Origin of the sequence: Klebsiella sp. GN_Kp190 (assembly GCF_040061795.1) — a bacterium.
Lineage (GTDB): Bacteria > Pseudomonadota > Gammaproteobacteria > Enterobacterales > Enterobacteriaceae > Klebsiella > Klebsiella michiganensis.
In genome coordinates this window covers 1-80,801 of sequence record NZ_JBEAFN010000032.1, presented here as the reverse complement: position 1 = coordinate 80,801, position 80,801 = coordinate 1, and the positions used below count along the sequence as shown (strand labels likewise).

72 protein-coding genes are annotated in these 80,801 nt (G+C 57.4%); 37 read left to right on the top strand and 35 right to left on the bottom strand.

Annotation, left to right across the window (positions count from 1 at the left end):
* On the bottom strand, positions 1-1,219 hold a 1,219-nt coding region (locus ABLU67_RS20455; protein WP_348852513.1), incomplete at its 3' end, for a DNA translocase FtsK 4TM domain-containing protein.
* 135 nt (positions 1,220-1,354) lie between these two features.
* On the bottom strand, positions 1,355-1,849 hold the full coding sequence (gene lrp, locus ABLU67_RS20450) for a leucine-responsive transcriptional regulator Lrp (RefSeq protein WP_002439523.1): 495 nt from the start codon (positions 1,847-1,849) through the stop codon (positions 1,355-1,357).
* A gap of 531 nt (positions 1,850-2,380) precedes the next feature.
* Between lrp and trxB the strand changes: the two genes are divergently transcribed.
* From trxB to infA, 5 genes are all read left to right on the top strand, one after another.
* Positions 2,381-3,349 carry a thioredoxin-disulfide reductase gene (gene trxB, locus ABLU67_RS20445; protein WP_025108299.1) on the top strand — a complete coding sequence of 323 codons (969 nt, stop codon included), beginning with the start codon at positions 2,381-2,383 and terminating at the stop codon, positions 3,347-3,349.
* A gap of 114 nt (positions 3,350-3,463) precedes the next feature.
* Positions 3,464-5,230, top strand: coding sequence for a cysteine/glutathione ABC transporter permease/ATP-binding protein CydD (gene cydD / locus ABLU67_RS20440; RefSeq protein WP_025108298.1), 1,767 nt, complete (start codon positions 3,464-3,466; stop codon positions 5,228-5,230).
* Positions 5,231-6,952: a cysteine/glutathione ABC transporter ATP-binding protein/permease CydC gene (gene cydC, locus ABLU67_RS20435; RefSeq protein WP_032720837.1), complete on the top strand. Its 1,722-nt coding sequence runs from the start codon at positions 5,231-5,233 to the stop codon at positions 6,950-6,952.
* A gap of 38 nt (positions 6,953-6,990) precedes the next feature.
* On the top strand, positions 6,991-7,695 hold the full coding sequence (aat, locus tag ABLU67_RS20430) for a leucyl/phenylalanyl-tRNA--protein transferase (protein ID WP_009653303.1): 705 nt from the start codon (positions 6,991-6,993) through the stop codon (positions 7,693-7,695).
* Positions 7,696-7,974: 279 nt separating this feature from the next.
* Complete coding sequence (gene infA, locus ABLU67_RS20425; RefSeq protein ID WP_002211347.1) at positions 7,975-8,193, top strand: translation initiation factor IF-1; 219 nt, start codon at positions 7,975-7,977, stop codon at positions 8,191-8,193.
* 137 nt (positions 8,194-8,330) lie between these two features.
* On the opposite strand, the gene clpA is transcribed toward infA, so the two are convergent.
* Entirely contained in the window at positions 8,331-10,613 is a 2,283-nt protein-coding gene (clpA, locus tag ABLU67_RS20420) for an ATP-dependent Clp protease ATP-binding subunit ClpA (protein ID WP_004849425.1), read from the bottom strand.
* A gap of 30 nt (positions 10,614-10,643) precedes the next feature.
* Positions 10,644-10,961, bottom strand: coding sequence for an ATP-dependent Clp protease adapter ClpS (clpS, locus tag ABLU67_RS20415; protein ID WP_004100628.1), 318 nt, complete (start codon positions 10,959-10,961; stop codon positions 10,644-10,646).
* 324 nt (positions 10,962-11,285) lie between these two features.
* On the opposite strand from clpS, the gene cspD reads away from it, so the two are divergent.
* Positions 11,286-11,516, top strand: coding sequence for a cold shock-like protein CspD (cspD, locus tag ABLU67_RS20410; protein ID WP_004100627.1), 231 nt, complete (start codon positions 11,286-11,288; stop codon positions 11,514-11,516).
* A 68-nt stretch (positions 11,517-11,584) separates the two neighbouring features.
* Here the strand turns inward: cspD and macB are convergent, their stop codons facing one another.
* From macB to ABLU67_RS20395, 3 genes are all read right to left on the bottom strand, one after another.
* Entirely contained in the window at positions 11,585-13,531 is a 1,947-nt protein-coding gene (gene macB / locus ABLU67_RS20405) for a macrolide ABC transporter ATP-binding protein/permease MacB (RefSeq protein ID WP_348852512.1), read from the bottom strand.
* Positions 13,528-14,643 carry a macrolide transporter subunit MacA gene (gene macA / locus ABLU67_RS20400; protein ID WP_014228619.1) on the bottom strand — a complete coding sequence of 372 codons (1,116 nt, stop codon included), beginning with the start codon at positions 14,641-14,643 and terminating at the stop codon, positions 13,528-13,530. Before macA ends, macB begins: the two co-directional genes overlap by 4 nt.
* Positions 14,644-14,818: 175 nt before the next feature.
* The gene (locus ABLU67_RS20395; protein ID WP_032748892.1) at positions 14,819-16,477 is read right to left on the bottom strand and encodes an ATP-dependent endonuclease; all 1,659 of its coding nucleotides are present in this window, start codon (positions 16,475-16,477) and stop codon (positions 14,819-14,821) included.
* 383 nt (positions 16,478-16,860) lie between these two features.
* On the opposite strand from ABLU67_RS20395, the gene aqpZ reads away from it, so the two are divergent.
* The 4 genes from aqpZ (at position 16,861) to hcr (ending at position 21,358) form a co-directional block, all read left to right on the top strand.
* The gene (gene aqpZ / locus ABLU67_RS20390) at positions 16,861-17,556 is read left to right on the top strand and encodes an aquaporin Z (protein WP_004849414.1); all 696 of its coding nucleotides are present in this window, start codon (positions 16,861-16,863) and stop codon (positions 17,554-17,556) included.
* 125 nt (positions 17,557-17,681) lie between these two features.
* Positions 17,682-18,581 (top strand): lysine exporter LysO family protein, encoded by a 900-nt coding sequence (locus ABLU67_RS20385; protein ID WP_014837946.1) that lies wholly within the window; start codon positions 17,682-17,684, stop codon positions 18,579-18,581.
* 145 nt (positions 18,582-18,726) lie between these two features.
* Positions 18,727-20,379: a hydroxylamine reductase gene (gene hcp / locus ABLU67_RS20380; protein ID WP_025108293.1), complete on the top strand. Its 1,653-nt coding sequence runs from the start codon at positions 18,727-18,729 to the stop codon at positions 20,377-20,379.
* A 10-nt stretch (positions 20,380-20,389) separates the two neighbouring features.
* Positions 20,390-21,358 (top strand): NADH oxidoreductase, encoded by a 969-nt coding sequence (gene hcr, locus ABLU67_RS20375; protein ID WP_224266186.1) that lies wholly within the window; start codon positions 20,390-20,392, stop codon positions 21,356-21,358.
* A 39-nt stretch (positions 21,359-21,397) separates the two neighbouring features.
* Here the strand turns inward: hcr and ABLU67_RS20370 are convergent, their stop codons facing one another.
* The gene (locus ABLU67_RS20370; protein ID WP_014228613.1) at positions 21,398-21,832 is read right to left on the bottom strand and encodes a DoxX family protein; all 435 of its coding nucleotides are present in this window, start codon (positions 21,830-21,832) and stop codon (positions 21,398-21,400) included.
* A gap of 152 nt (positions 21,833-21,984) precedes the next feature.
* Between ABLU67_RS20370 and poxB the strand changes: the two genes are divergently transcribed.
* The 4 genes from poxB to ABLU67_RS20350 all read left to right on the top strand — a co-directional run bounded on the left by poxB (position 21,985) and on the right by ABLU67_RS20350 (position 27,413).
* Positions 21,985-23,703: a ubiquinone-dependent pyruvate dehydrogenase gene (gene poxB, locus ABLU67_RS20365; RefSeq protein ID WP_064379240.1), complete on the top strand. Its 1,719-nt coding sequence runs from the start codon at positions 21,985-21,987 to the stop codon at positions 23,701-23,703.
* 154 nt (positions 23,704-23,857) lie between these two features.
* On the top strand, positions 23,858-24,859 hold the full coding sequence (gene ltaE, locus ABLU67_RS20360; RefSeq protein ID WP_032694256.1) for a low-specificity L-threonine aldolase: 1,002 nt from the start codon (positions 23,858-23,860) through the stop codon (positions 24,857-24,859).
* A 10-nt stretch (positions 24,860-24,869) separates the two neighbouring features.
* Complete coding sequence (locus ABLU67_RS20355; RefSeq protein WP_046877696.1) at positions 24,870-26,303, top strand: DUF2867 domain-containing protein; 1,434 nt, start codon at positions 24,870-24,872, stop codon at positions 26,301-26,303.
* Positions 26,304-26,399: 96 nt separating this feature from the next.
* Positions 26,400-27,413, top strand: a complete 1,014-nt coding sequence (locus tag ABLU67_RS20350; RefSeq protein ID WP_009653274.1) for an NAD(P)-dependent oxidoreductase — start codon at positions 26,400-26,402, stop codon at positions 27,411-27,413.
* Here ABLU67_RS20350 and ABLU67_RS20345 read toward each other — a convergent pair.
* Complete coding sequence (locus ABLU67_RS20345) at positions 27,410-28,240, bottom strand: N-acetylmuramoyl-L-alanine amidase (RefSeq protein WP_014837943.1); 831 nt, start codon at positions 28,238-28,240, stop codon at positions 27,410-27,412. The genes ABLU67_RS20350 and ABLU67_RS20345 overlap by 4 nt on opposite strands.
* Entirely contained in the window at positions 28,237-28,560 is a 324-nt protein-coding gene (locus tag ABLU67_RS20340) for a heavy metal-binding domain-containing protein (protein WP_004100606.1), read from the bottom strand. Before ABLU67_RS20340 ends, ABLU67_RS20345 begins: the two co-directional genes overlap by 4 nt.
* Positions 28,561-28,677: 117 nt before the next feature.
* On the opposite strand from ABLU67_RS20340, the gene ABLU67_RS20335 reads away from it, so the two are divergent.
* The 6 genes from ABLU67_RS20335 to artJ all read left to right on the top strand — a co-directional run bounded on the left by ABLU67_RS20335 (position 28,678) and on the right by artJ (position 33,196).
* Positions 28,678-29,193, top strand: a complete 516-nt coding sequence (locus ABLU67_RS20335) for a lipoprotein (protein ID WP_004849391.1) — start codon at positions 28,678-28,680, stop codon at positions 29,191-29,193.
* Positions 29,194-29,420: 227 nt separating this feature from the next.
* Entirely contained in the window at positions 29,421-30,149 is a 729-nt protein-coding gene (artP, locus tag ABLU67_RS20330; protein WP_004111834.1) for an arginine ABC transporter ATP-binding protein ArtP, read from the top strand.
* 19 nt (positions 30,150-30,168) lie between these two features.
* On the top strand, positions 30,169-30,900 hold the full coding sequence (gene artI, locus ABLU67_RS20325) for an arginine ABC transporter substrate-binding protein ArtI (RefSeq protein ID WP_004130868.1): 732 nt from the start codon (positions 30,169-30,171) through the stop codon (positions 30,898-30,900).
* Between the two features lie 6 nt (positions 30,901-30,906).
* Positions 30,907-31,623 (top strand): arginine ABC transporter permease ArtQ, encoded by a 717-nt coding sequence (gene artQ / locus ABLU67_RS20320; protein ID WP_004100599.1) that lies wholly within the window; start codon positions 30,907-30,909, stop codon positions 31,621-31,623.
* A complete protein-coding gene (artM, locus tag ABLU67_RS20315) occupies positions 31,623-32,291 on the top strand; it encodes an arginine ABC transporter permease ArtM (protein WP_014228606.1) in 669 nt (222 codons plus the stop codon). Before artQ ends, artM begins: the two co-directional genes overlap by 1 nt.
* A 173-nt stretch (positions 32,292-32,464) precedes the next feature.
* A complete protein-coding gene (artJ, locus tag ABLU67_RS20310; RefSeq protein WP_014228605.1) occupies positions 32,465-33,196 on the top strand; it encodes an arginine ABC transporter substrate-binding protein ArtJ in 732 nt (243 codons plus the stop codon).
* 592 nt (positions 33,197-33,788) lie between these two features.
* Here artJ and ABLU67_RS20305 read toward each other — a convergent pair.
* The 12 genes from ABLU67_RS20305 to ABLU67_RS20250 form a co-directional block, all read right to left on the bottom strand.
* Positions 33,789-35,261: an ATP-binding protein gene (locus ABLU67_RS20305; protein WP_025108021.1), complete on the bottom strand. Its 1,473-nt coding sequence runs from the start codon at positions 35,259-35,261 to the stop codon at positions 33,789-33,791.
* A complete protein-coding gene (locus tag ABLU67_RS20300; protein ID WP_004849381.1) occupies positions 35,258-35,974 on the bottom strand; it encodes a response regulator transcription factor in 717 nt (238 codons plus the stop codon). The genes ABLU67_RS20305 and ABLU67_RS20300 overlap by 4 nt, the downstream gene beginning before the upstream one ends.
* Positions 35,975-36,052: 78 nt before the next feature.
* Entirely contained in the window at positions 36,053-37,183 is a 1,131-nt protein-coding gene (gene rlmC / locus ABLU67_RS20295) for a 23S rRNA (uracil(747)-C(5))-methyltransferase RlmC (protein ID WP_116280373.1), read from the bottom strand.
* A 42-nt stretch (positions 37,184-37,225) separates the two neighbouring features.
* On the bottom strand, positions 37,226-37,714 hold the full coding sequence (locus tag ABLU67_RS20290) for a YbjO family protein (protein ID WP_004100588.1): 489 nt from the start codon (positions 37,712-37,714) through the stop codon (positions 37,226-37,228).
* Positions 37,715-37,771: 57 nt separating this feature from the next.
* Positions 37,772-38,617 (bottom strand): putrescine ABC transporter permease PotI, encoded by an 846-nt coding sequence (gene potI, locus ABLU67_RS20285; RefSeq protein ID WP_004130847.1) that lies wholly within the window; start codon positions 38,615-38,617, stop codon positions 37,772-37,774.
* Positions 38,614-39,567 carry a putrescine ABC transporter permease PotH gene (potH, locus tag ABLU67_RS20280; RefSeq protein WP_014228601.1) on the bottom strand — a complete coding sequence of 318 codons (954 nt, stop codon included), beginning with the start codon at positions 39,565-39,567 and terminating at the stop codon, positions 38,614-38,616. Before potH ends, potI begins: the two co-directional genes overlap by 4 nt.
* A gap of 10 nt (positions 39,568-39,577) precedes the next feature.
* Positions 39,578-40,711: a putrescine ABC transporter ATP-binding subunit PotG gene (potG, locus tag ABLU67_RS20275; protein ID WP_004134592.1), complete on the bottom strand. Its 1,134-nt coding sequence runs from the start codon at positions 40,709-40,711 to the stop codon at positions 39,578-39,580.
* A 102-nt stretch (positions 40,712-40,813) separates the two neighbouring features.
* Positions 40,814-41,926, bottom strand: a complete 1,113-nt coding sequence (gene potF, locus ABLU67_RS20270) for a spermidine/putrescine ABC transporter substrate-binding protein PotF (RefSeq protein ID WP_004849369.1) — start codon at positions 41,924-41,926, stop codon at positions 40,814-40,816.
* A gap of 348 nt (positions 41,927-42,274) precedes the next feature.
* A complete protein-coding gene (locus ABLU67_RS20265; RefSeq protein ID WP_004849367.1) occupies positions 42,275-42,754 on the bottom strand; it encodes a YbjN domain-containing protein in 480 nt (159 codons plus the stop codon).
* 89 nt (positions 42,755-42,843) lie between these two features.
* Positions 42,844-43,746, bottom strand: coding sequence for a 30S ribosomal protein S6--L-glutamate ligase (rimK, locus tag ABLU67_RS20260; RefSeq protein WP_009653278.1), 903 nt, complete (start codon positions 43,744-43,746; stop codon positions 42,844-42,846).
* A gap of 103 nt (positions 43,747-43,849) precedes the next feature.
* Complete coding sequence (nfsA, locus tag ABLU67_RS20255) at positions 43,850-44,572, bottom strand: nitroreductase NfsA (protein WP_025108025.1); 723 nt, start codon at positions 44,570-44,572, stop codon at positions 43,850-43,852.
* On the bottom strand, positions 44,556-44,846 hold the full coding sequence (locus tag ABLU67_RS20250; RefSeq protein ID WP_009653259.1) for a YbjC family protein: 291 nt from the start codon (positions 44,844-44,846) through the stop codon (positions 44,556-44,558). Before ABLU67_RS20250 ends, nfsA begins: the two co-directional genes overlap by 17 nt.
* A gap of 204 nt (positions 44,847-45,050) precedes the next feature.
* On the opposite strand from ABLU67_RS20250, the gene ABLU67_RS20245 reads away from it, so the two are divergent.
* On the top strand, positions 45,051-45,314 hold the full coding sequence (locus tag ABLU67_RS20245) for a GrxA family glutaredoxin (RefSeq protein ID WP_004100567.1): 264 nt from the start codon (positions 45,051-45,053) through the stop codon (positions 45,312-45,314).
* Between the two features lie 6 nt (positions 45,315-45,320).
* On the opposite strand, the gene ybjM is transcribed toward ABLU67_RS20245, so the two are convergent.
* A complete protein-coding gene (gene ybjM / locus ABLU67_RS20240) occupies positions 45,321-45,704 on the bottom strand; it encodes an inner membrane protein YbjM (RefSeq protein ID WP_004849358.1) in 384 nt (127 codons plus the stop codon).
* Between the two features lie 267 nt (positions 45,705-45,971).
* Between ybjM and ABLU67_RS20235 the strand changes: the two genes are divergently transcribed.
* Complete coding sequence (locus ABLU67_RS20235) at positions 45,972-47,657, top strand: aspartate:alanine antiporter (protein ID WP_004849356.1); 1,686 nt, start codon at positions 45,972-45,974, stop codon at positions 47,655-47,657.
* A 158-nt stretch (positions 47,658-47,815) separates the two neighbouring features.
* Here ABLU67_RS20235 and ABLU67_RS20230 read toward each other — a convergent pair whose 3' ends face one another.
* On the bottom strand, positions 47,816-48,364 hold the full coding sequence (locus ABLU67_RS20230) for a TetR family transcriptional regulator (protein WP_224266187.1): 549 nt from the start codon (positions 48,362-48,364) through the stop codon (positions 47,816-47,818).
* 182 nt (positions 48,365-48,546) lie between these two features.
* Here ABLU67_RS20230 and ABLU67_RS20225 point away from each other — a divergent pair, with 182 nt between their 5' ends.
* Positions 48,547-49,749 carry an MFS transporter gene (locus tag ABLU67_RS20225; RefSeq protein ID WP_014228591.1) on the top strand — a complete coding sequence of 401 codons (1,203 nt, stop codon included), beginning with the start codon at positions 48,547-48,549 and terminating at the stop codon, positions 49,747-49,749.
* Positions 49,749-50,564, top strand: coding sequence for a Cof-type HAD-IIB family hydrolase (locus ABLU67_RS20220; RefSeq protein ID WP_047724207.1), 816 nt, complete (start codon positions 49,749-49,751; stop codon positions 50,562-50,564). Before ABLU67_RS20225 ends, ABLU67_RS20220 begins: the two co-directional genes overlap by 1 nt.
* A 47-nt stretch (positions 50,565-50,611) precedes the next feature.
* Here the strand turns inward: ABLU67_RS20220 and ABLU67_RS20215 are convergent, their stop codons facing one another.
* The gene (locus tag ABLU67_RS20215; protein WP_348852511.1) at positions 50,612-51,847 is read right to left on the bottom strand and encodes an MFS transporter; all 1,236 of its coding nucleotides are present in this window, start codon (positions 51,845-51,847) and stop codon (positions 50,612-50,614) included.
* Positions 51,848-52,165: 318 nt separating this feature from the next.
* On the opposite strand from ABLU67_RS20215, the gene ybjG reads away from it, so the two are divergent.
* Positions 52,166-52,759, top strand: a complete 594-nt coding sequence (gene ybjG / locus ABLU67_RS20210; RefSeq protein ID WP_265810310.1) for an undecaprenyl-diphosphate phosphatase — start codon at positions 52,166-52,168, stop codon at positions 52,757-52,759.
* A 125-nt stretch (positions 52,760-52,884) separates the two neighbouring features.
* Positions 52,885-53,643 (top strand): DNA-binding transcriptional repressor DeoR, encoded by a 759-nt coding sequence (gene deoR, locus ABLU67_RS20205; protein WP_004849345.1) that lies wholly within the window; start codon positions 52,885-52,887, stop codon positions 53,641-53,643.
* A 28-nt stretch (positions 53,644-53,671) separates the two neighbouring features.
* Here deoR and dacC read toward each other — a convergent pair whose 3' ends face one another.
* The gene (dacC, locus tag ABLU67_RS20200) at positions 53,672-54,874 is read right to left on the bottom strand and encodes a serine-type D-Ala-D-Ala carboxypeptidase (RefSeq protein WP_032721350.1); all 1,203 of its coding nucleotides are present in this window, start codon (positions 54,872-54,874) and stop codon (positions 53,672-53,674) included.
* Between the two features lie 257 nt (positions 54,875-55,131).
* Here dacC and ABLU67_RS20195 point away from each other — a divergent pair, with 257 nt between their 5' ends.
* On the top strand, positions 55,132-55,758 hold the full coding sequence (locus ABLU67_RS20195; protein WP_014837893.1) for a glutathione S-transferase family protein: 627 nt from the start codon (positions 55,132-55,134) through the stop codon (positions 55,756-55,758).
* Positions 55,759-55,760: 2 nt separating this feature from the next.
* On the opposite strand, the gene ABLU67_RS20190 is transcribed toward ABLU67_RS20195, so the two are convergent.
* Complete coding sequence (locus ABLU67_RS20190; RefSeq protein ID WP_025108076.1) at positions 55,761-56,876, bottom strand: PQQ-dependent sugar dehydrogenase; 1,116 nt, start codon at positions 56,874-56,876, stop codon at positions 55,761-55,763.
* A 103-nt stretch (positions 56,877-56,979) separates the two neighbouring features.
* Entirely contained in the window at positions 56,980-57,363 is a 384-nt protein-coding gene (bssR, locus tag ABLU67_RS20185; RefSeq protein ID WP_004849210.1) for a biofilm formation regulator BssR, read from the bottom strand.
* 379 nt (positions 57,364-57,742) lie between these two features.
* On the opposite strand from bssR, the gene ABLU67_RS20180 reads away from it, so the two are divergent.
* Positions 57,743-58,984: an oligosaccharide MFS transporter gene (locus tag ABLU67_RS20180; protein ID WP_025108077.1), complete on the top strand. Its 1,242-nt coding sequence runs from the start codon at positions 57,743-57,745 to the stop codon at positions 58,982-58,984.
* A gap of 33 nt (positions 58,985-59,017) precedes the next feature.
* On the opposite strand, the gene ABLU67_RS20175 is transcribed toward ABLU67_RS20180, so the two are convergent.
* Positions 59,018-59,497: a hypothetical protein gene (locus tag ABLU67_RS20175; protein WP_161506334.1), complete on the bottom strand. Its 480-nt coding sequence runs from the start codon at positions 59,495-59,497 to the stop codon at positions 59,018-59,020.
* Between the two features lie 296 nt (positions 59,498-59,793).
* On the opposite strand from ABLU67_RS20175, the gene rimO reads away from it, so the two are divergent.
* Positions 59,794-61,119, top strand: coding sequence for a 30S ribosomal protein S12 methylthiotransferase RimO (rimO, locus tag ABLU67_RS20170; protein ID WP_064379229.1), 1,326 nt, complete (start codon positions 59,794-59,796; stop codon positions 61,117-61,119).
* Positions 61,120-61,244: 125 nt separating this feature from the next.
* Here rimO and gsiD read toward each other — a convergent pair whose 3' ends face one another.
* Genes gsiD through iaaA form a run of 5 tightly spaced genes read right to left on the bottom strand, consistent with a single transcriptional unit; the run spans position 61,245 to position 67,514 of the window.
* Positions 61,245-62,156: a glutathione ABC transporter permease GsiD gene (gene gsiD / locus ABLU67_RS20165; protein ID WP_009653837.1), complete on the bottom strand. Its 912-nt coding sequence runs from the start codon at positions 62,154-62,156 to the stop codon at positions 61,245-61,247.
* A 1-nt stretch (position 62,157) separates the two neighbouring features.
* Positions 62,158-63,078: a glutathione ABC transporter permease GsiC gene (gene gsiC / locus ABLU67_RS20160; protein WP_009653824.1), complete on the bottom strand. Its 921-nt coding sequence runs from the start codon at positions 63,076-63,078 to the stop codon at positions 62,158-62,160.
* Between the two features lie 52 nt (positions 63,079-63,130).
* The gene (gene gsiB / locus ABLU67_RS20155) at positions 63,131-64,669 is read right to left on the bottom strand and encodes a glutathione ABC transporter substrate-binding protein GsiB (protein WP_004849160.1); all 1,539 of its coding nucleotides are present in this window, start codon (positions 64,667-64,669) and stop codon (positions 63,131-63,133) included.
* A 37-nt stretch (positions 64,670-64,706) separates the two neighbouring features.
* On the bottom strand, positions 64,707-66,560 hold the full coding sequence (gene gsiA / locus ABLU67_RS20150; RefSeq protein ID WP_064358386.1) for a glutathione ABC transporter ATP-binding protein GsiA: 1,854 nt from the start codon (positions 66,558-66,560) through the stop codon (positions 64,707-64,709).
* 12 nt (positions 66,561-66,572) lie between these two features.
* Positions 66,573-67,514, bottom strand: coding sequence for a beta-aspartyl-peptidase (iaaA, locus tag ABLU67_RS20145; RefSeq protein WP_032748869.1), 942 nt, complete (start codon positions 67,512-67,514; stop codon positions 66,573-66,575).
* 177 nt (positions 67,515-67,691) lie between these two features.
* Between iaaA and moeA the strand changes: the two genes are divergently transcribed.
* The 6 genes from moeA to ABLU67_RS20115 all read left to right on the top strand — a co-directional run bounded on the left by moeA (position 67,692) and on the right by ABLU67_RS20115 (position 75,599).
* Positions 67,692-68,927, top strand: a complete 1,236-nt coding sequence (gene moeA, locus ABLU67_RS20140; RefSeq protein ID WP_014837888.1) for a molybdopterin molybdotransferase MoeA — start codon at positions 67,692-67,694, stop codon at positions 68,925-68,927.
* Positions 68,927-69,682 (top strand): molybdopterin-synthase adenylyltransferase MoeB, encoded by a 756-nt coding sequence (gene moeB / locus ABLU67_RS20135; RefSeq protein ID WP_049069668.1) that lies wholly within the window; start codon positions 68,927-68,929, stop codon positions 69,680-69,682. Before moeA ends, moeB begins: the two co-directional genes overlap by 1 nt.
* Positions 69,683-69,834: 152 nt before the next feature.
* The gene (locus ABLU67_RS20130; RefSeq protein ID WP_032748867.1) at positions 69,835-70,734 is read left to right on the top strand and encodes a glycyl-radical enzyme activating protein; all 900 of its coding nucleotides are present in this window, start codon (positions 69,835-69,837) and stop codon (positions 70,732-70,734) included.
* A gap of 4 nt (positions 70,735-70,738) precedes the next feature.
* On the top strand, positions 70,739-73,171 hold the full coding sequence (locus ABLU67_RS20125; RefSeq protein ID WP_025108084.1) for a formate C-acetyltransferase/glycerol dehydratase family glycyl radical enzyme: 2,433 nt from the start codon (positions 70,739-70,741) through the stop codon (positions 73,169-73,171).
* Between the two features lie 209 nt (positions 73,172-73,380).
* On the top strand, positions 73,381-74,196 hold the full coding sequence (locus tag ABLU67_RS20120; protein ID WP_014228526.1) for a Cof-type HAD-IIB family hydrolase: 816 nt from the start codon (positions 73,381-73,383) through the stop codon (positions 74,194-74,196).
* A gap of 137 nt (positions 74,197-74,333) precedes the next feature.
* The gene (locus ABLU67_RS20115; protein ID WP_046877857.1) at positions 74,334-75,599 is read left to right on the top strand and encodes a DUF1479 domain-containing protein; all 1,266 of its coding nucleotides are present in this window, start codon (positions 74,334-74,336) and stop codon (positions 75,597-75,599) included.
* On the opposite strand, the gene ABLU67_RS20110 is transcribed toward ABLU67_RS20115, so the two are convergent.
* Positions 75,596-76,696, bottom strand: coding sequence for a LacI family DNA-binding transcriptional regulator (locus tag ABLU67_RS20110; RefSeq protein ID WP_183129335.1), 1,101 nt, complete (start codon positions 76,694-76,696; stop codon positions 75,596-75,598). The genes ABLU67_RS20115 and ABLU67_RS20110 overlap by 4 nt on opposite strands.
* Before the next feature lie 271 nt (positions 76,697-76,967).
* Between ABLU67_RS20110 and ABLU67_RS20105 the strand changes: the two genes are divergently transcribed.
* Positions 76,968-78,269 carry an MFS transporter gene (locus ABLU67_RS20105; RefSeq protein WP_004849139.1) on the top strand — a complete coding sequence of 434 codons (1,302 nt, stop codon included), beginning with the start codon at positions 76,968-76,970 and terminating at the stop codon, positions 78,267-78,269.
* A 15-nt stretch (positions 78,270-78,284) separates the two neighbouring features.
* Positions 78,285-80,648, top strand: a complete 2,364-nt coding sequence (locus tag ABLU67_RS20100; RefSeq protein ID WP_025108088.1) for a glycoside hydrolase family 31 protein — start codon at positions 78,285-78,287, stop codon at positions 80,646-80,648.
* Positions 80,649-80,801: the final 153 nt, after the last annotated feature.

Sequence of the window (80,801 nt, the reverse complement as noted above, 5' to 3'; positions counted from 1 at the left end):
AAGCCGGTTCCGGCTGATATGCTGGCTGCTGTACCGGGGCCTGTTCCGGCTGGTAAGCATGCTGCGGCTGGTAAGCCGGTTCAGGCTGATACGCTGGCTGCTGTACCGGGGCCTGTTCCGGATGATAGACCGGCTGAGCCTCATACCCTGGCAGCGGTTCAGACCATGCCTGCGGCGCAGCGGTATCCTGCGCGGCCAAAGCCACCGGATCGGCAATGCTATGACCGTTCAACAGAGGATCGTAGGGGTCAAAATCGCCGGGACGTGCCGCACTGACGCCGGAGAACAGAACATCATCAGCATTTGCCGGACGCGCTGCGCTGGAGCCAGAAAAAAGGACATCGTCAGCGGCAACAGGCGCACCGCCGGCGCTGTACTGAACCTCGTCTTCGGCGTCATCCATCCGTTTACCCGAGAACAGCGCCGCATCGGTCTTACGCCCCATCGGATTAGAGAACTTCTCAGCCAGACGCTGGCGGCGAGCTAAGGCGCTGCGTAAAATTCGCGCGCGTCGAGAACCCTGCGGCTTCGCGGGTTTATCATCTTCATATTCTTCTTCATCATCTTCATATTCCCCTTCATCAACCCAGGTATCGTCACGACGGGTACGGTTGCTGGCAAACGTGAGAATAGAAAGAATCGCACCGCCGAGTTTTTCAGCAATGCTAACCCAGGACCAGCCGGTAAATAGCGTCAGTCCTGCCGCCCAGATGCAGAGCAGCGCGATTGTGCCGCCGCTGCTGTGCAGCAGCGGTTGCAGGGTGGTGCTCAACAGACTGCCGATCACGCCGCCGGAGGCGAAATACCAGATATCATCAGCGTTGATTGCCGCCAGACCGCAGGAAGTGAGGATCAGCGCCAGCGCGCCAATTAAACGCAGCGAGACGGCGAAATAGTCGATGTACTCGTCGTTTTCTTGATGACGCCAGGCAAACCAGCAGCCGCCGATAATGATGACCGGAATGGTATAGGCCATTACGCCAAAAATAAAAAATAGCGTATCGGCAAGCCAGGCTCCCGGCGTCCCGCCTATGTTGTGAATAGGCTCATGCCACGCCGTTTGCGACCAGCTAGGATCCGAGGGATTAAAGCTGAGTAAGGCCGCCATCAACCAGATGGCAAAAAGGGAGCAAAGAATGAGTAACGCCTCAAGGAGCCGGCGTCCGCTACTCAGCTTTGTGAATTTGACTTCTTTGTCTTCAGTGTATTCCTGGCTCAAGAAAGGCTCTCCAGGTATCAGGCTGTTTCCTGCCTTCGGCTAAAACGGACAACAGTGCCGGGTCTCCCCGGCACTGTTGCTGTATGGATTAACAGGAGTGTAATCAAACTACATCGATTTTGCACCTGTTCCGTGTTAGCGCGTCTTGATTACCAGACGATTACTCTGCTTGACTTCTTCCATTACCACATAGGTACGGGTGTCATTTACGCCCGGCAGGCGCAGCAAGGTCTCGCCCAGTAATTTACGATACGCTGACATATCCGGTACGCGGGTTTTCAACAGGTAGTCAAAATCCCCGGAAACCAGATGACACTCTTGAATTTCTTCAAGTTTTTGCACAGCGGAGTTAAATTGCTCAAACACATCCGGCGCGCCACGATTCAGAGTAATCTCAACAAATACCAGAAGTGATGCATCCAGATAGTGCGGGTTGAGCAGCGCTGTATAGCCCTGAATAAAACCCTGTCTTTCCAGTCGACGCACGCGCTCAAGGCAAGGCGTCGGAGAAAGTCCCACCCGTTTAGAAAGCTCGACGTTGGAAATACGCCCGTCTTTTTGCAATTCATTCAAAATATTACGATCAATGCGGTCGAGATCTTTGCCAGGGCGCTTCTTGCTATCTACCATTATTATTGTCTCTCTGTATTCCTTCCCTACTCCTGTTCCGACTCTGAGCCTTCACTGCCAGAGTCCATCCTGTTATCACCCGTACGACGTTGGGTAACCCAGGGGTACGTGAGAAGCCCGTTGCCTGACGGCAGTCACCGACATCACGCATGGCGTCTGTCCACACCATGCGTAGATTTCGCTAACCCGGATAAAAATGGCATTTGCGTGCATGAAAATTCGCCACACGCGAAACACTGCTTTTCTTCTTCCATGAATGTTTTCGCAAAAGCACAGGGGATTGTCAAAGCAAAACATCGATTTTTAGTACAAGATGCCAGATATTCATAATCCTCCCCGGTTGATTCTCATGTTTTCCTCTTATAATTGTCTCGCTAACAGTAGAATTAGTTATATTCTTCGTTCGTTAAATCGCCGATTAATCGGCAGCTTCTATTGCACATATCGTTAACAAAACCGCCGCGCTCTTTTTTTACGTCCACAAATTCCCTACAATCCAGCTCATGTATGCCAATAAATTATGAGGATCTCATGGGCACGGCCAAACACAGTAAACTGCTTATTCTTGGTTCTGGACCTGCGGGATACACCGCTGCGGTCTACGCAGCGCGCGCAAATCTGCAGCCGGTACTGATTACCGGAATGGAAAAAGGCGGTCAGCTGACCACCACCACGGAAGTGGAAAACTGGCCAGGCGATCCTAACGAACTGACCGGACCGCTGCTGATGGAGCGCATGCATGAACATGCCACCAAATTTGAAACCGAAATTATTTTCGATCATATCAACAGCGTCGACCTGCAAAACCGTCCGTTCCGCCTGGTCGGCGACAGCGGCGAATACACCTGCGATGCCCTGATTATTGCCACCGGCGCTTCAGCACGCTATCTGGGTCTTCCCTCGGAAGAAGCGTTTAAGGGCCGCGGCGTGTCTGCCTGCGCGACCTGCGACGGTTTCTTCTATCGTAACCAGAAGGTTGCCGTCATCGGCGGCGGCAATACGGCCGTCGAAGAGGCGCTGTACCTGTCTAACATTGCTTCTGAAGTGCATTTGATCCACCGTCGTGACGGCTTCCGCGCGGAAAAAATCCTTATCAAACGCCTGATGGACAAAGTGGAGAGCGGCAATATTGTGCTGCACACCCACCGTACGCTGGAAGAAGTGACCGGCGACCAGATGGGCGTAAGCGGCTTGCGTCTGCGCGATACCCAGAATGCGGATAACGTTGAATCCCTCGAAGTTGCGGGGCTGTTCGTGGCTATCGGCCACAGCCCGAACACGGCAATTTTCGCCGGTCAGCTGGAGCTGGAAAACGGCTACATTAAAGTCCAGTCCGGCATCCACGGCAACGCTACCCAGACCAGCATCCCGGGCGTCTTCGCCGCCGGCGACGTGATGGATCATATCTACCGTCAGGCGATTACTTCTGCGGGTACCGGCTGCATGGCGGCGCTGGACGCGGAGCGCTATCTGGATGGTTTAGCCGACGCTTGCAAATAATCTTTACAAGTCAGTAACAAAGGTAAAGAAGGCGACGAAAAGTCGCCTTTATTTTTGCCTCGTTGTAACATTGCCGTGCCCAAAAAACTCATAACTACACCTGCTAAGCGCGCAATGAATAAAACCCGTCAACAAGAGTTAACCCGTTGGTTAAAAGATCAAAGCATTATCTCCCGTCGCTGGTTGATGATTTCCCGCGTATTGGGCGTCGTTAGCGGCCTGTTGATCGTCGCCCAGGCCTGGTTCCTGGCGAGGATCCTCCATCGCATGATTATGGAAAATATCCCCGCGACGGCGCTGCTGCTGCCCTTTACGCTACTGGTGCTGGTCTTTGTGCTGCGCGCCTGGGTGGTCTGGCTGCGTGAAAGAGTGGGTTTTCAGGCCGGTCAACATATCCGCCTTGAGATCCGCCGTCAGGTTCTGGATCGTTTACAGCAGGCGGGACCGGCGTGGATACAGGGCAAACCTGCGGGTAGCTGGGCCACGCTGATCCTTGAACAGATCGACGACATGCATGACTACTATGCTCGCTATTTGCCGCAGATGACGCTGGCCGCCTCTGTACCGTTGCTGATTGTTATTACGATTTTCCCCATCAACTGGGCCGCGGCGCTGATTCTGCTGGGTACCGCACCGCTTATTCCGCTGTTTATGGCGCTGGTGGGAATGGGCGCGGCTGATGCCAACCGCCGCAACTTTCTCGCTCTGGCGCGTTTAAGCGGCCATTTTCTCGATCGCCTGCGCGGTATGGAAACGCTGCGTATTTTTCATCGCGGCGAAGCGGAGACGGACAACATACGCGAGGCCTCGCAGGATTTCCGCCAGCGGACAATGGAAGTGCTGCGCCTGGCGTTTCTCTCCTCCGGTGTCCTGGAGTTTTTCACCTCGCTGTCGATTGCGCTGGTCGCCGTTTACTTTGGTTTTTCCTATCTGGGAGAGCTCAACTTTGGCCATTACGGCGCCGGGGTGACGTTGATGTCCGGTTTCCTCGCCCTGATTCTGGCTCCTGAGTTTTTCCAGCCACTGCGCGATTTAGGCACCTTTTATCATGCGAAAGCGCAGGCGATTGGCGCCGCCGATAGCCTGAAGACCTTTATGGAAGCGCCGCTGGCGCAGGCAGAGCGTGGGGAAAAGGCATTAAAAGATAATGAAACGGTAAGCCTTGAAGCTCGCGACCTGCTGATTAAGTCTCCCGAAGGAAAAGTGCTGGCCGGGCCGCTGAATTTTTCCCTGCGCGCCGGTGAACGCGTGGTGCTGGTTGGGCAAAGCGGCTCGGGAAAAAGCTCGCTACTGAATACGTTAACGGGTTTTCTTCCCTATGACGGCTCGCTCAAGGTCAATGGCGTCGAGTTAAAGAGTCTGGATGCCGACCGCTGGCGTCGTCTCCTGAGCTGGGTCGGGCAAAATCCGCAGCTGCCCGCGGCGACGCTGCGCGAAAACGTCCTGCTCTCCTGCCCTGAAGCCACCGAAGCGCAGCTGCAGCTTGCGCTGGATAAAGCCTGGGTTAGCGAGTTCGTCTCTCTTCTGCCGCAGGGTATTAATACGCCTGTTGGCGATCAGGCCGGCCGGCTGTCGGTCGGGCAGGCTCAGCGCGTCGCCGTCGCACGAGCGCTGCTGGTGCCCTGTCGTCTGCTGCTGCTTGATGAGCCTGCCGCCAGCCTTGACGCGCATAGCGAACAGCGCGTGATGCAGGCGCTGACCAATGCATCAACGCAGCAAACCACGCTAATGGTTACCCATCAGTTGGAAGGACTGGCGAACTGGGATGCGATCTGGGTTATGCAGGATGGTCGAATTGTTGAGCAAGGCAGCTATTCGCAGCTGGCGGCCGCTGGCGGCCCCTTCGCGACCCTGCTCGCTCATCGTCAGGAGGAGATTTAAATGCGCGCATTATGGCCTTACCTGGCGCTGTACAAACGACACAAATGGCTGTTGCTGCTCGGTATCGTGCTGGCGATCGTGACGCTGCTGGCCAGCATTGGCTTATTAACGCTGTCCGGCTGGTTCCTGTCGGCATCAGCCGTCGTTGGCGTGGCGGGCATCTACAGCTTTAACTATATGCTGCCAGCCGCGGGCGTGCGCGGCGCGGCGATTATTCGCACCGCTGGCCGCTACTTTGAGCGTCTGGTCAGCCATGACGCCACCTTCCGCGTTCTGCAGCACCTGCGGGTCTTTACCTTCAGTAAGCTGCTGCCGCTCTCCCCCGCCGGACTGGCGCGTTTTCGTCAGGGCGAGCTGCTTAACCGGGTGGTTGCAGATGTCGATACCCTGGATCATCTCTATTTGCGCGTCATATCACCGCTGGTAGGCGCGCTGGTAGTGATCCTGGTCGTCACCGTAGGGTTGAGCGTGCTGGACGTCACTCTGGCCCTGACCCTCGGTGGGATTATGCTGCTCACCCTGCTGGTGATGCCGCCGCTGTTCTATCGCGCAGGTAAACCCGCAGGTGAAAGCATAACCCGGCTTCGCGGGCAATATCGCCAGCATCTGACCTCATGGCTCCAGGGACAGGCGGAACTCATGCTGTTCAACGCCAGCGACCGCTACCGGCAGCAAATGGAAAAAACGGAAGCGCGCTGGCTGGATGCGCAGCGTCGCCAGGCTGAGCTCACCGCGCTCTCTCAGGCGCTGATGCTGCTGATTGGCGGAATTGCGGTTATCGCTATGCTGTGGCTCGCCTCCGCGGGCGTTGGCGGCGATACTCAGCCAGGGGCGCTGATTGCGCTGTTTGTCTTCTGCGCGCTGGCGGCGTTTGAAGCGCTGGCGCCGGTAACCGGCGCATTTCAGCATTTAGGGCAGGTGATCGCCTCCGCAAAGCGCATCACGCAAATTACCGAGCAAGAGCCGGAAGTGGCCTTCCCTCAGGGCGAAGGCCAGACGCTGGATCGCGTCTCGTTACGCTTACATCAGGTCACCTTCAGCTATCCGCAGCAGCCCTCCCCCGCGCTGGAGAAAGTGTCATTGCAGATCGAGGCCGGAGAGCATATCGCCATCCTCGGACGAACAGGCTGCGGTAAATCGACCCTGCTGCAGCTGCTGACCCGCGCCTGGGATCCGGCTGAAGGGGAAATCTTACTCAACAATCAGCCGCTGGGGCAGTTTAATGAGGCGACGCTGCGCCGGGCGATGAGCGTCGTGCCGCAGCGCGTACATCTGTTCAGCGCTACGCTGCGCGACAACCTGCTGCTGGCTTCTCCCGGAGCCAGCGATGCCCGACTTGCCCAAACGCTTGAACGCGTCGGCTTAGCGAAATTACTGGAAGATAGCGGTCTGAATAGCTGGCTGGGTGAAGGCGGCCGTCAGCTTTCCGGCGGCGAGCTGCGCAGGCTGGCTATCGCCCGCGCCCTGCTTCACGATGCGCCGGTCATGCTGCTTGATGAACCTACTGAAGGCCTCGATGCGACGACCGAAAGTCAAATCCTTGATTTACTGGCGGAAGTGATGCGTGAAAAAACCGTGTTAATGGTAACCCATCGTCTGCGCGGACTGGCGCGTTTTAATCAGATAATAGTCATGGACAACGGGAAGATTATTGAGCAAGGTAGTCACGCAGAACTGCTGGCTGAACAGGGGCGTTACTACCAGTTTAAGCAGCGCCTGTAGGCTACTATTGAATCATTGCCTGATGCGTTGAGGTAAAAATGCGGCTGGTTCAGCTCTCTCATCATTCCATCGCCTTCCCCTCCCCGGAAGGCGCTTTACGCGAACCTAATGGCCTGTTAGCGCTGGGCGGCGATCTTAGCCCGGCGCGTTTACTGATGGCCTATCAGCGCGGTATTTTTCCGTGGTTTTCGCCCGGCGACCCTATTTTGTGGTGGTCCCCCGATCCGCGAGCGGTACTGTGGCCAGAGAAATTTCATCTCAGCCGCAGCATGAAGCGTTTCCATCAGCGCTCGCCTTATCGCGTCACGCTGAATCACGCCTTTGGTCAGGTTATCGAGGGCTGCGCCGACCACCGCGATGAGGGAACATGGATAACGCCGGGGATCGTTCAGGCGTACCACCAGCTGCATGAGCTGGGACATGCTCATTCTGTTGAAGTATGGCAGGGAAAGGAATTAGTCGGCGGGATGTACGGCGTCGCGCAGGGCGCGCTGTTTTGCGGAGAGTCGATGTTCAGCCGTGCCGAAAACGCCTCTAAAACCGCGCTGCTGGTCTTTAGCCAGATATTTTCGCAGGATGGCGGAAAATTAATCGATTGTCAGGTGCTGAATAAGCATACGGCGTCGCTGGGCGCAGTGGAAATTCCCCGCCGCGATTACCTCGACTATCTTTCCGTGCTGCGGACGTATCGTCTGCCGGAGCGATTCTGGGTACCAAGGGTGCTATTTGCAGGAGAAGCATAAATGTTTTCAGCACATTTTTTGTTGGGATGTTATAATTGCGCGGTAGAGTAGCTTCTGCCCGTTGCCCCGCCGCCGTTTGGGAATAATAAGAGTCAGATAACACCCATTGTTCTGTCACTCCCCCTTTACGTTTGCGCCTGTCACCCGGTTTATCCGCGTGAATTACGGGTAATGCGCCAAAACTACTTCGGCGATTTGACGTAAAACTTTACATACTTGCTGAACTTCGGCATTATCTTGCCGGTTCAAAACTACGGTAGTGATACCCCAGAGGACTAGATGGCCAAAGAAGACAATATTGAAATGCAGGGCACCGTACTTGATACGCTGCCTAACACTATGTTCCGCGTAGAACTGGAAAACGGTCACGTGGTAACTGCGCATATTTCCGGTAAAATGCGTAAAAACTACATCCGCATTCTGACGGGCGACAAAGTGACTGTTGAGCTGACCCCGTACGACCTGAGCAAAGGCCGCATTGTCTTCCGTAGTCGCTGATCGTTTTCGCGCTTAGCGCGCCAGATGCTGAAGGCCGGGATAATTCCCGGTCTTTTCATTTCTGCGTCATTTACAACTTAAAGCGCGCAGATAAAAAAACCGGCCCTGAGGCCGGTTTTGTCACTGAGTACCGAAACTTAATGCGCCGCTTCCGGTTTGTGCTTCTGCGCACTCTGGAAGTCGTAGGTCAGCGCATTTTTCTCTTTATCCAGTTCAACGGTCACCTGTCCGCCGTCAACCAGTGAGCCAAACAGCAGCTCGTTGGCCAGCGGTTTTTTCAGGTTGTCCTGAATCACCCGCGCCATCGGACGCGCGCCCATGGCCCGGTCATAGCCTTTCTCGGCCAGCCAATCGCGGGCTTCCTGGCTGACTTCCAAAGAGACGCCTTTCTGATCCAGCTGAACCTGCAGCTCGACGATAAATTTATCCACCACCTGATGGATAACCGTCGTAGACAGATGATCGAACCAGATAATGTTGTCGAGACGGTTACGGAACTCCGGCGTAAAGATCTTTTTGATCTCATCCATCGCATCCGGACTGTTGTCCTGATGGATGAGGCCAATGGATTTACGCTCGGTTTCGCGCACCCCGGCGTTGGTGGTCATCACCAGCACCACGTTGCGGAAATCCGCTTTGCGGCCGTTGTTGTCGGTCAGCGTCCCGTTATCCATCACCTGCAGCAGCAGGTTAAAGACATCCGGATGCGCTTTTTCAATTTCATCCAGCAGCAGCACCGCGTGCGGATGCTTAATAACCGCATCGGTCAGCAGCCCGCCCTGATCGAAACCGACGTAGCCCGGAGGCGCACCGATTAAGCGGCTGACGGTATGACGTTCCATATATTCGGACATATCAAAACGCAGCAGCTCAATGCCCAGCGACTTCGCCAGCTGTACGGTAACCTCGGTTTTACCGACCCCGGTAGGCCCGGCGAACAGGAAAGAGCCGACGGGTTTGTGCTCATGGCCAAGCCCGGCGCGCGCCATCTTGATCGCTTCGGTTAAGGCCTCAATCGCCTTATCCTGACCGAAGACCAGCATTTTCAGGCGATCGCCGAGGTTTTTCAGCGTATCGCGATCGCTGCGGGAAACGCTCTTCTCAGGTATACGTGCAATCCGCGCCACCACGGACTCAATATCCGCCACGTTAACCGTTTTCTTACGTTTGCTCACCGGCATCAAGCGCGCACGCGCCCCGGCTTCATCAATCACGTCAATCGCCTTATCCGGCAGATGACGATCGTTAATGTACTTCACCGCCAGCTCTACCGCCGCACGTACCGCTTTCGCGGTGTAACGGACGTCGTGGTGCGCTTCATACTTCGGCTTCAGGCCGTTAATAATCTGCACCGTCTCTTCCACGGAAGGTTCGGTGATATCAATTTTCTGGAAACGCCGCGCCAGGGCACGATCTTTTTCAAAGATGTTGCTGAACTCCTGATAGGTCGTCGAGCCAATGACCCGAATCTTACCGCTGGAAAGCAGCGGTTTAATCAGGTTAGCGGCATCGACCTGCCCGCCGGAAGCCGCCCCCGCACCGATAATGGTGTGGATCTCATCGATGAACAGAATACTGTTGGTGTCCTGCTCCAGCTGCTTAAGCAGCGCTTTAAAGCGTTTTTCAAAGTCGCCGCGGTATTTAGTACCTGCCAGCAGCGAGCCAATATCCAGTGAATAGATAGTGCAATCGGCCATCACTTCCGGCACGTCGCCCTGCACGATACGCCAGGCAAGACCTTCAGCAATAGCGGTTTTACCAACGCCGGATTCCCCCACCAGCAGCGGGTTGTTCTTGCGGCGGCGGCACAGAACCTGAATAGCACGTTCCAGCTCTTTCTCACGGCCGATCAGCGGATCGATACCGCCTACGCGGGCAAGCTGGTTGAGGTTGGTGGTGAAGTTTTCCATACGATCCTCCCCGCCTGCTTGCTCTTCGCTGCTGCCAGGCTGACTTCCGCTGTTATCGGAAGACTGGCTCGGCTCGTCTTTACGCGTACCGTGAGAGATGAAATTCACCACATCAAGTCGGCTGACTTCATGTTTACGCAGCAGGTATGCCGCCTGAGATTCCTGTTCGCTAAAAATCGCGACCAGAACGTTGGCGCCGGTCACTTCGCTGCGGCCGGAAGACTGGACGTGGAAAACAGCACGTTGCAGCACGCGCTGGAAGCTCAGCGTCGGCTGAGTGTCGCGCTCTTCTTCCGTTGCAGGCAGTACGGGTGTGGTCTGTTCGATGAAGGCTTCAAGCTCCTGACGCAGCGCGACCAGGTCCACTGAACACGCTTCAAGCGCTTCGCGGGCCGAAGGGTTGCTAAGCAGCGCCAGCAACAAGTGCTCGACGGTCATGAACTCATGACGGTGCTCGCGCGCTCTGGCGAAAGCCATGTTTAAACTGAGTTCCAGTTCTTGATTGAGCATAGGCACCTCCCCCAAGTTTATTGCCTGCATTCAGGCTTTTTCTAGCGTACACAACAACGGATGTTCGTTCTCCCTCGCATACTGGTTCACCATCGATACTTTGGTTTCTGCGACTTCTGCGGTAAACACCCCGCAAATCGCTTTACCTTGATAGTGAACCGTCAGCATCAGTTGCGTTGCACGTTCAACATCATAAGAAAAGAATTTTTGTAACACGTCAATAACAAACTCCATTGGAGTGTAGTCATCATTGACTAATATCACTTTATACATAGATGGCGGTTTAAGCGCATCTTTAACTTCGTCCTCAATTAGCTGATCGAAGTCCAACCAGTCTCTCTTACTCATCGTCAGTGTTCATCATCGGTTGCTGTTGCCAACAGGCGGTGGCCTGTCGATGACCAGAGGCTATGCACATCACAAATCTACAATAGATCATAGATAATTATCATCTATTACTTCCATCCGCGACGTCTGTCACATTCCCCGGCAATAGCGTTAACTGCTTCAAATTTTGACGCATTTTTCACCGTCCCCTGGCGTCAATCGCTTGACGCATTTCCTGATTTCTCTAAATTGTAGTGGCGAGAGTTGGCGAGCAAATGAACAACTCGTCACTCCACTACCGGTTCATTCCATCTTACTTATAAGATTTACGAAGGATGTCGAAGTATGGAAATGGGTACTGTTAAGTGGTTCAACAATGCCAAAGGGTTCGGTTTTATCTGCCCTGAGGGCGGCGGCGAAGACATTTTCGCCCATTACTCGACCATCCAGATGGATGGTTACAGAACGCTAAAAGCCGGACAAGCGGTTCGGTTTGATGTTCACCAGGGGCCAAAAGGTAACCACGCCAGCGTGATTGTCCCTGTTGAAGCTGAAGAAACAGAAACAGCCGCATAACTCTTTTGCTTCATTGTGTACATCCCGCCAGCAAAATGCCAGTCCTTCTGACTGGCATTTTTTTATCGCTACTCGCGCGCCAGGGCGTCGACGGGGTCCAGACGAGCCGCATTGCGCGCCGGTAGCCAGCCAAACAGCACCCCGGTCAGCGTGGAGCATAAAAACGCGGTCAATAGCGCCAACGGTGAAAAACCGATCTCCCAGCCGGGTAAAAACAGCTGTAATACAAAGGCAATCAGCAGCGAAAGCGTGACGCCCAGCGCCCCGCCAACCAGGCAAACCAGCACCGCCTCGATCAAAAACTGCTGTAAGACATCGCTGGCCCGCGCCCCGACCGCCATACGGATACCGATCTCCCGCGTGCGTTCGGTGACTGAGACCAGCATAATATTCATCACGCCAATACCGCCGACCACCAGCGCAATCACCGCCACCAGCGTCAGAAACAGCTGTAATGTATGTGTGGTCCGTTCCGCCGTTTTCAAGATGCTGTCCATATTCCAGGTGAAAACATCTTTCTTACCGTGACGCAGTTCCAGTAGACGCAACAGCTGCTGCTCGGCAACCGCGCTGTCGTAGCCTTCATTGACGCGCACGGTGATGGAATTCAGCCACGACTGCCCCATCACCCGGCCAGCCATCGTGGTATAGGGCAACCAGACGCGCAGAATTTTGCTGCTGCCGAACATTGACTGTTTTTCATCCGCCACGCCGATCACCGTCGCGGGCATATTGCCGACCAGAATCACTTCGCCGACGACCCGCGCTTTATGCGGAAATAGCTGTCGGCGCGCGTTGCTGTCGAGCACCACCACCTGCGCGCGGCTATTTAGCTGAAGCTCGTTAAAGGTATTGCCTTCGCTAAAGGTCATGCCGTAGACGTTAAAGTACTGCGCCCCCACGCCCTCGGCGCTGGCGGCAACGTCGATGTTATTCGCCCGCAGGCGCAGGCTTTTTGATACCGCAGGGGTCGCCGAGCTCACCCACGGCTGTTTCTGAATAGCTAACAGGTCATCGTACTTGAGCGATTGCTGATAGCGGGGATCGTCATCGCCGAAATCCTTGCCGGGATATACATCAATGGTATTGGTGCCGATGGCGCGGATATCGGCCAGCACCATCTGCTTCGCGGCATCGCCCACCACCACAATCGACACCACAGATGCGATGCCGATAATAATGCCGAGCATCGTCAGCAGCGTACGCATTTTATTCGCCGCCATCGCGCGCCAGGCCATGATCAGCGCTTCGCGAAAGCCGCTGCTGAACTGACGCCACGCCGACGGTTCGGCCGCCGTGCGCTGGCGCAGTACGCCGCCTTGCGCCGGACTCAGCGCGGGCGGATTACGCACGATTTCACCGTCGTGGATCTCAATCACCCGCTCCGCCTGGGCCGCCACCTGCGGGTCATGGGTGACGATAATCACCGTATGCCCCTGCGCTTTTAGCTGGTGAAGGATCCCCATGACCTCTTCGCCGGAGCGGCTGTCCAGCGCACCGGTTGGCTCATCCGCCAGAATCACTTCCCCGCCGTTCATCAGGGCACGGGCGATACTCACCCGCTGCTGCTGGCCGCCGGAGAGCTGCGAAGGCTGATATTCAGCTCTGTCGCCCAGCCCCAGCCGAACCAGCAGCTCATGGGCCCGGGCAAGGCGCGCTTTGCGCTCGGCGCCGGCATAAACCGCAGGAACTTCCACGTTCTGCGCCGCGGTGAGATGCGATAACAGGTGATAGCGCTGGAAAATAAAACCGAAATGTTCCCGCCGCAGGCGCGCCAGCTCGTCACCGTTGAGACGAGCCACGTCCGTTCCCGCGACCCGGTAGGTACCGCCGGTCGGTTTGTCCAGACAGCCGAGAATATTCATCAGCGTGGATTTCCCGGAGCCGGACGCGCCGACGATTGCCACCATCTCACCGGCGGCAATGTTCAACGTAATGCCTTTCAGCACCTCAACGTTGCCATCGCCGGAGGGGTAGCTGCGGCGAATATCACGCAGTTCCAGTAACGTCGTCATTTCGCCGCTCCGGCCGCACCTTCGCCGATAATGACTTCATCCCCCTCGTCCAGCCCTTTCACCACCGCCACATCGGTGTCGTTACGCGCGCCGATAACGATTTCACGCTCTTTAACTTCACCGGTACGCAGCAGACGCACGTGATAGCGGTTATCGCCGATGGCCTCACCCAGCGCGCTCAGCGGGATGGTGATAACATTTTTCACTTCTGAGAGCTGAATATGCACCTGGGCGGTCATCTCCAGGCGCAGGATGCCCTGCGGGTTCGGCACTTCAAAACGGGCGTAGTAGAAAATAGCGTCGTTGACCTTTTCGGGCGTCGGGAGAATATCCTTCAGCGTTCCTTCATAGCGCGTCAGCGGATCGCCCAGTACGGTAAACCAGGCCTTTTGCCCCGGCTTAAGATGAATGACGTCCGCTTCCGAGACCTGCGCCTTCACCAGCATGGTGCTGAGATCGGCCAGGGTCAAAATATTCGGCGCCTGCTGGGCGGCAATCACCGTCTGCCCCTGCAGGGTGGTGATTTGCGTCACTTCTCCGGACATCGGCGCCAGAATTTTGGTGTAGTCGAGGTTGGTTTTGGCCGTATCCAGGGTCGCCTGATTGCGTTTGACCTGGGCTTCAATCGTGCCGATTTGCGCCTCTTTGACCGCTAAGTCGGTCGCGGCGGTATCGAGGTCCTGGCGAGAGACCAGCTGCCGCTGCGCCAGCTGCTGCTGACGAGCCAGCGTCGCCGCAGACAGTTTACGTTCCGCGCGCGCCTGGTTCAGCTGCGCCCGTAGCTCCATCAACGTCGCTTCGACTTCCTTTATCTGGTTTTCCGCCTGCTCCGGGTCGATAACCCCCAGCAGCTGGTCTTTTTTGACTTTGTCGCCAATCTCGACGCGCAGCGTTTTTAGCTGCCCGCTCACCTGCGCCCCGACGTCCACTTTTTTCAACGCATCGAGCTTACCGGTCGCCAGCACGCTCTGCTGAAGGTCGCCTTTACGCACCACCAGCGTCTGATACTGCGGCAGCGGCGCATTCAGAATTCGCCATCCCCAGACGGCGAGGGCCAGCACGACAATCGCCAGCAGCCACCAAACTTTCCTGCGCTTTCCATTTAATTTCATAACAATTCCTGATGTTTTAACCCGCAGAACCCGCGACAATTCTATCTAAATGCGGCAATAGAATAACGCGCATTTTTAGATGCGCTTCATTTTTGTTTAACTGAAGTTGAGGGTATGCAGATGAAGACCTGCCGGGATGGATAGCCCGGCAGAAAGAGAGAAACAGCGGCCAGCGCTAATCCGCGCGTCCGCGCGCCAGCCATAGCACGCGAGAGAACATTTTTTTCAACAGCGTCGGAATGGCGTCAACCCCGCGCCGTCCGGCCTCCATCGCCACTTCAATCGCCAGGTCGGGCTTAGACGAGCGATGAATCGCTTTGGTGATCACCCGCCGCATATTCATGGGTATATTCATCGGCAGCTGCGCGACCCGGTGATAAACATCGTCGAAGCCCTGACGGTACATAAAATGCTCCATATCCATCGCCGGTAGCGCGGTGAGATGGTCTCGCTCCAGCATTTTATCGTCATTCAACAAACTGCGAACGGTGGCGGCGTATTTCTTCCCGGCTTCATCGCCATCCACCAGCACATGCCACTCAATACCCATTCGCCGGGCGAATTTAATCAGCGGTTTCAAACCCGACTGGGCAAACTCAATGACCTTCACCCCTTCCGCATCAAAGTGATGGCCGCACTGGCGGGCCAGCTCGTTGATAACCCAGGTTTCCGTCTCCCCCTCCACCAGCAGCCAGCAGCGGGCAAACAGCGATGAAGCGCGGTTAAAGCGAATATGAAACGCGATGCGCCGGCTGTCTTCCGCATTCATCCCGCCGGGCCCCAGCCGCCAGGCCGACACTCGTGAAGATTCACGCACCAGCCGACAGACGTGCTCGACGGGCGTTAATGACAGCAGCTCGCCGGAGTTCGTTGTCGTCACCCGCTGCAGCGGCAGTAAATTGAGCAAATGCCAGGCCACCGACAGCATAATAGGATGCAACCGGGTTTCCGGATCCTCAATCAACAAGAGCGGCCGCGCATCGCGATCGAGTCTTACCGTGCCTTTCGCCTGCAGCAGAGTCGAAAACAGCCCCAATAAAATCACCCGATGGCTGCGCCCGCCGGGCTTGTCGATCATCCTGTTGATAATATCCAGGTAGCGCCAGCTGCGCTGTTCATCATGTGAATGACGGCGCATCAGACGATGGCGCGACTGCGCGCTGCTCTGCTCGGCAAAATAGTGCTCCAACAACTGCACCATAGCCGACAGCCCCTGGCGGATCTGCCCATCGGTTAAATTTTGCGGATGATGTACCAGTTCGCGAGAGAGGAAATCAAGCTGGCGAGCGGTAATTTCGATCTGCGGCGAGTGAGGAACGGTGCCGTTGTGGATCCGTCGCATAAAGCGGGCGTCGCGTAGCCGCAGAACCGGCATCAGCCGTACCAGGTGACGGGCGAGTTCATCAATATCGTCAAGCTCCAGCGCTTTCCCTTCACCATCTATAAAGCTGCGCAGGGTCATCACGCTGTCGTCATCGGCAAGCTCCCCCTCCAGGCGATAGAAAACGCGCTGATAGCCATCGTCGCAGGGAACCCAGCAGCTGCTGAGAGGACGATAGCGTCGAACCCGATGGCGCCCGGGTTCATTTTCACGGAAGGTCAGGATGATATGCAGATGATGCTCGCGCCCCTGAATATCGCCGGGCGGAAACCAAAAATCTTCCCGAACAAAATGATAGAGGTCGAACTCCGGCGACAGGAGCAGCGTCAGGGCATCCAGCAGGCTGGATTTACCCCAGGCATTTTCGCCAATCAGCACGTTATTTTGTTCAAGCATCAACGATAATCGGTTAATGCCGCGAAAACCGACTATTTCTACGCGCTCAAGATGCATATGCCCTCCGCTCAGTGGCGACTATCTCCTTCAGTTATCAGCAGTATAGCGAGGTGAGCATCAACATGACACTCCGGGCGTCTGCGAATCGCTCATGGCTGCAGGGGGGGAATGTGATGCGCCGTACTTCACTTAATTGAGAAACGCATTCATCATTGAAAGTCGTTTTTTTAACCGTTTTTGTTCTACACTTTTAAAAAATCCGACATAAAAAGGAATCCCAGCGCATTGTTCTAAATCAACTTACATCAATTTATTTAACTGGTCCCAAGGTGGCGATCGTCCATAGAATAGCGTCGCTTTATTCTGGTCGTCATTCTTTGTGGCGAAAATAAAGGCCGGCACGAAAACTCGTGCGCGTTTACGTTTTTATTGAGGTGGTTATGTTTAGAAAATTAGCAGCAGAATGCTTTGGTACATTCTGGCTGGTATTTGGTGGTTGCGGCAGCGCCGTGCTGGCTGCGGCATTCCCTGAGCTGGGAATTGGTTTTGCCGGCGTCGCTCTGGCTTTCGGTTTAACCGTATTAACCATGGCGTATGCCGTCGGTCATATTTCCGGCGGACACTTTAACCCGGCGGTAACTTTAGGTTTATGGGCCGGCGGTCGTTTCCCGGCCAGGGACGTGATTGGTTATATTATCGCCCAGGTTGTCGGCGGTATTATCGCCGCCGCTATTCTGTACGTTGTCGCCAGCGGTAAAGCGGGCTTTGACGCCGCCGCTAGCGGATTCGCATCGAACGGCTATGGCGAACATTCTCCCGGCGGTTTCTCCATGCTCTCCGCTATTGTGATTGAGATCGTCCTGACCTGCGGCTTCCTGCTGGTCATTCACGGCGCCACGGATAAAAACGCACCGGCCGGCTTCGCTCCTATCGCTATTGGCCTGGCGCTAACGCTTATCCACCTGATCAGCATTCCGGTCACCAACACGTCGGTAAACCCGGCGCGCAGTACCGCGGTAGCGATATTCCAGGGCGGCTGGGCGCTGCAGCAGCTGTGGCTATTCTGGGTGATGCCGATTATCGGCGGCATTCTCGGCGGCGTGCTCTACCGCACCCTGCTGGAAAAACGCAGCTAAACTTCCCCCACTTTTCTTGAGGCCCGGTGCTGCCGGGCCTTTCTTTTTTTCCACCACTTTACTCAGTCCGGCGATTTGGGTAGTGTCAGGGGCGCTATTTTCATTCTGCAAGGACCAGGCCGTTCATGTTTTCGGGACTTTTAATCATTCTGCTGCCGTTGGTTATAGGCTATCTTATTCCTCTTCATCGGCCATCAGCCCTTAAACTCATCGCGCGACTTCTGAGCTGGATTGTCTACGTTATTCTCTTTTTTATGGGTATTAGCCTGGCCTTCCTGGATAATCTGGCCAGCAACCTCCTGGCGATCCTTCATTATGCGGCGGTCAGCGTCGTTATTATTCTGCTGTGCAATATTGCCGCCCTGATGTGGCTCGAGCAAAAAATGCCCTGGCAAAATCATCATCGTCAGGAAAAATTACCCTCCCGTCTGGCAATGGCTCTGGAATCCCTTCAGCTATGCGGCGTGGTATTTATTGGTTTTATGATTGGTCTGAGCGGCATATCCTTTTTACAACACGCCACCGAGGCCAGCGAATATACCCTGATCTTCCTTTTGTTCCTCATCGGTATTCAACTGCGCAATAATGGCATGACGCTGCGGCAGATCGTACTGAATCGCCGCGGAATGATTGTCGCGGTAGTGGTCATGGTCAGTTCACTGCTGGGCGGTATCATCAACGCCTTTATTCTCGACCTGCCGCTAAAAACCGGCCTAGCCATGGCTTCCGGGTTTGGCTGGTATTCGCTCTCCGGGATCCTGCTGACCGAATCCTATGGCCCGGTAATTGGCAGCGCGGCCTTCTTTAACGATCTTGCCCGCGAGCTGCTGGCGATAATGCTTATCCCCGGACTGGTGCGCCGCAGCCGTTCCACCGCGCTGGGCCTTTGCGGCGCGACATCAATGGACTTTACGCTGCCGGTACTGCAACGCTCTGGCGGGGTGGAGATTGTGCCGGCGGCCATCGTTCATGGCTTCATTCTCAGTCTGCTGGTGCCCATATTGATGGCTTTCTTCTCCGCTTAATACCTCTCTGGCGGTAGTCTTCTGCCGCCAATTTTGCGCTAAATCAATCTCCCCGTAAGTTGTATCAGAAATACCTTTTCTCTTCTCGCGCTCGGGCATAACCTTAAACATGTATATTAAATATAACTTTAAAAAAGGTGTGACCATGTTTTGTGTGCAATGTGAACAAACCATCCGTACCCCGGCAGGGAACGGCTGCTCTTACGCGCAGGGTATGTGCGGGAAAACGGCCGAAACGTCCGATCTGCAGGATCTGCTGATTGCCTCTCTGCAGGGACTCTCCGCCTGGGCGCTTAAAGCCCGTGAATACGGCATCATCGACCACGACATCGATAGCTTTGCGCCGCGCGCTTTTTTCTCCACGCTGACCAACGTTAACTTCGATTCCCCGCGTATCGTTGGCTATGCGCGCGAGGCCATCACCCTGCGTGAAGCGCTGAAAGCCCAGTGCCTGAATATTGATGCCCACGCGACGGTTAACAACCCGATGGCCGATCTGCAGCTGGCGAGCGACGATCTGGGCGACCTGCAGCGCCAGGCGGCGGAATTCACCCCGAACAAAGACAAAGCGGCCATCGGCGAGAACATTCTCGGCCTGCGCCTGCTGTGCCTGTACGGCCTGAAAGGCGCTGCGGCTTATATGGAGCACGCGCACGTTCTGGGTCAGTACGACAACGACATCTACGCCCAGTACCATAAAATCATGGCGTGGCTCGGTACCTGGCCTGCCGATATGAACGCGCTGCTGGAGTGCTCGATGGAAATCGGCCAGATGAACTTCAAAGTGATGAGCATTCTGGACGCTGGCGAGACCACCAAATATGGTCACCCCACCCCGACTCAGGTCAACGTCAAAGCGACCGAAGGCAAATGCATTCTGATTTCCGGCCATGACCTGAAAGATCTGTACAACCTGCTGGAGCAAACCGAAGGTACCGGGGTTAACGTCTACACCCACGGTGAAATGCTGCCAGCGCACGGTTACCCGGAACTGCGTAAATTCAAGCATCTGATTGGTAACTACGGCAGCGGCTGGCAAAACCAGCAGGTCGAGTTTGCCCGCTTCCCTGGCCCGATTGTGATGACCTCTAACTGCATCATCGACCCAACCGTCGGCGCCTATGACGACCGTATCTGGACCCGCAGCATCGTCGGCTGGCCAGGCGTCAATCATCTGGAAGGCGAAGATTTCGCCCCGGTTATCGCCCAGGCGCAGCAGATGGCGGGCTTCCCGTACAGCGAGATCCCGCACCTGATCACCGTTGGCTTCGGTCGTCAGACCCTGCTGGGCGCGGCTGATACGCTGATCGACCTGGTGAGCCGTGAAAAACTGCGCCATATCTTCCTGGTGGGCGGCTGCGACGGGGCGCGCGGCGAACGTAACTACTTCACCGATTTCGCCACCAGCGTACCGGACGACTGCCTGATCCTGACCCTGGCCTGCGGTAAATACCGTTTCAACAAACTCGAATTCGGCGATATCGAAGGTCTGCCGCGTCTGGTCGATGCCGGTCAGTGTAACGACGCTTACTCTGCCATCATCCTGGCGGTCACCCTGGCTGAGAAACTGGGTTGTGGCGTGAACGACCTGCCGCTGTCTCTGGTGCTCTCCTGGTTTGAACAGAAAGCGATTGTTATTCTGCTGACCCTGCTGTCGCTGGGCGTGAAAAATATCGTCACCGGCCCGACGGCGCCGGGCTTCTTCACGCCGGACCTGCTGGCCGTTCTCAACGAGAAATTCGGTCTGCGTTCCGTGACCACCGTTGAAGAAGACATGAAGCAGCTGCTGAGCGCGTAAGGAGTAAAGAATGACAATGCCAACTCATCAGTGCCCATGGCGGATGCAGGTTCATCACATCCATCAGGAAACGCCGGATGTATGGACAATTTCGTTGCTGTGCCACGACTATTATCCGTACCGTGCCGGGCAGTATGCACTGGTCAGCGTACGTAATTCAGCGGAGACGCTGCGTGCTTACACCATTTCATCGACGCCGGGAGTAAGCGAGTACATCACGCTGACCATCCGTCGGATTGACGATGGCGCAGGCTCACAGTGGCTGACCCGCGACGTGAAGCGCGGCGACTATATCTGGCTGTCCGATGCCATAGGTGAATTTACCTGTGAAGATAGGGCTGAAGATAAGTTCCTGATGCTGGCTGCTGGCTGCGGCGTTACGCCAATCATGTCAATGCGTCGCTGGTTGGCAAAGTACCGCCCGCAGGCCGATGTGCAGGTGATCTTTAACGTTCGTTCACCGCAAGATGTTATTTTTGCCGACGAATGGCGCGAATATCCGGTGACCTTAGTCGCTGAAAACAATGCCACCCACGGTTTTATTTCTGGCCGACTGACGACCGATCTGCTGAAAAGCGTACCGGATCTGACCTCTCGTACCGTGATGACCTGCGGCCCGGCGCCGTATATGGATTGGGTTGAGCAGGAGGTGAAAGCGCTGGGCGCGACGCGTTTCTTTAAAGAGCAGTTCTTTACGCCGGTAGCCGAAGCCGCTACCAGCGGCCTGAAGTTCACCAAACTGCAGCCGGCGAAAGCGTTCTACGCGCCGGTCGGCACCACGCTGCTCGAAGCGCTGGAAAGCAATAAGGTGCCGGTTACCGTCGCCTGTCGCGCAGGCGTCTGCGGCTGCTGCAAAACCAAAGTGGTTTCCGGAGAATATACCGTCAGCAGTACCATGACGTTAACCGATGCGGAAATCGCTGAAGGCTACGTGCTGGCCTGCTCCTGCCACCCGCAGGGTGATTTGGTACTGGCTTAATCCTCAACAGCCGGATGGCGCAACGCCGTCCGGCAATGTTTACCGCCAGGCCGAATTGCCGCCGATGGCGTAGCGCCCTGCCCCGAGGAAGGCAATCGCCAGCGCGCCCACAAAGAAATAGACCAGGCTCTCAATCGCCCACGCGCCTACCGCATCCAGCGCAAAGGTTTTGCCCGTCCCGACCATCAGCCAGGCCACGACCATCGTAAACGCCAGCACCAGCGCCGCCGGACGCGTAAGCACTCCCAGAATCAGCAGGCAAGGCGCTACCACCTCGCCCACTAAAACCCCATAAGCGATAAACCCCGGCAATCCTTTTGCTACCAGCATATTGCTGATTCCCCCTACGCCATCAAATAGCTTATGCAACCCGTGAAACAGCATCAGCCCGCCAACGGCAAGTCGTAACAAGAGTTTGCCGAAATCGTCATGGGATAGCAGTTTATTAACAGCATTTAACAGCGATTTAACCATTTGAAATGATTCCTGTTTACCACTTTATGTGAGCTCAGATTATGCGGAGTTTTTGCTGAAAAAAACCAGCGAAAAATGAGGGGGGAAAGCGAGCGTAACTGGCAGTTTCATCTAAGCTTGTAAGCGTTATCACAAAAAGGAGATGGAGAACCATGAAACAGACCGTGGCGGCATACATAGCCAAAACTCTTGAACAGGCTGGCGTTAAACGTATTTGGGGCGTAACCGGGGATTCGCTCAACGGCTTAAGCGACAGCCTGAACCGTATGGGGACCATCGACTGGATGCCCACGCGCCATGAAGAAGTGGCCGCCTTCGCCGCCGGGGCGGAAGCGCAGCTTACCGGCGAACTGGCGGTCTGCGCAGGCTCCTGCGGGCCGGGCAACCTGCATCTGATTAACGGCCTTTTCGACTGCCACCGCAATCACGTTCCGGTTCTGGCCATCGCCGCCCATATTCCTTCCAGCGAAATCGGCAGCGGCTATTTTCAGGAAACGCATCCGCAGGAGCTGTTCCGGGAATGCAGTCACTACTGTGAACTGGTCTCCACCCCGGAACAGATCCCGCAGGTGCTGGCCATCGCCATGCGCAAAGCGGTGATTAACCGCGGCGTCTCGGTAGTGGTGCTTCCCGGCGACGTTGCGCTGAAAGCCGCGCCGGAAAGCGCCAGCAGCCACTGGTACCACGCGCCGCTGCCGCAGGTGACGCCGGCGGAAGAAGAGCTGAAAAAGCTGGCCCAGCTGCTGCGCTATTCAAGCAACATCGCCCTGATGTGCGGCAGCGGCTGCGCCGGAGCGCATAAAGAGCTGGTAGACTTCGCCGAGAAGCTCAAAGCGCCTATCGTTCACGCGCTGCGCGGCAAAGAGCACGTAGAATACGACAACCCTTATGATGTGGGGATGACCGGACTGATTGGCTTCTCCTCCGGCTTCCACACCATGATGAACGCTGACACCCTGGTGCTGCTCGGCACCCAGTTCCCCTATCGCGCCTTCTACCCGACGGACGCGAAAATCATTCAGATTGATATCAATCCCGGCAGTATTGGCGCCCACAGTAAAGTGGATATGGCGCTGGTCGGCGATATTAAATCGACCCTCAGCGCGCTGATGCCGCATCTTGAGGAGAAAACCGACCGTAAGTTCCTCGATAAAGCGCTGGAACACTATCGCGACGCGCGCAAGGGGCTTGATGACCTGGCGAAGCCCAGCGACAAAACAATTCATCCGCAGTATCTGGCGCAGCGCATCAGCCACTATGCCGACGACGATGCCATCTTTACCTGCGACGTGGGTACGCCGACCGTCTGGGCCGCGCGCTATTTGCAGATGAACGGCAAGCGTCGCCTGCTCGGATCGTTCAACCATGGGTCAATGGCTAACGCCATGCCGCAGGCCATCGGTGCGAAGGCCACCGCCCCTGACCGTCAGGTTGTGGCAATGTGTGGCGACGGCGGCTTCAGCATGCTGATGGGGGATTTTCTCTCGCTGGCGCAGATGAAGCTGCCGGTGAAGATCGTTATCTTCAATAACAGCGTACTGGGCTTCGTGGCGATGGAGATGAAGGCCGGGGGCTATCTGACAGACGGCACTGAACTTCACGCCACCAACTTTGCCCGCATCGCCGAAGCGTGCGGCATCAAGGGCATACGTGTTGAAAGCGCGTCAGAGGTTGATGAAGCGCTGCAAACCGCTTTCGCTACCGATGGCCCGGTCCTGGTGGATGTGGTCGTCGCCAGTGAAGAGCTGGCGATGCCGCCGCAAATTAAACTGGAGCAGGCCAAAGGTTTCAGCCTTTATATGCTGCGCGCGATTATCAGCGGCCGCGGCGACGAAGTTATCGAACTGGCGAAAACTAACTGGCTAAGGTAAAAATATCCTTTTCAATTCATACGCAAAATTATTCGTGTTGCCTCAAGGCGGCAAGGCCGAAAATCCCCGGGCGCAGAGATAACTCTGTGACCGGGGTTTGAGGGAGCAGCCAACGCCGGGGCAGCGCGAAGGATGAAGTGTATAAGGATATGACATGATAGATTTACGCAGCGATACCGTTACCCGTCCGGGCCGCGCCATGCTGGAAGCCATGATGGCCGCTCCGGTCGGGGATGACGTGTATGGCGATGACCCGACCGTTAACGAACTCCAGCGCTTTGCCGCCGACCTGGCGGGCAAAGAGGCCGCTATCTTCCTGCCTAGCGGCACCCAGGCCAACCTGGTCGCCCTGCTCAGCCACTGCCAGCGCGGCGAAGAGTATATCGTCGGCCAGGGCGCGCATAACTATCTCTACGAAGCCGGCGGCGCGGCGGTGCTTGGCAGCATCCAGCCGCAGCCAATCGATGCCGCAGCGGACGGTTCCCTGCCGCTGGATAAAGTCGCGGCCAAAATCAAACCGGACGATATCCATTTCGCCCCTACCCGGCTGCTGTCGCTGGAAAACACCCATAACGGCAAAGTGCTGCCGCGTGAATATCTCAAAGATGCCTGGGAGTTTACGCGCCAGCGCGGCCTGGGGCTGCACGTTGACGGGGCGCGTATTTTTAACGCCGTCGTGGAATACGGCTGCGCGCTGCGCGAGATCGCCCGCTACTGCGACTCCTTCACCATCTGCCTGTCTAAAGGACTCGGCGCGCCGGTAGGCTCACTGCTGGTGGGGAGCGAAGAGTACATTCACCGCGCTATCCGCTGGCGGAAAATGGTCGGCGGCGGGATGCGTCAGGCCGGGATTCTGGCGGCCGCGGGCCTGTATGCCCTGCAGAACAACGTCGCGCGCTTAAAAGAGGATCACGACAACGCCGCGTGGATGGCGGAGCAGCTGCGCGCCGCCGGCGCCGAGGTGACGCGTCATGATACCAATATGCTGTTTGTTCGCGTCGGTGAAGCGCGCGCCGCCGCGCTGGGCGAGTATCTGCGCGAACGAGGGGTGCTGATCAACGCTTCGCCCATCGTGCGCCTGGTGACGCATATTGACGTTAACCGCCAGCAGCTCACCGAGGTGGTTAGCCACTGGCAGGCATTTTTAAACCGTTAAGGAGTCCGGCGTGTCGCAGCGAATTCTGGTGCTTGGCGCCAGCGGTTATATCGGCCAGCATCTGGTGAAAAGGCTCAGCGAGCAGGGCTTCACCGTGCTGGCGGCGGCACGCCACATCGACAGGCTTAAAAAACAGCAGCTCCCCGGCGTCGAGTGCTATTCGCTCGATTTAAACCAGCCGGACGCGCTACCCGCCCTGCTGGCGCAGGCTGATACCGTTTACTATCTGGTGCACGGGATGGGCGAAGGCGGGGACTTTATCCGCCACGAACGGCGGGTCGCCCTCAACGTTCGCGACGCGCTGCGCAAGTCGCCGGTGAACGAAGTCATCTTTCTCAGTTCCTTACAGGTGGAGAAGCAGGAGCAATCCGATCATCTGCGCGCCCGCCAGATCACCGGCGATCTGCTGCGCGAATCAGGCGTTCCGGTAGCGGAAGTTCGCGCCGGCATTATCGTCGGCGCCGGTTCCGCCGCCTTCGAAGTGATGCGCGATATGGTCTACAACCTGCCGGTGCTGACGCCGCCGCGCTGGGTGCGCTCGCGCACCACGCCGATTGCGCTGGAAAATTTACTCTACTATCTGCTGCAGCTGCTAAACCATCCAGCCCGCGAGCATCGGGTGTTTGAAGCCGCCGGACCGGAAATTTTGAGCTATCAGCAGCAGTTCATCCGCTTTATGGCGGTCAGCGGCAAACGCCGCCCGCTGATCCCCATCCCTTTCCCGACCCGCTGGATTTCGGTGTGGTTTCTCAACGTCATTACCTCAGTGCCGCCAACCACGGCCAAAGCGCTGATCCAGGGGCTAAAGCACGATCTGATTGCCGACGATCGGGCCCTGCGGGCCTTAATTCCTCAACCGCTTATCGCGTTTGATGAAGCGGTGCGCCTTACGCTTAAAGAAGAGGAGCAGCTGGTGAACTCCAGCGACTGGGGCTACGATGCGCAGGCCTTCGCCCGCTGGCGGCCCGAGTACGGCTACTATCCGAAACAGGCAGGCTGTACCGTTAACACTTCCGCCAGCCTTGCTGCGCTGTGGAAGGTAGTCAACCAAATTGGCGGCAAAGAGGGCTATTTCTTCGGCAACGCTCTGTGGAAAACACGCGGGGTGATGGATCTGCTGGTCGGTCACCGGCTGGCAAAAGGTCGCCCGGAAAATGAATATCTGCAGACCGGCGATGCGGTGGACAGCTGGAAGGTGATTATCGTCGAGCCGGAAAAGCAGTTGACGCTGTTATTCGGCATGAAAGCGCCCGGCCTTGGCCGCCTGAGCTTTACCCTGCGCGATAAAGGCGATCATCGCGAACTGGACGTGCGCGCCTGGTGGCACCCGCACGGTATGCCGGGGCTTTTCTACTGGCTGCTGATGATCCCGGCGCATCTGTTTATTTTTCGCGGTATGGCGCGACGCATCGCCCACCTGGCGGAGCAAATCACCATCAAATAGAGTATAGGTGCAGAATTCTTTCATGATTCTCATTGCATCGTAGTCAGAATCACGGAAAAATGCGCACGAAATTCTTTTGTTAAACAGTGGATCGATATGAAGGTACTGGTTACCGGTGCGACCAGCGGATTGGGCCGCAACGCGGTGGAATATCTGCGTAACAGGGGCATTAGCGTCAGAGCGACCGGGCGCAACGAAGCGATGGGCAAGCTTCTGAGCAAAATGGGCGCAGAGTTCGTCCCTGCGGACTTAACCGAGCTGGTCTCTTCGCAGGCCAAAGTGATGCTCGCCGGTATCGATACCCTGTGGCACTGTTCCAGCTTTACCTCGCCGTGGGGCACCCAGCAGGCCTTCGATTTAGCTAACGTGCGCGCGACCCGGCGTCTCGGCGAGTGGGCGGTCGCCTGGGGCGTGCGCAACTTCGTGCATATCTCTTCGCCGTCGCTCTATTTTGATTATCACCATCATCGCGATGTTGCGGAGGATTTCCGCCCGCAGCGTTTCGCCAACGAATTCGCCCGCAGCAAGGCGGCAAGCGAAGATGTGATCAATCTGCTGGCGCAGGCCAACCCAAATACCCGTTTTACAATCCTGCGTCCGCAAAGCCTGTTTGGCCCGCATGATAAAGTGTTTATCCCGCGCCTGGCGCAGATGATGCAGCACTACGGCAGCGTCCTGTTGCCGCGCGGCGGCAGCGCGCTGGTGGATATGACCTACTATGAAAACGCGGTACACGCGATGTGGCTCGCCAGCCAGCCGCAGAGTGACCTTCTGCCCTCGGCCCGCGCGTACAACATTACTAACGGCGAACCGCAAACCCTGCACAGCATTGTGCAGAAACTCATAGACGAGCTGGGGATTAAGTGCCGCATCCGTTCGGTTCCCTATCCCATGCTGGATATCATCGCCCGCAGCATGGAGCGCTTTGGCAATAAGTCAGCGAAAGAGCCCGCATTTACCCACTACGGCGTCTCTAAGCTGAACTTTGATTTTACTCTTGATATCTCCCGCGCCCAGCAGGAGCTAGGCTATCAGCCGGTCATCACGATGGATGAAGGGATTCTCCGCACCGCCGCGTGGTTGAAGGACCACGGCAAGCTGCACTATTAACCACGCCCGTACTTTTCCAGCAGCGCTTCGGCTATCGCCAGGGTTTGCGCATCGGCAACCCCGTCCCAGCGCGCGGGACGGAAGTGCATCTGGAAAGCCATAATGACCCGCTTCTGCTGCGCTGGCGTCATTTCCGGCGTCACCTGATAGCCGTAGCGCGCCAGGACGTCCAGCAGCGCTGCGGCGTCTACCGGCTCGTATGACGGACGGCCCTGCAGATAAAATGCCACGCGCCGGGCATCAGGCCATGCGCCAATCCCCTGCTCGGCCAGCCTGCGCCACGGGAACAGCGGCCCCGGATCGTCTTTGCGCTGCGGCGCGATATCCGCATGGGCGACCACGTTCTGCGGCGCGATGTGGTAGCGGGCGATAATATCTTTCGCCAGCGGGATCAGGGCGTCAATCTGCGCCGGATTAAACGGCGTAAAGCTTTTCACCCCCGCCGTTTTTTGCCAGCCGCGGTTCTCCAGCTCGATGCCAATCGAAGTGTCGTTAATGCGCGTGCTGCCGCGCCAGAAGCTGACACCCGCATGCCAGGCCAGTTCCTCTTCCGGCACCAGCTGCCAGATCCGCGGTTTGCCTCCGTGCAGCGGCGGTTTCTCCGGGATCAGGTAGTGAGAGCTCACCTGGTTATCCGTCAGCGTCGCCAGCGAAACGTCGAAATCATCGGCAGTGTAGTGAATCACCAGCACTTTGATGCGCGGATAAGCCGCCTGCGCCGGATGGCGCGTATCCAGCTGATAGCCATCGCGATCGATAATACCTTTTTCGCTGGCGCAGCCCGCCAGCAGCAGCGCCAGCAGTACGCCTGCCCGGCAAGCTCTCATCGGCGGGTCTTCACCGCGGTGCCGCTAACGCTGACCATCAGCATGCTGCTATCTTTACCGACGGTTTCGTAGTCAATATCAATCCCGACCACCGCATTGGCGCCCAGCGCCTTCGCCTGCTCGCTCAGCTCTTCAAACGCAATTTCACGGGCCTTACGCAGCTCCTTTTCATAGGCGCCGGAACGACCGCCGACGATATCGCGGATGCTGGCGAAAAAATCGCGGAATACGTTGGCGCCGAGAATCGCTTCCCCCGTGACGACGCCGCAGTATTCAATGATGGGCTGACCTTCGAGGGTCGGAGTGGTGGAAAATTGCATGATGAAACTCCTTCTTTAGCGTTCAATGCGTTAGCTCTAAGGGTCAAGCACAATCCCTATCTGATACACTATGCTTGAAAAGATATTCTAACGTAGTGAGCTCATAAGGAAATCATCATGCGCTACAAAGTTCTTGCATTAGTCCTCCCCTGCGCGCTGGCGCTCAGCGCCTGTACTACCGTCACGCCTGCGTACAAAGATAACGGCACCCGCAGCGGCCCCTGCATCGAAGGCGGCCCGGATGACGTAGCGCAGAAGTTTTATGACTACCAGGTACAGCACCGCAACAGCGATTTAACCGCGCTGCGCCCATACCTGAGCGACGGTCTGGCAAAACTGCTGAACGACGCGCGTCAGGACCCGTCTAACAACGCCCTGCTGCAGTCAAATCTTTTCTCCAGTAGCACAACGCCAGCCGACAGCGCCGATGTCGCCAGCGCCTCCACCATCCCTAATCGCGACGCGCGCAATATTCCCCTGCGCGTGGAGCTGAAACAGGGCACCCAAAGCTGGAAAGACGAAGTGCTGATGATTCAGGAAGGCCAGTGCTGGGCCGTGGATGACGTGCGCTACCTCGGCAACAACGCCCATGCGCCGGCGGGCACCCTGCGTCAGAGTCTGGAAAAACGCTAATCCAGGCGTTGGGCCGCTCGGGCCGAATGAAATAACCCCGGTAAAATGTCGGCATTTCCGCTGGTAATGCCGACATTGACTTATCCCACCTTCACGAAGCCATATTTTGTGCTAACTTTAAATGTAAACATGGTTTACATTTAACTTTTAACGCATAAATATTGCATAACTATTCTGCCAAAGGTACTATTTGCGGCCTCAATTGCTATATGTATCAGACTGCCCAGATGAGCATAAAATTAAACGGCATTAATTGCTTCTACGGCGCACACCAGGCGCTGTTCGACATCACGCTGGATTGCCCGCAGGGGGAAACGCTGGTGCTGCTCGGCCCAAGCGGTGCCGGTAAAAGCTCGCTGCTGCGCGTCCTCAATCTGCTGGAGATGCCGCGTTCCGGTACACTGCATATCGCCGGAAATCATTTCGACTTTACCAAAGCGCCTTCTGACAAAGCCATTCGCGAGCTGCGCCAGAACGTGGGTATGGTGTTCCAACAGTACAATCTGTGGCCGCATCTGACCGTGCAGCAAAATCTGATTGAAGCTCCCTGCCGCGTCCTCGGTTTGAGCAAAGATCAGGCTCTCGCCCGCGCTGAAAAGCTGCTCGAACGTCTGCGCCTGAAACCCTATAGCGATCGCTACCCGCTGCATCTTTCCGGCGGCCAGCAGCAGCGCGTCGCTATTGCCCGCGCCCTGATGATGGAACCGCAGGTTCTGCTGTTCGATGAACCCACGGCGGCGCTCGATCCAGAAATCACCGCCCAGATCGTCAGTATTATCCGCGAACTGGCTGAAACCGGTATTACGCAGGTTATCGTCACCCACGAAGTGGAAGTGGCGCGCAAAACAGCCAGCCGCGTGGTCTATATGGAAAATGGCCATATCGTTGAACAAGGTGATGCCGGCTGCTTCGCGCATCCGCAGACCGACGCGTTTAAAAACTATCTTTCACATTGATGTTTTCGGGGAAATGACGATGAAAAAAGTACTGATTGCCGCTCTTCTTGCGGGCATGAGCCTCTCCGCTACCGCAGCCCAGACCATTCGTTTCGCCACCGAGGCCTCCTACCCTCCGTTTGAATCGATCGATGCCAATAACAAAATTGTCGGCTTTGATGTCGATCTGGCGAACGCGCTGTGTAAAGAGATTGATGCCACTTGCACCTTTACCAACCAGGCTTTCGACAGCCTGATCCCCAGCCTGAAGTTCCGCCGTTTCGACGCGGTCATGGCCGGGATGGACATCACTCCTGAGCGTGAAAAACAGGTGCTGTTCACCACCCCGTACTATGAAAACTCCGCGCTGTTCGTCGGCCAGCAGGGTAAATTCACCAGCATTGACGCCCTGAAAGGCAAGAAAGTCGGCGTGCAGAACGGCACCACTCACCAGAAATTCATCACCGACAAACACCCGGAAATCACGACCGTTCCTTACGACAGCTACCAGAATGCGAAGCTGGACCTGCAGAACGGCCGTATTGATGCCGTATTCGGCGATACCGCCGTGGTGACCGAATGGCTGAAGAGCAATCCGAAGCTGGCCGCGGTGGGCGACAAGGTGACCGATAAAGACTACTTCGGCACCGGTCTCGGCATTGCGCTGCGCCAGGGCAATACCGAACTGCAGCAGAAATTTAACGCTGCGCTGGAAAAAGTGAAAAGCGATGGGACTTACCAGTCTATCTATAACAAATGGTTCCAGAAGTAACGCTGAATGAACGAATTTTTTCCATTAGCAAGCGCCGCCGGGATGACCGTCGGCCTTGCCGTTTGCGCCCTGATCATCGGCCTGGTGCTGGCGATGCTCTTTGCCGTCCTCGAGTCGGTAAAGCTGCGTCCGGTCGCCTGGCTCGCAACCGGCATTGTCACCCTTTTGCGCGGACTACCGGAAATTCTGGTGGTTCTGTTTATCTATTTTGGTTCCTCACAGCTGCTGCTGACCCTTTCTGACGGTTTTACGATCAATCTCGGCATTGTGCAGATTCCGGTACAGATGCAGATTGAAAACTTCGACGTCAGTCCGTTCCTCTGCGGGGCTATCGCGCTTTCTCTGCTGTATGCCGCTTACGCATCGCAGACCCTGCGCGGGGCGCTTAAAGCCGTTCCGCAGGGGCAATGGGAATCCGGTCAGGCGCTGGGATTATCGAAAGCCGCTATTTTCTTTCGCTTAGTGATGCCGCAAATGTGGCGCCACGCGCTGCCGGGACTCGGCAACCAGTGGCTGGTGCTGCTGAAGGATACCGCGCTGGTGAGCCTGATCAGCGTCAACGATCTGATGCTGCAAACTAAAAGCATCGCCACCCGAACCCAGGAGCCGTTTAACTGGTATATCATCGCGGCGGCAATCTATCTGGTCATCACCCTGTTGAGTCAGTACATTCTGAAACGTATTGACCAGCGTGCGACGCGCTTCGAACGGAGACCAGGCTGATGCTTGATTACTTACCCGAACTGCTAAAAGGGCTGCATACCAGCCTGACGCTGACCGCAGCCTCTATCGTCGTAGCGCTGATTCTGTCGCTGATCTTCACCATCATTCTGACGCTAAAAACGCCGGGGCTGGTGTGGATCGTGCGCGGCTATATCACGCTGTTTACCGGCACGCCGCTGCTGGTGCAGATCTTCCTGATTTACTACGGCCCGGGACAGTTCCCGTCGCTGCAGGAGTATCCGGTACTCTGGCATCTGATTTCCGAGCCCTGGCTCTGCGCGCTGATCGCCCTTTCTCTCAACAGCGCCGCTTATACCACGCAGCTGTTTTATGGCGCCATTCGCGCCATCCCGGATGGCCAGTGGCAATCCTGCGGCGCGCTGGGAATGAGTAAGAAAGATACGCTGGCGATCCTGCTGCCGTACGCCTTTAAACGCGCCCTCTCCTCCTACTCCAACGAAGTGGTGCTGGTGTTCAAGAGTACGTCTCTGGCCTACACCATTACCCTGATGGAAGTGATGGGTCACAGCCAGCTGCTCTATGGGCGTACCTATGATGTGATGGTGTTCGGCGCCGCCGGCATTGTCTATCTGGTGGTCAATGGCCTGCTGACGCTGCTGATGCGCCTGGTGGAACATAAAGCGCTGGCCTTTGAGCGACGCAATTAAAAACGCATAAAAAGCCAAATCAAGACGGATAAGCTCACTGAATTATCCGTCTTTTTTTATTCTGATTAAAATAAATATCCATGATTATTGAATATAAATTCATTTAGTGGCATTGTTACTCCCAGCCGCAGACACGGCACAACATCATAAGATTGACCGACGGGAGTTCCACAATGAAAAAGTTAGTTCTGGCCGCACTGCTTAGCACTTTCGCCTTTGGCGCCGCTGCCGCAGAAAAAATCAGCTTTGGCGTTTCTGCAACTTACCCACCGTTTGAATCGATGGACGCCAATAACCAGATCGCCGGTTTCGACATCGATCTGGCAAACGCGCTGTGTAAGCAGATGCAGGCTGAGTGTACGTTTACCAACCATGCCTTCGACAGCCTGATCCCGGCGCTCAAATTCAAGAAATATGATGCGGTCATCTCCGGCATGGACATTACCCCGGAGCGCAGCAAGCAGGTGGCATTTACCGACCCGTACTACGCTAACTCCGCGCTGGTTATCTCGAAGAAAGATGCCTTCCACTCTTTCGCCGATCTGAAAGGTAAGCGTATCGGGATGGAAAACGGCACCACGCACCAGAAATACCTGCAGGATAAACATCCGGAAGTGAAAACCGTGGCTTACGATAGCTACCAGAATGCGTTTATCGACCTGAAAAATGGCCGTATTGATGGGGTGTTTGGCGATACCGCCGTGGTCAACGAGTGGCTAAAAACCAACCCGCAGCTGGGCGCGGCAACGCCGAAAGTCACCGACGCGCAGTACTTCGGTACCGGCCTCGGCATTGCGGTACGCCCGGATAACAAAGCGCTGCTGGAAAAACTGAACGCCGCGCTGAAGGCGATTAAAGCCGACGGCACCTACGAGAAAATCAGCAAACAGTGGTTCCCGGAGTAAGCATTTCCCGGAGGCGGCGCTTGACGCGCCTGTCCGGGCTACCGGCCCGCAGACAGCCGTGGCCCCGTAGCCCGGGTAAGCGCAGCGCGGCCCGGGACGAAGCCGCACTAAAGCCTCAATCCCGGCGTACTCCCCGGATTGCGGCGTAAACGCCTTACCCGGGCTACCGGCCCGCAGACAACCGTGGCCCCGTAGCCCGGGCAAGCGCAGCGCGGCCCGGGACGAAGCCGCACTAAAGCCTCAATCCCGGCGTACTCCCCGGATTGCGGCGTAAACGCCTTACCCGGGCTACCGGCCCGCAGACAACCGTGGCCCCGTAGCCCGGGCAAGCGCAGCGCGGCCCGGGAAGAAGCCGCACCAAAGCCTCAATCCCGGCGCATTTCCCGGGCTGCGGCGTAAACGCCTTACCCGGGCTACCGGCCCGCAGACAGCCGTGGCCCCGTAGCCCGGGCAAGCTCAGCGCGGCCCGGGACGAAGCCGCACTAAAGCCTCAACCCCGGCGCACTCCCCGGGTTGCGGCGTAAACGCCTTACCCGGGCTATCGGCCCGCAGACGGCGATAGACCGGTATCGCGATCGGCCAATCCGCCACCTTACACCGGCAGGGTAAATTGGAAACAGGCCCCTGCGGGCGCTTCAAGCAGGCGAATATCGCCGCCGTGCAGCTGCAGCATCCGTCGCACAATCATCAAACCCAGCCCCCCTCGTGATGCGCTTTGCGCGCCAGGTTCAAGCACCGAAGGCCGTTCGAACAAGGTTGCCCGCAGCTCACCGGCAACGCCCGGTCCGCTATCGGCCACCTCGACGATAAACTCCGGCCCTGAGCGACGCGCCGTCAGGCGGATAAGCCCACCTTCCGGCGTATGGCGAATGGCGTTATCGAGCAGATTAGTCAGCACCCGTTCAATCATCGAGAGATCCGCCGTTATCGGCGGTAGCCCGGTGGCCAGATCCAGCTGTAAACCGATATTGCGCGTCGCGATTGCCAGGTCGAATTTTTGCGCGACATCCTGCACCAGCTCAGCCAGCACGAAGGTTTCCGGCTGCGGCTTAATCCCGCCGTGCTCCAGGCGAGCCAGCTCAAACAGCTGCTGAGAAAGATGGCGGACCTTGTTCCCCTGGCGCAGGGCGATATTCAGATACTGCTTGTTCTCCTCCATCGTCAAGCGATCGGCCTTCAGGCTTAACGTTTCCAGATATCCCAGCAAAGAGGTGAGCGGCGTGCGTAAATCGTGGGAGATATTGGCGACAAATTCTCGCCGCTGGCGATCGCTGTCGGCCAGACGGTCCCACTGCCCGGCAATCTGGCGGGCCAGTTCAATAAAGCGATTATGCAGCACGGCCACTTCATTCCCCGGGTTCGCCTCCGGAGTTTGCGCCGCCAGCGCCTTGATCGCATGAATACTGTCCTGGCTGTCGGTTGCCACCAGCGCGGTGAGCTGACGCACCGGGCGCGTTACCCAGAACCAGGCAAGCCAGCCAGCCAGCCCGCCGAGACCGGCCACCAGCAGCAGAGTCCACAGCAGCAGGCTCCACAAGGTTTTCTGCCAGGCGCTCGCCGCCAGTTCATTAAAGGTTTCACCCTGCAGGATAATGTAGAGATAGCCGCGCAGCTGGCCGTCCTGGCGCAGCGGCGCCACGCTAAACACCTTTTGCTTATCAAGGCTGCGCGGATCGTCGCCGTACACCGGCCAGGCGCCGCCGGAAAGAAACGTTTGCACCGGCGCCAGATCGATGCGCTGGCGCTTAATATGCCCCGGCGGCGCGGCGTCGGCCAGCAGCTCGCCGTCGGGCGAAAGCAGATACAGCTCCACGCTGGGATTGAAGGTCATCAGCCGATCAAAAAGCGGCTTCAGCATCCGGCGATCAACCTGCCCCTGAGCGTCCAACAGCGGCTCGCGGGCGGCGATCTGCTGCGCCAGCCCGGCGGAGAGACGCTGGACCATGACATTGCCGTACTGCGCGCTGCTGTACAGCTGGATCAGACAAACGGCTACGGCACAGAGCAGCAGCAGTGAGGTAAACACCAGCGCCAGGCGCTGGCTGAGGCTGAGACGGCGGATCATGGCTGCGCCTCTTTGCGCTCCACGGCAAATTTATAGCCTTTTCCCCAGACGGTCAGAATGATGTCCGGCTCCGCCGGGTCGCGCTCAATTTTGGTGCGCAGGCGGTTGATATGGGTATTGACCGTATGCTCATAGCCGTCGTGCTGATAGCCCCACACCCGATCAAGCAGCTCAAGGCGGGAAAAAACCTCCCCCGGATGGCGGGCAAAGTAGTAAAGCAGGTCGAACTCGCGCGGCGTCAGATCCACCGTCTCGCCGCGCAGCTTAACGTCGCGCGACAAGGGGTCAATGCTTAAACCATGGCTGGCGATACGACCGGCATCCATCAGCAGATTCTGCCCCATCGCCTCCTGACGACGGAACACCGCTTTGACCCGGGCGGTCAGTTCGAGAATCGAAAACGGTTTGGCCAGATAATCATCCGCTCCCATCTCCAGCCCCTGTACCCGCTGGGTTTCGCTGGCGCGAGCGCTGATAATAATCACCGGCAGATAGCGGGTTTGCTGACGAATGCGCCGACAAATTTCCAGACCGTCTACGCCCGGCAGCATCAGGTCGAGGATCACCGCATCCCAAAGCTCTTTTTCCAGCAGGCGCAGGGCCTGGGCTCCGTCCGCCACGTGGACAATCTGATAGCCCTCATCCAGCAGATTCAGGCGCAGCAGCGCGGCGATATCTTCATCATCTTCAACCAACAGGATTTTTTTTGCCACCGGCAGCACTCCGCTATTCTTACGTTCTGATTAGCCAAGCTTACCCGATCTTCACCGCCTGAAGAGTTCACATTTTGTTTATACTTCGCGAACCAGCAGGGTCAGCACCTCATAGTGGGCGGTATGGGGGAACATATCGAACAGCTGGACGCGCTCAATGCGATAACCGGCCAGGCGAGCGATATCTTTCGCCATCGTCCGGGCGTTGCAGCTGGAGTAGATAATAAAGCCTGGCGCCATACGGTTTAAATAGTCGCACAGGCCGTCGCCGATACCGCGACGCGGCGGATTCACCAGCACCAGATCGGGAATGTCGCCTTCGCCGGTCGCAAACTGCGTGGAATCGAGCGCCTGAAAATGCAGATTATGCAGCCCGAGCTGCGCCGCCGACTGCTTCGCGCAGGCGATCGCCTCCGGGGCAATTTCAATCCCGGTCAGGCGCATCTCAGGCGTTGCGCTGTGCAGACCAAAGCCGCCCACCCCGCAGAAGAGATCCCACATATGGTTGACCGGCAGCTGGCGCACCCAGTCGCGAGCGGTGGCATACAGGCGGCTGGCCACCGCCGGGTTGGTCTGAAAGAAGCTTTGTGGGCGGATCCACAGCGGCACGCCGTTGAAATTTTCCGCCAGCGCCTGCTGGTCGGTGAGGAAAATTTCCCGCTCTCCTTCCATGATGGCCATATGCACCGGCTGAATATTGGCGGTAATCACCTGCAGCTGCGGCAGCAGCGCCTGAAGCTCCGGCAGCGCGGCGCGCAGCTGGGCAAGCTTGGTCTCCGAACGCAGGACAAAGCGCAGCATCATACCGCCGTCGAGCCGGCTTTCGGTCAGCAGAATGTACTTCAGCTCTCCGCGCCTGCGGGCAACGTTATAGGGCGTGAGCCCGGCGCGGGCGATAAACGGCTTGAGCGCAGCGAAGACGGGCGCGAAGCTTTGCGGATAAAGCGGACAGTCGGTCAGGTCTTCCGGGGCGCCATCACGGTGCAGCATCCCGAGCAATGGGCGCTCCACGCTACCGCTGACCACCATTTTCGCTTTGTTGCGAAACCCGCTTTCCGGCCCGCAAACCGGTGCGCACCATTCAGCGACGGGCGCATCGGCGAGAAGCGCGCGCAGATCGGCCATTTTATCGGCGAGCTGTTGGGATACCGGCAGTTCCAGCCACTGGCAGGAGCGGCAGCGGCCCGCGTCATAAAGTGCGCAATGCATAACAAGACCTTCAAAAAAACAGGGGCGGGGATTGTATCACCGTTACTGTAAACGGAAAAAGCGTCGGCACGGGGCCGGCACAAACAGCATCGCCAGCACCAGCAGATCCGGTAGTTTTTGCAGCACCAGGGAGCGAAAGATTTCGCGCTTCGATTCCCCGGCAATACTAAACAGCTCGGGATAACCGTAGCCCAATGAAGCGGCCCACAGGTAGCCAATCACGATAATCTGCGTCAACAGGAACAGCCAACGCGCCCAGTTGCGCCCTTTTACCAGCGAAAACGCGCACCAGATTTCAATAAATACCAGTACCAGACTTGAGAGAAACACCAGGGTGAGCGCCCACGTCTGCACGCTGCGATGGACAAAATCCGCGATTCCCTGAACGCCAAGCTGGTTGAGGATCATCAGCAAATCCAGGCCGCGGATTAAAATAATGGCGAAGGCCGCCACCTGCACCAGCGCAGGAACGTTAAGACGAGCATGAGACGAACGCGTTTTAGTAAACAATCCCAACGTAAAGTCTTCCATGAAAACGGCGCCACAAATGCGGCGCCGATGTTAACTCTATTGCAGATTTTAGGTGGTTCAGCCGCTTCTTGCACGCTGGATATCGCGCACCCGCTGCTTTTCCGCGCGGGCCATCAAATACCAGGCGATAAAACCAACAATCCCGACCACGCCGAGGATTAACGTCGCCAGGGCGTTAATCTCCGGGTTGACCCCCATGCGCACGCTGGAGAAGACCAGCATCGGCAGCGTCGTCGCCCCCGGCCCGGAAACAAAGCTGGCAATAACCAGGTCGTCGAGCGACAACGTAAAGGCCAGCAGCCAACCGGAGACCACCGCCGGCATAATCATCGGCAGCGTAATGACGAAAAAGACCTTCAGCGGCGCGGCGCCCAGATCCATCGCCGCCTCTTCAATAGAGTGGTCCAGCTCACGCAGGCGCGATGAAATGACCACCGCGACGTACGCGGTACAGAAGGTGACGTGCGCCAGCCAGATGGTCAGCATGCCGCGATCCGACGGCCAGCCAATTGAATGCCCCAGCGCGACAAACAGCAGCAGCAGCGACAGGCCGGTAATCACATCGGGCATCACCAGCGGCGCGGTGATCATAAAAGCAAAGCCGTTTGAACCGCGGAAGCGGCCAAAACGCACCATCACCACTGCGGCAATGGTACCGAGGATCACCGCCGCCGTCGCGGCGCAGGCGGCAATGGTCAGACTTAAGCCTACCGCGCTCATCATCGCATCGTCATGAAACAGCTCGCGATACCAGCGCGTCGACCACCCCGCCCATACCGTCACCAGCTTTGAGCTGTTGAACGAGTAAATCACCAGCATCAGCATCGGGGCATACAGAAAGGTAAAGCCGAGCAGCAGAATCAAAATTCGCCACGGCGAACGGACTACCGGTAAATTATTCATCCGTGTTCCCCCACCTGTTTTTGCTGATGCTTGTGGAACCACATGATCGGTACGATCAGCAGCAACAGCATCACGATCGCCACCGCCGACGCCACCGGCCAGTCGCGGTTATTGAAAAACTCCTGCCACAGTACGCGGCCAATCATAATGCTGTCTGGCCCGCCCAGCAGTTCCGGGATAACGAACTCCCCGACTGCCGGAATAAACACCAGCATCGACCCGGCAATAATCCCGCCTTTGGTGAGCGGAACGATCACCTGGAAGAAGGTCTTCAGCGGCCGGGCCCCCAGATCCAGCGACGCCTCCACCAGCGAGTAATCGATACGCGTGAGGGCGGTATAGATCGGCAGCACCATAAACGGTAGATAGGCGTAAACAATACCGATATAGACCGCCAGGTTGGTGTGCAGGATCTCCAGCGGCTGGTCGATGACCCCCAGCCACAGCAGGAAGTTGTTCAGCACGCCGTTGCTTTTCAGCAGCCCCATCCAGGCATAGACGCGGATCAGGAAGGAGGTCCATGAGGGTAGGATCACCAGCAGCAGCAGGATATTTCGCGTCGATGGCTTACTGTGCGCCACCGCCCACGCCAGCGGATACCCCAACAGCAGGCAGCAGAACGTCGAGATCGCCGCCACCTGAAGCGATTGCAGATACGCTTCAAAATAGAGCGGATCGTCGGTGAGCTGCAGGAAATTCCCGAGATTCAGCGTTAACGTAAGCTGACCGTCGGCCCACTCCAGCAGGTCGGTATAGGGTGGGATCGCCCGCGCCATCTCCGCCAGGCTGATTTTAAAGACGATCAGGAACGGCAGCAGAAACAGCAGGATCAGCCACACGTAGGGCAGCGCAATGACCAGCTTGCGCCCGTGGGCCATCTGCAGCCGCGCCAGCCACAGCGCAAAACCGCCAGGTTTTTTTACGCCTGACGGGGGTTCTAATGTACTCATCGCCCTCTCCTTACACCGTCAACACGACGCAGCTATCGGCATCCCAGCACAAACGCACCTCATCACCCCAGGTGGGCGCCCCTTTACGGTAACGGTGTTCGTTTTGCAGCTGAGCACTCAGCATCTGCCCGCTTTTCAGGCGCACATGGTAGATAGACAGGTCGCCGAGATAGGCAATATAGATAACCTCGCCCACCGCGAAGTTATAGCCATCCGCGGGCGGGTCTTCGCAGAGCATGATTTTTTCCGGGCGCAGGGCCACCCACACCGGCACGTTATCGACGACAGAGGCATCGGGATCGACCTTCAGCGGATGGGTCAGGCCCGGAGAGTCCAGCACCAGGCCATCTTCCTGCCGCTCTTTCACCAACCCTTCAAAGACGTTGACCGAGCCGATAAACTCCGCGCTGTAGCGGGTGGTCGGGTGCTCGTAGATTTCCTCCGGCTCGCCGATTTGCACGAACTTGCCGCGGTTCATAATGGCGATACGCCCCGCCATGGTCATCGCCTCTTCCTGATCGTGGGTCACCATCACGCAGGTAACGCCGACGCGCTCAAGGATATCGACCACTTCCAGCTGCATCCTGTCGCGCAGCTTCTTATCCAGCGCCCCCATTGGCTCATCAAGCAGCAGCAGTTTCGGTCTTTTCGCCAGGCTGCGGGCCAGGGCCACGCGCTGACGCTGGCCGCCGGAGAGCTGATGCGGTTTACGCTTTGCGAACTCCTGCATATGCACCAGCGCCAGCATCTCCTGCACCCGGCTGGTGATTTCGGCCTTGGGCAATTTGTCCTGCTTGAGGCCAAAGGCGATATTCTGCTCCACCGTCATATGGGGAAACAGCGCGTAGGACTGGAACATCATATTAATCGGCCGCTGATACGGCGGCACCCGCGCCAGATCGACGCCATCCAGGACAATCTGTCCGGCGGTAGGCTGTTCAAATCCCGCCAGCATGCGCAGCAGGGTTGACTTGCCGCAGCCGGATGCGCCCAGCAGGGCAAAAATTTCGCCTTTATAAATGGTGAGATTGACGTCATCGACGGCGTGCTGGCCATCGAAGGACTTGGTTAAATTACGGATTTCCAGCAGCGGGGTCAGCGCTTTGGGGGTTTTCGCCTGCGGGCGAGGAATCACATCATTCACGGGGTGTTCTCCGGCAGAAATCAAATCATGGTGCAGGCGCACCATCGCGGTGCGCCTGTTGCCGGCAGCGCGACGCTTATCCGGCCTACAACTCACGGAGAATTACTTACCGCTTTTCACCTTCGTCCACGCGCGAGTACGCACGCGGTCGATTTTCGGATCCTGGACTTTCAAGGTGAACAGCTTGGCGAAGACGTCAGCCGGCGGGTAAATGGCCGGATTATTGCGGATCGCTTCGCTGACCAGCGGAACAGAGGCTTTGTTGCCGTTAGCGTAATAGACATGATCGCTGATGTGGGCGATAACATCCGGACGCATCAGATAGTTCAGAAACTGATAAGCCTCATCTTTGTTTTTCGCATCCGCCGGCATGGCGAAGACGTCGAAGAACGCCAGCGCGCCCTCTTTCGGAATATAGTAGGAAACATTCACCCCGTTTTTCGCTTCTTTCGCCCGGTTAGCCGCCTGCCAGACGTCGCCCGCCCAGCCGATAGCGACGCAGATATCACCGTTCGCCAGGTCGTTGATGTACTGAGAGGAGTGGAAATAGCGAATATTCGGACGCAGCTTCAGCAGCAGATCGGTCGCCGGGCCGGTGTAGTCATCGGCTTTAGTACTGTTAGGATCTTTGCCGAGATAGTTCAGCACGGTGGCGAAAATCTCTTCCGGGGCATCCAGGAAGGAGACGCCGCAGCTTTTCAGCTTTTCCAGGTTTTCCGGCTTCATCACCAGATCCCAGCTGTCCAGCGGCGCATCTTTGCCCAGCACGGCTTTCACTTTATCGATGTTATAGCCTATGCCGGTTGTCGCCCACAGGTACGGGATCGCGTATTTATTGTCGGGGTCGTGCTTCGCGACCAGCTTCAATACTTCCGGGTCGAGATTTTTCCAGTTGGGAAGCTTACTTTTATCCAGCGGCTGGAATACCCCGGCCGCCAGCTGGCGCTCAAGGAAGCTCGCCGACGGCACCACCAGGTCAAAACCGGTGCTGCCCGCCATGAGCTTACCCTCCAGCACTTCGTTGGAGTCAAAGACGTCATACACCACTTTAATACCGGTCTCTTTTTCAAAATTCGCCACCGTATCCGGCGCAATATAATCAGACCAGTTATAAACATGCAGGGTTTTTTGTTCGGCTGCGAGCGAACCGGCAGAAACGGCCATCAGCGCACCCGTAACCAGACCTGTTAACCATTTTTTACCAAAGGCGGTCATATCTCTTATTCCTTCTCAATGCCCGTTAACAAGCGGGCTGAATATACGCACTTGTTCGCATGCAATAATCATGCATATTTTTTCATTGCCTAAGAAAAGGAGAGAGGACCTCTCCCGGAATGGTTGCCCGCAACTGGAAGCAGCGTCAGAATAACTGTAGCCAGAATAAGAGGCTATAGCCCAGGTAAAAAAACGGCTTTTATCAATTTTTTATGCAATAAGGGTCTATGTGATAAGCCGAAAGCGGCGGAATGGCGGTGAAAAATTCTTTTCCGGAAGGTTAATAGCAGAATAAAAGCATGTAATACGCAGCCGCTATGGCAGTGGCTGCGCTATTTTTCGACAGGCTTAGTGAAGAAAATGGTACTGAATATTCTCAGCCACCGGCTCTTCTTCCTCAGACTTATACAGCACCTGATTGGCGCTGGCTTCGAGGATGACCATCGATATCTGTTCTTCGCTCTGGCGGAAAAACCACGCGAACTGATCGATCGTCACGCCGACGCCGACGGTCAAGGCCTGGCACACCACCAGCTTTGGCAGATTATCATCCTGAATATCGAGGAAAGCTTTCACCGTCAACGAACTGGCGTTAATCGCAGAAAGATCGGCGGAGAGCGGCAGCAGCGCGGAGGGTTTCACCTCTGCCAGCGCGGAGAAAAGCACCACGTTATCCACCAGGTCAAGTTTGGCATCAAAAATGCCTTCGAAATTTTGCATATGCGGCAGGTGCAGTGCCTGGCAGGAATCACACTCAAAAAAGCTGATGCCCAATTCGTCGAGCCATTGACGTAACGTATCAAGACCCGGAACGACCAGTGAATCCATATGACCTGTGACCTCTTACTGTGAAAAATGCGACGCCATAGCTTACGCAAAAAAAGCGTCCTGTTCCATGACGGTGTCGTGAAAGGGAATTATCCGCCCATTTTCAGACAAAATCCGGGCGTGGCTTGTCGTTCGATCCAGGCGATCATTTTGCCGGCAATATCGACGCCGGTGGTGGTTTCAATCCCTTCCAGCCCAGGAGAAGCATTGACCTCCATCACCAGAGGACCGCGCGCGGCGCGCAGGATATCAACGCCGGCCACGTCCAGCCCGAGCGTTTGCGCGGCCTTGATGGCCATTTCACGCTCCTGCTCGCTGATATACGCCACCGACGCCACGCCGCCGCGATGCAGGTTAGAGCGAAAATCCCCCTCCTTCGCCCGCCGTTCAATCGCCGCCACCACTTCATTACCCACCACGAGGCAGCGCACGTCCCGCCCCTTCGCCTCGGCGATATACTCCTGCACCAGAATATGCGCATTCAGGCCGCGAAAAGCGTCGATGACGCTCTCTGCCGCCTGGCGCGTTTCGGCCAGCACGACGCCGATGCCCTGGGTACCCTCCACCAGCTTTACCACCAGCGGCGCGCCGCCAACCATGGCAATCAGGTCGCTGGTATCGTCTGGCGAATGGGCAATACCGGTGAGCGGCAGATCGATCCCCTGACGGGCCAGCAGCTGGAGCGAGCGCAGCTTGTCGCGGGCGCGGGTGATCGCCACCGATTCATTCAGCGGATAGCTGCCCAGCAGCTCAAACTGACGCAGCGCCGCGGTACCATAGTAGGTGATCGCCGTGCCAATGCGCGGGATCACGGCGTCAAAATGCGGGAGTTGGCGACCTTTATAGTGAATCGACGAGGCCACCGGGCTGACGTTCATATAACAGGAAAGCGGATCGAGGATTTCCACCTGGTGTCCGCGTTTTTGCGCGGCTTCGCGCAGGCGTCGACATGAATAAAGCGTTCCATCCCGGGATAATATGGCAATTTTCACCCTGCACCTCTGCGAAAAGACCCGCTCTGGCGGGCCTCTGGTAGTCAATTAGCGCTGACCTACGGAATTTCCTTGCGTCAGACCGAGGGCAGTTTACACGCAATCAGCGCGTAGCCCATCCCTGCTTATGCAGATATTGCAGAATAAACGGACGGCTCTCTTTAACAATAGTCCGACGGATATGGTCGCTCCAGGTATCGCGACGCGTATTGCTGCCGCGAGAGAGATAATACTGCGCTATCTGCTCGTCATATTCCGCAAGCACCGCGTCGTCCACCGGCTGATAGTGATTTTCATGCACCAGCATCGCCGACGGCATGCGCGGTTTCACCTCCGGGTTATCGTCCGGCCAGCCAAGGCACAGGCCAAACAGCGGCAGTACGTGCTGCGGGAGCTTCAGCAGCTCGGTCACCGCATCGATATTGTTGCGCAGGCCGCCAATATAGACGCCGCCGAGGCCAAGGGATTCCGCCGCCACCAGCGCATTCTGCGCCAGAATCGCGGTATCGACGCAGCCCAGCAGCAGCTGTTCGGCGAGGCCCAGCTGAGCGTCCGGGCAGATTTGCAGATTGCGATTGAAATCAGCGCAGAATACCCAAAATTCAGCGGCCTGCGCTACGTGCTGCTGGCCGCCGCTCAGCGGGACCAGCTGTTGGCGTATTTCCGGGTCGGTAACGCGAATAATTGAGGAGCATTGTAAAAAACTGGAGCTGGAAGCTCCCTGCGCGCTGGCAATAATCGCGGCGCGCTGTTCGTCGCTTATCGGCGCGTCGGTAAAATGGCGAATAGAACGGTGGCTACGCAGCAGCTCAATGGTCGGCGTCATCTCGTTTTTCTCTGTCAGGCAATGAAGAAGGTGGGGTTTTCGTTTGCGTCAACTGCGGGGCAATCACTTTCGCCACTCGCCACATTAACGCCACGGCGGCCGGAAGCATCAGCAGGATCCCCGCGAAGATCATCAGCAGCGCCGCCGTTGGGCTGGAAAACGGCGCGGGCAGGCTGACGTACTGGTTGAGCGAGAGCCAGGCCAGGGTCAACAGCACCATGCCGATAATCTCGACTACCAGAATGCTTTTTGGTAATGCAGCGGGCGATCGCATAACGCTCCTTCGGTCAAAATCATGCACGCTCCCGGGCAAAAACCGGTCGCGTATCAGGGGAGTATAGCGGTTTCATCAGCAGAATATTTACCAAACATAGCCTTAAGCCATCGAAGCAAAAGGCAGAACCTTCTTTCCCTCCTCGACATAACGCGGCATGATACGCGGCATTCGCCATCCGGCTGAGGTTTAAGGAGAAGGACTATGTTTACGGTAATTTTTGGTCGTCCAGGCTGCCCCTATTGCGTTCGCGCCAAAGAGCTGGCGGAAAAACTGAGCAACGAGCGTGATGATTTTAACTATCGCTATATTGATATTCACGCAGAAGGCATCAGCAAAGCCGACCTGGAAAAAACTGTGGGTAAACCGGTTGAAACCGTACCGCAGATTTTTGTCGATCAGAAGCACATTGGCGGCTGTACTGACTTTGAAGCCTGGGCGAAAGAGAATCTCGGCCTGTTCGCCTGAGACGGCTCACTCCTCTGACGAGTGCCTGCGTCTGGTATCAAGCCAGGCGCAAATAAACAAAAAGCACAGCGCGCCCAGCGCGCACCAGAACACCGCGCTAAACAGCCACGCCAGTTCCTGCCAGAAAGAACGCTCGGTCACAAAGAAAAGCCGCATAACCACCAGACAGACAGGTGCAGCCAGCATCGCGCCGATAAGCGGACGCAGTACCCGCTGCCCGGGAGAGAGGCAGCTTGCCGCCGCACCGGGGAGCAAAAAGAACAGCAGCCCGAGCTCAGGGTGACCGGTAGCCCGAAAGGCGCCTTTCATATGTAACAGTAGTGATAAACAAACCACGATAAATAGAAAGAACCCACAGATAATACCGGCCCAAGCACGCTCAGATTTCACGACATCCTCCTGATTTTGCCTCTAACCAACTTCCACTTCGCCCAGTCAGATAAAGATTCTGGCAATCCATGCCAATAAAAGATCCCGTCAATGTAAACACGATTGTTACTAGCCGCAGCCTCCAGGAAAGATTAAACTGTCGACTATATTTTGCTGGTTATAACGGGATGCCAGAATAGCGTTCGGGACAACGCGAACACTGGACCAACCTTAGACCAAATAACCATTTCCTTCAACAACTTACTAGTAAATGAGAAGTTGGCTTTCGTGAATATAAACGTCGCAGATTTGTTAAACGGGAATTACATCCTGTTATTGTTCGTTGTGCTTGCATTAGGACTCTGCCTCGGGAAACTGCGTCTCGGGTCGGTACAACTTGGTAATTCCATTGGCGTTTTAGTGGTTTCCCTATTATTAGGGCAACAGCATTTCAGTATTAACACTGATGCCCTCAATCTCGGCTTTATGCTGTTTATTTTCTGCGTCGGCGTGGAAGCGGGGCCCAACTTTTTTTCTATTTTTTTTCGCGACGGCAAAAATTATCTGATGCTCGCGCTGGTGATGGTCGGCAGCGCGATGCTGATCGCCATGGGGCTGGGTAAGCTCTTCGGCTGGGATATCGGCCTGACGGCCGGGATGCTCGCCGGCGCCATGACCTCCACGCCCGTGCTGGTGGGCGCCGGGGATACGCTACGGCACTTCGGCATGCCCAGCGACCAGCTCGCCCTCTCGCTCGATCATCTGAGCCTCGGCTATGCGCTGACCTACCTGATTGGCCTGGTCAGCCTGATCGTCGGCGCCCGCTATATGCCGAAGCTGCAGCATCAGGATTTGCAAACCAGCGCCCAGCAAATCGCCCGCGAGCGCGGCCTCGATACCGACTCCCGGCGCAAGGTCTATCTGCCGGTGATCCGCGCCTACCGCGTCGGTCCGGAGCTGGTGGCGTGGGCTGATGGTAAAAACCTGCGCGAGCTGGGCATTTACCGCCAGACCGGCTGCTACATTGAGCGCATCCGCCGCAACGGCATTCTCGCGAACCCGGACGGCGATGCGGTGCTGCAGATGGGCGATGATATCGCCCTGGTAGGTTACCCGGATGCCCATGCCCGCCTCGACCCAAGCTTCCGTAACGGCAAAGAGGTCTTCGACCGCGATCTGCTCGATATGCGCATCGTCACCGAAGAGATCGTGGTCAAAAACCACAATGCCGTCGGCCGTCGCCTGGCGCAGCTGAAGCTGACCGATCACGGCTGCTTCTTAAACCGCGTTATCCGCAGCCAGATCGAAATGCCTATCGACGATAACGTGGTGCTCAACAAGGGCGATGTGCTGCAGGTCAGCGGCGACGCGCGTCGCGTTAAAACCGTCGCGGATCGTATCGGCTTTATCTCCATCCACAGCCAGGTGACCGACCTGCTCGCCTTCTGCGCCTTCTTTATCGTTGGCCTGATGATCGGCATGATCACCTTCCAGTTCAGCTCGTTCAGCTTCGGCATCGGTAACGCCGCCGGTCTGCTGTTTGCCGGCATTATGCTCGGTTTCCTGCGCGCCAACCATCCGACGTTTGGCTACATTCCGCAGGGAGCGCTGAATATGGTGAAGGAGTTCGGCCTGATGGTGTTTATGGCAGGCGTGGGGCTCAGCGCGGGCGCCGGCATAAATAACGGCCTCGGCGCCGTCGGCGGTCAAATGCTGGCGGCGGGCCTTATCGTCAGCCTGGTGCCGGTGGTTATCTGCTTCCTGTTCGGCGCGTACGTGCTGCGCATGAACCGGGCGATGCTCTTCGGCGCCATGATGGGGGCCCGTACCTGCGCGCCGGCGATGGAAATCATCAGCGATACCGCGCGCAGCAATATTCCTGCGCTGGGATACGCGGGGACCTACGCCATCGCTAACGTGTTGTTAACCCTGGCAGGTACGCTGATTGTCATCATCTGGCCGGGGCTACAGTGAATTTTTTAAGAAAAAAAACGCGCATACGCAGAACTTTTTTTGCTGGCATCAGTCATAAGTAGTGCCACTGCTTTTCTTTGATGTCCCCATTTTGTGGAGCCCATCAACCCCGCCACTTAGGTTCAAGGTTGATGGGTTTTTTGTTTTCTGCGCCCCGCTCACGCTCCCGCTCCCGCCAGCCGGTCTACCATCAGTCGAATCGCTTCTCTCGATAGCGGCGCTCTGTCGGTCACGAAGTGCAGCGTCATCCCCTCGATAAAGGCGTCAAGCCCGCGGGCCGTTGCCGGTTCAAACCACTGCTCAAGAGTCCGCTGGCTGCGCAGCATCCAGTTCTGCATGACCGCTTTTAAATTCGGCTGGCTGCTGCAAAAAGCATACAGCTGATACATCAGCTCCATATTGCGCGCGGTGGTCACCTGGGCGCTAAAAATCAGCTCCGCAATGGCGTCACAGGCCTCTTCACGGCTATGCACATCGGCAAAAAACTGCTGATACTGCGCCGACATCTGGCCGGTGAACAGGCTGAACGCCTCTTCGACCAGCGCCTCAATGCCGCTGAAATAGTAGGTCAGCGAGCCCAGCGGCACGCCCGCGCAGGTGGCGATTTTCCGGTGCGTGACCGCGTGGATACCGTGTATCGCGATCGTGTCCAGCGTCGCCTGCAAAATCCGCTCCCGCCGCTGCGGGTCGTTTGGTCGACGGGCCATCCCCTTTTCCTCTTTCATTTAAACAGATGCTGAATCCCACGGCGTAGGCGTCAAATATGCCTCAGGCTGAATCGAATCATAGAGGTCAATAAAAAAGCATTCCGCGGCAGCCTGCCTGGATGTACAAATGTACACAACCTTGCTACTGTTGTCTGCATCTCTTCACTCTCGGGCATTTACGGATGACAGCGCAAACCTCCCGCAGAGCCCTTCAGCTAAGGCTGTGGGCGCTCTTCATGTTCTTTTTTATCCCCGGATTACTCATGGCTTCATGGGCGACCCGCACGCCGGCGATTCGCGATCTGCTCGCGCTATCGACGGCGGAAATGGGGATTGTATTATTTGGACTATCAATAGGTTCGATGAGCGGCATCCTCTGCTCAGCGTGGCTGGTCAATCGATTCGGCACCCGGAAAGTGATTCGCGCCACCATGTCCTGCGCGGTGGTCGGCATGCTGGTGCTCAGCGCCGCGCTATGGTTTACCTCAGCGGTGCTGTTTGCTATCGGCTTAGCCATCTTCGGCGCCAGCTTTGGCTCCGCGGAAGTGGCCATTAACGTCGAAGGCGCCGCCGTTGAACGTGAGATGAATAAAACCGTCCTGCCGATGATGCATGGTTTCTACAGCTTCGGTACGCTCGTCGGCGCCGGGATTGGTATGGCGGTAACCGGCTTCGGCCTGCCCGCCGCGCCGCACATCCTGCTGGCGGCGCTGGTGGCCGTCGCCCCCATTGCTATCGCCATTCGCGCGATCCCTGAAGGTACCGGCAAAAATGCGGCGGAAGCGGCGCGCCATGAAGGCAAAGGCCTGCCGATATGGCGCGATGCCCAACTGCTGCTGATTGGCGCGATCGTCCTGGCCATGGCCTTTGCTGAAGGCTCCGCCAACGACTGGCTGCCGCTGCTGATGGTTGACGGCCACGGCTTCAGCCCAACCTCCGGCTCGCTGATTTACGCAGGCTTCACCCTCGGCATGACCCTTGGCCGCTTTACCGGCGGCTGGTTTATTGACCGCTACAGCCGGGTGACGGTAGTTCGCGCCAGCGCGGTAATGGGCGCCCTGGGCATTGGCCTGATTATTTTCGTCGATAACCCGTGGGTCGCCGGACTCTCCGTACTATTATGGGGCCTCGGCGCGTCGCTGGGCTTCCCGCTGACCATTTCTGCCGCCAGCGACACCGGCCCCGATGCGCCGAAGCGCGTCAGCGTGGTGGCGATTACCGGCTACCTCGCCTTCCTCGTCGGGCCGCCACTGCTGGGCTTTCTCGGCGAACACTTCGGCCTGCGCAGCGCCATGATGGTGGTGCTGGCACTCGTGCTGGTCGCGGCCATCGTCGCCCGCGCGGTAGCGAAGCCACAATCTGAACCCGTGATGGAGAACAGTTAATGAGCATCAAATTGATTGCGGTAGACATGGACGGCACCTTTCTGAGCGATGCCAAAACCTATAACCGTCAGCGCTTCCTCGCCCAGTATCAACGGATGCGCGAGCAGGGCATCCGCTTCGTCGTTGCCAGCGGCAACCAGTATTACCAGCTTATCTCCTTCTTCCCCGAGGTTGCCCATGAGATCGCCTTTGTCGCCGAAAACGGCGGCTGGGTGGTCAGCGCCGGCGAGGACGTGTTTAACTGCCGGATGCCGCAGGAGCATTTCAATACTGTTATCGACCATCTCCAGACGCTGACCAACATTGAAATCATCGCCTGCGGTAAGCGCAGCGCTTATACCCTCAACCAGTATAATGATGAGCTGAAAGCGGTCGCGGCGAAGTACTATCATCGCCTCGAACTGGTCGACGATTTTAATCATATTGCTGATGATGAGATTCTGAAGTTCGGTCTCAACGTCCCGGACCAGCTGATCCCGCAGATACAGCCGAAGCTGCACGCTGCGCTTGGCGATATGGTGACCGCGGTCGCTACCGGCTACGGCAGCATTGACCTGATTATTCCCGGCGTGCATAAAGCCAACGGACTGCGCATCCTGCAGGAACGCTGGGGGATCGAGAACCATGAAGTGGTGGCGTTTGGCGATAGCGGCAACGATATCGAAATGCTGCAGCATGCCGGCTTCGGTTTCGCCATGGCCAACGCCGCCGCGCCGGTGAAGGCCGTCGCCGGCTACCGCGCGCCGCACAATAACGAAGAAGGCGTGCTGCATATTATTGATAAAGTGCTTAATCGCGAAGCGCCGTTCGCCTGAGGCCGCGCCTGCTGCGGCGCGTAACGTCGCAGCAGGGCATCTGAAGATTACTGCGGTTCGAGGGAGCTGCCTACGCGTTTATCCTTCAGGAAGTAGACCGTCATCGCCAGCCAGAGCACCCCACTCAGCAGGTTGAGCAAGCTGAAGAGTCCGCTGCCGCCAGCCTCATAGGCGTGCTTGCTCACTTCGATACCCACGGTAAAGATCAGCATTTGCAGCATCCCCATCGCCGCCGACACCGTTCCTTTGCTCATCTCGCTGGCAAACAGCGTCAGGCGTACCAGCCCGGCGTTAGCGAGCCCAATCCCGAAGGCGTAAACGCTCAGCCCGGCGGTCATCCACAGATACGCGTGGGTTGACGCCACCGTCGCGACGGCGGAGATCAGCAGGCCGATCATAATTGGCCAGCCGCCGAGAATAATCAGCGAACGCACCGTCTTGCGGGAAGTCTGGCGCGCCAGCACCAGGTTACCGGCAATCAGCGCGCCAAATATCGGCACCTGCAGCAGACCATACTCGTAGCTGGTCGCCTGCTCGCCGCTGATGATGATCACCGGCGATTGGGCAATCCACGCCAGCAGCGGCAGGCTGACAAAGCCGGTGGCCAGCGCGCCGGCGACAAAGCGCAGGTTTTTCAGCACCTCACGATAATCACGCCCCAGCTCTTTAACCGATAGCTTCTCGCCCATGCGGGGGGCGGTTTCCGGCATCGCCTTCTGTAGCCCAAAAAAGGCGATAGCGGCCAGCACGGCAAACAGGACAAACATCATCTCCCACGGCAGGAGATGAACCCAGGCCGCGCCCACCAGCGGCCCAAGCAGCGGCGCAATCAGCGCGACGTTGGCCATCAGCGCCGTGATCTTGATGCACACCGCCTCTTCAAAAGACTCCTGTATCGCCGCATAGCCAACCGCGCCGATAAAGCACAGGCTGATGCCCTGCAAAAAGCGCAGCAGCGTGAACTGCTCAATCGTCTGCGCCAGCAGCGTCGCCAGGCAGGTCACGATAAACCATACCACCCCGGTCAGCATGACCGGACGGCGGCCGATGCGATCCGAAAGCGGCCCCAGCAGCCACTGCAAAAACATACCGCCTGCCAGATAGGCGGTCATTGAGGTCGGAACCCACTCATTGCCCACGCCAAACTCTTCCACCACCGAGAGCATACCCGGCTGGATCATGTCATTGCCGATATAGGTGGCGAATTCGTATAACACCAGGCACAGCGGAAAGAGCAGCGCCTGACGTCCGAGGCGTTTGCCTGAAAGCGAAGAATTGTGCATGAAATCTCTTATTTAAATAAAACCGCGCAAAGTTTAATGAAAGTCGTGCCGGGGAGATAGTGAATTGTGAGCGATGAAGAGAAATATCGCCACGCAGAGACCGCGTCGCCATCACCGAATGAAAATCCCACTGTATATATTTCGTTTATGTTTCAATTAGATTACAGGCTATATACTCCTTTACTCAGTCTGTTAACGAAGCCACATACGCACTTTCATTCATAACAAACTGATAATTAAGACAATACTGCTTTACCTTATCGCCACCGTTTTTTAAGGTGGGCGGCTTGTTGCTAACGGACCCAAGAGCCTGGATGTATGCTGGAAAATATTAACTACTCGCTGTTTGCATTCCTCAATGCCACCCCCGCGTCGCCGTGGTGGGCAATTGAAATCGCGACGTTTATCGCCAAAGACCTGATTATTATTGTGCCATTATTGGTGTTCGCCTTATGGCTTTGGGGGCCAAACCAGCGTCAGCTAGTATTTAAGGTGATGATGGCGCTCGCGATTAGCCTCACGCTTTCATGGATATTCGGCGTGTTTTTTCCGCATGAACGTCCGTTTGCCGCCGGTGTGGGCTATAACTTCCTGCATCATTCACCCAATAACTCCTTCCCAAGCAATCACGGTACTATTTGCTTTACCTTTGCGCTGGCCTTTATGTTCTGGCACCGCCTGTGGTCGGGCGCGCTGCTTATCGCCGTTGCCTGCGCGATTGCCTGGTCCCGGGTCTATCTCGGCGTTCACTGGCCGATGGACATGCTGGGCGGGCTGCTCACCGCGATGATCGCCTGCCTTAGCGCCCAACTGCTGTGGCAAAGCGGCGGACAAACCCTCTATCAGCATCTGCAGCGGCTGTACCGCCTGTTCTTTTCGCTGCCGATTCGCAAAGGCTGGGTGCGCGAATAGACGTTCCTGACCAGCCGGTAAAGTTGCGGCAGCGCCCGATTCCTGCGCGTGACTAAGCCTCTTCCGGCAGGTAAAATCGCCGCTGACGCCCTGTCAATGCAGGGCGCTTTCAGCTTAGAGGGAATATGGAAACTCGTCGTGACGAACGCATCAGCCAGCTTATTCAGGCACTCAAGCGCAGTGATAAACTCCATCTAAAAGAAGCGGCCACCCTGCTTGGCGTGTCAGAGATGACCATTCGTCGCGACCTCAACGGCCACAGCGGTCCGGTCGTGTTGCTGGGCGGCTATATCGTTCTGGAGCCGCGCAGCGCAACGCACTATCTGCTGAGCGATCAGAAAACGCGCCTTGTGGATGAAAAACGCCGCGCAGCCCGCCATGCGGCAAAGCTGCTTGAGCCCCACCAGATGGCCTTTTTTGACTGCGGGACCACCACGCCGTGGATCATCGACGCCATCGATAGCGCCCTGCCCTTTACCGGCGTCTGCTATTCGCTCAATACCTTTCTTTCCTTACAGGAAAAGCCCCAGTGCCGCGCAATTTTGTGCGGCGGCGAGTTCCACGCCAGCAACGCCATTTTTAAACCGCTAAGCCTGCAGGATACGCTGAGCCATCTGTGCCCGGACATCGCGTTTTATTCCGCCGCGGGCGTCGATTGCGAGCAGGGCGCGACCTGTTTTAACCTGGAAGAGCTGCCGGTCAAACACTGGGCGATGAAAAGCGCTCGCTACCACGTGCTGGTTGTCGATCACAGTAAATTCGGCAAAGTCCGGCCGGCGCGGATGGGGGATTTATCGCAGTTTGACGTAATAGCCAGCGACGTGTGTCCGGATGACGATCTGCTCGCGCTGGCGAAGGAAAAACAAATTTCACTGCTTTACTAACCGCGCCCCGCAGGGCGCGGCCTGCATTTTAAGAGAACCAACCGCCGAACCAGCCGTGCAGTTTCATCAGCACGAAATCGATCATCCGGCTAAAGAAACCGCCTTCGTTTACCGCTTCCATCACAATCAGCGGCCGCTGCTCAATGGTTTTATCATTCAGTTTAAAGTCGATGGTGCCGACAACCTGCCCTTTGGTCAGCGGCGCGGTCAGCTGCGTATCGTTCAGGGTGTAGCTGGCCTTGAGGTTTTTCAGCTGGCCTTTCGGCAGCGTGATGGAACCCGCCTCGCCCGCCCCCAGCTTCGCTTCACTGCTATCGCCAAACCAGACGCGCTGGGTAATGAAGGTGGCATCGGGTTTAATCGGCGTCACGGTTTCATAGAAGCGGAATCCCCAGGTCAGCAGTTTTTCTGATTCGTTAAAACGGATACGGTCAGTTTTGGTGCCGAGCACGACGGCAATCAGGCGCATATCGTTTTGCGTCGCGGAAGAAACCAGATTGTAGCCCGCTCCGGCGGTGGTCCCGGTTTTCACCCCGTCAGCGTTGAGGTTCGTGCTCCACAGCAGGCGGTTGCGGTTCGGCTGGCGGATTTTGTTGAAGGTGAACTCTTTTTCTTTATGGATCGCATACTCTTCCGGCACGTCATGGATCATCGCTTTGGTGAGCAGCGCCATATCGCGTGCGGTACTGAACTGACCCGGCGCGTCCAGACCGTGCACGGTCATAAAGGTGGTATTGGTCAGGCCCATTTTCTGCGCATAGCCGTTCATCAGGCTGACAAACGCGTCCTGGCTGCCCGCCACGTAGTCGGCTATCGCGATGCTGGCGTCGTTGCCGGACTGAATGATGACGCCCTTGTTAAGATCTTCTACCGACACCTGCATCCCCGGCTTGAGGAACATCACCGAAGAGCCGCGCAGCGCCGGGTTACCGGTGGCCCACGCATCGCGTCCGATGGTCACCATATCTGTAGACTTAATCTTACCCGCCTTTAACGCCTGGCCGACAACGTAGCTGGTCATGATTTTGGTCAGGCTCGCCGGGTCGAGTTTTTCGTCGGCATTGCCTTCGCTGAGCACTTTGCCGCTGGCATAGTCCATCAGGATCCAGGCTCGCGCGTCAATGGATGGCGCATCGGGGAGTTGTTCCGCAGCCTGCACCGCAGGCGCAACGAGAAGTAAAAGCGCGCAGCCTGCCGCGAGGCCGCGAAGGGAAAAAGCATCATGCGTCATAAGAGCCACCCAAGTATCCTTTCCAAACAAAAATATGCCGCCACACTCGTTCCGCGCCGCAGCAGCCGGTGAGTAAAGCGTACAAATGACCTTAAAGAAACAGCGAGTTGGTAAAGTTTTTAAAGTTTACGCAATAACCTCGCCCGGTGCTGCAAACAGCGCAATTTTTTTGATCGCGGTTGCCTAAATATTAACTTTATTCCAACATGAATGCTCACTACGCCGCAACGGCGGCGAAATAAAAAGCAGGAGCGGATATGATTACGCTGTGGGGCAGAAATAACTCGACCAATGTGAAGAAAGTGCGCTGGGTGCTGGAAGAACTCGACCTCCCGTATCAGCAAATTCTGGCAGGCCTGGAGTTCGGTCTGAATCACGATCCGGCCTATCTGGCCATGAATCCCAATGGGCTGGTACCGCTATTGAAAGATGAGACGACCGATATCGTGCTCTGGGAATCAAACACCATTATCCGCTATCTGGCCGCGCAGTATGGTCAGGATCGCCTGTGGGTGGAGTCGCCCGCCGAACGCGCTCAGGGAGAGAAATGGATGGACTGGGCCAACGGTTCGCTCTCGCCGGCCCATCGGCCGATTTTAATGGGGCTGGTGAGAACCCCGCCGGAAAAACGCGACCCCGCCGCGATTGAAGCCGGTATTGCCACCTGCGAGACCCTGTTCGCCATTCTCGATGACGAACTGTCGCGCCGTCAGTGGCTATCAGGCGACGCCTTCGGCCTCGGCGACATCGCCGTCGCGCCGTTCATTTATAACCTGCTGGAGACCGTGAAAACCTGGCAACCGCGCCCGCACCTGCAGCGCTGGTATCAGCAGATTAACCAGCGCCAGGCCTGGCGCAACGTGGTGATGATCCCGGTCACCTGATATTAGCCCGCCGGGCTCACCCTCAGCAGCTCGCCGTTGGATTCGTCGGTTAAGACATACAGATAGCCATCGGGTCCAACGCGCACATCGCGGATACGTTTACCGCGATCGCCCAGAATCCGCTCCTGTTCCGTCACCTTATTGCCGTCAACCTTGAGGACAATCAGCGACGTATCCTTCAGCGCGCCGATAAAGAGCCTGTGCTGCCACTGCGGGAAGGTCGGGGCGTTGTAAAACGCCATACCGCTCACCGCTGGCGACTTCGCCCAGACAAACAGCGGCGCTTCGGTTCCCTCCAGCGTTTTGCCTTTGGCCTCCGGGATCGGCAGGCCGCTATAGTTAATGCCGTGCGTCGCCAGCGGCCAGCCGTAGTTTTTCCCTTTTTGCACCAGGTTGATCTCATCCCCGCCGCGCGGGCCGTGTTCATTTAACCACAGCGTATCGCTCCACGGGTTCATCGCCATCCCCTGGGGGTTGCGAATACCGTAAGACCAGATTTCCGGCCTGACGCCAGCCTGGCCGACAAAAGGATTATCGTCCGGGACCTTGCCATCAGCCGTTAGCCGCACCACTTTTCCCTGCAGCTTATCGAGATCCTGAGCGGTCGAACGCTGGTTATTCTCCCCGAGACCGATAAACAAATAACCGCGGCCGTCGAACACCAGCCGCCCGCCAAAATGGTTGCCGGTTGAGAGCTTCGGCTGCTGGCGGAAAACCACCTGGAAGTTTTCCAGGCGCTGGAGATCCTCGCTCAGTCGGCCGTAGCCTACGGCGGTCCCGGCCTTGTCGTCACTCCCGCCTTCGGCGTAGCTTAGCCAGACCCGGCGCGACTGGGCGAAATCCGGGGCCAGCGCCACGTCAAGCAGCCCCCCCTGCCCGTTGGCCCAGACCTGCGGTACGCCCGAAATCGCAGGCGCGAGGCCTTTTTCCCGCTGCCACAGCCGGAGCTCACCGCCGCGCAGGGTCATCAGAATGCCCCGATCGTCCGGAAGAAAGGCCAGCGCCCACGGGTGTTCAAGCTGGTTCTGCAGCACCTCTACGCGCTCCCGGGCGGCAAGGGCAGCCGCAGGCAGCAACAGTGCGGTAAGGGCTATCATCAGGGTAATGGTCTGGCGCATGGCATACTCCTTTTGTCAGCAATGCGATAAGGGTAGCCAGCGTGGGAAAACGGGAAGGGATTTTTACATAACATTAATCGGGGGGAGCAGGCTCCCCCCGATCTCAGGCATGAGTAATGGGCTTGGAATCATTCAATTTATGAATATTTAGCCGCAATACCGCCAGGCAGCTTTCCAGCTTATCTACGTCGACAGCGATGTAGGACGGGCAGTCATGATGTCCGCTCAGCAGGCACACCGCCGCGGAAGCGACGGCTTCGCCCGCCAGCCGCAGGGCATCCTTTTCCTCCGGCGCAACGACGTGCTGCAGGCGCGGCGCGTGTTGACGCATTTCATGGCACAGTTCAAACAAGTTATCACGTAGATGGTCGTTTTCGCTGACTGACATATAGCCTTTTGCTTTACGCAGCTGTAAATAAGCATCGAGATCAATGTTGGCATTAATCAGCTTATTCATCAGGTTACGATATAGTCTGTCAACGCTCATCGCGGTTCCTCCTCTGTCGTCCTTTACCACAATCATAATATGGTCATTTTTTGTACAAAACGATGAGGCAGATCAATAATTCTCAGGTCATTAACATCCTTTACAATGTTACAACGAAGCTTAAAATCCCCACCTGCGACATCATCTCCTGAAAGCCAAAAATGTCATACGTTCTCATAAAAGTAAAAATTCCAACCCTGGGATATAAAATCATTTATTGCAGTAATGATCACAAATTAGCGCAATTCACGTTGCCAGAAAATGCCGCCGGGTGTCATATCATCAAATAAAATGTATTACGTATAACATTCAATAAGAACGGCAGGCATATCGATCCTGTTTGTAACCTTTATCTCTATCGCTTGAAGGAACTGAAATGATGACGCCCGGCAAAAGAAACTATATCTTGTTGAGTCTTTTCGATTTCCTCTATCTCTTCGCCTGGTCCTCGACCATGGCGTTCTTTGTGATCTGGACGACTCAGCACCTCGGGATTAGCGCAACGAAAACCGGCCTGCTCTACTCGGTCAACGCCTTTATTGCCCTGCTGATGCAGCCCTTCTTCGGCTTTATTTCCGATAAGTTCGGCCTGAAAAAGCGGCTGATCTGGATCCTGGTCGCCATGCTGCTACCGGTAGGCCCGTTCTTTATTTATTTGTACGCGCCGCTGCTGGTGCACAGCTTCTGGTTGGGTGCGCTGCTTGGCGGAGTATACCTGGGAATAATTTTTAACTCCGGCTGCGGGGTGATTGATTCGTATATTGATAAAATTTCGCGGCGCTACCAGTTCGAATATGGCCGGGTAAGAATGTGGGGATCGTTAGGCTGGGCCGCCGCCGCGTGGATCGTCGGCAAGTATATCGACAGCAATCCGAACCTCGCCTTCTGGCTGGCGAGTATCGCCATTGTGATTGCCGCGCTCTGTTTTATGCTGACCAAAATCGAGCTGACCGAAGCGGAAATGCAGAAAACCAGCGCGCTGAAAGTTTCGCATGCCCTGGAGCTGGCGAAGAACGGCCAGTTCTGGATGCTGCTGGTCTTTACCCTGTTCGTCACGCAAATCTACGACACCTACGATCAGCAGTTTGCCCAGTACTTTTCTCTGCAGTTCCCGACGCCGGAAGAAGGCAATCGCTGGTACGGCATTTTGGCCTCCATTCAGGTATGCGGCGAGACGCTGTTTTTATGCCTGATGCCGTGGTTCGTAAACCGCACCGGCGCGAAATGGGCGCTGATCATCGCCGGACTGATCATGTCGGTGCGTATCGTCGGCTCCGCGATTCCGCTGGGCCCGGTGTGGATCGGCGCGGTCAAAATGATGCATGCGCTGGAAAAACCGCTGATTCTGGTGTCGGTGTTTAAATTTATCGCCGCCAACTTCGACAACAAGCTCTCCTCGACGGTCTACCTGCTGGTGCTGTTCGTCGCCTCCATCGCCACCGCGATTTACTCGCCGCTGGCCGGGTATTTGTACGACACCATCGGCTTCGCGCATACCTATTATATTCTGGGCGGCATTGCCGGGCTGTTTACGCTGATCTCGGTATTTACGCTGCGCGACAATAGAGAACCGACCGCGCCGGGGGCTGCGCCAGGCGCTGGCGTTGCGCAAAGCCATTAATCAAAATTCGCCCGGAAGCCTTTTTCGGGCAAATTAGCGGAAGCTCCACTGCACGCTCATCACAAATATGGCCGGGACGATAATGCCCGTTTCCACGCCGAAATAATCGGTAAAATTGTACTGCAGGCCATGATAAATATAGGGAGAGAAACCGACGCCGGTGATTTTCTTCGCCGTTCGATAGGTGCCTGAATCCCCGCAATCGCGAAAGGCTTTAAAGAAAAACTCGCCGGTATAGGCATAGACGCCCTTGAACGTCCAGCCGCTTGCCCCCGCGTACCAGTCTCTCCTCGCCCCTAAAGAGAGGCAGCGGTCGGCAAAGCTATTCTTCATGGTGCCGGCCAACAGGCTGTACTTTGAATCCGCTGACAGCTTGCGCTCAACGGAAAAAAATTGGTTATTGAATTTTTCGTTATATTGACCGTGATTGCCGGTCATGTGGTAAACAAAGGAACCGGTATTGACCGAATATAACGCCATCTCGTTGGCATAAACGGGCGTCGCGCCAATCATGGCCAGCGCGCAGACGAAACCACCCAACTTTTTAAACATGGGAAACCTGATAAAAATAAAGACTGAAAGCAGCGGCTATTTTACCGCTTCAGGTTAAACCAGATCTAAACCGACTTCCCCGGGTTGCAAGATAAAAGGTGAATAACTCCCTTATTTTGATTAACAATCTGGATAATCATCCCGATAAAAAGAAACACGGACATCGCCAGGCTAACAAGAAAAGGAGTATAAACTTTCCGCCGATCTCTGTAGAATCCCTGCCCTGACCATCCCAATAATTGAACACTTTTTAAGCTATGAGCAATGTCACCCCTCAGCCGAAGATCGGCTTTGTCTCTCTGGGCTGCCCGAAAAACCTCGTGGACTCAGAACGTATCCTGACTGAACTGCGTACCGAAGGATATGACGTGGTTCCCTCCTACGATAACGCTGATATGGTTATCGTTAACACCTGCGGCTTTATCGATAGCGCCGTGCAGGAGTCGCTGGAAGCGATTGGCGAAGCGTTGAAAGAAAACGGCAAAGTGATCGTCACCGGCTGCCTGGGCGCAAAAGAAGATCAGATCCGCGAAGTGCATCCGAAGGTGCTGGAAATTACCGGCCCGCACAGCTATGAACAGGTGCTGGAACACGTCCACCACTACGCGCCGAAGCCTAAACACAACCCGTTCCTCAGCCTGGTGCCGGAACAGGGCGTGAAGCTGACGCCGCGTCATTACGCTTACTTAAAAATTTCCGAAGGCTGCAACCATCGCTGCACCTTCTGCATCATCCCGTCAATGCGCGGCGATCTGGTCAGCCGTCCGATTGGCGAAGTGCTGGCGGAAGCCAAACGCCTGGCCGACGCCGGCGTCAAAGAGCTGCTGGTGATCTCTCAGGACACCTCCGCCTACGGCGTTGATGTCAAACATCGCAGCGGTTTCCACAACGGTATGCCGGTCAAAACCAGTATGGTTAGCCTGTGCGAAGAGCTGGCGAAGCTCGGTATCTGGGTGCGCCTGCACTACGTCTATCCGTACCCGCACGTCGATGATGTGATCCCGCTGATGGCGGAAGGCAAAATTCTGCCCTACCTCGATATTCCGCTGCAGCACGCCAGCCCGCGTATTCTCAAGATGATGAAGCGTCCGGGCTCCGCCGACCGCCAGCTGGCGCGCATCAAGCAGTGGCGCGAAGTCTGCCCGGAACTCACCCTGCGCTCGACCTTTATCGTCGGCTTCCCGGGTGAAACGGAAGACGATTTCCAGATGCTGCTCGACTTCCTGAAAGAAGCTCGCCTCGACCGCGTCGGCTGCTTCAAGTACAGCCCGGTGGAAGGCGCGACCGCCAACGAGCTGGCGGATCAGGTGCCGGAAGAGGTGAAAGAAGAGCGCTGGAACCGCTTTATGCAGCTGCAGCAGCAGATCTCCGCCGAGCGCCTGCAGGAGAAAGTCGGTCGTGAAATTATGGTGCTGATCGACGAAGTGGATGAAGAAGGGGCAATTGGCCGCAGCATGGCCGATGCGCCGGAAATCGACGGCGCGGTCTACCTGAACGGTGAGAGTAAAGTCAAACCGGGCGACATTGTGCGGGTGAAAGTCGAACACGCCGACGAATACGATCTGTGGGGCAGCCGGGTTTAATTCCGCCCGCTTAACCTATCCCGGATGAAGGCGCTCGCGCGCCTTATCCGGGCGACAAAACCGCACAGGATTAACGTGCGGTGTGCTTTCCCGGACACCTGTCCGGGCTGCACAATCCTCGAACGCTACCCTTTTATCCTCGGATCCAGCGCATCGCGCAGGCCGTCACCCAGCAGGTTAAACGCCAGCACCGTCAGAAAAATCGCGATTGCCGGGAACAGCGCCACGTGCGGCGCCATCACCATATCCGCCCGCGCCTCGTTGAGCATCGCCCCCCACTCCGGCGTCGGCGGCTGCGCGCCAAGCCCCAGAAATGACAGGCTGGCAGCGGAGATAATCGACACCCCGATACGCATCGTAAAGTAGACCACAATCGATGATACCGTTCCGGGCAATATATGATTAAACAGGATGGTAGCATCGCTGGCGCCGATGCTGCGCGCCGACTCAATAAAGGTCTGCTGCTTAAGCACCAGGGTATTGCCGCGCACCAGACGCGCAAAGGCCGGGATCGAAAAGATCGCCACCGCGATGATGACGTTCGACATCCCGCTCCCCATTACCGCCACGACCGCAATTGCCAGCAAAATCCCCGGGAAAGCGAACAGCACGTCGCAGATACGCATAATGATGCGATCCCACCAGCCTTCGTAATACCCGGCCAGTAGCCCAAGTACGGTGCCGATGGCCGCGCCGATGAATACCGCCAGTACCCCGGCGGCCAGCGAGATCTGCGCGCCGACCAGCACCCGACTAAAGATATCCCGCCCCAGCGAATCAACGCCGAACCAGTGCATCATTGACGGTCCGTCGTTGAGCCGGTCGTAATCAAAATAGTTTTCCGCGTCGAACGGCGCAATCCACGGCGCCACAATCGCCACCGCAATCAGCAGCAGAACAAATACCCCCGCTCCCATCGCCACCGGCTGACCGCGAAACCGCCGCCAGAACTCGTGCCACGGGGTACGTATCTGCCCGGGTTTAATCCCCGGCATCGCGTTGATAGCCGCTTGTCTTCTCCAGTTGAGCAATCGCACCTTACTTGTACCTGATAGCCGGATTAATGGCGGCATACAGCACGTCCACCACTAAATTAATAAGAATAAACTCCAGAGAAAACAGGAGGACTTCCGCCTGAATCACCGGATAGTCGCGCATCTCCACCGAGTCCACCAGCAGACGCCCGAGGCCTGGCCAGTTAAAGACCTTCTCCACCACGATTGAGCCGCCGAGCAAAAAACCGAACTGCAGCCCCATCATGGTCACCACCGGGATCATCGCGTTGCGCAGGCCGTGCTTGAGCACCACCAGCGTTTCGCTGACGCCTTTCGCCCGCGCGGTACGCATGTAATCTTCATGCAGGACATCGACGAACGAGGCGCGGGTAAAGCGCGCCATCACCGCCGCTACCGCCGCGCCCAGGGTCAGCGAAGGCAGAATATAGTGGCGCCAGCTGTCGGCGCCCACCGTCGGCAGCCAGCCCAGCTCAACGGAAAAGACCTGCATCAGCAGCATGCCGAGCGCGAACGCCGGGAACGAGATGCCGGTTACCGCCAGCGCCATTCCCAGGCGATCCGGCCAGCGGTTGCGCCAGACTGCCGCCACGATCCCCGCCGCCATACCGAAGATCACCGCCCAGCTCATGCTGGCGAGCGTTAACCAGAACGTGGGCATGAAACGGCTGGCGATTTCGCTGCTTACCGGGCGACGCGAGGCCATCGAGGTACCGAAATCCCCCTGCACAATATTGCTGATATAGTGCCAGAACTGCACGTGCAGCGGCCGATCGAGCCCCAGCTGCTGGCGCACCATTCCCACCACCTGAGCATCGGCTTCCGGTCCGGCAATCAGCCGCGCCGGGTCCCCGGGCAGCATATGCACGAACAGAAACACCAGCACCGCCACAATCAGCAGCGTGGGGATCAGCCCCAGCAGGCGTTTAATCACATAATTGAGCATGCTTCTCCTTGCGCGAAGTCCCCGCAGCCTGCGCCCGGGGACCCGCAGCTATCTATTTAAGATCCGCCTGTTCAAAGCTAAATCCGGTATCCGGCTGGATATAGAATCCGGTCAGATTTTTACTGTGCGCCGAGACCAGTTTCTCTACCACCAGCGGCACCCACGGCGACTCTTTCCAGATAGTATCCTGCGCGTCTTTATACAGCCGCGTTTTTTCCTGCGCATCGGTGGTTTTCAGCGCGTCGTTGAGGTCTTTATCCACCTGGGGATTGCTATAGAAAGCCGTATTGAACAAGGTCGGCGGCCAGTTCTGCGACGCGAACAGCGGCGACAGCGCCCAGTCCGCTTCTCCGGTCGACGCCGACCAGCCGGTATAGAACATGCGTACGCCGCTCTCTTTCTGCCCCTTACCTTCCACTTCCGCCGCGCGCTGGCCCGCATCCATCGCCGTCAGCTGCGCCTTAATGCCCACCTGCGCCAGCTGCTGCTGGGTAAATTGCAGCACTTTCTGCGCCGTGCTGTGGTTGTGCGACGACCACAGCGTGGTGCTAAATCCATTCGGATAGCCCGCCTCTTTCAGCAGCTCGCGGGCCTTCGCCGGATCGTACGGCCAGGCGCTGTAGCTTTCAGCGTAGGCAATTGACGGCGGCACCACGCCGGTCGCCGGGGTGGCATAGCCCGCAAAGGCGACTTTTACCAGCGCCTGACGGTTAATGGCGTAGTTAATCGCCTCGCGCACTTTCGGGTTATCAAACGGCTTCTGCGTCACGTTCATGCTGATATAGCGCTGCATGATCGACGGGCTGGCCACCAGCTCCAGCTTGCTGTTTTTCGCCAGCAGCGGCGCCTGCTCGTAAGGGATCGGGAACGCAAACTGCGCTTCGCCGGTCTGCAGCATCGCCGCGCGGGTATTGTTATCCACGACCGGACGCCAGGTGATGGAGTCCAGCTTCGGCAGCCCCGGCTGCCAGTAACCGGCGAACTTCTTCACTTTAACGAAGTCGGTCTGATTCCAGGTGTCGAGCTGGTACGGGCCGGTGCCAACCGGATGGAAACCAATCTCTTTACCATATTTCTTCAGCGCCGCCGGAGAAATCATCGCCGTCGCCGGGTGGGCCAGGATATTGATAAACGCCGAGAAAGGTTGTTTGAGGGTAATTTTCACCGTTGTCGGGTCAACCGCCTCGGTGCTGGCGATATTTTTATACAGGTTATAGCGCTTGAGATGATTTTCCGGATTGCTGGCGCGATCGAGGTTGGCCTTAACCGCTTCGGCATTAAACTCGGTTCCGTCCTGGAACTTCACCCCCGGATGTAGCTTAATGGTATACACCAGGCCGTCCGGGGAAACGGTATAGCTTTCCGCCAGCACGTTTTGCAATTTCATCTCTTTATCAAGGCCGAACAGCCCCTGATAGAAGGACTTCGCGACGGCCTGCGACAGCGTGTCGTTAGCATCATACGGGTCGAGGGTCGTAAAGTTAGAGCCGACCGCCACCACCACATCTTTTGCGGCAAAGGCCGGAGCCGCTGTCAGCGCCGAAGCGACGCCCAGCGCCAACAGCCATTTGCCTGAAACGCGTTGAGTCATGTTGTTCTCCTGAAATGCTGCATTATTGGTGTCGTTGTTAGCGCGCCAGCACGTCGGCGGCGGGCTCTCTGGCGACAAAGTGCCCCGGTCCCACCTGCTGTAACGGCGTACTGATCCCCTCTTCGCCCCGCTTGAAGATGTTGCCCGGCAGCTCGTCTGAGAGCAGCACGCGCTGCGGACGACGATGCGCAGGATCGGCCACCGGAACGGCGGCCATCAGTTTACGGGTATAGGGGTGCTGCGGGTTTTCAAACACGGCGCGGCGCGGGCCGATCTCGACAATGCGCCCGCGATACATCACCGCCACGCGGTGGCTGATGCGCTCAACCACCGCCATGTCATGGGAGATAAACAGAAATGCGATACCCATCTCACGCTGTAGATCGAGCATCAGATTGATAATTTGCGCGCGAATCGACACATCAAGCGCCGATACCGACTCATCGGCAATCACCACTTTCGGATTGAGCGCCAGCGCGCGGGCAATACAGATGCGCTGCCGCTGGCCGCCGGAAAACTCGTGCGGATAGCGCCACGCATGCTCCGGCTCCAGCCCGACGCGTTCCAGCAGCCAGCTGACCCGCTCACGAGCGGCATCGCCCTCCAGCAGCCGATGCACGCGCAGCGGTTCCATAATCGAATAGCCCACCGTTTGCCGTGGGTCGAGGGAGGCGTAGGGGTCCTGAAAGATAAACTGGATATCGCGGCGCAGCGCCTGAAGCTTACTGCCCGTCAGCGTATCAATCCGCTGGCCGTTGAAGGTGATGCTGCCGCCCTGAGTTTCCACCAGCCGCAGCAGCGCCCGGCCGGTCGTTGATTTACCGCAGCCGGACTCCCCCACCAGGCTCAGGGTTTCGCCGGGCCATAAATCAAAGCTGACCTTTTCGACCGCATGCACCTCGCGGGTAATGCGGTTGAGGATGCCGCTGCGCAGCGGGAAGCGCGCCACCAGATCGCGAACTTTCAGGATCGGTTCCCCGGGCACAACGGTGTTCTGCCCCTCCGGCGACGGGCTCTGGTTTAACAGCGGGAAGCGGCGCGGCAGTGAAGTGCCGCGCATTGCCCCCAGCCGCGGCACCGCGGCCAGCAGCGCCTGAGTATACGGGTGCTTCGGGGCGCGGAAAATCTCCTCCACGCTGCCGGTTTCCACCGCTTCGCCGCGATACATCACCAGCACGCGGTCGGCGATATCGGCAACCACGCCCATATCGTGGGTAATAAAGATAACGCCCATCGCCATCTCTTTTTGCAGGACGGCGATCAGCTGTAAAATCTGCGCCTGAATAGTCACGTCCAGCGCGGTGGTCGGTTCATCGGCAATCAGCACAGCCGGTCGGCAGGAGAGCGCCATGGCGATCATCACCCGCTGACGCATCCCGCCGGAAAGCTGATGCGGATAGCGCGAGAGCATGGCTTCCGCTTCCGGAATGCGCACCTGATCGAGCATTTTCTTCGCTTCGCGCAGGGCCTCATCATGCTTCAGCCCCTGGTGTAAGCGGATAGATTCGGCAATCTGTTCACCGATGGTGAAGACCGGATTCAGCGAGGTCATCGGCTCCTGGAAGATCATCGCCATATCCGCGCCGCGCACGCCGCGCATCTCGGTTTCAGACTGTTCGCTCAGCTCAATCACCTGCCGGCTGCGACGACGCAGCAGCAGCGCATCGCTGCGCACTTCGCTGACCGCCTGGTCGAGCAGGCGCATCAGCGCCAGGGACGTCACCGACTTCCCGGAGCCGGACTCGCCGACAATCGCCAGCGTCTCGCCGCGCCGCAGGGTAAACGACAGGTCGCGGACGGCGGAAAAAGCCTCCTGCTGCTGATTGAACACGACGTTCAGGCCGCGCACCTGCAGAACATCATCGGCATCGATTTCTTGACTATGCGGCAACGCCCTTTCCTCTTATTCGCGATAAATACCAATCGTGGGCGTATCGCCCGCATAACACCAGGCCCGGTACATGCCTTCGCTATTAAACGGCAGCGCCACGTTGCCTTCTCTGTCGATGGCGATCAGGCCGCCGCTGCCGCCCAGCGCCGGAAGTTTCTCCATCACCACCCTTTCGCAGGCCTCCTGCAGGCTGAGCTGGCTATACTCCATCAGCGCCGAAATATCGTAGGCCGCGAGCGTACGTATAAACACTTCGCCGGTACCGGTACAGGAAACGGCGACGCTGGCGTTATTGGCATAGCAGCCCGCACCCGGCAGCGGGCTGTCGCCGACGCGTCCCGGTAGCTTATTGGTCATGCCGCCGGTGGAGGTCGCCGCCGCGAGGTTGCCCGCCAGATCCATCGCGACCGCGCCGACGGTGCCCATTTTGTGCCGTTCATCCAGCGGCGCGGCGTGGTGATCGAGCACGATATCGTCGCCCTCCTGCGCCTGACGCAGCTGCAGCAAACGCTCGGAAGTCGAAAACAGGCTGTTATCGACCCGCGCCATACCGCGGGAAGCGGCAAACGCTTCCGCCCCCTCGCCAATCAACAGCACGTGCGGGCTTTGCTCCAGCACCAGCCGCGCCGCCAGCACCGGATTGCGTAAATGCTGAACCCCGGCCACGGCCCCCGCCTGTAAGCTGTAACCATCCATCACGCAGGCATCGAGCTCATGGCGGCTATCGCGGGTAAATACCGAGCCAATACCGGCGTTAAATAACGGGCACTCCTCCAGCAGCCGGACCGCTTCGGTTACCGTATCCAGCGCGCTGGCCCCGGCAGCCAGCATTTTTTGTCCACTATCGACAATCGCCGACAGCGCCGCCACGTACTCCCGCTCGCGCGCCGGCGTCATCTGCGCGCGGCTAATCGCCCCGGCCCCGCCGTGAATTGCTATAACCGCCTTACCCATTGCGCCATTCCTTAACGATAAAGTGTATAAATATCATTATCGTGCTGACTGTCCTATACAATTTTTGAATATAGAAAGAGCGGACGGTGATGTAAAGCTTGTCGCCAGATGGGTTATAGCCCGCCTCTCTTTTCTGCCATAATAGGCGTTTTCGATGTTTGCCCGCAGGAGAAACCCATGGATTTTACCGCCGGACTGATGCCGCTCGACACAGCCCTGACCCAGATGCTCACTCGTATTACGCCGCTGAATGCGACGGATACCGTACCGCTGTTGCAGGCCTTTTCGCGCGTGACCGCCCATGATCTCGTTTCGCCGCTTAACGTTCCCGGTTTTGATAACTCGGCGATGGACGGCTACGCCGTGCGCCTGGCGGATCTCACCGACGGCGCAGCGCTGCCGGTGGCCGGCAAGGCCTTCGCCGGTCAACCCTTTGACGGCGTCTGGCCCGCGGGCACCTGTATCCGCATTATGACCGGCGCGCCGGTGCCGGAAGGCTGCGACGCGGTGGTGATGCAGGAGCAGGCCGAACAAACCGATGAGGGTATCCGCTTCCTCGCCCCGGTGAAAAACGGGCAGAATATTCGTCGTCTTGGCGAAGACATCGCCCACGGCGCGGTCGTCTTCCCCGCAGGTACCCGCCTGACCGCCGCCGAGCTGCCGGTCATCGCCTCGCTGGGGATTGCCGAGGTTGAGGTGGTGCGTAAAGTGCGGGTGGCGGTCTTCTCCACCGGCGATGAGCTCCAGCTACCGGGCCAGCCGCTGGCCGACGGGCAAATTTACGATACCAACCGCCTGGCGGTGCACCTGATGCTGCAGGAGCTGGGCTGCGAGGTCATTAACCTCGGCATTATTCCCGACGACCCGGCTAAACTGCGCGAAGCCTTTATTCAGGCTGACCAGCAGGCCGACGTGGTGATTAGCTCCGGCGGCGTTTCCGTCGGCGAGGCGGACTACACCAAAGCGATCCTCGAAGAGCTGGGGGAAATCGGCTTCTGGAAGCTGGCGATTAAGCCGGGTAAACCTTTCGCTTTCGGCAAGCTCAACCACAGCTGGTTCTGCGGCCTGCCCGGCAACCCGGTTTCCGCAACGCTGACCTTCTACCAATTGGTTCAGCCGCTGCTGGCGAAGCTGTCCGGCAACGTCGGGCAAGCTCAGCCGATGCGCCTGCGCGTTCGCGCCGCCTCCGGCCTGAAGAAATCGCCGGGCCGCCTCGATTTTCAGCGCGGCGTGCTGCAGCGCGGTCCCGACGGCGAGCTGGTGGTTAGCAGCACCGGTCACCAGGGCTCGCATATCTTCAGTTCATTCAGCCTCGGCAACTGCTTTATCGTTCTCGAACGCGAGCGCGGCAACGTGGAAGCGGGCGAATGGGTGGAAGTCGAGCCGTTTAATCATCTGTTCGGAGGGCTGTAATGGGCATGGAGCTGAGCGATGCGGAGATGCTGCGCTATAACCGGCAGATTATTCTCCGCGATTTCGATTTTGACGGTCAGGAGCAGCTGAAAGCCTCCCGTGTGCTGGTCGTCGGCCTCGGCGGGCTGGGCTGCGCCGCCGCGCAGTATCTGGCGGCGGCAGGCGTGGGCCAGCTAACCCTGCTCGATTTCGACACCGTCTCGCTCTCCAACCTTCAGCGCCAGACGCTGCACAGCGACGACACCATCGGCCAGCCGAAGGTCGACTCCGCCCGCGCCGCGCTGGCGCGGATTAATCCCCACGTTCAGCTCACGGCGCTCAACGCGCGGTTGGAAGACGAGGCGCTGGCGGCGCAAATCGCCGCCCACGATCTGGTGCTCGACTGTACCGACAACGTCGCGATCCGTAACCAGCTCAACGCCGGATGTTTCCGCCATAAAACGCCGCTGGTCTCCGGCGCGGCGATTCGCATGGAAGGGCAAATCAGCGTCTTTACGTATCAGGAAGATGAACCCTGCTACCGCTGCCTGAGCCGCCTGTTTGGCGAAAACGCCCTCACCTGCGTCGAAGCCGGCGTCATGGCGCCGCTGGTTGGCACCATCGGTTCGCTGCAGGCGATGGAAGCGATTAAGCTGCTGGCCCGCTACGGTAGCCCGGCAACGGGAAAAATCGTCATGTACGACGCCATGCGCTGCCAGTTCCGCGAAATGAGGCTGCCTCGTAACCCTCACTGCGAGGTGTGCGGTACGCCCTGATCCTTTTCCGGCGGCGCTGTCGCCGGATGTTTTGTGACCCGCAGCGGCATTTTAACCTTCATTCTCCTTCCTCTTTCTGCTTGTTGATTTATATCAATACAACTTTCATTCGAAAGTAATTTAATCTTCATATGCAAATAAGAGGGTGAATCATGATCTTCAACATTCAGCGTTATTCAACCCATGACGGCCCGGGGATCCGCACTGTTGTCTTCCTCAAAGGGTGTTCGCTGGGCTGCCGCTGGTGCCAGAATCCGGAAAGCCGCGCCCGCACGGCGGATTTGCTGTATGACGCCCGCCTTTGCCTGGACGGCTGCGACCTCTGCCAGCAGGCTGCGCCGGAGGTGATTACCCGCAAGCTGGACGGTCTGATTATCCACCGCGAAAAGCTCACCGATGCGCATATCGGCAAATTGCGCGACTGCTGCCCGAGCACGGCATTAACCGTGTGCGGCGAAGAGAAAAGCGTCGAAGAGATTATGGCCACGGTGCTGCGCGACAAACCGTTTTACGACCGCAGCGGCGGCGGCGTCACGCTTTCCGGCGGCGAGCCGTTTATGAATCCCGAACTGGCCCGACAGCTGTTTGAGGCCAGCCACAACGCGGGGATCCACACCGCGGTCGAAACCTGCCTGCACGTGCCGTGGAAATACGTCGAACCCGCTTTGCCGTTTATCGACCTGTTTCTCGCCGACCTCAAGCACGTCAACGAAGCGATTTTTCAGCAGTGGACGGACGGCAGCGCCCGCCGGGTGCTGGATAACCTGCAGCGCGTCGCGCAGGCCGGAAAGAAAATCATCATTCGCGTGCCGCTGATCCAGGGCTTTAACGCCAACGAAAGCGATATTGCCGCCATTACCGATTTTGCCGCTGACCGTTTACAGGTTGGCGAGATCCACTTCCTGCCTTACCACACCTTAGGCATGAATAAATACCAATTACTCAGTCAGCCCTATACCGCTCCGGATAAACCGCTTGCTGCACCCGAGCTGCTCGCCTTCGCGCAGCGCTATGCTCAGAGCAAAGGTTTAACGGCGACTCTACGAGGATAACCTTATGACAACGTTGAAACTGGATACTCTGAGCCCGCGCATTCAGGCGCATAAAATGGCGCTGGTGCATATCGTTAAGCCGCCGGTTTGTACCGAGCGCGCCCTGCACTATACCGAAGCCTATCAGCAGCACCTGGATAAGCCGATCCCGGTACGCCGCGCGCTGGCGCTGGCCCATCACCTGGCGGAACGCACGATCTGGATTAAGCACGATGAACTGATCGTCGGCAACCAGGCCAGCGAAGTTCGCGCGGCGCCTATCTTCCCGGAATACACCGTTAGCTGGATCGAAAAAGAGATCGACGACCTCGCCGATCGCCCCGGCGCCGGTTTTGCCGTTAGCGAAGAGAACAAACGCGTGCTCCATGAAGTGTGCCCGTGGTGGCGCGGTCAAACCGTACAAGATCGCTGCTACGGCATGTTTACCGACGAGCAAAAAGCGCTGCTGGCGACCGGCATTATCAAAGCCGAAGGCAATATGACCTCCGGCGACGCTCACCTTGCGGTCAACTATCCGCTGCTGCTGGAAAAAGGCCTCGACGGCATGCGGGCGAAAGTCGCCGAGCGCCGTTCGCGCATTAACCTGACCGTGCTGGAAGATCTGCACGGCGAGCAGTTCCTTAAAGCCATTGATATCGTGCTGGAAGCGGTCAGCGACCACTGTAAGCGCTATGCCGGGCTGGCGCGCAGCATGGCCGCGACGGAGAGCCGCGAATCCCGCCGCGACGAGCTGCTGGCGATAGCCGAAAATTGCGATATTATCGCCCACGAGCCGCCGAAAACCTTCTGGCAGGCGCTGCAGCTGTGCTATTTCATCCAGCTGATTCTGCAGATCGAATCCAACGGTCACTCGGTCTCTTTCGGCCGTATGGACCAGTATCTCTACCCTTACTATCGCCGCGACGTTGAGCTGGCGCAATCATTGGATCGCGAACACGCCATCGAGCTGCTGCACTGCTGCTGGCTGAAGCTGCTGGAAGTGAACAAAATTCGCTCCGGCTCGCACTCTAAGGCTTCCGCCGGTAGCCCGCTGTACCAGAACGTCACCATCGGCGGCCAGAATCTGGTGGACGGCAACGCGCAGGACGCGGTGAACCCGCTCTCCTACGCTATCCTGGAATCCTGCGGTCGGCTGCGTTCGACTCAACCTAACCTCAGCGTGCGCTATCACGCGGGCATGAGCAACGACTTCCTCGACGCCTGCGTGCAGGTGATCCGCTGCGGCTTCGGCATGCCGGCGTTCAACAACGATGAAATCGTCATCCCGGAATTTATCAAGCTGGGGATTGAGCCGCAGGACGCGTACGACTATGCCGCTATCGGCTGCATCGAAACCGCCGTCGGCGGTAAATGGGGCTATCGCTGCACCGGGATGAGCTTTATCAACTTCGCCCGCGTCATGCTGGCAACCCTGGAAGGCGGCCGCGACGCCACCAGCGGCCAGGTTTTCCTGCCGCAGGAACATGCGCTGTCAAAAGGCAACTTCGACAACTTTGAACAGGTTCTGGCCGACTGGGATACGCAGATCCGCTACTACACGCGCAAATCTATCGAGATTGAGTACGTGGTCGACACCATGCTGGAAGAGAACGTGCACGATATTCTCTGCTCGGCGCTGGTCGATGACTGCATCGAGCGCGCGAAGAGCATCAAGCAGGGCGGCGCGAAGTATGACTGGGTTTCCGGTCTGCAGGTCGGCATCGCTAACCTCGGCAACAGCCTGGCGGCAGTGAAGAAGCTGGTGTTCGATCAGGGCGTTATTGGTCAGCAGGAGCTGGCAAAGGCGCTGGCTGAAGACTTCGAAGGCCTGACCCACGAGCAGCTGCGCCAGCGCTTAATCAACGGCGCGCCGAAATACGGTAACGATGAAGACAGCGTGGATATGCTGCTGGCTCGCGCCTACCAGACCTATATCGACGAGCTGAAGCTGTATCATAACCCGCGCTACGGCCGCGGCCCGATCGGCGGCAACTACTACGCCGGCACCTCGTCCATTTCCGCCAACGTGCCGTTTGGCGCCCAAACGATGGCGACGCCGGATGGCCGTAAAGCGCACTCGCCGCTGGCGGAAGGGGCCAGCCCGGCCTCCGGCACCGACCATCTCGGGCCGACTGCGGTAATCAGCTCGGTGGGCAAACTGCCGACCGGCTCAATCCTCGGCGGCGTACTGCTTAACCAGAAGCTGAACCCGGCCACGCTGGAGAACGAATCCGATAAGCAGAAACTGATGGTGCTGCTGCGCACCTTCTTCGAGGTGCATAAAGGCTGGCATATTCAGTACAACATCGTGTCGCGCGAGACGCTGCTGGAAGCGAAGAAACACCCAGACCAGTATCGTGATTTAGTGGTCCGCGTGGCCGGATACTCGGCGTTCTTTACCGCCCTGTCGCCGGATGCACAGGACGATATTATCGCCCGTACCGAGCATACGCTGTAAGTCACATCCCCCGGCTTGCGCTACGCTTAGCCGGGCTACAGGTTCGAAGCCGTTTGCGGGCCGGTAGCCCGGGTAAGGCGTTTACGCCGCAATCCGGGGTTTTATGCTGCACAGAGGTGAACGCAAACTTTCATTCGAAATAAATTTGTGCTCCCCATCACATTGTAATTAGAATGTTACTGGTCGAAGTTAAGCCAGGAGCATGTGTTATGACCGTTAAAGTTATCGTCACCGATATGGACGGAACTTTTCTCAATGACGCCAAGCAGTATGACCGCTCGCGTTTTCTCGCGCAGTTCGCGCAACTCCAGCAGCAGGGTATTGAGTTCGTGGTCGCCAGCGGCAACCAGTACTACCAGCTGATCTCTTTTTTCCCGGAAATCCGTGACCAAATCTCCTTTGTTGCCGAGAACGGCGCGCTGGTTTACGAACGCGGTCAACAGCTGTTCCACGGCGAACTCACCCGTCATGAATCCCAGGTCGTCATTGGTGAACTGCTGAAAGACCCGCAGCTCAACTTCGTCGCCTGCGGCCTCGAGAGCGCTTACGTCAGCGAGCGCGCGCCCGAGGCGTTCGTCACCCTGATGTCAAAGCACTACCATCGCCTGCAGCGCATTAGCCGCTATCATGACATCGACGACACGCTGTTTAAGTTTTCCCTTAACCTGCCGGATAGCGAAATCCCGCAGCTTATCGACAAACTGCACGTCTCGCTGGACGGCATCATGAAGCCGGTCACCAGCGGCTTCGGCTTCGTCGATTTGATTATCCCCGGCCTGCATAAAGCCAACGGTATAAGCCGCCTGCTGAAGCGCTGGAACATCTCACCGCAGGCCTGCGTAGCCATTGGCGACAGCGCTAACGATACGGAAATGCTCAAGCTGGTGAAATACTCTTTCGCGATGGCCAACGCCGCCGAAAGCATCAAGGCGGTGTCGCGTTTTGCCACCGATGATAACAACCACGACGGCGCGCTGAACGTCATTCAGGCCGTCCTCGACCACACCGCCCCGTTCAACGAGTAACGCCACACCCGGGGTTTACCGCCCCGGCTTCCCGTTTTGTGCACCTCCGCATAATTTTAAACTTGCATTAACTTAATTTTAACTTAAATTATCATATGTAAGATAAATTACTTTCGAATGAAAGATGAGAGGTCATTATGGCTGTTACCCATACCTGTGAAACTTTACCCGCCGACCCCAAAGCGGCCATCCGCCGGATTAAACAGGAGCTGCGGGCGCAAATTGGCGACGTGCAGGCGGTGTTCGATCGGCTGACGGCGCGTATCGCCGCGCGTCTGGAAGAGATTGACGCCCTTAAGGCCAGCGGTCAGGACGTCTGGCCGACGATCCCGTTCGCCGATATTGCCCGGGGCCAGGTCACGGAAGCCCAGCGCGAGCTCATCAAGCGTCGCGGCTGCGCCGTTATCAAGGGCCATTTTTCTCGCGAACAGGCGCTGGCGTGGGACAACGCAATGCTCGAGTATCTCGACCGCAACCATTTCGATGACGTTTATAAAGGTCCCGGCGATACCTTTTTCGGGTCGCTGGAAGCTTCGCGCCCGGAAATCTATCCGATTTACTGGTCCCAGGCGCAGATGCAGGCGCGACAGAGCGATGAAATGGCCGCCGTGCAGTCGTTCCTCAACCGTCTGTGGACCTTTAACCGCGACGGCAAACAGTGGTTCGACCCGGACGTCAGCGTCATTTACCCGGACCGCATTCGCCGCCGCCCGCCGGGAACCACCTCGAAAGGTCTGGGGGCTCATACCGATTCCGGTGCCCTGGAGCGCTGGCTGCTGCCGGCCTATCAGAAAGTGTTTGCCGACGTGTTTAACGGCAACATTGATGCTTACGACCCGTGGGACGCGGCGCACCGCACCGAAGTCGAAGAGTATACGGTCGACAACACCACCAAATGCTCGGTGTTCCGCACCTTCCAGGGGTGGACCGCGCTCTCCGATATGATCCCCGATCAGGGTCTGCTACACGTGGTGCCGATCCCGGAAGCGATGGCTTACGTGCTGCTGCGTCCGCTGCTCGACGATGTCCCGGAAGATGAGCTGTGCGGCGTCGCGCCGGGCAAGGTGCTGCCGATTTCGGAAAAATGGCACCCGCTGCTGATCAAAGCCTTAAGCTCTATTCCGGCGCTGAATGCGGGCGATTCGGTATGGTGGCACTGCGACGTGATCCACTCGGTCGCGCCGGTGGAAAATCAGCAGGGCTGGGGCAACGTGATGTATATTCCCGCCGCACCAATGTGCGAGAAAAACCTCGCCTACGCGCAGAAGGTCAAAGCGGCGCTGGCGCGCGGCGCTTCGCCGGGAGATTTCCCCCGCGAGGATTATGAAAGCGACTGGGAAGGCCGCTTTACGCTGGATGACTTAAATATCCACGGTAAGCGCGCGTTGGGGATGGCGAATTAATCATCATATAGCCCCTTCGCTTCAACGGCGGTACGGCGGTTACCGGCGCGTATCCGCCGTACCGAATCGCGTACTGCCAGCGTCCCATGCAGGAGTAACGCGCCGTGCGGCGCATCGGGACGGATCAGTCTCTGCTGTAATAAATGTACCGCTTCGGCCCCTAATTCATCGCGTGGGACGTGGACGGCGGTTAGCGGTACATCCTGGATCGCCGCCAGGTTAAAGCCGTCGATGCTCATGACGGAAACATCCTGCGGGACGCGCAAACCGCGTTTTTGTAATGCGGCGATCGTGCCTGCCGCCATAAAATCACCGCCCACCAGAAATGCCGTCGGCAGCGGGCCATCGCCGCGCTGATCCAGCCACTCCCCGACTTTTTCCTCGGTATCCCTGGCGCTGAAGTTGGCCACAGCGAGTAAATCCCTGCCGTCAACGAAACGGAGATTACGCGCCCGCCACGCCTGCTTAATGCCCAGCAGACGCAGCTCCATGGTATAGCGGCGCAGGCACATCACGTTCATGATCGCCTGATGCCCCATCTCAAATAGATACCGGGCGGCGAACTGGCCGATCAGCCGATGATCCGGCGCCACGGAGGGTAAACGCATTCCCGCGTCGTGGCAGTTAATCATCACGCAGGGCTTCGCCAGATCGGCCGCCAGATCGTGAATATGCGGATCGTCGATACCCAGTAAAATCGCGGCCTGGGTCGATGCTTCATGCATGCGCTGCAAAAACAAATTGGCATCGCTGTCGTTCTCTTCCAGCGCGCAATAGCGCAGGTGTACCTCATGCGGCATAAGGGCGCTATTGATGCTTTGAATCACCCGATAGTAGTAAATATCCGTGCGTTCATCGAAAGCGCGCTGAGGGGCAAAGACCACCAGATTATTGAGCAGCATTCGCCCGGCGGCGATACCCTCCATCACGCCCAGCTCGCGGGCGCAATCCAGTACCCTCTGGCGAGCCCTGGCGCTGGTATTTGCTTTTCCCGCCAGCACCCGCGATACCGTGCTCACCGACAGCCCGGTACGCGCCGCGATTTCGCTCACTTTCAGCTTTTTGTCCATTTTGTGATCGCGCTCTACTTTGCTCATGAAAAAATTTTCATATTGAGAATGTGAATATTTTTAAGCGATTTGGCGATGTCATACTGCGATCTGGATCGTTCCATGAAAATATTTGCAGAATTGTCGCTATTGCCCGCTCGCATTCTCCCTTAGCCTGAATTGGTCCAACACCTTTGAGATTAGTCAACCAATAGTGTCGAGACATCAACCTTAACAAACAACGAAATAGAAAATTTTAGCGACAACTCAGCAAGCGGGTTGGTCAATTTTCCCTACTACATGTCTCGTGGAGAGTTCTATGAGCCAAGGCCTCAATAATGATATGGCGGTCAGTAAATCGCGCCGCATAGTGAAGAACCTGCGCTGGTGGATGCTGGTGCTGTTTTTACTCGGCGTCACCGTTAACTACATCACGCGTAATTCGTTGGGGATTATCGCCCCGGAACTAAAAACCTCCCTGGGTATTACCACTGAACAGTACTCATGGATAGTCGGCGCTTTTCAGCTGGCGTACACCATTTTCCAGCCGCTCTGCGGCTGGCTTATCGACGTTATTGGCCTCAAGCTCGGCTTTATGATCTGCGCCACCCTGTGGGCCATCGCCTGCATCGCCCATGCCGGGGCGGGGAGCTGGCTGCACCTGGCGATTCTGCGCTTTTTCATGGGCGGCGCTGAGGCGGCGGCGACGCCAGCCAACGCCAAAACGCTGGGTGAGTGGTTTCCAAAATCCGAGCGGCCGATCGCGGCAGGCTGGGCGGGCGTCGGCTTCTCCGTGGGCGCCATGCTGGCGCCGCCGATTATCTACTTCGCACACGCTTCGTTCGGCTGGCAGGGGGCATTCATGTTCACCGGCGCGCTGGCGCTGCTGTGGGTCGTGCTGTGGTGGGCGTTCTATCATAACCCGGAAAAACACCCTAACCTCGGTAAAGCTGAGCTGGCGCTGATCCAGCAGGACAATGAAGCGCCACCGGTCAAACTGCCCTTCTTTACCGCGCTGAAAACCGTATCGAAAAACAAGCGCTTCTACGGTATCGCCATTCCGGCCTTTATGGCTGAGCCCGCCTGGGCGGTGCTGAGCTTCTGGGTACCGCTCTACCTGGCGAAAGAGCACGGCATGGATTTAAAACAAATCGCCATGTTTGCCTGGCTGCCGTTTCTGGCGGCCGACCTCGGCAGCGTCGCCAGCGGCTATCTGACCAAACTGTATACCCGCTGGTTCGGCTGTTCGCGAGTGAACTCGGTGGTCGCCAGCTCCGTCACCGGCGCCTTCCTGATGATTTCGCTCGCCACCGTGGCGATCACCCGCGATCCCTATATCACCATCGTGCTGATTTCGATAGGCGGCTTCGGCCACCAGATCATCTCCTGCATGCTCAGCGCGCTGGTGGTGGAGTCGTTCGATAAAGGACAGATGGCGACCGTGAACGGGATGCGCGGCTCCGCCGCCTGGATCGCCAGCTTTCTGTTCTCGCTGTTGATTGGCGTCACCGCCGACAAAATCGGCTTCAACCCGCTATTTATCGCCATGGGGTTCTTTGACCTGATTGGCGCGGTATTCCTGGTGGCATTTATTGCTGAACGTCGCGCAAAACGCGCCTGAGAGTGGATGTAAAAAATGAAGACTTTGAAAAACTGGACTTTGCACCAACGGCTGGACCACCACGTTGAGCTGATCGTAGACGGCCAGCACACCCTGTGTCTGTACGTGCTGGAAGAGAATATGTTCCGCGTGCTGCTAAAGCGGCACGGCCAGCTGGCGCTGGATCGCACCTGGAGTATCGCTCCCCAGCAGGACGTGCCTTGGGAAGGGCGCCCGCGCGAAGATTTGAGCGGCTTTAGCCTCCCCGCCTGGCAGCTCACGGAGCATAGCGATACCCTGAGCATCGCCACCGACCAGCTGCGCGTCACCGTCCACCAGCCGCTGTGGCTGGAATGGAGCTATCGCGATGAGGCCGGCGAGTGGCAGCCGCTGGTTAACGACCGCCCCACCAGCGCCTACCTGGCGAATGCGCACGGCGACGGCGTTGCCCACTACCTGAGCCGACGCAAAGACGAACGCTTCTACGGTCTGGGCGAAAAAGCCGGCGATCTGCAGCGTAACGGGAAGCGCTATGAGATGCGTAACCTCGACGCCATGGGCTATAACGCGGCGAGCACCGACCCGCTGTACAAACATATTCCGTTTACCATCGCGCAGCGTAGCGATGTCAGCTACGGTCTGTTTTACGACAACCTGAGCAGCTGCTGGCTGGATCTCGGCAACGAAATCGATAATTACCATACCGCCTATCGCCGCTGGCAGGCGGAAGCCGGCGACATCGATTACTATCTTTTTTCCGGCAAACGGGTGCTGGATATCACCAAAGCATTCGTACGCCTGACCGGCAAAACGCTGTTCGGACCGAAATGGAGTCTCGGCTACAGCGGTTCGACGATGCACTACACCGACGCGCCGGATGCGCAAAACCAGCTGATGAACTTCATCCGCCTGTGTGATGAACACGCCATTCCGTGCGATTCGTTCCAGCTCTCTTCCGGCTATACCTCGATTGACGGCAAGCGCTACGTCTTTAACTGGAACAACGATAAGGTGCCGCAGCCGAAGGTGATGAGCCAGGCCTTCCACGATGCCGGACTGAAGCTCGCCGCCAATATTAAGCCCTGCCTGCTGCAGGACCATCCGCGCTATAACGAGGTCGCGGAGCGCGGGCTTTTTATCCGCGATTCACAGGCGGATGCTCCCGAGCGCTCCAGCTTCTGGGATGACGAAGGGTCGCACCTTGACTTTACCAACCCGCAAACCGTCGCCTGGTGGCAGGAAGGCGTGACAACCCAGCTGCTGGAGATGGGTATCGACTCCACGTGGAACGATAATAACGAGTATGAAGTCTGGGACGGCGAAGCCCGCTGTTACGGGTTTGGCGAGGAAATTGCCATTAAACATATTCGCCCGGTCATGCCGCTGCTGATGATGCGCGCGTCGCTGGAGGCTCAGCAGCGCTTTGCGCCGCACAAACGACCGTACCTGATCTCTCGCTCCGGCTGCGCCGGGATGCAGCGCTACGTCCAGACCTGGAGCGGCGATAACCGTACCAACTGGGATACGCTGCGCTATAACACCCGCATGGGGCTGGGAATGAGCCTCTCCGGGCTGTTCAATGTCGGCCACGATGTTGGCGGCTTCTCTGGCGATAAACCGGACCCGGAGCTGTTCGTACGCTGGGTACAAAACGGCGTTATGCATCCGCGCTTTACCATTCACTCGTGGAATGACGACCAGACGGTCAACGAAGCCTGGATGTACCCGGAAGTCACGCCGGCTATCCGTTCAGCCATTGAGCTGCGCTATCGTCTGCTGCCGTATCTCTATACGCTGCTGTGGCAGGCTCACGCCGACGATGAACCGATGCTGCGTCCGACCTTCCTCGATCACGAACACGATCCGCAGACGTTTGCCGAATGCGACGACTTCCTGCTGGGTCGCGATCTGCTGGTCGCCAGCGTCGTCGAACCCGGCGCGCGTCAGCGCCGCGTCTGGCTGCCGGCCAATCAGGACGGCTGGTACGACTTTGATAGCCACCAGTGGTTCGCGGGAGGTCAGTGGATCGTCCTTGATGCGCCGCTGGAAAAACTGCCGCTGCTGGTTCGCGCCGGAGCAGGCCTGCCGCTGAGCGAGCGTATCCGCCACGTCGATGCGCAAAAAGACGATTGCCGCGAGCTGAAGCTGTTCCCGCTGAAGGGCGTGGGGACCCGTCGCGGCCTGCTGTTTGAAGATGATGGCGAAAGCTGGGGCTATCAGAATGGCCATGCGCTGTGGGTAGAATGGGAAATGGTTTGCGATAGCGCCAGCATCAACCTGAAGGTGAACGCGCGCGGCGATTATCGTCCGGCGTGGAAAGCGCTGAAGGTGTCGTTGCCGGCGGGGGAAAAACGCAGGCTGCTGGTGAACGGTGAAGAAAGGAGCGAGTGGCGGGTGTAGCCCTCACCTTTTTCGCGCTGCCACCGGGGAATTCAGCCACGCTGCGCTCTGCTCCCGGGGGCGGCGCTTGACGCGCCTTGCCCGGGCTACAGGTTCATCGCCGTCTGCGGGCCGGTAGCCCGGACAGATGCGCAGCATCGCCTCCGGGGAATT

Excerpts from the sequence above, each read along its gene's own strand:
- ABLU67_RS20335 (WP_004849391.1), top strand. The coding sequence starts at position 28,678 with ATGCGCTACAAAGTTCTTGCATTAGTCCTCCCCTGCGCGCTGGCGCTC.
- iaaA (WP_032748869.1), bottom strand. The coding sequence starts at position 67,514 with ATGGGTAAGGCGGTTATAGCAATTCACGGCGGGGCCGGGGCGATTAGC.
- artP (WP_004111834.1), top strand. The coding sequence starts at position 29,421 with ATGAGCATAAAATTAAACGGCATTAATTGCTTCTACGGCGCACACCAG.
- ABLU67_RS20100 (WP_025108088.1), top strand. The coding sequence starts at position 78,285 with ATGAAGACTTTGAAAAACTGGACTTTGCACCAACGGCTGGACCACCAC.
- dacC (WP_032721350.1), bottom strand. The coding sequence starts at position 54,874 with ATGACGCATGATGCTTTTTCCCTTCGCGGCCTCGCGGCAGGCTGCGCG.
- hcp (WP_025108293.1), top strand. The coding sequence starts at position 18,727 with ATGTTTTGTGTGCAATGTGAACAAACCATCCGTACCCCGGCAGGGAAC.
- rlmC (WP_116280373.1), bottom strand. The coding sequence starts at position 37,183 with ATGCATTGCGCACTTTATGACGCGGGCCGCTGCCGCTCCTGCCAGTGG.
- poxB (WP_064379240.1), top strand. The coding sequence starts at position 21,985 with ATGAAACAGACCGTGGCGGCATACATAGCCAAAACTCTTGAACAGGCT.
- ABLU67_RS20125 (WP_025108084.1), top strand. The coding sequence starts at position 70,739 with ATGACAACGTTGAAACTGGATACTCTGAGCCCGCGCATTCAGGCGCAT.
- ABLU67_RS20290 (WP_004100588.1), bottom strand. The coding sequence starts at position 37,714 with ATGGAAGACTTTACGTTGGGATTGTTTACTAAAACGCGTTCGTCTCAT.
- potH (WP_014228601.1), bottom strand. The coding sequence starts at position 39,567 with ATGAGTACATTAGAACCCCCGTCAGGCGTAAAAAAACCTGGCGGTTTT.
- ABLU67_RS20190 (WP_025108076.1), bottom strand. The coding sequence starts at position 56,876 with ATGCGCCAGACCATTACCCTGATGATAGCCCTTACCGCACTGTTGCTG.
- ABLU67_RS20265 (WP_004849367.1), bottom strand. The coding sequence starts at position 42,754 with ATGGATTCACTGGTCGTTCCGGGTCTTGATACGTTACGTCAATGGCTC.
- ABLU67_RS20110 (WP_183129335.1), bottom strand. The coding sequence starts at position 76,696 with ATGAGCAAAGTAGAGCGCGATCACAAAATGGACAAAAAGCTGAAAGTG.
- ABLU67_RS20345 (WP_014837943.1), bottom strand. The coding sequence starts at position 28,240 with ATGAGAGCTTGCCGGGCAGGCGTACTGCTGGCGCTGCTGCTGGCGGGC.
- ltaE (WP_032694256.1), top strand. The coding sequence starts at position 23,858 with ATGATAGATTTACGCAGCGATACCGTTACCCGTCCGGGCCGCGCCATG.
- moeB (WP_049069668.1), top strand. The coding sequence starts at position 68,927 with ATGGGCATGGAGCTGAGCGATGCGGAGATGCTGCGCTATAACCGGCAG.
- infA (WP_002211347.1), top strand. The coding sequence starts at position 7,975 with ATGGCCAAAGAAGACAATATTGAAATGCAGGGCACCGTACTTGATACG.
- ABLU67_RS20245 (WP_004100567.1), top strand. The coding sequence starts at position 45,051 with ATGTTTACGGTAATTTTTGGTCGTCCAGGCTGCCCCTATTGCGTTCGC.
- ABLU67_RS20105 (WP_004849139.1), top strand. The coding sequence starts at position 76,968 with ATGAGCCAAGGCCTCAATAATGATATGGCGGTCAGTAAATCGCGCCGC.
- macA (WP_014228619.1), bottom strand. The coding sequence starts at position 14,643 with ATGAAATTAAATGGAAAGCGCAGGAAAGTTTGGTGGCTGCTGGCGATT.
- nfsA (WP_025108025.1), bottom strand. The coding sequence starts at position 44,572 with ATGACGCCGACCATTGAGCTGCTGCGTAGCCACCGTTCTATTCGCCAT.
- cspD (WP_004100627.1), top strand. The coding sequence starts at position 11,286 with ATGGAAATGGGTACTGTTAAGTGGTTCAACAATGCCAAAGGGTTCGGT.
- ABLU67_RS20250 (WP_009653259.1), bottom strand. The coding sequence starts at position 44,846 with ATGCGATCGCCCGCTGCATTACCAAAAAGCATTCTGGTAGTCGAGATT.
- gsiB (WP_004849160.1), bottom strand. The coding sequence starts at position 64,669 with ATGACTCAACGCGTTTCAGGCAAATGGCTGTTGGCGCTGGGCGTCGCT.
- bssR (WP_004849210.1), bottom strand. The coding sequence starts at position 57,363 with ATGAGCGTTGACAGACTATATCGTAACCTGATGAATAAGCTGATTAAT.
- gsiC (WP_009653824.1), bottom strand. The coding sequence starts at position 63,078 with ATGCTCAATTATGTGATTAAACGCCTGCTGGGGCTGATCCCCACGCTG.
- ABLU67_RS20175 (WP_161506334.1), bottom strand. The coding sequence starts at position 59,497 with ATGATTGGCGCGACGCCCGTTTATGCCAACGAGATGGCGTTATATTCG.
- aat (WP_009653303.1), top strand. The coding sequence starts at position 6,991 with ATGCGGCTGGTTCAGCTCTCTCATCATTCCATCGCCTTCCCCTCCCCG.
- lrp (WP_002439523.1), bottom strand. The coding sequence starts at position 1,849 with ATGGTAGATAGCAAGAAGCGCCCTGGCAAAGATCTCGACCGCATTGAT.
- clpS (WP_004100628.1), bottom strand. The coding sequence starts at position 10,961 with ATGAGTAAGAGAGACTGGTTGGACTTCGATCAGCTAATTGAGGACGAA.
- potF (WP_004849369.1), bottom strand. The coding sequence starts at position 41,926 with ATGACCGCCTTTGGTAAAAAATGGTTAACAGGTCTGGTTACGGGTGCG.
- moeA (WP_014837888.1), top strand. The coding sequence starts at position 67,692 with ATGGATTTTACCGCCGGACTGATGCCGCTCGACACAGCCCTGACCCAG.
- ABLU67_RS20230 (WP_224266187.1), bottom strand. The coding sequence starts at position 48,364 with ATGGCCCGTCGACCAAACGACCCGCAGCGGCGGGAGCGGATTTTGCAG.
- ABLU67_RS20120 (WP_014228526.1), top strand. The coding sequence starts at position 73,381 with ATGACCGTTAAAGTTATCGTCACCGATATGGACGGAACTTTTCTCAAT.
- ABLU67_RS20115 (WP_046877857.1), top strand. The coding sequence starts at position 74,334 with ATGGCTGTTACCCATACCTGTGAAACTTTACCCGCCGACCCCAAAGCG.
- hcr (WP_224266186.1), top strand. The coding sequence starts at position 20,390 with ATGACAATGCCAACTCATCAGTGCCCATGGCGGATGCAGGTTCATCAC.
- ABLU67_RS20180 (WP_025108077.1), top strand. The coding sequence starts at position 57,743 with ATGACGCCCGGCAAAAGAAACTATATCTTGTTGAGTCTTTTCGATTTC.
- ABLU67_RS20350 (WP_009653274.1), top strand. The coding sequence starts at position 26,400 with ATGAAGGTACTGGTTACCGGTGCGACCAGCGGATTGGGCCGCAACGCG.
- deoR (WP_004849345.1), top strand. The coding sequence starts at position 52,885 with ATGGAAACTCGTCGTGACGAACGCATCAGCCAGCTTATTCAGGCACTC.
- ABLU67_RS20225 (WP_014228591.1), top strand. The coding sequence starts at position 48,547 with ATGACAGCGCAAACCTCCCGCAGAGCCCTTCAGCTAAGGCTGTGGGCG.
- macB (WP_348852512.1), bottom strand. The coding sequence starts at position 13,531 with ATGACGACGTTACTGGAACTGCGTGATATTCGCCGCAGCTACCCCTCC.
- ABLU67_RS20195 (WP_014837893.1), top strand. The coding sequence starts at position 55,132 with ATGATTACGCTGTGGGGCAGAAATAACTCGACCAATGTGAAGAAAGTG.
- ABLU67_RS20370 (WP_014228613.1), bottom strand. The coding sequence starts at position 21,832 with ATGGTTAAATCGCTGTTAAATGCTGTTAATAAACTGCTATCCCATGAC.
- cydD (WP_025108298.1), top strand. The coding sequence starts at position 3,464 with ATGAATAAAACCCGTCAACAAGAGTTAACCCGTTGGTTAAAAGATCAA.
- ABLU67_RS20395 (WP_032748892.1), bottom strand. The coding sequence starts at position 16,477 with ATGCATCTTGAGCGCGTAGAAATAGTCGGTTTTCGCGGCATTAACCGA.
- ABLU67_RS20385 (WP_014837946.1), top strand. The coding sequence starts at position 17,682 with ATGTTTTCGGGACTTTTAATCATTCTGCTGCCGTTGGTTATAGGCTAT.
- artJ (WP_014228605.1), top strand. The coding sequence starts at position 32,465 with ATGAAAAAGTTAGTTCTGGCCGCACTGCTTAGCACTTTCGCCTTTGGC.
- rimO (WP_064379229.1), top strand. The coding sequence starts at position 59,794 with ATGAGCAATGTCACCCCTCAGCCGAAGATCGGCTTTGTCTCTCTGGGC.
- ABLU67_RS20340 (WP_004100606.1), bottom strand. The coding sequence starts at position 28,560 with ATGCAATTTTCCACCACTCCGACCCTCGAAGGTCAGCCCATCATTGAA.
- cydC (WP_032720837.1), top strand. The coding sequence starts at position 5,231 with ATGCGCGCATTATGGCCTTACCTGGCGCTGTACAAACGACACAAATGG.
- trxB (WP_025108299.1), top strand. The coding sequence starts at position 2,381 with ATGGGCACGGCCAAACACAGTAAACTGCTTATTCTTGGTTCTGGACCT.
- potI (WP_004130847.1), bottom strand. The coding sequence starts at position 38,617 with ATGAATAATTTACCGGTAGTCCGTTCGCCGTGGCGAATTTTGATTCTG.
- artI (WP_004130868.1), top strand. The coding sequence starts at position 30,169 with ATGAAAAAAGTACTGATTGCCGCTCTTCTTGCGGGCATGAGCCTCTCC.
- ABLU67_RS20215 (WP_348852511.1), bottom strand. The coding sequence starts at position 51,847 with ATGCACAATTCTTCGCTTTCAGGCAAACGCCTCGGACGTCAGGCGCTG.
- aqpZ (WP_004849414.1), top strand. The coding sequence starts at position 16,861 with ATGTTTAGAAAATTAGCAGCAGAATGCTTTGGTACATTCTGGCTGGTA.
- ABLU67_RS20220 (WP_047724207.1), top strand. The coding sequence starts at position 49,749 with ATGAGCATCAAATTGATTGCGGTAGACATGGACGGCACCTTTCTGAGC.
- ABLU67_RS20130 (WP_032748867.1), top strand. The coding sequence starts at position 69,835 with ATGATCTTCAACATTCAGCGTTATTCAACCCATGACGGCCCGGGGATC.
- ybjG (WP_265810310.1), top strand. The coding sequence starts at position 52,166 with ATGCTGGAAAATATTAACTACTCGCTGTTTGCATTCCTCAATGCCACC.
- artQ (WP_004100599.1), top strand. The coding sequence starts at position 30,907 with ATGAACGAATTTTTTCCATTAGCAAGCGCCGCCGGGATGACCGTCGGC.
- artM (WP_014228606.1), top strand. The coding sequence starts at position 31,623 with ATGCTTGATTACTTACCCGAACTGCTAAAAGGGCTGCATACCAGCCTG.
- ABLU67_RS20305 (WP_025108021.1), bottom strand. The coding sequence starts at position 35,261 with ATGATCCGCCGTCTCAGCCTCAGCCAGCGCCTGGCGCTGGTGTTTACC.
- clpA (WP_004849425.1), bottom strand. The coding sequence starts at position 10,613 with ATGCTCAATCAAGAACTGGAACTCAGTTTAAACATGGCTTTCGCCAGA.